This window comes from Micromonospora sp. NPDC049891 (assembly GCF_040660295.1).
Taxonomy (GTDB): domain Bacteria; phylum Actinomycetota; class Actinomycetes; order Mycobacteriales; family Micromonosporaceae; genus Micromonospora.
Map to the genome: position 1 here is coordinate 1 of NZ_JBFAML010000009.1, position 112,592 is coordinate 112,592.

Genomic DNA, 112,592 nt, shown 5'->3' on the forward strand with positions numbered 1-112,592 from the left:
CGTGCCCGGCGCAGGGATCAAGCCTGACCGCCCGGAGCCGGGCACGGCGGGCCACACCCCCAACAGCACCCACAACGAACCCCACGACAGGCCACACCCCCAAGGGAGGGCAACGCCGGACCCCCCGCCCCTTCGGCGACGGCTACGGCGTCCGGGGGAACACGGGATGGCAACGAGGATTTCTCATTTTCACCGGATCGGGTCCCAAGCCCACCTAGTGTTGGGCACACCGGTGCTAGTCACGGAGTTGGCCACCCGAACGACGTCCCACGCAGTCAGCGGACGAAAAGTGAGGGAAGACGCGTATGAAGGCAACAAGAATTCTCATACCGGCGGCAGGCGGCATCGCTCTCGGCGCGCTGTTGCTGCCCGGCACCGCGCTGGCCGACACGACCGTGTCGCCGTCCACCACGCCGGTCGGCGGCACCGTCGTACTGACCGCGACGACCTGCAACCCGAAATCGGGCGACGCGATCTTCCGCGTCACCGGGCCTGACCGCGACCAGAACGTGCGCTCCACCACCGCCGCCGCCGGTGGCGGGTTGAGCGCGGAGCTGTTCACCGCCGGATTCACCCTCGGCACCTACACGGTGGCCGCCACCTGCGGTGACGGTACGCCCGACGGCAGCGCGACCTTCACAGTCACCCCGATCGGGGGTGCCGAGGCCGGGGGCCGTGACGGCGGCGACGGCGCCGGGACGGTGGCCACCGGCGCCACCCTGCTGGCCACCGCGCTCGGCGGTGCCGTCATCCTGGCCCGGCGGCGTCGCCACGCCGTCACCGCCGCGACGCACTGATCCGCGCGGCTCACCCCATCCATCCTGCGGCGGGTGCCCGCACCGTGCTCCACGGTGCGGGCACCCGAGGTGGCACCCGACGCCGCCCCCTCGTTCCGCCCGCGGGCACCGGCGAACGGAGGTTCCCGTGCGGGCGTACCACCTGAGCAGAGTCCTGATCGCGGCGCTCGCGGTGGTCGGCCTCGGGCTGGTCGGCACGGGTCTGACGCGGCTACCGGCACGACCACCGCAACCGGACGGTGCGGCGGCTCCGCACCTGACGGTCCCCGCGCCGAGCCTGCCGCCGCTGCCCCGGGCCGTTCCCGTCGAGGTAAGGATCCCCACCATCGACGTACGCGCACCGCTGGTCGCCGTCGCCGCCGACGGCGCCGGGGCGCTGGAGGTGCCGCCGCTGGACCGTCCGGGCGTGGCGGGCTGGTACCGGCCCGGGGTCAGCCCCGGCGAAACCGGCAACGCGGTGCTGGTGGGGCACGTCGACTCGCCCGCCGGACCGGCCGTCTTCTTCCACCTGGGACAACTGCGTCCCGGCGACACCATCGAGGTCGTCCGGACCGACACCCGGGTGGTGCGCTTCGCGGTGGACGGCGTCGAGGCGTACCCGAAGGACCGCTTCCCCACCGACCTGGTCTACGGACCGGCGGAGACGGCCGGGCTCCGCCTGATCACCTGCGGCGGCCGCTTCGACCGGGACGACGGCGAGTACGTCGACAACGTCATCGTGTTCGCCACCCGGGCATCGTGAACGGGCGTTTGACCGTCGGGGCGCCGGGAAGACCCGTCGTCCACGGCAGATTCGCAAGGAGCGACGATGGCGCAGGCAGGACGGGCCAGGAAGCGGACCGGCGCGGACAAGGGTGGCCCGCCGCCACGGAAGGTGGCGGCGAAGAAGGCGGCCACGGCGACGAAGCGGGCCACCGGGGCCACTGCCGCGAAGACACCCGGGACGAAGCCCATCCCGACGAGTTCCCGCGTCGCCCGTAAGAAGGCCGTCTCCGCCACCGCCACCCCGGCCCGCCGACCCACCGCCAAGGCGACCGCGGCGAAGAAGGCCGCCCCGGTCAAGAAGGCACCCGCGAAGAAGGCGGCGACGGCGACGGCACCGGCGAAGGCCGCCGGCGCGAGGGGTCCGGCCCGGAAGGCGACGAGTACGAAGCGGGCACCGACGAGGAAGACCTCGGCCACCCAGGCCGCTGCCTCCCGGTCCCGTTCCGCCAGCCCGGCACCGGCGAAGCGGGCCACCACGATGGAGTCGTTCGGCAACCGTCGGGGCGCCCGCAGCGGATCCCGCTGACCCGTACGCCGGAAACCGTCGGGCAGCGGCTGGGCGCCACATCCACCGTGAGGTTTCCCGACGGTCTCTGAGCTGATCCGCAATTGCGCCGACGCGTGCCGGCGAGGTCGCCCCGGTGGCCGTGGCCGACGCCGCGACCGGGAGGATGGCCACGTGGCCAAGCGAGACAAACGGACGGCCCGCGCCGCCGAGGTGACCGGTACCTGCCCGTGCGGGCAGGGTCTGCCGTACCCGGACTGCTGCGGGCGGCTGCATCGCGGCGAGGCCGACGCACCCACGGCGGAGGCGCTGATGCGGTCCCGGTACGCGGCCTTCGCCGTGGGCGACCCGGACTACCTGCTGCGCAGCTGGCACTCCCGGACCCGGCCGCCCCGGTTGCAGCTCGATCCCGCCCAGCGTTGGACCCGGTTGGAGGTGCTCGGCACCGACGGCGGTGGTCTCTTCGACAGCACCGGCACCGTGGAGTTCCGCGCCCACTACCGGGAGGGGCGCGAGCCGGGCACGGTGACCGAACGCAGCCGCTTTGTCCGCGAGGACGGCCGATGGGTCTACCTGGACGACGATCCGGGCTGAAGCGGGTCACCCATCGGAGTCGCCCCCCACCTCCGCGCGCGGTCGCCGGTCGGCCGGACCGCCAGCACCGCCGCGATCAACAGGTACGGCAGAGCAGCGACCGCGAACGCCACCGGGTTACCCGCCACCGTGGCGACCAGACCGTACCCGGCGTACACGACGATGATCGTCAGGTCGGTGCCCATGCCGGCGAGCGAGGTGACGGTGGCCCGCCCGGGCCCCGCGATCCGGGCCTGTAGCCGCGCGTCGGCCAGCACCGAGGCCAATTGCAGGCCGCAGAACGCCACCGCCACCAGACCGAAGGCGGCCGGGTGACCCGCCAGCGCGCCCCCGGCCAGGGCCAGCGCCGAGCCGGCCAGTAGGAGCGCGTAGCCACGACTGCCGAACCGCTGGCCGATCGGGGCGAGCAGACCGCCGACGATCTGCCCGACCGTGACGATCAGGAGCAGCAGCGGCACTGTCGTCAGTGCCACTCCGGTGTCGCGGGCAAGCAGCGGCGTGTACTCGTCAAGCGCGCCCCAGACGGCACCGACCGCCGCGACGAGCAGCACCGCCCGGCGCACCGGCCGGTTGCCGCGAGCCTCGGCGACTCCCGCCCGAAGACCCTGCCACCAGCCGAGTTCGTCCCCGTCGGGGTCGGGTGCCGCGCCGGTGTCGACCGACCCACTCGCGACGGTTGGTGCCGCCCTGCCCGCAGGCAGGGTGAGGTCGGCGTCGGGGCGGCGCGCGGCCGAGGAGGTGACGCCGGTCGACCCGGTGTCCGGGCCGGCGGGGCGGCGGTTTTCGGGGAAGCGTACGGCGACGGCCGCGGCGAGCAGGCAGGCCGCGACGCTGGCTGCGCCGACCGCCGGGTAGCCGCCGAATCCGAGCACCGGAGCGGCCAGCACGATCGACCCCAGCACCGCCACGGTGCCGGCGGTGCGCGCCCGACCGATGACGCGGGCGTAGCGGTCGGCGGCACCGAGCCGGTCGAGTTCGTCGAAGACCAGGGCCTCGGTCGCGCCGGAGGCCAGCGCGCCGCCGGCTCCCCAGAGGACGAACCCGGCGGCGAACGCCGGATAGGACGGTGCGAGGGTCCAGAGGGCGAAACCGGCGGCGGTGCAGAGCGGGGCGAGGCAGAGCATTCGCCGCCGGGAGGTCGCGTCCGCCCAGGCGCCGGAGGGCACCTCCAGCGCGATGCTGGCCAGCGACCAGATGACGAACAATGAGGAGATCTGCCCCACCGACAGGCCGGTGTCGGCGAAGAGCAACGCGTACACCGGGTAGAGCAGCACCAGGTCGGTGAGGAACGCGTACGCGTAGAGCGTGCCGGCCAGGCGGCGGGCACGCGGCGAGGTCGGGGTCATCGGGGCCTTTCAGGTGGGACGGGTCACGGACAACCGGTGTCACGGTGTCCGTGGCGGCCCACGGCCTCGGATGACGGATCAATGTCGCCAGGTCATGGCGCTGATGCTATCGCCTCACTCGGCGATCTCGCACGGGTGATCCGGTCCGGCCGACTGCCCGGGCGGAACGGGACCGGCGTCGGCCCCGTTCCGCCAGTTGGTCAGCGCTGCTCGCCGGTCTTCGGCAGCACGATTGTCGAGTCGCTGTCGGCGGAGTCGCGCTGCGCCGGCACCTGCTGCGGGTTCGGGACCACCTGGGTGGTGTCCGGGTCGCTCTCCAGCGACGCCGAGGACTGCGGCCCGGGCTGCGTGGTGGCCGGATCGTGGCGCGGCAGCGGCGTGGTCGCGTCGGGGTCGACGGCGGGTGCGGTGACGACCTGGGTCGCCTCCGGGTCGTCCAGGGCAGACGGACCGGTCGAGGTCGGCGCGGTGACGTCAGCCGATTCGCCGCTGACCGGGCCGGGGGCGGCGGTCGTCGGCGCGTACGTGGACGCGCCGGTGGCCGGCGTGGTGAACGGGTCGGCGGGACGCTCGGCGGTGTCCCGGCGGCTGGCCGAGTAGGCCCGGGCGTGCTCGGCGATGGTCCGCGACTCCTGCTCGGCCCGGGCGAGCCAGGACTCCCAGCGGCTCTGCATCGGACGCACCAGGCCGCCGCCGACGCCGACCACGAGGATGCCGCCGATGGTGGCCAGCACCGCGATCAGCACCGGCGTGGTCACCGCGGTGGCGACACCGATCTGGTTGAGCGCGGCGATGATGCCGAGACCGAGAATGAACGCCGAGGCGACGGTGGCCAGCAACCGGCCGTAGGACAACCCGCCGAGCGCGCCGGAGATGATGTCCTTCACCGCACTGGCGATGGCGGCGGCGACGACCACGATGACGATCGCCACGAAGGCCCGGGGCAGCCAGGCGATGACCCCGCCGATCAGGTCGGAGATCGGGTTCGGCCCCCACACCCCGAAGGCCAGGTAGAGGGTGAGCAGCAGGATCCCGTAGTAGGCGAGCCGGGCGACGATGTCACTGGCGTCGTAGCGGGATCGGGCCAGGGCTCGGCGGATGCCGCCGCGTTCGACCGCACGGTCGAAGCCGACCCGTTCGAGCAGCCGGTTCACGATCTTCAGTGCGGCCTTGGCGATCAGCCAGCCGACAACCAGGATCGCCACGAAGGCGAGCGCCTTGGGCAGGAAGAGAAGTATCGAGCGGAGGGTGTCCCCCACCGCGTCACCGAAGTTGTCTCGCATCGGATGGTCCTCCACAGGGGGGGCGGGTGGTTCGTCCGGCCCGACCTACCCGGCGGCTCAGGAACAGAAACACCGGCGCTGGCGGAGGCACCGTACGCGTTCGGTTCGACGATGCTCGGCTGAACGACATCCGGAAGACCCGTAAGGTGTGGCGAATGGGGTGGGAGGCACTCGCGCAGTGGGGTGAGGACGTCGCTCGCCTCGAGCGGCTCGCTGGCGGGGTCGCCAACGACGTGTGGAGCGTGCGCGTCCGCGGGCAGCTCGCGGTCGGCCGACTTGGCGGCAGGAGCGACGCGGATCTCGCCTGGGAGACGGAGCTGCTCGTCTATCTCGACGGTGCGGGTATGACCGTGCCGGTGCCGATCCCGACTGTGGATGGCCGGCTCTTCGCCGACGGTCTGGTGGTGATGACCTACCTGGAGGGCGGACCGCCCGAGACGCCTGCCGACTGGCGTCGCGTGGCCGGTACGCTCCGCGAGCTGCACCGGTTGACTCAGGGCTGGCCGCAGCGTCCGGGCTGGAAATCGTCGACCGATCTCCTGCACGCCGACACCGGGACGAAGATCGACCTGGGGGCGATGCCGCCGGAGGGCGTTGCCCGGTGCCGGGCGGCGTGGGCGCGACTGTCCGGACGTCAGCCGTGCGTGGTGCACGGCGACCCCAACCCGGGCAACGTCCGGATGACCGCGGATCGGGTCGCACTGATCGACTGGGACGAGGCGCACGTCGACGTGCCCGACCTCGACCTTGCGCTGCCGGACAACGCCGCCGGTCTGGACGACGGTGCGTACGACGTCGCCGCGCAGGCGTCGGCCGCGTGGGAGGCCGCCGTCTGCTGGGACGACGAGTACTCAGTCAAGCGGCTGGCCGAAGTCCGAGCGGTCTGAGCACGCGTTCGAGGAGTGGACCACCGGCGTCGGCTGCGCCCGTCTGCCACCGACAGCACTCCGACCCAGGACGACAGGTCCTGGGTCGGAGTGGTGGAACGGTCGAGCTGGTCGATCAGACGAAGTTCACGTCACTGCACCACATGTACGCCTGGTCGAGGTGCGAAGCCTGCCAGATGACGAAGACGATGTGGCGCCCGGTGTACCCGGAGGTCGAGACGTTGAACGAGATGTTCTGCGCGGGCGCGTACCTGCCGGTCTGGGTGATGAAGTCAAGGTTTCCCCAGCCGAGTTGCTGGGTGGTGGGGTTGAAACCCTGCTTGCTGACGTAGACGCGGAAGTAGTCGGCGCCGTGGCTGGCCTGGTCGTACAGCTGGACGGTGAAGTTGCGGCTCACGTTTGTCGCCCGCCACGCGCCAGGCTGGTTCAGGCTGTTGTTCCGGGACAGGCCGTTGCTGCACAGCTGTCCGTCGGGGGTGCGGGCCTGGAAGTTGCCGCCCAGACCGTCCCGCAACGCGCTCATCCAGTTCCACATGGTGTCGGGGTTGGCCTGGAACGCCTGCCAACACATGGGGTCCTGCTGCTGCATGGCCGGGTTCGTGTGCTGGCTACCCCAGCTCTGCCAGCACTGGTAGGCGCGGGAGGCCGGGTTGATGATGGTGCCGTGGGCCTGGACCGGGCTGCTCCAGGGCAGCACGCCGACCATCATCGCGAGCAGCACGGCAAGCACCCGAAGGGGCTGGCGGACGGCCGACCGGGATCGCCTGCCGGTCTGATCGGGCCTGCGTGAGGGCATGGTGATCCTCCGTATCTTCGGTGGTGTCGGTGTGGGAGCGCTTCCAAGGACAGACAAGCATCGGCGCAGATGAATGTCAACAATGATCTAGGTTGGTATTGGTGTGTGCCGAGTTGGCCGGAGTCGGCGTTAAGGGCAACAATGCGGCATCTACCTGGGACGACGGAGCGTCCGACCACCCGAACTGCGGCCGATCGACGCGCCGGATCGAAACTTTCGGCGGTTGACACCGATGCGGCTCGCGGCCCGGTTCGCCGCGACCGCGCCGCCCGGACCGTCCCGCCCGGGGAGGCGGACGCATCCGCTGCTGCCGGTGTTGCAGGCTGGTGCGGTGGACGACGTGGGGGAACTGCTCGGCCGGGTCTGGCGGACGGACGCGGCCGGCATGCTCGGCGCGCTCAGCCGCCGGCTCGGCGACTTCGACCGGGCCGAGGAGGCCCTGTCGGACGCGCTGACCGAGGCCCTCAAGCGCTGGCCAGACGAGGGTGTGCCGGACAGCCCGACCGGTTGGCTGGTCACCACGGGCTGGCGGAAGGCGCTGGACCGGCTGCGCCGCGAGACCGTCGGCCGCGAGAAGGCGGCGCTGGTGGCCACCGAGCCACCACGGGAACCGGGCGTGGACGACCGGCTGGCCACGGTCTTCGCCTGCTGTCACCCGGCGCTGGCCGAACCGTCCCGGGTCGCGCTCACGCTGTATGCCGCCAGCGGCCTGAGTACGGCCGAGATCGCCGCCGCGTTCCTGGTGCCGCAGCCGACGATGGCGCAGCGGCTGTCCCGGGCAAAGCGGCAGCTGCGCGAACTCGGCATCCGGTTCGAGGTGCCGACGCCCGATGAGTACGCCGACCGACTGCCGGCCGTACTCGCGGTGATCTATCTGGTGTTCAACGAGGGTTACCTGTCCAGCGGCCGGTCGGCCCAGCGGCGTGAGCTGGCGCGGGAGGGAGTCGAGCTGGCAGCTCAGCTCGCCGGGCTGCTGCCCGGCGAGCCGGAGGCCGCCGGGCTGGCCGCGTTGCTGGAGTTGCACCATGCCCGGGCCGCGGCACGGTTCGACTCCTGGGGCCGGATCGTGCTGCTCGACCAGCAGGACCGGCGGCTGTGGGACCGGGCAGCGATCGGACGGGCGGCGCTGCGGTTGCGGGCAGCGGTGCGCCAGGGCCGGCCCGGGCCGTACCAGTTGCAGGCCGGCATCGCCGCGCTGCACGCCCTGGCCGTCTCGTACGAGGCCACCAACTGGGCCGATGTCCGGGCGCTGTACGACCGGCTGCATGCGTTGCACCCGTCGCCGGTGGTGCTGCTGAACCGGGCGGTGGCCACGCGGTACACGGTCGGCGCGTCCGCCGCGCTGGACGAGGTCGACGCGCTCGGGGAACGGCTGGCCGGTTACCACCTGTGGCACGCCGCCCGCGCCGACCTGCTGGTCGCCCTCGACCGGCCGGCGGAGGCGCTGGTGGCGGCGGAGCGGGCGTTGGAACTGGCGACGAACCCGGCCGAACGGGAGCTGATGTCCCGTCGGGTGGGTGAGCTGAGGCGCCGGCGGTGAGACCGGCGCCCCCGCCGCGCCGCTATTCGCGGCTCATCACCGGACGGATCTCCACGGCACTCATTCCCGCACCGAGTGGCCAGGTGGCCGCGATCCGGGTGGCCTCGTCGAGGTCGTCGCACTCCAGGATGACGATTCCGCCGATGACCTCCTTGAGTTCCAGGTACGGCCCGTCGGTGATGACCGGCTGACCGTTCCCGCCGGCGCGTACCGTCTTCGCCGCGGTCCGGTCCTCCAGCTCGGCGCCGCCGTCGGCGATCTTGCCGGTCGGCTGCCACCGCTCGTACCACGCGTAGACCTGCTTCATCAGATCCTGCTCGTCGGCCGGGGACAGAGCGGTCCACTCCCGGTCGTCGCCGAAGATCAGCATCGCGTACCTCATCGTCGCTCCTCGTGGTGGGAAGGGTCGTCGTCCATGTGACGAACGGCGGGCACGCGTCCTCGACACGGTCCGCCGAATATCGCTCCGGAAGCTCCACCGCCGCCGGCCCGGGGCCGTCAGGACGGCAGACCGGTGTCGCCGACTTCCTGGCCGCCCGGGCGGCCGACCTGTCGCTGACCTTTCCGTCAGCACCTGCGCCGGGTGGGCGGCGCCATCGAGGAATAGGTGAACGTCCACCTCTGGCGCCCTGGCCGGCTTGGCAATATCCTCCATCCAACGCATTTGTCGTGGCGCTGGTTTTCACAGGGTCCGCCGGAGGAGCCGCCGTGCACGCCGACCACACCGAACTGGGCCGCCGGACGCTGCTGCGCGCCGGGCTCGGTGCCGCGACGGTCGCCGTCGTCGGGACCGCGCTCGCCCGCCCCGGCACTGCCCGGGCCGACCAGGGCGTCGACCTGGACTGGATCATCGGTTGCGACGGGTGGGGCGCCCGGCCGGCGACGGGCCCGCCGTCGGTCAGCCAGATCCCGACCAACAAGATCATCGTGCACCACATGGCGTTCCCGAACGTCACCGACCACTCCCGTGAGCAGGCGGTACGACTGGCCCGCGACTGCCAGGACCTGCACATCGACGGCAACGGCTGGTCGGACACCGGCCAGCACTTCACCATCAGCCGAGGCGGGTACGTGCTGGAGGGCCGGCGCGGCAGCCTGGAGCGGCTGCGCGTCGGCGACCGGCAGCTGATCGCCGCGCACTGCCCCGGCGAGAACGGCCGGGCCATCGGCATCGAGAACGAGGGAACCTACCTCGACGAGACACCGCCGGGCGCACTGCTGGACTCCCTGGTGCGGCTCTGCGCGACCATCTGCCGGCGGTACGGGCTGCATGCGCACGACATCTTCGGACACTGGGACTTCCGTACCACCCAGTGTCCCGGCGCGGCCTTCTACCGGCAGTTTCCCGGCCTGCGCCGCCGGGTCTTCCGCGCCCTCGGTACCCCCTCCGCCGACGTGCCGGCCCGCCGCTGGCCCGACCTGTGGCGGTTCGTCAGCTCACCCTCGGTTCGGGCGGTGCAGTACCTGCTCGCCCACCACGGCTACCCGGTCGGGGCGACCGGCGTGTTCGACCCGGACACCGTCGCGGCGGTGCAGGACTGGCAGGCCCGCAACGGCCTGCCGGTGGACGTCGACGCCACGTTGACCACACCGACGTGGGAGACCCTCGTCCCCGACCTGGAACCCGGTGCCAGCGGGCTGCCGGTCACCGCCGCGCAGTATCTGCTCGTCTTCAAGGGGTACGCCGACGTGGCACCCAGCGGCGTCCTCGACGACGCCACCCGGCGCGCCGTACGCGACCTACAGCTCCTGCACGGACTTCCCGGCGACGGCAGGATCGCCGCCAGCACCTGGTGCACGATCGTCGGCGGCGTGGTGCGGCAGTCGCTCACCCGCCCCTGAGCTGGGCCGCTGGACGTTTGACCGGGGCCGGTGGCGGAAAGTGTGGCGGGATGAGATGGGCCCGTCACGCCGTCACCGCCCTCGCCGCGCTCGCCGCCCGTGACCTGCTGCAACGCGAGCACGCGCTGAGACGCAACTTCCCGCTGCTGGGTCGCGCCCGCTACCTGCTCGAATCACTCGGGCCGGAGCTGCGGCAGTACATCGTGGCCGGCAACAACGAGGAACGCCCGTTCACCCGCGACCAGCGCCGCTGGGTGTACGCCTCGGCCAAGCGGCAGAACAACTACTTCGGGTTCGGCACCGACAACGACGTCGAATACACGCCGGGATATCCGGTCATCAAGCACCGCACCTTCGGCCGGGCGGTCCCCGCGTCGACGCCGACGATCGGGCACGAGGTGCGGCTGCCCTCGGCGAAGGTGCTCGGGGCGGCCCGGCGCCGCACCCACGCGTTCCGCCCCGAGTCGGTGGTGACCATCTCGGGGATGAGCTTCGGCTCCCTGTCCGGCCCCGCCGTCGAGGCGTTGAACCGTGGCGCGGCGATCGCCGGCTGCCTGCACAACACCGGCGAGGGCGGGCTGTCCCCGTACCACCGCCACGGCGGAGATCTGATCCTGCAACTCGGTACCGCGTACTTCGGCTGCCGCGACGATCGGGGCCGCTTCGACCTGGCCCGACTCAAGGACGTGGTGGCCGGCGCACCGGTGCGCGCGCTGGAGATCAAGCTCAGTCAGGGCGCCAAGCCCAGCCTGGGCGGCCTGCTGCCGGCGGCGAAGGTGTCGGCGGAGATCGCCGCGACCCGGGGCATCCCGGTCGGACAGGACTGCGTCAGCCCCTCGCGGCACGCGGAGTTCTCCGACTGCGACAGCCTGCTCGACTGGGTGGAACTCCTGGCCACCGAGACCGGCCTGCCGGTCGGCATCAAGTCCGCCGTGGGTGACCTCGACTTCTGGACCGAGCTGGCCGACCTGATGCGCGACACCGGCCGGGGCGTCGACTTCGTCACCGTCGACGGCGGCGAGGGCGGCACCGGCGCGGCACCGCTCATCTTCACCGACTCGGTGTCCCTGCCGTTCCAGCAGGGCTTCGCCCGGATCTACCCCATCTTCGCCGAACGTGACCTGCACGAGCAGGTCGTCTTCATCGGCTCCGGCAAGCTCGGTCTGCCCGACAACGCGGTGGTCGCGTTCGCGCTCGGCTGCGACATGGTGGCCGTCGGCCGGGAGGCGATGCTGGCGATCGGTTGCATCCAGGCGCAGAAGTGCCACGCCGACACCTGCCCCACCGGGGTGGCCACCCAGAACGCCTGGCTGACCCGAGGGCTGGACCCGGCGTCGAAGTCGGTCCGGGCGGCGCACTACATCAAGACGCTGCGGCGGGACCTGACGAAGGTCGCCGAGGCGTGCGGGGTGGAGCACCCAGGGCTGATCGACACCGACGCCGTGGAGATTCTCGGCGGGCGGACCAGCGCCACCCCGCTACGCGAGGTGTACGGGTACCAACCTGGCTGGGGCCTACCGTCGCCAGCCGACCGCAAGGCGGTGGTGGAGCTGATGTCCACCGAGGCACCCCAGGGCGGCAGCGCTCCCCCGTCACCGACCGCACAGCGCTGACCGACCGGCAGCGGCCGGGGCGAGACACCGGTCGTCTCGCTGCTCTACTGTGAACGGCGGCTGGTCCCCTGGGCGGCGGTGGAGGATGCGCATGGGTCTGGAGACGGATCAGGACCTGCTCCGCGATCTCGCCTGGCCGATCGTGCACACCTTCTCCCCGGGGGAGGACGAGGAAACGTTCGCGTTGCTCGCCGAGGCGCACTTCGCCGACCCCACCGGGTACACCACCGTGGACCATCGCAGCGGTCCGCTCGCCTTCGGCCTGCCCGAACTGATGGTCCTGCTGACCCCGGTCGCGCTGGCGGCGATGACCGAGGCGGTGCGCTACGTCGTCGGCGTAGGAATACGCCGGGGGCATCGGGTCACCGCCGACGCGCTGCGCCGCCTCTTTCGCGGCAGGCCAGCCGAATCGAAGACCGAACCGCTGGAGCTGGCCCCCCAGGAGTGGACGGAACTCCGCCGGATCGTCGAGCAGGTGGCCCGACGGGGCGGGGTGGAACCCGAGCAGGCGGCGCTCATCGCCGACGCGGTGGTCGGTCGGGGCGTGCTCGGCGGGGACCCACGCTGACCCCCCAGACCGCGTCGCCCCCCGGCCATGACCGTCCGGCCGTACGAGCCCACCCGACCGCGGTCTGGTTCGCTCTGCTGATCGGCGCGATCATCGCCGCCACCCTGTCGATCTTTCTTCTCCTTCCGATGCAACTGCCGGGGCCGGCGGAACGTCTGGAACGGCGGGTCGCGGAGTGTGACGCGGCGTTCGTGGAGGCGGTGGCGCGGTTGGCCGCCGACGGCACCATCGACGACGCCGACCGGGTCGTGGTTCAGGCGGAACTCCGCGCCTGCCTGCGGCCGGCCTTCACCGGTCAGCACCTCTGGGCCGCCGCCGGGTTGAGCGCGCTGACGGTGGTGACGGTGATCGGCTATCTCGCCCATCCGCACTGGCTCACCCGCCGTCGTCGGTTGCGCCGGATCGACCCGAAGGCCGCTCCGGCGCTGGTGGGTGAACTGGACCGGCTCTCCCGAGAGGCCGGTCTGGCCCGAACTCCCCGCTGGTTGCTGGCACCGCGGCGACGCACCGCCGGTGGGCAGGCGTTCGGGCTGCCGCGTCGTCGGTGCGTGCAACTCGACGCCGGTCTGGTGCTGCTGCGGCGCACCGATCCGCCGGCCTTCCGGGCGGTGGTCCGGCACGAGTTGGCGCATCTGCGCAACCGTGACGTGGACCTGACCTATCTGACGGTGGCCGTCTGGTGGGCGTTCCTGGCCGTGGCGGTCCTCCCCCGGCTGGTGCTGGCGCTGTTTCCCGGCCTGGTCGGCCTCCCCAGCGAGCCGCTCGGGCGCACCGCTCTGCGAACGCTCGTCTCACTTCTGGTGATGACGGCGCTGGTGTACGGCGTGCGTAACGTGCTGCTGCGCACCCGGGAGAGGCACGCCGACGCGGTCGCTGCCGCCCACGACCCCCACGACGATGCGCTCGCCCGCGTCCTGGCACGCCTGCCCCCGCCACGACGCTGGTACAGCCGATGGGGCACCCATCCCCTACCGGCGGACCGGCTGCGAACGGTCCGCGACCCCAGAGCGCCGCTGGTGTCCGGGTACGGCGCACTTGCCGCCGCCGGGCTACCGGCCGGCACCCTCACCGCCGACCTGTCGGTGACGGTCGGTCTCCGGCTCGGCCTTGATGAGGTGCTCGGGCTCGGGTTGCTCGGCCTGTTCGTCGGAGCGGGGCTCGGCGCGCTGCTGGCGCTGACGCTCTGGCAGAACGCCGTCGCGCGGGTCGACGAGACACGGCGGGTGCCGCTGTGGTTCGGCGGACCGCTCGTGCTCGCCGCCGCCTTTCTGACGGGCACCCTGCTGTCACTGCATCGGATCAACAGCGGTCTGGCCGGTATCGGTGAGCTCGGCTCGTGGCTCGTCGCCGCGGCCGTACTGGCCGCCGGTGCGGTGCTGCTCGGGGCCTGGATGGACGCCACGGCCCGCGCCGCCGACGCCGGTGACCGGCCGCGCCGGTGGGCGGCGCCGGCCGCGGTGACCGCCACGGCGCTGGTCGCGGGCACCGCGTTTACCGTCTGGCTGCCGCTCGCAGAGATCACCTACGGTTTCGCGCTCAGGCCGGGCATCGGGCCCGCGACCGGTCCCGAGTGGTACGCGACGATAGCCACGATCGTCGGCGGCAAGTTGGGCCCGGCGATCCGAATCGTGTTCCATCCGCTGACCCTGCCGGTGCTGACGCTGCTGTGGCTGGTGCCGGTGCTCGCCGCTCGGCGACGTGCCGATGTGGCGTCACCGCTGCGCCGGGCGGTCCTGGTCGGGCTCTGCACCGGGGCAGTCGCGGCCGGGGCGGCCCCGGCGCTGCACCTGCTGGCCCCGCTGGTGCTACCCGTCGGCGTCCGCAGCACGCCGCCGCCCGGAACCGCCGGGGAGCCTTACGTCACGGTCATCGGCAACAGCGTCATCGCGGTCGGGTCGCTCGCCGTGGCGGTCGCGGTCCTCGTGCCGGCGCTCGGGCGGGGGCCGTTGCGCCCGGCCGGGGCGGTGCTGGCCGCCGTGGTCAGCGGATTGCTCGCGGGCGGCGGGTACTTCCTGCTCGGCGTGCCGGCCTACTGCCTCGCCGATGTGACGGATCCCGGTTGGTGCCTGCCGGTGCCGTCGGCGGCGGAGATCTCCCGGATCACCCACTGGATCGTCGTGCAGGGCGTGCTGGTGGCGGCGATACCGCTGGTGATCGCGGCAACGGCTACAGCGCTGCGGCCGGTCGGGCGGCGGGATGAGGACGCGGGGCCGGCGGACCGGGGCATGCTCGCGACCCGGCGCGGGCAGCGAGCCGCCATCGTGGTTCTCGCCGTCGTGCTTGTGGTGACCGCCTGGCTGACCTGGGAGATGCTACCGCTGGCCGGCGAGTACTGGCGGGTGATCGGCGGCGGGTGACCCCGCGGGCTCCGCCGACCAGGGCGATACCCAGGCACGTCGCGGTGTCGCGGCGAGGACCGGGCGGGACCACCGAGCCTGATACCGGTGCGGGCAGAGCGACCCGCCCGCACCGGCTACTCGTCCGCCGGACCAGGTGTCCCGGTCAGGACGGCATGTGGGCGTCGACCATCACGACCGTACGGGCCGGTGCCGGTGGTCGGCCCGGGTCGTGGCGTCGCACCGGCCCCGGATCCGGTCCGGACCGAACCGGTGACGGCGGCCGCCAGAGCACGTTCATCGCCTGACCGTCCGGCCGGGTCAGACGGTGCCGACTGCGGTAGCCCAGCCGGCGGTAGAGGCGGATGTCGTCGCTGCGGTGCACCTCGGCATAGGTGGGCAGGCCGAGGTTGTCCATGTACCGGTGGCTGCCGGCGAGGACTGCGGCGGCCTGACCGGCCCGGTCGGCGTCCGGTGGCGCGGCGAGGAACGCGAGGTGGTTGTGCGCCTCGACGGGGCGCCGCGCGGCGAGAATGTGATCGACCCGACGGAAGCGCACGGCATGCTCACCGCTGGCGTCGTCGAGTCGCTCGTCGTAGCGAGGTGGCGGTGGGATCGGGCGATAGCGGTGGAACCAGACGGTGGCGGCAGTGCCGTCCCTGAGCAGGAACGCGTCGCCGAACAGCAGGGCATGCTCGGTCCAGATGCGGGCCACGGCGGCGATCACGGCGGGACGCCGCCGCTCGTCGGGCACGAGCCACGCGCCGAGGGAGGTCGGCACGATCGTGGCGGTGAGCAGGTCGACGATCCAGTCGAGGTCGCACCATCGGGCACGGTTGACCGGCAGGGTGACGTGCATGGGTACTCCTGGTGAGGCGTGAAGTCGGAAGGTCTGTGGTTCAGGCCGGCGCCGCGGACATGCGCGGGCGGGCCGGGGACGGTCAGCGGGTACGGCCGCCGTCAGATGTCACGCCGCGCGGCCACGACCGGCCCGGCGGCGCGGGGAATGCCGTGCGCTCCGGTCAGGCCGGTCGGCTGCGCGGGCGTGGCGAGCGGGAGGGCCGGCGTCGGGTACGCGCCAGCCGGGTCACCCGGCCGCTGGCCGGCGGCGGCGACCAGACAGTCGCCGCCGTGTCGGCCGGGCCGCTGGGTGAGATCGGGGCCTGCTCGGCGCCGCTGGTGGCCGGCGCCGGTGACAGGGGCGACTGGCCCGGGGTGCGCTCGGCCTGCCGGTCGCGGTCGGCTGGTCCACCGTCGACGATTCCCTCGGTGGCTCGCTGCTGCCCTGCCGGCGAATGCCCGGACCTGTGGCCTGTCACATGCTCGGCGGAACGGACCAGCGGAGCAGTGCCCGGCCCAAGGTCGATCGGGTCCGGTAGTTCCGGCAGTGCGGGATCTTCGCCCGGTACCGGTGGCGTGGCGGGGTCAGGATCGGGGGTCGGGTCCGTCGGCGTCGGGTCGGGTTGAGGCAGACCGAGGACGGGGTCCAGGACGTCGAGCACCGGTTCCAGCAGGTCGAGGATCGGCGTCAGATCCGGCAGGACGGGGTCCAGATCAGCCACGATGGAGCCGAGCGGCGATGTGGGGCCCAGGAGTTCCTCGAGGAAGACGATGAGCGGGACCGTGAGCGGCCCCGCGGCGGTGATGACGGCGGTCACCTCGTCGCGTACCGCATCGGGAAGCGGCGCGAGCAGCCGCGCCACCGCCTCCGCGGACCTGCCGTCCTGCCTGCCCGGGGCCGGCACCCCGGCCAGCCGGTCGGCTGGCGGTTCCTCATCGACCTGGCCGGGACCACCCCGAGGTGACGCCGGCTCCGACGGAGCCGGGCTCGGCGTGGTCGGGTCGGTCGACAGTGGAGCCCGCCCGGCCGGGGGCGTCGGTTCGGGCGGCGGCGCGGTGTCCTGGGGTGGCCGCCCATCGGCAGGTGGCGTCGGCGGCTCCGCCGGCCCGGCATCGGCGGGGGGTTCGGGATGCTCTCCAGGCAGGGCCTGGTCGGGTGGCGCCGGTGGCCGGGGCGATTCCGGGGGCGCGTCGCCCGTCGGCGGCGCGGGCTCGGGCCGCATCGGGTCACCGTCGGGCGAGGGCGGCCGGGACGGATCGGCCACGGGCGGATCAGCGGTCCGCGGCGGAGGCGGCGGAACGGGATCCGGGGCTGGCGGAGCCGGGGCGAGCACCGGAGTGAGCAGGCCCCGGACGAGGTCGGCGGTGCGGGCGGCCGGTCCGTCCTGAGTGGCGGCTGGCGGCTCCTCGGCGGCACGTGCGGGATCGGTCGAGGCGACGTCGTAGGCGCACCATGCCGCCCCGGCGACCAGGGTCAGGAAACCGAGGCGGAGTACCGCCCGGACGAGGCCACGCCGTCGTCTCGTCACCGGCGCCTCCCGTACCCGACCGCCACCCGCTGCGAACGCACCCTAACTCACCGCGACCGCCTGGTCACCAGGCACCGGGCGTGTCGAATCGGGCGTGTCCCCTACTGGTCCAACCAGTTGACGGGTTGATGTGCGCTGAGCCACACTGCCCGGCATGGCATTCGTCCCCGTGACCCGAGCCTCCGTCGCCGACCTGGTCTTCGGACAGTTGCGCGACGCCATCGTCAGCGGCACCTACCGCACCGACGACACCCTGCCCGGCGAGCGGGAGCTGGCCGCGGCCTTCCAGGTGAACCGGCACGCGGTACGGGAGGCGCTGGGTCGGTTGCAGCAGCTCGGCCTGGTCCGGGTCAGCCAGGGCGGCGCCACCCGGGTGCTGGACTGGCGGGTGCACGCCGGCCTGGACCTCGCGCTGTCACTCGTCCGCTCCGGTGACGTCCTACCGGTCGCCACCCTGGTGCGGGACATGATGGACATGCGGGCCTGCATCGGCGTGGACGCGGCCCGGCTCTGCGCCCGCCGTGCCGACGACGCGGCGCGCCGACGGATCGTGCGCGCGGTCGAGGAGTTCGCCGACCTCGCCCCCGACCTGACCGCGATGGGTGAGGCAAACATCGCCGTGTGGCGGCTCATCCTGGACGGCTGTGGCAACACCGCGTACCTGCTGGCCTTCAACAGCCTGGTGGCCGGTGCCCTGGCGGTGGCCGAGGTGCCGCCACAGCGGCGCGCCACCGAACTGCTCGACGTCACCGGGCACCGCCGGCTGGCCACGGCCATCGCCGACGGTCGGGACGCCGAGGCCGCCGAGCAGGCGCGGTCCCTGCTCACCGCCGCGCTGACCGCCCCGACCAGAAAGGACAGCCGGGCATGATCCCCGCCGTGCTCTACGCCATCCCCGCGTTCCTCCTGCTCATCATCGTCGAGGCGGTGTCCTACCGGTTCGCGCCCGACGACGCCGAGCGCGGCTACGAGGCCCGCGACACCGCCACCAGCCTGACCATGGGCGCCGGCAGTCAGGTCATCGGGGTGCCGTGGAAGCTGCTCACCATCGGTCTGTACGCCGCCGCGTACACCATCTCGCCGTTCAGCCTCTCCCCCGGCGACTGGTGGGTCTGGGTGCTGTTGTTCTTCGCCGACGACTTCGCCTACTACTGGTTCCACCGGGCGCACCACGAGGTCCGGGTCCTCTGGGCGGGCCACGTGGTGCACCACTCCAGCGTGTTCTTCAATTTCTCCACCGCACTGCGGCAGAGCTGGACGCCGATGACCTCACTGCCCTTCTGGCTCGGTCTGGCCCTGCTCGGTATTCCACCGTGGATGATCTTCCTCCAGCAGTCGATCAGTCTGCTCTACCAGTTCTTCCTGCACACCGAGCGGATCAGCGTGCTGCCCCGACCGATCGAGTTGCTGTTCAACACCCCCTCGCACCACCGGGTGCACCACGGCTCGAACGCCGAATACCTGGACCGCAACTACGGCGGCATCCTGATCATCTGGGACCGGCTCTTCGGGACCTTCCAGGCCGAGGGCGATGCGGTCCGGTACGGCCTGACCAGGAACATCGGCACCTACAACCCGCTGCGGGTGGCGACCCACGAGTACGCGGCCATCTGGCGGGATCTGCGCACCGCCAGGTCCTGGCGGGAGCGGCTCGGGTACCTGTTGCGTCGCCCGGGCTGGCAGCCGGCCCGATGAACGCCGCAACCGGCACCGGCCCGAGGAGGCTGCCGGCGCGCGTACGGCTGCGGTGGCCGGACCGGGACGCGACGTTGCTCTGGGCGTTCGCCGTGGTCGCGGCCGTCGAACTGGTCGCCGTCGCCACCGACCTGCGCGCCGTGCAATGGATCGCGAAACCGCTGCTGGCGCCGCTCCTGCTGGCCTGGCTGTGGCGGGTCCGCGCGACGGACGCCCCGATCGCGGTCGGTCTGGTCCTCGCCACCGCCGGGGACGTCGCGTTGCTGGTGCCGTCGGACACCGCGTTCCTGGTCGGGATGGGCTGCTTCCTCGGTACGCAAATCGCGTTCATCACCGCCTTCGTGCGTCACCGCCGGGCCCGACCGGCGGCGGTGATCGGCTATCTGGCGCTGTGGGCGGTGGCCAATGCGATGCTGTGGCCACGGCTGGGCGAGCTGCGGCTACCGGTCCTCGGGTACAGCCTGGCGCTGAGCCTGATGGCGGCGGCCGCCACCGCGGTCGGCCGGCGGGTCGCGCTCGGCGGTGCGCTTTTCCTCTTCTCGGACCTGCTGATCGGTCTCGGCGCGGGCGGTACGCGGATGCCCGGACACGACGTGCTGGTGATGACGACCTACAGCGCCGCGCTGTTCATGATCAGCACCGGTTGGGCGGCGGCGGTGCGGCACCGGCCTCAGTGACCGTGGTAGAGGGCGGCCACCTCGTCGGCGAAGTGGTCCTGCACGGCCTCCCGCTTGATCTTGAGAGTGGGGGTCAGTTCCCCGTCGACCTCGGTGAGATCCCGGTGCAGGATCCGGAAGGTCTTGACCTGCTCGGCCCGGGAGACGCTCCGGTTGGCCCGGTCGATGGCCACCTGGATCTCCGCACGTAGTGTCGGGTCGTCCCGCAACGCCGACACCGCCGCCCCGGAATGCCCGTGCTGCTCCCGCCAGCGCGTCCACGCCTGCGGGTCCACTGTGACAAGTGCGGCGACGTAGGGTCGGCCGTCGGCGACCAGCATCACCTGGCTGACCAGCGGATGCGATCGGATGCGCTCCTCGATCGGCGCGGGCGCGACGTTCTTGCCGGCGGCCGTCACCATGATCTCCTTCGTCCGTCCGGTGATCCGCAGGAAACCGTCGTCGTCGATCGCGCCGAGGTCACCGGTACGCAGCCATCCGTCGTCGGTCAAGGCTTCCCGGGTGGCCTCCGGGTTGTGCCAGTACCCGCCGAAGACCACCTCCCCCCGGGCGTGGACCTCGCCGTCATCGGCGATCCGGATCCGTACCCCCGGCAGTGGCCGGCCGACCGTGCCGATCCGAATCGCCGTCGGCAGGTTCGCGGTCAGCGCCGGAGAGGTCTCGGTCAACCCGTACCCCTCCAGGACGGTGATGCCCGCGCCCCGGAAGAAATGACCCAGCCGCTCCCCCAGCGGCGCGCCGCCCACGATGGCCATCCGGCACCGCCCGCCGAGCGCGGCGCGCAACCGGCGGTACGCGGCGAGGTCGAACACCAGGTGCGCCAGGCGGAGCAGCTTTCCGGGCCCGCGCGGAGTGTCCAGCGCGCGGCTGTACCGCACGGCCGCCCGCTCGGCGAGGCCGAAGAGCCATCCCCGGTGCGCGTCCTCGGCGGTGTGCCGGGCCTGGTCGTGCATCTTCTCGAACATCCGGGGCACGGCCAGGATGAAGGTGGGCCGGAACCGGCGCAGCTGGTCGAGCACCCCGGAGAGGTCGGCGCTGTGCACCATCGTCGCCCGGGTGTGCACCATGCCGACCTGGATCAGCCGGGCGAAGGCGTGCGCCAGCGGCAGGAACAGCACCGTCGACGCACCCGGATGCAGGAGCTGGGGCAGCACCGCCGTGGCGTTGCCGATGTCGGCGGACAGGTTGCGGTGGGCCAGTACGCAGCCCTTGGGTGGCCCGGTGGTGCCGCTGGTGTAGACGATCGTGGCGATGTCGTCGCCGGTCACCGCGGCTCGACGGGCATCCACCTCGGCAGTGTCCACGGTGCGCCCTCTGGCCACCAGCTCGATGAGTTCACCGGCGTCGATGCGCCAGGTCTGCCGCAACTCGGGCAGCTCCGCCTGCAGGCCGGCCACGCTGACCGCGTGGTCGGCGGTCTCCAGTACGCAGCCGACCGCCCCGGAGTCGCCGAGCATCCAGCGGATCTGTTCAGTGCTGGAGGTGTCGTAGATCGGCACGGTCACCGCGCCGATCGACCAGAGGGCGTAGTCGACGAGTGTCCACTCGTACCGGGTGCGGCTGAGCAATCCGACCCGGTCGCCGTGCGCGATGCCGGCGGCGACGAACCCGCGGGCGACCGCCAGCACGTCGTCGCGGAACTGTCGGCAGGTCACCGGCAGGGCGCCGCCTCGACCGGAGCGGCGGACCGGCCACGACCGGGGATCCGGGTCGGGCCTGACGAACTGCACCGCGTCCGGATCCTCGGCCGCGTTGCGCCACACCTGCTCCGCCAGGCTGACGTCATCGCCACTGACGATCGGCTCGACCGCTGTCTCCCGCACGCCCGTCCACCTGCCGTCGCGACACCGCCAACGTTCCTGGCCACCACCCCAGATGGTGACCCACCACCGCACCGCACACCCCAGAAACCCGCAAACCCACCCCCACCCCAACCCCCCGTGCTACCTCCCCCGCCCCCGCCTCGCCGATCGTGCACTTTTGCGGGGACGAAAAGTGCACGATCGACACGCGGGGCGGGGGTGGCGCGAGGCAGGGAAGGAAGGAAGGGTCAGGGGTGGTGGGGTAGGGCGAGGTGGTTGACGGTTTTCGTGATCAGTTCGTCGGTGGACAGGCGCAGGTCGAGGACGAGGCCCTGCTCATCGGGGCACAGCGGCTCCAGCGTGGCGGTCTGCGAGTCGAGCAGGCTCGCCGGCATGTAGTGGCCCGAGCGAAGCGTCAGCCGCTCCCGGATCACCTCGGACGGCCCGGCCAGGTGCACGAAGTCCACAGCCGGCGGGCCCTGCCGCAGCACGTCCCGGTAGGAGCGCCGGAGCGCCGAGCAGGCCAGCACCGTCGACACCCCCTCCCGGTGGCGGGCGGCCATCCAGTCGGCCAGGGAGCGCAGCCACGGCCAGCGGGCCGCGTCGTCCAGGGGTACTCCGGCCCGCATCCGGGCCACGTTGGCCACCGAGTGGAACTCGTCGGCCTCGGCGAAGGTCAGCCCGGTCAGCGCAGCGACCCCCTGCGCCACCGTCGTCTTCCCGGCGCCGGAGACGCCCATCACCACCACGTGCCGGGTCGACCGGTCACCAGTCATGGACGGTGCCGTCCTGAAGCCGGTTGAACGGCAGGTACGCCGGCTGGTACGGGAACCGGGCGGCCGCCGCCTCGTCCAGCTCGACGCCGAGGCCCGGCTGCTCACCCGGGTGCAGGTAGCCGTCGGTGAAGGTGAACGACTGGCGGAACACCTCGTTGGTGAGCGCGCCGTGCCGCATGTACTCCTGGATGCCGAAGTTGTGGATGGCCAGGTCCAGGTGCAGGGCGGCGGCCATGCCGACCGGCGAGATGTCGGTCGGACCGTGGATACCGGACTTGATCTGGTACTGCGCGGCGAAGTCGAGCAGCTTGCGCATCGCGGTGATGCCACCGGTGTGGGTGACCGCCGAGCGCACGTAGTCGATCAGCTGTTCCCGGATCAGGGTCTGGTAGTCCCAGACGGTGTTGAAGACCTCGCCGATCGCCAGCGGCGTGGTGGTGTGCTGCCGGACCAGCCGCAGCGCCTCCTGGTTCTCCGCCGGGGTGCAGTCCTCCAGCCAGAACAGGTCGTACGGTTCGAGGGCCTTGCCCAGCTTCGCGGCCTGGATCGGGGTCATCCGGTGGTGCCCGTCGTGCAGCAGCGGCAGCTCGGGCCCGAACTCGTTGCGGACCGCCTCGAAGACGCCGGGCAGGTGACGCAGGTACGCCCGGGTGTCCCAGTCCTCCTCGGCCGGCAGCGGCGTGCGCTGCGCCGGCTCGTAGTCGTAGCGCTTACCGTCGGCGCTGGGCTGGGTGGCCACGCCGTACACGGCGTTGATGCCGGGCACGGAGGTCTGCACCCGGATCGACCGGAAGCCGAGGTCGAGGTGCGACCGGATGGAGTCGAACAGCTCCGGCAGGTCCCGCCCGGAGGCGTGGCCGTACGCCATGATGCCGGTGCGGGACGCGCCGCCGAGCAGCTGGTAGAGGGGCATCCCCGCGGCCTTGGCCTTGATGTCCCAGAGCGCGACGTCGACCGCCGCGATGGCCGCCATGGTGACCGGTCCGCGCCGCCAGTACGCCGAGCGGTACAGGAACTGCCAGGCGTCCTCGATGCGGTGCGCGTCGCGCCCGAGCAGCAACGGCACCACGTGGTCACGCAGGTACGAGGCGACGGACAGTTCACGTCCGTTGAGCGTACCGTCGCCGAGGCCGGTGATGCCGTCCTCTGTGGTGATCTTCAGGGTGACGAAGTTGCGGTCCGGGCTGGACACGATGACGTCGGCGGCCACGATCTTCACGAGGGGTGCCTTTCTCCTGCGGGAACGTACTCAGCGGAGGGTGGTGCCGGCGGCGCTGCCGGTGATCAGGGTCAACTCGTCGCGGCGGGGCAGTCCCTCCCAGTCGCCGTCGCCGGCGACCGCGAAGGCCCCGAGGGTCACCGCGCGACGGAGCCGGTCGACCAGGTCCAGCCCGTCGAGGTGCCCGGAGAGGTAGCCGGCGGTGAACGCGTCGCCGGCCCCGACGGTGTCCACGGCGGTCACCGGGACCGCCGCGACGTGGGTGACACCGTCGACGGTGTGCGCCCGGGCGCCGTCGGCGCCGAGCTTGACAAGCACCGTCCGCACGCCCCGGCGCAGCAGGCCGGCCACCGCTGTGGGTTCGTCGGCGCTGGCCGACGCGACCAGGTCCAGCTCGTCGGCGGAGGCCACGACGACGGAGGCGTACCCGGCCAGCGGGGTCAGCGTCGCCCGGGCGGTCTCGCGGGACCACAGTCCGGCCCGGTAGTTCACGTCGAGGCAGACTCCGATACCTGCCTCGGCCGCCGTACGCACCGCCCAGGCGGCGGCCTCGCGGGCGCTGTCCGACAGCGCGGGGGTGATCCCGGTCAGGTGCAGCATCCGGGCGCCGGCCGCGAGCGGGGCCCGCAGGTCCTCGACGTCGAGGGCCGCACCGGCCGAACCGGCCCGGTGGTAGCGGACCCGGGACACGTCGGCGGTACGCCGTTCCAGGAACATCAGGCCGGCGGGCCGATCCGCGTCACGGCGTACCGCGGCGACCTCGACCCCCTCGGCGCGGAGCTGGCGCAGCACGAACTCGCCCAGCTCGTCGTCGCTGACCCGACCGACCCAGGCGGCCCGGTGGCCGAGCCGGGCCAGACCGATGGCCACGTTCGACTCCGCGCCGGCCAGGTGCATGGTCAGCGGCCCGCCGTTGGCGAGCGGCCCGGACGAGCGCAGCGACACCAGCGCCTCGCCCACGGTGACCACGTCGACACCGTGGGTCGGGGTGTTCGGGCCGCCCGCGCTCAGGTCGGCGCTGCGCTGCGCCGCCTGCCGCCGCACGGCGTCACCGCTCGGATCCCGGGGAGCGGCCTGCTGTGCGCTCATGACGCCGCCGTGGCGCCGATCGCCGCGAGGTGGGCGCGGGCCCGCTCGCGCAGGGCGGCCAGGTCGCCGCCGGAGGCGGCGTCGCCCACCAGGGGGCCGCCCACGCCGACGGCTATCGCTCCGGCCGCCAGGTAGCCGGGCAGTTCGGCCGGCCCCACCCCGCCGACCGCGATGAACGGGATGTCCGGGAACGGGTCACGCACCGCCCGCAGGTACGCCGGCCCGCCGACCGAGGCCGGGAACAGCTTGACCGCGCTGGCGCCCAGCCGCACCGCCTCGTACGCCTCGGTGGGGGTGAGCGCACCGGCGGCGACCGGCAGGCCTCGGCGGGCCGCCACGCCTATCGACTCGACCACGGCCGGGGTGACCACGAACTGGGCGCCAGCCGCCGCGACGTCGGCCACGTCGGCGCTGGTGAGCACCGTGCCGGCACCGACCAGGCCGCCGGGTGGAGCAGCCGCCCGCAACGCCTCGATGGCCCGCAGCGCGTCGGGCGTGGTCAGCGCCACCTCGATGATCGACACCCCCTCTTCCAGCAGGGCGGTGCCGGCCGCGATGGCGGCGGCGGTGTCGGTGCCGCGGATGATGGCCAGCAGCCGGGTCGCGGCCAGTTCGGCAGTGAGATCCAGGGTCATGGTCACCACTCCGCGTAGGAGCCGTCGGGATGCCGGAAGGTGGGGCTGCGCCAGGCGTGGCCGCGCTTGTCCGCCGCGCGTACCGCCTGCTCGTCGATCTCGATGCCCAACCCCGGCGCGGTGAGGCGCTGCACGTACCCGTCGACGAAGGCCAGCGGCTGCTGGTCGACGCAGTAGTCGAGCACCTCGGCGCCGAGGTTGTAGTGGATGCCGATGCTCTGTTCCTGGATCAGGTAGTTCGGGGTGGCGAAGCCGACCTGGAGGCAGGCGGCCAGCGCGATCGGCCCGAGCGGGCAGTGCGGGGCGAGCTGCACGTCGTAGACCTCCGCCACGGCGGCGATCTTGCGCACCTCGGTGATGCCGCCGGCGTGCGCGAGGTCCGGCTGGGCCACCGCGATGCCGGCCTGGAGCACCGGCAGGAACTCCTGTCGGCTGTAGAGCCGCTCCCCGGTCGAGACCGGGGTGGTGGTGGACCTGACGAACTCGCCGATCAGGTGGGAGTTCTCCGGCACCACCGGCTCCTCCAGGAACATCGGTCGGTACGGCTCCAGCAGCGGCGCGACGCGCCGGGCGTTGGCCAGGGTGAAGCGGCCGTGGAAGTCGACGGCCACGTCCCGGTCGTCGCCGAGCACCTCCCGGGCGGCGGCAACCCGGCGCACCACCGCGTCGAGTTCGGCGACGGAGGCGAGCGGGCTCATCCGGCCGGAGGCGTTCATCTTCACCGCGGTGAGCCCGGCCTCCACCCGGGCGGCGATCTGGTCGCGGACCTCGTCGGGTTCGTCGCCGCCGACCCAGCCGTAGACCCGGATGCGGTCCCGGACGGGTCCGCCGAGCAGTTGGTGCACGGGTGCGCCGTACCGCTTGCCGGCGATGTCCCACAGTGCCTGGTCGAGGCCGGAGACGGCGCTGGCCAGGATCGGTCCGCCCCGGTAGAAGGACGCCTTGGTCAGCACCTGCCAGTGGTCCTCGATCCGCAGCGCGTCCCGGCCGATCAGCAGCTCGCTGAGCTGCTCGACGGCGGTACGTACGGTCTCGGAGCGGCCCTCGCAGGTCGCCTCGCCCCAGCCGACGATCCCGTCGTCGGTCTCCACCCGGACGAAGAGCCAGCGGGGTGCGACGAGGAAGGTCTCGACGCGGGCAACGGTCGTCATGATCGCCTCAGCCCTTCGTCGCACCGGCGGTGAGGCCGGAGACGATGTACTTCTGCACGAACAGCGCGATGACCATGATCGGCAGGGTGACCACTGTGGTGGCCGCCATCAGGCCGCCCCAGTCGATGCTGGCGTAGCCGACGAAGTCGAAGATCGCCACGGGCAGGGTCTTGGTGTCCGCGCCGGAGAGGACCAGGGCGAACATGAAGTTGTTCCAGGAGAAGATGAAGGACAGGATGCCGGCGGTGGCGATGCCCGGTACGGACAGCGGCAGCGTGATCCGGCGGAAGGCGCCGATGTGGGTGAGGCCGTCGACGAGCGCCGCCTCCTCCAACTCCTCCGGCAGTCCGTCGAAGAAGCCCATCATGATGTAGACGATCAGCGGCAGCGAGACGAACATGTGGCTCAGGATCAGCACGCTGAAGCCGCCGACCATGCGCAGGTTCGAGAAGACGTAGTACCAGGGCACCAGCAGCGAGACGCCGGGGATGACCCGGGCCATGAGCACCACGAGCGCCGACTTGCGCATGTTGAACCGGCTCATCGAGTACGCCGCCGGCACGCCCAGCAGCAACGACAGCGTGGTCGCCGCGAAGGCCACCCAGAGGCTGTTCACGATGAACTGCACGTAGTTGGCCTGTTGCAGCACCGTGCCGTAGTTGTCGAGGGTCGGCGTGAAGACGAGCGCCTTGGCGGAGTCGTAGATGTCGACGTTCGTCTTGAACGAGGCGGCGACCATCCAGATCAGCGGTGCCACGAGCGAGAGCACCACGACGACGAGCGCGATGGTGCGGAACACCTTGAACCCGGTGCTTGGCCTCATCGTCCGGCCCCCTTCCGACGTGCGGTGAGCGCCCACATCGAACCGATGATGATCAGGAAGAACAGGATCAGCACCGTCGAGGAGAGGCCGTACTCGTTGTAGTCGAAGCTCAGGCCGTAGGCGTACACGTTCAGCGTCTCCACCTCGTGGAACGAGCCACCGCCCCGGCCCTTTGTCGCGTAGAGGATGTCGAAGGTCTTCAGCGCGTCGATGCCGCGCAGCAGGATCGCCACGATCACGGTGGGCATCAGCAGCGGCAGCGTGACGTGCCGGAAGCGCTGCCAGGCGCTGGCGCCGTCGATCATCGCGGCCTCCTGCGGCTCGTCGGAGAGCGAGGTCAGGCCGGCGAGCAGGATCAGCACGACCATCGGCGTCCACTGCCAGATGTCGATGAAGATCGTGGTGGGCAGCGCGGTGTGCTGTCCGGCGAGCCACGGCTGCGGGCCGATGCCGACCCAGCCCAGCGCCTGGTTGGCCAGGCCGATGTTGGGGTCGAAGATGAGCCGCCACATCATGCCGACCGCGACCGGGGTGGCGACCAGCGGCAGCAGGATGGCGACCCGGACCCACTTCTCGCCGCGGAACGGCCGCCACAGCAGCAGGGCGACCGCCATGCCCAGGACGACCTCGACGAACAACGCGACCCCGGTGAACGCCCCGGTGCGCGCCACCGCGGGCCAGAACCGGTCGGTGTCGGTGAGCACCTCGACGTAGTTGCCGAAGCCGATGAACTCCGACTCGGCGCGGACGGAGCCCGCCGAGTCGGTGAGGCTGAGATAGCCCGTCCAGGCGAGCGGGAAAATGATCAGCGCGGCGACGAAGGCCATGGCCGGTGCCGCGAAGAGCCACTTGCGATGGTCGTTGGCCCAACGCGCCCAGCCGGGCGTGTCGGGCATGACGGAGGCGCCGCGGGGCGCCCTCTCGGGGGCGGTGACTGCTGGCATCGGATCTCCGTGGTGGACAGAGCCGGGCGGGGGTGGCGGGGCGGTCGGCCCCGTCACCCCCGCGCTCGGGCTCAGCGGGCCTCGTCGTCCAGGAACTTCTGGAATCCCTCGTTCGCGGCATCGGCCGCGGCAGCCGCGTCCTTGCCGGTGATCGCGTCGACGATCGGCTGTCCGACGATCTCCCGGGCCTGCGCCACCCGCTCGACGACCGGACGGTCGTGACCCACGCCGTTGGCGAGACTCACGGTGATCGCGTCGGCCATGTCCTTCGGGTAGGTCGCGATGCCTTCCGGGTTCTCCCAGACGGAGGTACGGGCACCCGGCACGCCGGCCTTCTGCTGCTCCAGCGTCTGCTGCTTACCGGCGGCCCACTCGATGAACTTCCAGGCGTTGCTCTGGTTCTCCGAGGCCTCGTTGACGGCCAGACCCCAGGAGGGGATGTTGTACGGCTTCGAACCGGCCGGACCGGCGGGGAACGGCGCGAACCCGACGGTCTCGGAGACCTTCGACTTGGCCGGGTCGGTGGCGTTCTTGTAGAGCGAGTTCGCCTCGGTGTAGAAGGCGGCCTGCCCCTGGGTGAAGATCGCCATCGCCTCCGACCAGCTCATGTCGGTGCTGATGTTGGCCGGGCCGTGCTCGCGCAGCAGCCCACCGTAGTAGGCGTACGCCTGCTTGGCGGCGTCACTGTTGACGGCGGCCTTGCCGGACGCGTCGACGAAGTCGCCACCGAAGCTGTAGAGGAAGCTGGAGAACTGGGTGACGGCGGCGGCCTTGCCAGTCCGCGCCACGAAGCCGGCGACGCCCGGGTTGTCCGCCTCGATCTTGGCCGCCTGGGCCTTCAGCTCGTCGAGCGTCTGCGGCGGCGCGGAGAAGCCGGACTTCTCCAGCAGGTCCTTGCGGTAGTAGAGGACCTGCTGCTCGGTGATGATCGGAATGCCGACCACCTTGTCCTCGTACGTGGTCGCGCCCAACGGCGTCTCCTGGAAGTCGTCCAGGCCGAAGTCGGCGCTCTCCTTGGCCTTGTCGGTCAGGTCGGCGAGGTACTTGTTCTTGGCGAACAGCTGACCTTCCTGCAACGGCCGGTACATCATCACGTCGATGTCGCGGGAGCCCGCGTTGAGCTTGACGTTGTACTGGTCCGAGAGCTGGTCCTCGCCGAGCTGGGTGACCTCGACCTTGAGCCCGGTCGCCTGCTCGAACTCCGGCAGCGCCTGCCGGATGTTCTCGGTCCAGACGTGGTTGACGAGCGTCACCCGCACCGTGTCCGAGGCTCCGCTGTCTTCACCACCGCCGCAGGCGGACAGGGTCACTGCGGCCACCATCGCCAGCGATGTCCCAATTATTGATCGACGTCCCACGTCCGTCTCTCCTTCTGTCCTGGTCGGCGCCTCGGGGGGACGAGCGCGACCTCGGCCTGTTACATCCGCTTAACGTCCGGATGCTAGGCCGAAAAAGCAGACTTAAACAAGTGGTAGACCCAACTGATATGATTCGAGCCGTGGATCTGACCTCCCCGGGGGCCGCGCCCGCCCAGACCGCCCCTGTCGAGGCCGGGCTGCACGGACGCGTCCTCGATCACCTCGGCACCGCCATCTGCGGCGGGGAACTCGCGCCCGGGGCGGTGCTCAACATCGACGACCTGGTCGACCGCTACGCGGTGTCCCGTTCGGTGATCCGCGAGGTGCTGCGGGTGCTCGCGTCGATGGGGTTCATCGAGACCCGGCGGCGGGTCGGCGTCATGATCCGCCCCGCCGACGCCTGGAACGTCTTCGACCCGCAGGTGATCCGTTGGCGGCTCGCCTCGGCCGGGCGCATCGCCCAGCTCCGCTCGATCACCGAGCTACGGACCGCCGTGGAACCGCACGCCGCCTGGCTCGCCGCGCACCGGGTCGACCACGACGAGGCAAGCGAGCTGGTCGGCCTGGCCGCCAAGATGTGGGCGGCAGGGAAGGCCGGCGACGAGGAGCGCTTCCTCAGCCTGGACATCGAGTTCCACCGCCGGGTGCTCCGCGCCTCGGGCAACGAGATGTTCGTCAAGCTCCAGGACCTGGTGGCCGAGGTGCTCACCGGCCGCCACCACTACCACCTCATGCCCCACCACCCGCACGAGCAGGCGCTGCAACTGCACGCCGACGTCGCCCAGTCGATCCAACGCCGCGACGGCGACGGCGCCCGCCAGGCCATGAAACAGATCATGGAGCACGCGTTCGACGAGATGGCCTCGATGTGGGAGCAGGAGCGCACCCCCGAGCCACACCCCGCCTGAGCCCGCCCCACCCTCCCGCACCGTCGTATCCGATCCGGCCCCGCACCACCACGACGTCGTCGATCATGCAGTTGTGGTACCTGACAATCTGTGCATTCTTCCCTTTACCGGTGCCACAACTGCATGATCAGCGAAGGGGTGGCGGGTCCGATTGGGGGCAGGTGTCGTTGTTCAGGCAGCAGCCCGGCCGAGGTCGCCCGGCCCGGCGGCCCGGCCCTGTTCGGCGAGGATCCCGGTGGCCTGGCCGACCTCGATCAGGTATCCGTCCGGATCCCGCAGATAGCAGCGGATCTCCGCAGCGTGGTCCTTCGGTTCGGTCAGGAACTCCCCGCCACGGGCCCGCCACTGCTCATAGACCGCGTGCACGTCGGTCACCCGAATGTTGATCGCGCCGCTGAGCGTGTTCGCGTCCGCCGGGGCCTGGGCTCGTACGGTCGGCTTGTCGTCGGTGGGGCCGCCCTCGTCGTTGAGCACGATGTAGCTGTTGTGCAGGCGCAGGACGGCCGGATTGCGCTCGCGCACCACCGTCGCGCCCAGGACTCCCCGGTAGAACTCCCGGGAGCGGTTGACGTCACGCACGATCAGCAGGTGGGTGAGGACCATGCCACCCTCGGGCTGGAAGTAGTCCGGCGCCTCGTCGGCCATCTCGGCTCCCGTCGTCGAAAGCCGGCGCTTACCCGCTGATCACGCCCGCACACCTGCCCGCTGCCAGGTACTCGATCACGCGTACGAGTCACCGCCCTATCAGGGGTGGATCCCACCCGGCCGCACGGCCTGTTCGAGGTGGCGCAGCACCTCGTGGACGTGCGGGCGGACCTGGGCCCGCAGGGCTTCACTCCAGCGCTCCTGCTCGTAACGGCAGTCCAGGTACAACTGGCGGGCATGGGCCAGGACCGGCCGGTGTTCCGGGGGCAGACGGGCCAGGGCCCAGTCGGCTGCGGCGTCCTTGGTACGGACCTCCCCGGTGGCCACCGTGAACCAGACGCGGGCGAGGGTGAGCAGCACGTTGCGGGTGTCACCGTCGAGGTCGTCCAGCAGTCCCGGTACGCCGGCCAGGCTCGCCCTCACCACATCGGCCCGGGGCACCGGAGCCAGCACCTTCGCCGGAGGCGGTCCGACCAAAGGATGATCGCCGGCACGGGCCGCCGTGGCCAGCAGCGCCAGGTCCGCCATCGTCTCCGGTTGCGGGACCACACCGGACAGGTACGCCTCGCGCCGCCACTCGCCGTACTGGAAGTCCACTGTCGACGGGTAGTGCCACGGCCACACCTCGGCGGCGACGACAGCTGTCAACTCGACCGGACGGGCCTGGTGCACCGGACCAGAGACGGCCAGCAGCCCGTCGAGCAGCAGCCGCCGCTCCCGGTCGGTCAGGCTCCGCGCGACGACGACGAGCACATCGATGTCACTGGCGGGCCGCAGTCCGCCGAGGACGGCCGAGCCGTGCAGGTAGGCGCCGACGAGCCGGTCGCCGAGCACGTCCTTGAGGAGTTCGACGAGCCGCCGGATCTGGTCCATCATCGGCCGAGTCTGTGCCCGGACACAGCGCCGGTGCCACCGTTTTCCGGCCGTGCCACGGGCCGCCGGCTGGTCCTGGCGTTGCGTACGATGCGGCACATGGCGTTGTTGCATCGAGCGGACATCCGTCCCACCAAGCTGGAACTGCTGGCGACCTGGCTGCCGACCCGCGACTGGTACGCGGGCAGCGGCGACGTGACGCGGGTGGCCGCGTACCGGTTCGACGACCCGGCCGGGCAGGTGGGCATTGAGACGCTGCTGGTCCGGGGCGGTGACGGCCCGGTGCACCAGGTGCCGTTGACCTACCGTGGGGCGCCGCTGGACGGTGCCGACGAGTGGCTGGTGGGCAGCACCGAGCACTCGGTGCTGGGCCGCCGCTGGGTCTACGACGCGGTGGGTGACCCGGTGTACGCGGCCGCCCTGGCCGCCGCCATCCTGGCCGGCACCGGGCAGGCCGAGGAGTACTTCGAGGTTGACGGCCGGCGGGAGGTGCGCGCGCCGAGCATGGGCATCACCAGTGACGCTTCCGCCGCCGACCTGCCCACGGTCGGGGCGGTGCGCCGGGTGGTGGACGGCGACCCGACGCTCATCGTCACCGACGCCGTCGAGTTGGGGGTGATCCGCCGCCCCGGGTCCGCCGCCGCCCCGGCCGGCGCCACGTTGACCGGCACCTGGGACGACGTCCGCGCGCCGCTGGCGTACGCCGCGCTGCGCTGAACCACCGCGAACCCGGCGCGTGCCGACCGGCTGCGCATCGACCCGGCGGCCGGCGGGTCAGTCGGCGAAGGCGGAGAGGTCGAAGGAGGCCAGGCGTTGCGGGTCGGCGATCACATCGATCTCGGCGATGCGCCCGTCCCGGACGCTGAACGCCATGACCGACAGCGGTCGACCCGCCGCCATGACGACCACTCCGGCGGTGCCGTTGATCACCGCGTGGCGGGCGAACGGCGAGAACCTGCCGAAGGCCGTGGCCTGGGCGGCCACCGCCCGCGCGCTGGTGATCACGGTGGTGTGCCGGGTACGGGTGGCGCCGCCGTCGGCACGGAGCACCACGTCCGGATGCAGGACGGCGACGAGCCCCTCGATGTCGCCGTCCCGGGCGGCGGCGAGGAACGCGCTGACGACCACGCGCTGCCGGGCGAGGTCGGTGTCGACAGGCGGCGCCTGCCCGCGTACCCGACGACGGGCCCGGCTGGCCAACTGTCGGGTGGTGGCCGGGGACCTGTCGATCATCGGCGCGATCTCGTCGAACGGCACCCCGAACATGTCGTGCAGGACGAACGCGAGGCGTTCGGCGGGGGTCAGCGTGTCGAGCACCACCAGCAGCGCCAGTCCCACCGAATCGGCCAGCACGGCGGCGTGCTCGGGATCGTCGGGGCCGGCGGGTGCGATCACCGGATCGGGTACCCGGACGTCCAGCGGCTCCTCGCGCCGCCGCTGCCGGGTACGCAGGATGTTCAGGCACACTCGGGCGACCACGGTGGTCAGCCAGGCGGCGAGATTGTCCACCTCGTCGGCGTCGGTACGGGACAGCCGTAGCCAGGTTTCCTGCACGGCGTCCTCCGCCTCGCCGAGCGATCCGAGCATCCGGTAGGCCACCGAGTGCAGGTACGGCCGCTGCTGCTCGAACCGTTCGGCCAACCAGGCGGACTCCCCCATGCCGCTCCCCTTCCTGAAGGTTCACCCCCTCGACCCCGGCAGCACCCGGAATGTGACGGGGTGCCAGCGACCGGCGTGACGGGCGACGCCGATCAGGCCAGGATGACGGGGTTGGTCAGGGCTGCCATCTGCCGGTCCGGATGGCGCACCTCGGCCCGGACGAAACCGCCGTCCCGCGCCGCGGTACGCCAGCGGACGGTGCCCGCCCCGTCGGCGGGAAGCCGCTCGCGGAGCACGGTGCCGCGTTCGGTGTGCAGGCTGACGGTGCCGGACGGTACCCCGGACACCCGCACCCGTACCTCGACCGGTTCGCCGGCGGAGTCCAGCCGGGCACCGACGCCGACAGCGCGGTCACCGGTCACGGCGGTGAGTTCCAGGTCGACGGCGGTGGAGCCGGCGATCCAGCTCCGGCCGGCCCGCAGGCCGGCGAGGACCGCGTCGACGCTCAACTCGTCGGCGAAGACCACGGTGTGCGGTGTGCCGAGCTGGCCGGCCAGGTGGGCGTCGCTGTTGCCGACCGCCGGCCACCACCGTCCCTGATGGATGTCGTGGCCGAGGTTACGCCCCCATTCGGCAAGCGCCGCCTCGTTGTCGGCGTTCCAGGGCAGGTCCGAGCGCCACTGTCCGTTCCAGACCTCCACCGCGTCGAAGTACCGGTACGGGTAGGCCAGGGTGCCGGACTCGTACGGCGCGTACGGGTGCGCGGCCACGCAGAGTCCGCCCGGTCCGCGTACCCGGGCCAACTGCCGGTCGATGGCGTCGTCGCGTACGCCGTACCGCCACTCGACCTGGTGTCCGGGGTCGAGGCCGAGGGCGAGCCAGTGCCCGGTGTGGGTGGTGACCTCCTGGCCGAGGATCACCAGCAGGTCGTCACCCGCGTACCGGCTCCAGTCACCGTGCCCGGCCGAGGTGTTGTGCTCGGTGGTGGCGACAAAGTCCAGCCCTACCTCGCGGGCGGCGGCGGCGAGCTGCCCCGCTGTGAGTTCGCCGCCGGTGGAGAGCACCGTGTGCAGGTGGACGTCGCCCCGGTACCAGCCGGGTCCCCGGCCCGCCACCTGCCGGGCCGGGTACTCCACCACGTCGGGACGCCGGAGCCGGTCAGTCACGCGAGGGCCGCATGAGGTGCTCGGCGGTGCCGAACGCGTAGCCCCGGGAGCCGATCAGCTCTGCGTCGTCGCGCTCCCAGGCCAGCTCGTCGATCACCTCGACAACGCCGGCGAGCCCAGCGGTGTGATCGGCCACGATGCCGGCGAGGCTACGACTCTCGACGGTGCCGGACAACGTCACCACGCCGTCCACCACCGCGACCGTCACGGTGTTCGGGTCGATCCACAGGCTGCGCAGGACGTTGTCGACGACGTCGGCGCTGATCTCCGCATCCGGCCGGGTGTGGATCCGCAGCAGATCCCGCCGTGACACGATTCCGATGAGCCGCCGGTCGGTGTCCACGACCGGCATCCGTTTGACCTGTTCGGCCTCCAGCCGTCGAGCCGCCGCGGCGACCGACGCCGTCGGCTCGACCACGACGGCCGGCGCGGTCATCAGGTCGGCGGCGACATTGGCCTGCGCCTTCGCCGCCACCCGCCGAACGCCGATGATCCGACGGTGCCGTTCGTCCCCCGCCGCCTCGATCTTGTGCAACAGGTCGGCCTCGGACACCACGCCGAGGACGTGGCCCTCCGCGTCCACCACGGGTGCCGCGCTCACGCCGCTGCTCACCAGCGCGTCCACCACCTCGCGGTACGAGGTGTCGGGCCGCACCGACATGACGTCGCGGGTCATCACGTCGTCGACAGTCCAGTGCGTCTTCTTCTTCAGGGTGGTCATGATCGCCTCCTCACCCCGCCAGGCTGCCACCATCGCTGGCCAGCCGACAGGGGCGTTGGCCCTGCTTCCGGGTACGTTCTTCCTCTCCTACCCAGGGAGGAGACGGCCACCCACCCAACGGCCGCGGTCGGGACCCGCGGTCGGGCGACGGCCGCCCGTACACCCAGCAGCATCTACAGACATGACTGACAACCTGTCGCGGCGGGCGTACCGGCACCGCCCCCTGATGGTCTTCGTCTCGGCGATGGCGGTGCTCGCCGTCGTCTGCGCGGTCGGCATCGTCGCCGACCAGCGGGTCCTGACCGGCGCGCCGATCTGGCTCAAGCCGTTCAAGTTCTCGGTGTCCTTCGTGCTGTACGGCGGCACCCTGGCCTGGCTGCTCTCCCTGCTGCATCGCCGCAGCCGGATCGCGGAGTGGGCGGTCACCGTCGTGGTCGCCATGGGTGTGGTGGAGATGAGCATCATCGTCGGCCAGGTGCTCCGCGGCACCACCAGCCACTACAACGAGACGACCCCGTTCAACGCCGTGCTGTGGCAGCTGATGGGTGCGGCGATCATGGTGCTCTTCGTCGCGCACGTCGTCATCGGCGTCGCGGTGCTGCGGCAGCCGGTCGCCGGCCGGGCCGGCCGGTACGCGATCGGGCTCGGGCTCGCGCTGGCCGCGCTCGGCATGCTGGTGGCGATACCGATGACGCTGCCGGATCAGGCTCCGGTGATGGAGGGCATCGCCGGGGCGCACAGTGTGGGGGTGCCGGACGGTGGGCCGGGGCTACCGCTCGTCGGCTGGAGCACGACCGGCGGTGACCTGCGGATCGGGCACTTCGTCGGGCTGCACGGGATGCAGGTGCTGCCGATCCTGGCGCTGCTGCTGAGCCGGTTCGCGGGTGGCCGGCTGGACGAGCGTACCCGGGCGCGGCTGCTGCTCGTGGTGGGCGTCGGCTACGGTGCCGCGACCATCCTGCTGACCTGGCAGGCCCTGCGTGGGCAGCCGCTGCTGCGCCCGGACACGCTCACCCTGGCCGCCGTCGCGGGGCTGGCGGTCGTGACCGTCGCCGCTGCCGGCGGTGTGCTGGCAGGACGTCGGGTTCCGACGACCGGAGCCGGACACCTGGCGGCTCCGGGTGATCACCGGTCGGGCACGGGTGCACAGCGAGCGGCGGGCCCGGGGGTGGCGCGGTCAGCGGGACCAGACGGCGACCGGGTCGAGGGTGACTCGCGGGCCGAGGTGACCGCGTGAGCGCCACGTTGTTCACGCTGACCTTCGCGGTGGCGGCACCCTTCTGGGCGCTGATGATCCTGCTGCCGAACTGGACGGTGACCCACCGGATCATCCGGTCACCGCTGATCGTGGCACCGGTCGTGGCGATCTACGCGATCCTGGTGGTCCCGGCGTTCGGGGAGGTCCTGCCGGCGGTGGTCTCCCCCACCCTCGACGGCGTACGGGAGTTGCTGGGCGGTGCCGACGGCGCGGCGGCGGCCTGGGCACACATGATCGCTTTCGACCTGTTCGTCGGCCGGTGGGCGTGGCTCGACAGCCGGGACCGGGCGATCCCGTCACTGGTGATGGCGCCGGTGCTGGTGCTGACGATCCTGCTGGGTCCGCTCGGCCTGGCCGCCTATCTGGGCGTGCGCACCAGATGGGCACGCCCGCCGGCCGCTTCTGGCCTCGACCCGCACCGCCTAGGCTGAGCCCGTGGCCTGGTTGGGACGGCTGTTCGACGCGCGCGACAGCCTTGCGCGGATGGTGCTGCTCGTCCTCTCCGGCCTGGGCTATCTCTTCTTCGGCGCCCCGGTCGCGCCGACGAACACCCAGTTGCTCCTCGCGGTGTTCGCCTTCGCGGTCGGGCTGGCGCTGCACCAGCGGCCACTTGTCAACCTGCTGGGGCAGGCCGCGCTGCTGGCGGTCGCGATCTGGTTGGTCGACGACTTCATGATCAATCAGGTGGGTGCCAGTTGGGCGCTGCTCGAACTGACAATGGCCGCCCGCCGGAGCCGGACCATCTGGCTGGCGGCGGGGCTGTTGGCCATCGTCGACCTGACCGACTCGATCGGCGATCCGCTGCCGCGCCTGCTCTCCGGTGTGTTCGGGCTGCTGCCGGAGGTCGGCGTACCGCTGCTGCTCGGGCTGGTCATCCGCACCACCCGGGAACTCGGACAGCAGTCGCGGCGGCGGGCCGAGGAGGAACAACGGCGGCGTGAGTCGGAGAGCCGCGCCGCACGGGCCGACGAACGTGGCGCCATCGCCCGGGAGCTGCATGACGTGGTCGCGCACCACGTGGCGTCGATGGTGCTGCGGGTCGGGGTGGCCCGGCACGTGCTGACCGACCTGGATCCCCGGGTGGGTGCGGTCTTCGACGACGTGCACGGCACCGGCAGCGCGGCCCTCGCCGACCTGCGCCGGCTGGTCGCGGTGCTGCGCGACCCCGACGGCGTACGCGGCGACGCCGCGCTGACCGCGATCGAACCGTCGGCGCTGCCGGCCGCGCTCGGCGCCGCTGTGGACCGGGCCCGCCAGGCCGGTGTCACAGTGGTCGCCGACATCGACCCGGCGGTCGGCACCCTCGACGCGGTACGCGGCCTGGCGGTGCTGCGGCTCAGCCAGGAGGCGCTGACGAACGTGGCCAAGCACGCCGGTGCCGCCGCTGTGGCACGCCTGTCGGTGAGCGTTGTCGACGGTGCCGTCCACTGGGAGGTGGCCGACGACGGGCGTGGTTGGGTGCCCGCCACGGTGCCGGTCGGCGGCGGCCACGGCATCACCGGCATGCGCGAACGGGTCGAGGTCCTCGGCGGCCAGCTGACCGCCGGACCGACCGGCACGGGGTGGCGGGTGGCCACCGTGCTGCCCGCCGGTAACCAGGTGGCCGGGACAGCCGCCTCGGCACCGTCGGCAGGTGTTCCAGCCACGCCGTCGGCCTTGGACGCACCGGCCGGGGTACCTGATGCCACGCCGCCGACCGGGATGCCTGACGCCGCGCCGTCGACCGGGATGCCTGATGCCACGCCGCTGGCCGGGGTGCCCGATGCCACCGCGCCGACCGGGGTGCCTGACGCCGCGCCGTCGACCGGGGTGGACGAGACCCGCGCCGAACCGCGTGCGACGGAGCGCGCATGATCCGGGTGCTGCTCGTCGACGACCAGCATCTCATCCGGGCCGGCCTGCGCATGCTCTGCGAGGCCCAGCCGGACATCGAGGTCGTCGGCGAGGCCGACAACGGCCGCGACGCGATCACCCTCGCCGCGCGGCTGGTGCCCGACGTCGTGGTGATGGACCTGCGCATGCCGGGCATGGACGGCATCTCCGCGACCAGCCGGATCCTGGCCGACCGTCCCGCCGCCCGCGTCCTGGTGCTCACCACGTTCGGCGATGACGACCATCTCTACCCGGCGTTGACCGCCGGTGCCTGTGGTTTCCTGCTCAAGGACGCACCGCCGACGGATCTGCTGGACGGGGTGCGCCGGGCCGCGACGGGCGACAGTCCGTTCAGCCAGGAGGTGCTGCGCCGGCTGGTGCAGCGCGCCGTGCAGGCCCGCACCGGGACGCCGGCGCCGGTGACCGGGCTGACCACCCGGGAGCAGCAGGTGCTGGACCTGGTCGCCGACGGGCTGTCCAACGGCGAGATCGCCGAGCGGCTGCACATCGGCGTCACCACCGTCAAATCCCACATCACCAGCCTGATGACCAAGACGGGCAGCCCCAACCGGGTACGCCTGGCGCTGTTCGCCCGCGGCCTCTGAACCCCGACCTCTGCACCGCGGCCACCGTCCGCGCTATCCCCCGGCCATCGCGCCGAGGACGATGAACGGCTCCTCGCCGGCGACGACCCGCTCGGGCAGGGGCGTGTCGGGTGGACTGTTGGACAGGTCCTCCTCGCAGGCGTAGAAGCGGACGAAGGCGCGGCGCTTGCCGCTGTGCCGGTCGCGGATGGTGCCGAGCAGCATCGGGTACCGCGCCTCGATGGCGTCGAGCACCAGGCGCTGGGTGGCCGGCCCGGGGCCGGCCACCTCGACACGCACCTCACCGGTCACCCCGGCGAGGGTCTTCAGGTGAGCCGGGAGGACGACCCGGATCACGGCAGCACCTGAACTTCCACGGAGAGCACGGGCGGCAGGTCCCGGACGATCGGCGCCCAGCTGTCGCCGCCGTCGGCGGAGCGGTAGACCTGGCCACCGGTGGTGCCGAAGTAGATGCCGCAGGGGTCGAGCGTGTCGACGGCCATCGCGTCGCGCAGGATGTTCACGTAGCAGTCTGACTGCGGCAGCCCCTCGGTCAGCGGCTCCCACTCGTCGCCGCCGGTGCGGCTGCGGTAGACGCGCAGCTTGCCCTCCGGCGGGTAGTGCTCGGAGTCGCTCTTGATCGGCACCACGTAGATGGTCTCCGGCTCGTGGGCGTGCACCGCGATCGGGAAGCCGAAGTCCGACGGCAGGTTGCCGCTGACCTCACGCCAGTTCGCCCCGGCGTCGTCACTGCGCATGACGTCCCAGTGCTTCTGCATGAACAGGGTGTCGGGCCGCGACGGGTGCTGGGTGATGTGGTGCACGCAGTGGCCGACCTCGGAGTCCTGGTCGGGAATCTCCCCCGACCGCAGCCCCTTGTTGATCGGCAGCCAGCTGGTGCCGCCGTCGTCGCTGCGGAACGCGCCGGCCGCCGAGATGGCGGTGTAGATCCGACCCGGGTGGACCGGGTCCAGGATGATCGTGTGCAGGCAGAGGCCGCCCGCTCCGGGTTGCCAGGACGGCCCGCTCGGGTGGGTGCGCAGGGCGGTCAGCTCCGTCCACTTGCCGCCGCCGTCGTTCGACACGTAGAGCGCCGCGTCCTCCGCGCCCGCGTAGACGGTGTCCGGGTCGTCGCGGGACGGTTCGAGGTGCCAGATGCGCTTGAACTCCCACGGACGCGGCGTTCCGTCGTACCAGAGGTGGTCGCCGACGTCGCCGGCGTAGGCGAAGTCGTTGTCGACAGTGGTCCAGGTGCGGCCGCCGTCGTCCGAGCGCTGGATCAGCTGACCGAACCAGCCGCCGGACTGGGAGGCGTAGAGCCGGTCCGGGTCGGCCGGCGACCCGGTGAGGTGGTACATCTCCCAGCCCCCGAAGTGCGGCCCGTCGACATTCCAGCTGTCGCGTCTGCCGTCGGAGGTCAGGATGAACGCACCCTTGCGCGTCCCCACCAGTACGCGTACACCACTCATCTGCGCGTCCTCTCGTCTTCGTCGGGCCGGCGGGCGGTCTCCGCGTCCGTCCCACCGGGCAGGTATCGGTCCTGGTCGGTCTACTCCCTGGGTACGACGAATTGGCATCAGCGGAACGGACAGCACCGGCCGCCGGTCGGCATTCGCCCGGGTTCTGTCGGATGCCCGTCACACGCGGCCCTGACCCGCATCCGGCCGTGGAGGCCCTTGCACGGTGTAGTGACACCGACCACGATGGGATCATGATCGATGGATTGATCTTGCGGGTGGGGTCGGACGAGCCGGTCAGCGACGAGGAGCTGGCCGAGCAGGCACGCCATCTCAAGGAACACCTGAACCAGCTCTCCGGGGTCGAGGCGAGCGAGCTGACCGCCCAGGCCGCTCCGGGTACCCGGGACACCGCGAGCTACATCTTCGGCGTACTGGCCCTCGCCGTGTTCACCGTGCCGACGGTGAAGCGGGCGGCGGCGGACATCCGGCACCTGGCCGAGGTCATCAAGCGCTATCAGGACCGCAACAAGGGCAAGCGGCTGCGGATGACCCTCCCCGACGGCACCGAGATCGACATCCGGGACGTGTCGGAGAAGACCCTGGCCGAGCTGATCAAGTCGGTGTCGGTGCCCCGGCAGGGTACGGCGGCAGTGCCCGAGAAGGTCGACGGTGACTGACCCGGCGGGTTCATGGTGAAGCGGGCGCTGCTGGTCGGGGTGGGCAGCTACGCCAACGAGGCGCTGCCCACCCTCGACTCCCCCGCCAGCGACCTGAAGGACTGGGCCCGGCTGCTGCGGGATCCGGCGCTCGGGGCCTTCGACGACGTACGCGATCTCCTGGACGCCGACTCGTACCGCCTCCAGCTCGCCCTCTACGACTTCCTGACAAGCGCCGATCCGCACGATTTCCTGCTCGTCTACTACTCCGGCCACGGGCGGCTGCACCACGATCACCGGCTCTATCTCACCGCCACCGACACCGACCCCGAGCGGCTCCCACCGACCTCGGTACCCACCGACGAGTTCCGGCACTGGGTCGACGAGTGCCGAGCCGGCGAACTGGTGCTGATCCTCGACTGCTGCCACGCGGGCGCCTTCGGCGATCTCAAGCAGCGCGGGGACCGCAGTCGCATCGTCGTGGTCTCCGCCGGGGCCACCGAGCTGGCCCACGAGGGTGACGGCCACAAGCAGCACGCGCTGCCGTCGGCGTTCTCCGGTCCGTTCCTGGAAGGGCTGCGCACCGGCGGCGCCGACCGGGACGGCAACGGGATCATCAGCGTGCGGGAGGCGTTCGAGTACGCGGCCGTGCGGATGGTCGACCGGGAGCGCCGACAGACGCCTCAGATGCGTGCCGCCGGCGTCGGGGATCTCATCCTCAGCAACGCGCCGCGCCGGCCCGAGCTGATCCCGGAGGAGCTGCTGGCGCTCACCCGCAGCCGGCTCGCGGCGGCCCGGGTGCTGGCCGTGGACGAGCTGAGCAACTGGGCGTACGGCCACCAGCGCAGCCGGGAACAGCTGGTCGCCGCCTTCGAGACGCTGGAGACCCTGGAACGGGATCCGGCGGAGCGGGTGGCCGAGCGCGCCCGCCAGGCCCTGTCGGGCCGGCTGCGGCTCACCCGGGCCGAGGTCGCCGAGGATCCCGAGCCACCGGAGCCGCCGGGCGAGCCGGGCTGGGCGGCCGGCAGCACCTTCTACGAGGTCAACGTCCGGTTCTTCTACGACTCAGACGGGGACGGCCACGGTGACCTGCGGGGTGTCACCGAGAAGCTGGACTATCTGCGCCGGCTCGGCGTCGACTGCCTGCTGCTCAACCCGATCATGGCGGCCCCGACGCCGGGGGACGATCGGGCGGCCGCCGACTTCGAGGCGATCGACGAGGGGCTCGGCGCGCCGTCGCACCTGTTGGAGCTGCTCAGCCTCGCCCACCGGCAGGGGTTGCGGGTGGTGCTGGACCTGGTCCTCAACCACACGAGCGACACGCACGCGTGGTTCCAGGCCTCCCGCGACGACCCGGCCGGACCGTACGGGGACTTCTACGTCTGGAGTGACAGCGGTGACGACTACGCCGAGGCCGACGACCCGCTCGGCAGTCACGGCGCGGGGTGGACCTACGACAGTCGACGCCGCCAGTACTACTGGCACCGCTACGGCCGAGCAGAGCCGGACCTGAACTACGACGCGCCCGAGGTGCGCGCGGCGATGCGCGACGTGATGGCCTTCTGGCTCCGCCAGGGCGTCGACGGGCTGCGCCTGCTCACCGTCCCGTACCTGTTCGAGCGCAGCGGCACCTCCAGCAAGGGGCTGGACGAGACCCACGGCTACCTACGCGAGCTGCGGTCCTGGTTGGACGCGACGTACCCGGACCGGATCCTGATCGCCTGGAGCGAGGACTGGCCGGAGGGGGCCGGCTCCTACTTCGGCACCGTCGAACACCCCGAGTGCCACCTGGTGATGTACGCCTCGCTGATGCCGAGCCTGCTGCTGGCCATGCGGCGGGAGGCACACCGGCCGGTGTCCCGGGTGCTGGCGCAGATGGGCGAGCAACCGGCCGACCGGCACTGGGCGGTGTTCCTGCGCAACGGTGACGAGATGTCGCTGGGTCTGCTGCACGAGCGGGAACGCGACGACCTGCTGCACGCGTACGCGCCGCTGGCCCGGATGCGGGGTGCGACAGGCATTCGGCGCCGCACGGCGACCCTGCTCAACGACGACCGGGGGCAGCTGGAACTCGCCTTCGCCCTGCTGCTGTCGATGCCCGGCGTGCCGGTGCTGTACTACGGCGACGAGATCGGCATGGGTGAGAACCTGGCGTTGCCGGGCCACCTGGCGTTCAACACGCCGATGCAGTGGGCCCCGGACCGCAACGGTGGCTTCTCGGTGGCGCAGCCGGAGAACCTGCCGGCACCCCCGATCCACGAGTCGATCTACGGCTACATGGCGGTGAACGTGGAGAATCAGCTCCGCTCGCGTTCGTCGCTGCTGCACGTGGTCGAGAAGCTGATCGAGACCCGGCACGCCTGGCCGGCGTTCTCCCGGCCCGGCTGCCGGATCGTCCGCTCCACGAATCCGGCCGTGCTGGCGTTCCTGCGCGGTGAACCCGGCGAGGAGGTGCTCTGCCTGTTCAACTTCTCCCGCTACCCGCAGACCACGACCCTGGCCCTGACCTCGCACGTCGGCCGCCGGCCACGCGAGCTGATGGGCGGTGCCGAGTTCCCGCGCGTACCGGATTCGGGCGAGTACGACCTCGGCGTCGCCGGGCACGGCGTCTTCTGGCTCTCCGTGGCCACGGGCCGCGCGACGGACACCACGGCGGCGGGCGGCAACCCCGCCGAGGGTCATGTCACCGCGACATGACGATGTCTGCGTGACATACCGTTCGAGAAGGTCACTGCCCCGCCAGCGTGGGCGGCGACCGCCCGGGGCTCATCCCGCCGCGGACCGCCGCGCCTCGGCCGGCCAGATGATCGTGGTGGGGATGCCCCGCTCACGGGCCCAGCCGACGGTCCGGTCGGTCGACGCGTCGTGGCAGCCCGGCTCGCCGTCCCAGACCGCCAGCAGCCGCCGCACCCGCAGCAGCAGCTGGCGGTTGGCGGCCACGTAGGCGGCGGTGCCGGAGGTGCGGTGGCCGGTGTGGATCACCTCGGTCGCCCGTGCGAGCAACTCGTCGAAGGCGGCCCGGCGCGCCGGGGCGATCGTGTCCCGGTAGTCGGGGGCCGGCAGGATCACCTCGTACGTGCCACCGCCGTCCAGGACCGCGCGGGCGAAGATCTGGTCGGTGCCGGCCGCCAGGCAGGTGACACCGTGCACCGGCCGGTCGCTGATCCGGCGCAGCTCGACGCCGATGGCCTCGGCGACCAGCCGCTCGGTGGCCGGGGTCAGGTTGATGTGCCCGGTGACCCCGACGCGGACCGGTCCGCGATCAGGCAGCATCGGCCGCTCCCTCCCGCTGCGCGGGTACCGCGGGACTCAACCGGATCAACTCGAACCCGCTGTCGGACAGCACGTCGGGCAAGGCCCGGATCTCCTCCCGGTTCTGTTCCTGCACGGCCGGGGGCAACTCGTCCCACGGCCGCAGCGCGGGATGCCGCCGTCGGACCTCGTCGCGCGGCTCACCGTACGTCCAGCCGTCGGAGCGCCGCTCCCGGCACCACCGTTCGTGTTCGAGCCGGGCCAGTTGTTCCACCCGGTCGTCGATGGCCCGGCCGGCGGCCGAGGCGTCACCGGCACCGCCGTGCCGGGGCGCCACCACGCAGCCCAGGTTCAGCAGTTTGGCGGCGATGTCCTGGACATGGCTGCGGTTGGCGCGGCGCAGCGACTCCGGCAGCCGGGACCAGGGCACCATGGCGGGCGCGTCACCGAGGCGTACCCCGGCCCGCTGCTGGGCGTGCAGGTACCGGACGTGGATCTGCTGGGCGAGCCGTTCGGTGAGGTCCTCGGCGATCAGCCGGGCATCGCAGGCCTGCGTCAGCACCGGGTACAACCGCAGCTTGCCGTGCACCTCGTCGAGCAGGTCGTGGCGGGCGTCGCCGTGGAACGCGGCGGCGAGGGCCGCCTGCCGGTAGACCGGCACGAAGACGATGCTGCGCGCGCCGCGCCACAGCGCGGGGGTGTCCAGGGCGAAGTGCAGGCCGCTGACCTCGTCGGTGGCGCAGATGTAGATCCGGTCGTAGCTGCCGGGGGCGAACTGGTCCAGCCCGATCAGCCCGTCGATGTTCCGGTCGTACCCGGCCAGCCGGCAGACGTCGTTCAGGAACGGGTAGCGGGAACTGGCCAGGGCGAGTTCGGCGCGGGCGTCCGGTGCCACCAGGTCCACCCGCAGCCGACGGTCGGGCCCGCCCTGATCGGCCTGGTGTGCCCGCCAGTGCCGGGCGGTCTCCACCAGCAGGGCCCGACGAAAGCTGCCGTCACCGGCGATGAGGACGGTCGTCGGCCGGTCCGGGGCCGACGGCAGCGGATGGTGCCGGTGCAGCGCCCGGGCCGCGATGTCGTCGACGTGGAAGTAATCCAACCGCAGCCGGCTGGACCCGGCGGCACCGAGCCGCCGGGCCTGCAACGACAGGCACATCTCCGGGTCGTGCACCTGCACGTAGACCCGGGGCGGGTGCCGCCGGTCCTGGATCAGCCGGTTGGCGGTGTTGGCGATCGCGTGGTTGCGGTCGTCGTCGTCGGTGCAGGCGTAGACGGTGTGTGCCCGGGGCAGGCCGGCACCCCGCAACACCTCCTCGTTCGTCGGATCGCCGACCACACCGAGGTAGCGGCGTCGGCGGTACTCCAGGGGACCGAACGGTTCGGAGCGTACGACGACCACCCGGTCGCCGTCGGCGAACAGCCGGTCGGCGAGCATGTGGGCGAACTGCGAGTCGCCACAGACGACGGCGTGGCCACTGGCCCGCCGGGCCCGCCGTCGCCGGATCTCCGCAGCCAGCAGCAGCCGACCGGCCTCGGCCACCGCCAGCAGGGTGAACAGTGGAGCCATGAACCGGGCGACCTGCAACTGCCACGGGTAGGGGCCGGGTTCCTCGAAGAGTTCGGCGCTGAGGAAGAACAGTTGCAGGTCGTAGTAGAGGATGTCGTACCGGTCCGCGATGGCCTCGGGCCGTACCTGGGACAGGCGTTCCAGGCCGACGTAGCCGAGCACCGAGGCGACCAGGCCGATCACCCCGAAGACGACCCGCAGCCACCACGCGGCGGGACGGGCCGCACCGGGGGCCGGCTGGGTCATCGCAGGGCTGCCTCGACCCGCCGATGACCCGGGCTCGGCCCGGGCCGTCGACGACCAGGCCCGCCCCGCCAGCGGATTACGACCATGCGGGCCATGCTATTGGACACAGTCGATCACCAAGGCCCGCGACGTGCCCGTCGGTCGGGCACTTTTCGCAGGTGACGCCGTTTCGTCGGGGTCGGGCTGTCGGGGTTCAGCTGGACATGACCCGGGCGTGCAGGTCGGTGACGACCTTGCGGGCGGACTCGAACGCCCCGGCCTGCCAGGCGATGTAGTGGCTGAGGTGGTCACCGGCGAAGTAGACCCGGCCGTCCGGCTCCAGCAGCCGGCCGTACTGCCCGCTGGTGCGCGACGGCCACGACACCCAGCCGCCCTCGGAGTAGCGGGTGCGGTCCCAGGCCACCGAGAACGAGGTCTCCAGCTCCGTCCGGTACGCCTCGCCGTGGATCTGCACGCCCTGGGCGACGGCGCGGGCCTCCCGCTCGGCGGGCGTCAGCGCCGCGTACGCCTGGGCGTTGGCACCGAAGTTGTAGTAGCCGACCACCACACCCTTCGCCCCGTGGTAGCCGTAGGAGGGGTACCAGATGGTGGCGAGGTCCAGGTTGGTGTTGGTGATGCCGGAGTAGATGTTCTCGTCCTGCTCCCACCACCGTCGCCGGTACTGCAGGCCGATCTTGCCGGTGGCGTTCGGAACCGCGTAGGCCAACGCGTCCCGGACCGGTTGGGTGAGATTGGACGGGATCTTGGCCAGCACCTGCGGTGGGATGGTGCAGACGCAGAAGTCGGCGGTGGCGGTACGCGTCCGACCACCCGGCCCGTCGTAGACCACTGTGACACCGGAGCCGGTGTTGGAGATGGACCGCACCTGCGCGCCGTAGGTGACGAGGCGGCGACCCACCGCCGCTTCGAGGGCGTACGCGATGCGGTCCATCCCACCGACCGGCTGGAACATCAGCATCGCCTGGTCGTAGCCGAACTCGAAGGAGATGTAGCGGCCGACGCCGCTGGCCAGGACGTCCGTCAGTGGGTACGGGGTGAGTTTGGGGGTGCCCGCCTCGAAGCCGGCGCCCGGCTCCACCAGGTAGCCGCGTCGGTTGGTGCCCGCGTACCGCCAGCTGGCCGCCGGGTCGTCGGCCACCCGGCCGCCGATCGCGCCGAAACCGCGCAGGAACTCCAGCAGCCGTTCCTTGTCCTCACCGGTCAGGTAGGTGTCGAGGGCACCCTGGTCGGTGGCCTTGGCGAGCAGTTCGGAAACATACCCGTAGACGTCCGCCTTGGCCTCGCGGTGCCGGATCGGGCGGCCGGAGAGCGCCCCGGCGTTCTCGTTGACGTAGTAGGCGTCGGCGTTCTGGTTGCCGAAGATCTCGATCGGCACGCCGAGTTCCCGGCAGTAGTCGAGGGTCACCATGTGCTGGGCGATGCGGGCCGGGCCGGCGTTGAGGTACTGACCGTCGGCGAAGCGGGCCCGCTGGGTGCGTCCGTCCAGGTCGGTCTCGGTGGTGCCGCCCCGCACCGTCCAGTTGCGCCCGCCGGGCCGGTCACGTGCCTCCAGCAGCCGCACCCGGTAGCCCGCCTTGCCCAGCTCGTACGCGGTGGCCAGGCCGGCGATGCCGGCCCCGAGCACAAGTACGGACTTCGCCGACCGGCCGGTGAGCGTGAAGTCGGACCGGGTGGGCGCCTGGAACGGTGGTGCCGCCTGCGCGGCGGGCGCCAGGCCGAGGGCGCCCATCGTCCCGTAGAGCACGCCCGCGCCGCCGGACACCCCGACGGCCTGGAGGAACTGTCGCCGTGTCGTCGGTATCGTCACCGCCACCTCCCGCACAAGATCGATGTCCGACGATCTCAACGGAGGGTTTCACCGACGCATCCCTCTTGTTACGCGTCGATCACCGGCCCGGTGCGGCCGGTGATCGACGCGAGCCGTCGGAGACCGTCAGCGGTAGCCGGCGGCGACGATGTTGGCGTGCACGGCGTTCTCGGTGGCGTCGGAGGGATAGCCGGCGACCATGGCGCCCTCGTAGAAGGTGCCGGCGCTGAGGTTGGCTCCGCCGTCGGGTTTGCAGCAGTCCCCACCGCTGCCGAGGACGATCGCGCCCTGCTTCTTCATCGGGCTGTAACCGGGCGGCAGGGGTCCCTCGTAGAGCGTGTAGAGGCTGCCGGACTGGGCGTTGCTGCCCTTGATGGCGAAGCGGGTGGTGCCGTTGTTCTTCAGGGTGGCGGTGACGAACTTGTGCGGGAAGGAGCGCTGGTTCGGGTTCCAGGACTGGCTGCCGCCGGGGAACAGGCCCCACTCCAGGTCCGCCTGCACCCACGGGCCGGTTCCGGAGCAGCCGCCGAACCAGCACTGGGTGCTGAAGTTGATCGCGTCCATCGCGCCGGCCGCGTCGGCCTTGCGGGTCGTCTCGCTGTTGCCGTAGTCGAAGCAGCAGCCGTTGTTGACGTGGGTGCCACTTGTCACCATGTACATGCCCTCGGGTGCGCTGCCGGTCGGCACGCCGGTCAGGTGGCCGTCGCGCCAGTAGCTGTTGCCCGGGTTGATGTACAGCGAGTACGCCTTGCCACCCCCGACGGTCAGCGACTCGGTGGTGGCGATCGCCGGCCGGCTCTGCGGCGAGCCGGGGACGACCGTGGAGCCCTGGTACCACAGGTCGTTGCCCCGGCCGGACTGGTCGTAGATCACGGTGATCACGCACTGGGTGCCGGCGCAGAACGAGTCCTGCGTGGCCGCGTTGGCGGTGCCGCCGGTGGTCAACAGGCCGATGTCCCGGGTCGTGTTGTCCGACGAGCGTCGCACCTGGTAGAGGTTGCCCCGGTACGCGGCGTACAGCGCCCGGGTCGTGCTGTGGGCCGCCACGCACGCCGTACCGCCGGCCGCGTAGATGTCACAGGGCAGCGAGCCGGCCGGCGGGGTGGGCGGCGGGCTCGTCGGCGGGGGTGCCGGCGAGGTCCACTGCTGGTTGGCACCACCGTGGCAGGACCAGAGGATGATCTTCGTGCCGTTGCCGGCGCCGGCGTTGTTGGCGTCCAGGCAGAGCCCGGACTGCACGCCGGTGATGGTGCCGTTGGCGTTGACGTTCCACTGCTGGTTGGTGCCGCCGTGGCAGTCCCAGATGATCACCTGGGTGCCGTTGCTGGTGCCGGCGCCGTTGGCGTCCAGGCACTTGGTGCCGTACACCTGGAGTTGCCTTCCGGCGGTGTAGGTCCAGGTCTGGTGGTTGGCGCCGGTGCAGTCCCACAGCTGGGTCTGGATGCCGTTCGTGGTGCTCGCGTTCGGTACCTCCAGGCATCGTCCCGACGCCACGCCGGTGATCACGGCGCGCTGACCCGGGACGATGGCCTCGGCGGTCACCGCGCCCGGCGCGGCGACCGCGACCTGGACCTGCGGGGCGAGGAAGGCCCCGCCCACCAGGATGAGAGCTGACGCGCCGATGGCCGCCAGCCGTCGGGGACGAGGACGGCGACCTCTCGAAACGATCATGATGGTTCCTCCGGAGGTGGTGGTGGAGGGCTGGTGCGACTTCCGGAAGCATAGAGGAACTTAAACATAATTTGTATGACGTCCGACGATCCTCGTGAGACTCACGTAGCCCCGGCCGCCGGCGCGCTCTACTGCGGCAACGGGTGGATCGGGGTGATGGCGGGGATGAAGGCGATCACGTCGAAGCTGCCGACGAGTGAGGGCAGTTCGTAGTAGTGGTCCTCGTCGTGGTCGGCCTGGTAGAGACCCGAGATCAGCCGGGTCCGCCACGGCTGGTCGAGCCGGTCCGCGAGGTCTGCGGGGGCGGCGGAGCGCAGCTCGATGATCCGTTCACCGGAGCCGTGCAGCAGCACCGCCTCCAGTGACGACGGGACGGGGCGCGGGATGTCCGTCGCGGGGATCCGGCCGTGGCCGAAGGTGAGGTGGACGGCCGCGTAGCCCTCCCCCAGGGCCGCCCTGAGGTGTGCGCCCATCATCGTGTCGCCGTGCGCCGCGACGTGGGCGCTGCCCTCCCAGAACACGACCCGGTCGCCGGTACCCCGCTGATGGTCGAGGATCCGTTCGGCCGCCGCACGCTCCTCCGCTGCCGCGTCGTATCCGGCGCCGAGGGCGTGCGCGTGGAAGTCGACGATGCCCTCGATCAGCCGCAGTGCCTCGTCGCGCCCCGGACCGTCGTCAACCTGGGCGGCCAGGTCGCGGGCGGTGCGGGCGAGTTCGACGAAGGGCACGCCCGGGTGGGCGCCGCGCAGGCGTTGCACGTGCTCACCGTTGTCGTGGGCGGTACGGATGACGTCGAAGATCTCGCCGACCCGCGCTGCGGTCGCCGGTTCCGACGGGGCGAGCAGCGCCACGACCCGGTCGTAGTCGGTCGGCAGCGTGTGGCGCCCGTTGACGGCGATCACGCGTACCCGATCGTCGGGGTGACGCTCGTTGTGCCGGCGCAGCCGGACCAGCGCGTCGCGCATCTCGGTCGTACGCCACGGACCCCACGCCTGGCTGAGCGCCGCGTCCAGGTCGACGTCCTCGCCCCGGACGTACCTGTCGTATAGGTCGCCGACCCGCTGGTTGTCCAGCAGCGCGACGACCCGGAAGCCGCGCCGGATCAGCGCGTACGTGGTCTCCTCGACCAGGCGGAAGGTCTCGGTGGCCTCACGGGTGCTGGTGCCGAGGCCGACGATGGTGGCCGTCTCGACGAGGGCGGCAAGCGTCTGGGCGGAGGACGGGGTCGGGGTTCGGAGATCTCTCATGCCCCCGACGATCGGGGTTCAACATATGTTGAAGTCAAGTCCGCGGAGGCGTCACCGTGCCGGATCGTCCCGCCCGATCTCGCACAACCGGCCGCCCGACTCCATCGCGGCGAGCTGCGCCTTGAGGTTGCGTACCCGCTCCTCTACCTCGGTCACCAGCCGACGGGCGACATCCGCCCACTCGTCGGGCGTCGGATCGGCCGACAGGTCGGCGAAGAGGGCGGCGATCTCGCGGACACTCAGACCGGCCCGCTGGGCGAGTTTGGCGACCTGGATCCGGCACGCGGCGGATTCGTCGAAGCGACGTTGGTTGCCGGCAGTGCGTACCGCGTTGATCACCCCGTGGGTCTCGTAGAACCGCACGGCGGACGGAGCGACGCCGCTGTCGACGGCGACCTCACCGACGCTGAACGTCCGAGGGGAACCCGCAAGCAGTGTCATGGCGGCAGGATAGGCACGCGGGCGACTTGACTTCAACATATGTTGAACCTGCACGGTCTCGGACATGAGTATTTCGACCGACCAGCACAGCAGCTTGTCCCCCGCCGCCGGCCTACGGGTAGCCGTGATCTCGGGCAGCGTCCGCAAGGACCGGATGGGGCCGTCGATCGCCCGCTGGGTCGCCGCCGCCCTGGACCCCGCTGCCACAGCTCCCGCCCTGGACCCCGCGCCCGCCCTGGACCCCGCTCCGGTCGACCTGATCGACGTGGCCCAGGTGGAGCTGCCCGACGACAGCCTCCTCTATCCCGGCGGCGGGCCGAAGAGCGAGGTCGCCGACCGGATAGCCGCAGCCGACGCGTTCGTGTTCGTCACGCCGGAGTACAACCACAGCTACCCCGCCTCGCTGAAACGCCTGATCGACTGGCACTACGGCGAGTGGCGTCTCAAGCCGGCGACAATCGTGGCCTACGGCGTCCACGGTGGGTACGCGGCGATCGAACATCTGCGCGGCGTACTGGCCGAGCTCAGCGTGGTGACGACCCGCCGGGTGCTGGGTCTGCGGGTGCCGTGGACCGCCCTGGACGACCAGGGCCGCTACACACCGGAGGCGGAGCTGTCCCGTGGCCTGACCGCGAGCCTGGCCGAGCTGCGCTGGTGGGCGGAGGTGCTGGCCGACGCACGTCGGGACCGCCCCCTCACGACCTGAATGTCGAGTCGGCACCCGGTCACGGCGACGCGAGCCGACTTAGCTGTCACCACCACTCCCGCCGTCGTCGACTGAGACGTCCAGCTCGGTGAGGAACGCCGTCGCCGCCGGGGTCAGCGTGGTCCGGTTCCAGATGAGGTGCTCGATCCGGGCCGGGGCGTCCCGCACGGGAATGGTGACCACACCCGGCAGGTGGGGTGCGTAGTTCGACGGCAGCAGGGCGATGCCGAGCTGCCGGCGGACGAGCCGGGTCATCATGGCGTCGACGGTGCTCACCTCGAAGGCGACCTCGCGGTGCACTCCGGCGGCGGCGAACGCCTGGTCCGACTGGGCCCGCCCCGCCGTACCCGCCGGCAGGTCCACGAACGCCTCGGTGGCCAGTCGGGCCAGGTCGACCTCGGTCTGGCCGGCGAGCGGATGTTCCGGCGCGACCACGGCCACCAACCGGTCGTACGCCAACCGCCTGGCGGTGACCCCTTCGGGCCGGGCGGTCACCGGAAGCCCGAGAAAGCCGATGTCGACAGCGCCCTCCTTGACCTGGTCGATGAGCTGTTCGCTGCCGGCGACACGCAACCGGATGCGGACGTGCGGATACCGCTGGTGGAAGGCGTCGAGCGCGGCCGGGATGTCGACAGCCGCGACGGTCGGGATCATGCCGACGGTGAGTCGTCCCCGGATCTCGCCGACCGCCGAGGCGACCTCGGCGGCGGCCCGCTCGGCCGCGTCCAGGCACTGACGGGCCGCCGGGAGGAACGCCTCACCCGCCGGGGTCATCCGCACCCGGCGGCTCGTCCGGTCGAAGAGGCGGGCGCCCAGCTCCCGTTCCAGGCGGGCGATCTGATGGCTGAGCGCGGACTGGACGACCAGACAGCGCTCGGCGGCACGGGTGAAGTTCCGCGTCTCGGCGACGGCCACGACGTACCGCAGCTGTTGAAGCTCCATCCATCAATCGTGAATCACGATGGATGGGCTGACAAGGATGTGTTGGACTCATGAATGCGGAGCGCCGATCCTGAATCGCGTGACGAACCTGGTGCCACCTCCGACCGCCGGTCGCCTCGCCGCCACCGCCACCACCGCCTTCGCGCCTGCCGTGTGGGGCACGACGTACGTGGTCACCACCGAGCTGCTGCCGGCCGGCCATCCGCTCTTCGCGGGGCTGATCCGGGCACTGCCGGCGGGCCTGGCCGCACTGGCGATCGGCCGGACGCTGCCGCGCGGCACGTGGTGGCTCAAGGCGGCGGTGCTCGGCGTACTCAACATCGGTGTGTTCCTGCCACTGCTGTTCGTCGCCGCCGAGCGGCTTCCCGGAGGGGTGGCCGCCACGCTCGGCGCGGTGCAACCACTGGCCGTGGCGATCCTGGCCGTCACCCTGCTGCACCAGCGCCCGTCGGCCTGGAGCTTCGCCTGGGGAATCGTCGGCGTCGCCGGGGTCGGGCTGCTGGTCATCGGCCCCGACGCGGCCTTCGACGCGGTCGGGCTGCTGGCCGGATTCGGCGGCGCCGGTGCCATGGCAGTCGGGATTACCCTCACGAAACGCTGGGGACGCCCCGAGGGCGTGGGACCCACGGCGTTCGCCGGCTGGCAACTCGCGGCCGGCGGTCTGTTCCTGCTGCCGGTGACGTTGCTGTTCGAGGGGACGCCGCCCACCGTCGACGCCAGCGCCGCGCTCGGCTACCTCTGGCTCGGCCTGCCCGGCGGCCTGCTCGCCTACATCCTGTGGTTCCGCGGCATCGCCACGCTCCCCGTCACCTCCGTCGCGGTGCTCACCCTGCTCTCGCCGATGGTGGCGGCCCTGCTGGGTGCGGTGCTGCTCGACGAGTTGCTCACCCCGATCCAGGTGGCCGGCTTCGCGCTCTCCCTCGCCGCGATCGTCGCCGGCCAGGTCAGCCCCACGCGGGCCAGAACCACAAGCAAACTCACCAAGGAAAGGATCAACCGATGAGGATCACCGTGGTCGGAGCCACCGGTATGGTCGGCTCGCGCGTCGTCCGCGAAGCCCTCGATCGAGGACACGACGTCACAGCCATCTTCCGAAGCCGACGACCGGCCGCCCTACCGCCCGAGGTGATCGCCGCCAGAGGCGACGCCGCGGATGCCGACCTGATGAAGAGCCTGTTCACCGACGCCGACACGGTCGTGGGCGCCACCCGCCCCGCGCCGGGCGCGGAGAGCACCGTCACCGCGACCACCCTCGCCCTGCTCGACGCCGCCGCCGCAACCGGGATCCGCATCCTGCTGGTCGGCGGTTCCGCACCGCTGCGGAGTCCGTCCGGTGGGCTGGTGCTCGACGATCCCCGGTACGTGCCTTCAGCGGTACGCGACATCGCCGCCGCGAGCGCCGCTCAACTTGACGTCTGCCGGACCCATCCCGCCGACTGGGTCTATCTCAGCCCACCCGCTCTCCTCGAACCCGGGGTGCGTACCGGCGGATACCGACGCGGCGGGGCCACCCTCGTGGTGGCCCCGGACGGCTCGTCCCGGATCTCGGCGGAGGACCTCGCCGTCGCCGTCGTCGACGAGGTGGAGCGGCCCGGCGGGGGCCGCCACTTCACCGTGGGTTACTGAGCAGGTCAGCCGGTGACCAGCGGGTCGTGGACCCGGCCGAGGAACAGCGGTACGCCGGTGACCCGGTCGTGGATGACGTACAGGAACGGCCGGTTCACGAAGAACTGCGGTCCCTGCGGGATCGACGGTGGCCGGATGATGACCGCCGACGCGGCTGCCGCCTCGACACCCTTCTCGTCCACCCCGATGAACGTCTCGTGCACCACGTCGTCGATGCACAGCGCCGGATCGGTGGTGCTCATGCCGGTGAAGTCGGCGTACTGCGTGAAGGCCGTGGGCATGCCGAGGTCACTCAGCGCGGTGCCCAGCTGGGCCGGCAGGCGGAACGTCCACCGGGGCATCCGCAGTTCAATGTCGGTGAACTGGAATCCGCTGAACAACGCGCTCAACCACGCCGCATCGAGGTTCGCCTCGACCGCGGCGAGGTTGTCCCGGGTCGGCATGACGATGGCCATGGCCAGCCCGTCGCCGGCGAGCGGCACGTCGACCGCCCGCCAACCGTCGCCCAGCAGATGCCCCATCCGGTCGAACGGGCCGCGCATCATCGGCACCTGGACGACGGTGCCGTCGTCCCGGGTGAACGATTCGTCCACGGTGGCCGACGCCCGGAAGGGGTAGTACCAGGCCGCCTTGAGGTAGGCCGTGTTGGTGAGCATCAAACTGGTGTCGGGGCGCACCGCGTCCGGGACCAACAGCTCCGGAATCTTCGCGTTGGTCCGATCGGACACCCAGGCGTTGATCTCCTGGCGGGCCGCTTCCGGCGCGCCACGGAAGTCCACCGGATGCGGGACGGCACCGTAATAGCCGGCCAGAGTGTCCTGGAACCCGGACCGCAGGCCCAGATCGAGGCGGGTCCACACGGCGTTGGCCGTGGTCACCCGGGGCTGCCGCACCCCGTCGCCATCCTGAAACCGCGCGGCAAGTGACTGGTCGACGGTGTTCAGACCGCTGTCGAGGGTGCCGGGTCGCGGATGCGGGGCGTGCAGCACGGCATCCATCTCGTCCGCGGTGGTCGAGCCGGCGCCCGCCCGGGCCATCGCCAGCGCCACTTGGACCGAGTACGGCGCACACACCACGTTGCCGCCCGCGTGGCTCGACGCGATCGTCCGATAGAGGTCGGCGGTGAAGCCGCGTACCGCCGACGCGGCGGCCTGCATCGTCGCCGGGTCGGGAGGTACGCGTCCCGGGACGGTCGAGGTGGACGACCCGTTGAGCCGGGCGTGACCAGGGGCGGCGGTGAGGGCGACGGCGGCGAGCGGTACCGCCCCCAGCAGAGATCGACGTGAGACCATGTCTCGACGGTAGGGCAGCTCCACGCGGACACGCCAGGCAAAGATGCGATTAAATCGAGCTGTGCCAATATTCTACGCGCCGTTTGTCCACCGCACTGATCCCGACGAGCGGCGGCTTGCACAGCCCTTAGGCTCGACGCTGTGACGACAACGAATATCCCGGGCTCGAAGTCCATCACCGCCCGCGCGCTGTTCCTCGCCGCCGCAGCGCACGGCACCTCGGTGCTGCGCCGGCCCCTGGTCTCTGACGACACGGCCGGATTTGCCGAAGGACTCGCTGCCCTCGGCTACGCGCTGAAGCGCGAGCCGGACAGATGGACGATCGAGGGTCGCGCGCACGGACCCGCCGTCGCAGAGGCCTCGGTCTTCTGCCGCGACGGCGCCACGACGGCGCGGTTCCTGCCGGTGCTGGCCGCCGCTGGCCACGGCGTCTACCACTTCGACGCGTCCGCCCAGATGCGCCGCCGCCCGCTCGGCCCGCTCACCGGGGCGCTGAGCGATCTCGGAGTCACAGTCGTTCATCAGGAGCGGGAGGGCCACCACCCGCTCACCATCCACGCCAACGGGATCAAGGGCGGGCACTTCACCCTGGACGCCGGACTGTCCTCCCAGTTCCTCACCGCTCTGCTACTTCTCGGTCCGCTCACCGCCAACGGACTCACCATCACCGTGACCGATCTCGTCTCCGCGCCGTACGTAGACATCACGGTGGCGATGATGGAACGTTTCGGAGTACGCGTGCACCGCGACGGCGACACCTTCACGGTGCCCGCGCACTCCTACACGGCCGCCGACTACGGGATCGAGCCAGACGCCTCCACGGCAAGCTACTTCCTTGCGGCGGCCGCGCTTACCGGGCGCAGCGTCACCGTCCCCGGGCTGGGCACAGGCAGCCTTCAGGGCGATCTGCGCTTCGTGCATGTGCTCGAGCGGATGGGCGCAAACGTCCTGCTGACCGAGGACCGCGTGACCGTGACCGGCGTCGCTGGTGGGCGGCTGGCCGGCGTCACGGTGAACATGCGCGACATCTCCGACACCGTTCCCACGCTCGCCGCCATCGCGCCGTTCGCCGACGGACCGGTCCGCATCGAGGACGTGTACAACATCCGGATCAAGGAATGCGACCGCCTCGAAGCCTGCGCCGAGAACCTGCGCGCGCTAGGGGTTCCCGTCGAGGTCGGGCGGGACTGGATCGAGATCCAACCGTCCCAGCCTCGCCCGACACGAATCGCGTGCCACGGCGATCACCGTATCGCCATGGCGTTCAGCATCACCGGCCTGCGCACCCCCGGCATCACCCTGGATGATCCCGGATGCGTCAAGAAGACCTTCCCGGGGTTCCACCAGGCACTGGCTGGCCTGCGTACCGCCTGGCAGCAGGACCGTTGACGCGGCCTTGGCCAGCACCGGGCGGGAAACGGCGCCGGGCCCTGGTCGACGCGGGAATCCCGGTCGGACGGCGGATCTGGTGGTTGATTTGGCCAGCGCGGGCGGAGCCTATCGACTCACCAGGTACGCCACCACGACCGCGGCGACCAACGCCACAATGGACAGCACCGCTAGCGTGATCTTGGCGGCGCTGTAGGGACGCTCGCCGATGACCTCGCCGGTGCGGGCGTTGACCAGGACCTGGTAGGACCTGCCCGCGTGCAGGTACGCGGCGATCCACACCGGCAGCAGCAACAGTTTGTAGGTCACCTCCGAGTAGCTGGTGTCCACGGAGGAGACCCGCTGCTCATCGCCGCCGATGTCGCGGCGGCAGTCCCGCTCGATGACCGACGACATCCGGTCCTTCGCTGTGGCCAGCCCCGCCTCGGGCTCGGTGTCGTAGCGCAGCGCGTGATACCCGGCCAGGAAGTCCCCGTGGTAGGCGACCGCTTCGGCCAGCGGCCACGGGGTCAGCCGGTCCAGTTGCACTGCCGGCAGGAACGTCGTGGCGGGCACCAGCACGTCGTCGAAGTCGCGGCGGACGGTACCGGCGGCCGAACGCCACCGGGTACGCCGCACCTGCCGGGTACGCGTCTCCTGCTGACCGTTCACCGTCTCCGTGTACGTCTCGGTGACGTAGTAGTGGTCACCGCGCTGGCCCCGGTAGTTCGACACGGTCCGCGCGTCGAACGTCCAGTGCGGCAGGTAGGTGCCCTGGAGCGTCTCCGTCTCGCTGACCTTCTTCAGGCTGTTCGGCGCGAACCAGCGGCTGCGGCACCAGCCGCCCAGCGCCGTGCGTACGCCCGCCCGGTCCACCGCGAACGGCAGCACCGCCTCCGGTGCGATCAGCTCGCCCGCCGCGTGTTCCGCCACCAGCGGGGTGGCACAGAACTGGCAGCGCTTCGCCAGGGCGTCACTGTCGGTCCGGGCGCCGCAGCCCGGACAGACGAAGGTGTACGCGCCGACGTTGGCCGCCGGCTTGCGTGGCAGCCGGGCCAGCTCGGCGTACGCGTGCTCGCGCACCTGGCGGCCGGCGCCGGCGATCTCCTGCCGGTGCCCGCAGTACGGGCAGTGCAGCGCCGCCGTGCCCGGCGCGTGCTCCACCCGGGCGCCGCAACCCCCGCACTGGTAGGACGACGGAGAGACAGCCGTCTCGCTCACTTGGTGCCGCTCCTGATCTCGCGGGTTGCCGGTCACTGCGGTGGCAGCGGCGGCGGGACGCTGGCCAGCACCGACGCCAGCTCCGGCAGTTGCCCGGCCGGCTGCCACTGCGCCAGGCCCGCCCGCCAGACCAACGTGTCCGGGCCGAGGGTGCCCGCACCCACCTGCTCGGCCAGCCCACCGAGGTCGAACGGGCCCTGCCGCTGCCCGGCGACGCCGATGAACCACTGCGTCTGGTTCGGCAGCGGCGGCGGCTCGGCGCCGCCCGGCTGCTGCGGCGGCGTCCCCGCCTCGCCCGACATGGCCCTGGCCATCTGCTGGCCCATGGCCATGCCCATGCCCAGCCCGACGCCGGCGCCCGCCTCACCACCCGGGTTCTTCGCCGCCTCCTCCAACGCGGTGGCCGCCTGGTAGCGGGTGAACCGGTCGAGGTCGCCTACGGCGCCCATGCCGGTCCGCTTGTCCAGCGCCCGCTCCACCTCGGGCGGCACGGAGATGTTCTCGATGACGAACGTCGGGATCGCGATGCCGAGTTCGGCCAGCTCCTCGGTCAGCGCGGCGGCCAGCCGCCGGCCGATCGCGTCCTGGTGCGCCGCCAGGTCCAGCAGTGGCACCCCCGCCGCGGCCAACGCGCCGCCGAGCCGCCCCACGATGACCTGACGCAGGTATTCCTGTACCTCCTCGGTGCGGAACTGCGGATCCGTGCCGACCAGCTCCCGCAGCAGCTTCTGCGCGTCCACCACCCGCGCCGCGTACGCGCCGAACGCCCGGAGCCGGACCACGCCGAACTCGGCGTCCCGCAGGATCACCGGGTTCTGGGTGCCCCACTTCATCTCGGTGAACTGGCGGGTGTTGACGAAGTACACCTCGGCCTTGAACGGCGAGTTGAAGCCGTACTTCCAGCCCTTGAGGGTGGACAGGACGGGCAGGTTGCGGGTCTCCAGCGGGTACGTGCCGGGCGGGAAGGCGTCGGCGATCTGCCCCTCGTTGACGAACACCGCCGTCTGAGATTCGCGGACGACCAATTTGGCGCCCATCTTGATCTCGTTCTGGTGTCGGGGAAAGCGCCAGACGATCGTGTCCCGGCTGTCGTCCAGCCATTCCACGATGTCGACCAGTTCGCCCCGGAGCTTGTCGAACAGGCTCACCGCCGTCCCTCCCCCTCGCTGCCGAGATCATCGGTGTGGCGGCGACCATAGCAACCACGCGCCACCCGGGCTCTAGATCGAGATGCTTCCGCCCGCAGGTGCGGTGATCGAATCGGCCCACGCACCCAGGGCATCCGACCGATCGGGCGCTACGGCTGGGTCCCTACCTGGCGCCTGCGCGCAGGCAGGGACCCTTCTCGACGCGCTCAGCCGTCGGCGCTGAACCGGGTGCGTCGGCGGCGGGCGACCAGCAGCAGCGCCGCGCCGGCGCCGACGACCAGCGCACCCGTTGCGCCCAGCACTGCAACCGAGGCGCCGGTGACCGGCAGCCCGCCGCCACCGCCTCCGCCTCCGGGACCACCGTCGCCAGGATCGCCGGTGGCGCCGTCAGTGGAGGTCGCGGACGGCGACGGCGACGGCGACGGGCAGAGTTCCTCGGCGAGGGTGTGCCGGACCAGTTCGAGGCCGAGATCGGGATTCCGCACCATCACCAGCGCGCCAGGCTCGGCCGGCACCGTGAAGACGTCCCGGTCGCTGGCCCGGATCACCCGGTCCATGACCGCCACCCCGTCGACCGTGACCTGTACCCGGACGGCACCCTCGGCCCGGCTGGTCACCTCGATCCGCGCCCCGTCGCAGGAGTCCGTCACGTTCACCGTCACCGCATCCGGGCCGCAGCCTGCCGGCGCGCGGTAGGTTCCGGCGAACCAGGTCACCATGTCGGCACCGGTCCCGCCGCTGGCCAGCAGATAGTTGTCGCCGTCGGTGAGCCGTAGCACCACGGTGATCGCGCCGGGTGCCACCGGGGCCAGTTCCCCGGGGGTGGGACTGACCGGTGAGAGCACCCGCAGCCCGGTAACCGGTTCGCTGCCGGCGTTGGCCAGCCGGAGTTCGACGCCGTAGCACTCGGTCTGGGCGGTCACGGTCAACTGAGCGGCACCGGTGCAGTCCTCCGGTGCACGGAACACCAGATCCTGGTCGGGCAGCCCGTCCCGACGTACCACGAAGACGTCCCCGTCGACCGCGCCGTACCGGCGGCCGCCGCGATCCCTCATCTCGAACCGGTCGATGACCACGTCGTTGCGACGGATGGTGGTCTGCCAGCTCTCGGTGCCCCCGATGGTGCCGGTGTCCCAGGAGAGCGCGGCCACACCGCAGGAGGCAGCCAGGATGACCCGGGGCGGGTCGGCCTGGGCCGGCGCCGGGGCGCCGAGGACGAGGACACCGGCTGCGAGGACACCTGCGACGGGCAGGGCGAGCAGTCGGCGGAGAAGCACGGAATCGCGCATCGACGGGGCAACCTTCTGGACGGAGAACCGGATCGGCTCCGCAGCCGGCTGGGCAGGTGGGCCCGGGGCAAGCGGAGTCGGCCGACGCAGCCAGGCCGGGACCACCGGACCGGCCGGCTGGACCCGACCGGGGTACGCCGGACCAGGGACCCGGTAACTCCAGCACGGCGCGGGCCGGACGGCTTGAGTACCGGAGTACTCAGATCCGGCCGACCGGGTGCTCAGCCGGTCCACCCGAGCCTGCTGGCCCACTCGGCTCACGCAAGCTCGCCGGCTGACGAGGCTCGCCGGCGGGCCGGGGTGCGACCCGGTCATCGCCGGGGGCCAGGTCCAGCGCCCGGCGCAACTCGGCCCGGCCGGTCACGCCGAGTTTCCCGTACGCCCGGTGCAGATGGTTCTCGACCGTCCGCTCCGCCAGGTGCAGCCGGCTGGCGATCAGCCGGGTCGGCTCGCCCCGGGCGGCGGCCAGCGTCACCTCCCGCTCCCGCTCGGTCAGCCCGCTCAGCGGGCCGGCCATCCGCAATGCGGGGGTGGCCGCAGCTTCGGTCCGGCCGAGTTGGACCTCGACGAACAACTGTGCCCGGGCCGCCGGTCGGGGCTCACGTGCCATCCGCCAGGTCCCGGCCGCCCGGCTCGCCGCCTCGGCGGCGTGCAGCGGCAGGCCGTACCCGGCGAACTCCTGGGCGACGGTGAACAGCGCGGGCGCGTCGGTCGCCGCGGCGTACCGGACCACGAGCTGACCCAGAACCCAGTTTGACGGGGGCGGAAACCGGTCGAGCAGCCGGACGGCGAGGTCCGACTCTCCGAGTCGGACCAGGTCGAGAGCACCGAGGACCGCTGATCCGACGGCACCCCGCTCGCCGTGCCGGGCGATCTCCTCGCCGAGCACGGCACGGACACCGGCCTGGTCGGACCGGACGGCGGCGTGCCAGGCCAGTCCTCGGGCGACCTCCATCTCGAACAGTCGATTCCGGTCCGGGCCACCCCGGTGCCGGTCCAGGTCGGCGGCGGCCGCGGCGACCTCGGCCGCGGCGCCGTGCTGGGCCGCTGCCTGCAACCGCAGCGCCGCCGCCCACCGGCACACCGGCAGCGCCCGCTGTAGACGATCGGCGACGACGTACGCCTCGGTGGCCCAACGCAGCGCGGTCGCCGGCCGTCCCAGCAGCAACGCGATCAGGCCGAGCGTGAACGCGCCGAGCGCCTGTGCGGCTCGGTCCGGCGGATGCAGGCTCGCCTGGTACGTCTGCTCGGCCTGCGCCAACGCGCCGAGCGGGTCGAGCAGGTTGCACCGGGTCCAGGCGCCGGCCGGACGCATGCTGTCTCCATGCACCCGGCTGGGTCCGGTGTGCCGGGCCGCCAGCGGCACGACCTGGGCGACCAGGTCCGCGGTCTCGGCGTACCGGCCGGCCAGCATCAGTGCTGCCGCGGCGGCGCTGCCGGCGGCGAGCCGGACCTCCACCGTGTCCGCCGCCCGGTACGCGGCCAGCGCGGGCTCCATTGTGGAGCAGTCGAGTCCGTACGAGCGCAGGTAGTAGCGGGAGACCGTGAGTGCCTCCTGCCACCGGGGGTCGGTCACCGGCGCCGCGTCCAGCACCTGCCGGGCGGCCCGCAGATCATCGGCCTGATGGGCCAGCGCGGCGGCGTGCTGGATGGCGACCTCCGCCCGCTCGGCGTCGTCGATGGACTGCGTGGCCAGGTCGGCGCAGCGGGTCAGCGCCTCGTCGACCCGTCCGAGCGCGAGCATCGCCCGCACCTCGACCAGCCCGGCGGGTACCCCGGCACCGTTGTCGTAGGCGTGCCGGGCCAGCCGCTGCACGAGGGCGTACTCCCGGATCATCGCCGCCTGGTCCGCCGCGGCAAGCATCCGCTCCGGGTGCACCGTCCCGCCGCCGTCGAGACGCCACAGCGCGACCCGCATGACATCCTCGTCTCGGCGGATGTCGACCGCGTCGAGGGCGTCGGCGAGCCGCCGGCTGTACCGCAGCCGAGCGAGTTCCGGCAGATCGGCGCGGAGTAGTTCGCCGTAGAGCGGATGGCTCAGCCGTACGTTCCGGCGCTGCCCGGAGGCATCAACGGTGAGCAGCCCGCGTCGCTCCAGCGCCTCCAGGCTGGCCGCACCGACCAGGTCCACGGCGGCGGCCAGCGGAACGGGCTCGCCGAGGGCCAGCAGTTCGAGGTCGTCCTGCTCGACCCGCTCGGAAACGGCGAGCCGGTCCCGGAGCAGCTCGACGAGCCGGGGTGGCGGACGCAACGGGCCGGTCAACCGCCACACCCCGCCGGTCCGGTCCAGGACGCCGGCTTCCCGGGCGGAGATCAGCAGTTCTCGGAGGAACAGCGGGTTTCCGCCGGTCGCCTGCCGCAGCCGGCGCAGCGTGCGGCCCTCGACCGGGCCACGCAGCGCCAGGTTGACCAGGGCATCCGTGTCGGTGTCGGACAGCGGGGCAAGGTCGATACGGAGCACGTCGCGGTCTTTCCACAGCGCGGTCACCGACCCGGCCGCCGCGCTGCCCGGCCCGGTGGAGAAGGCCGTGCCGAGTTCCTCGACGCGGAGCGTAGCCAGCAGGCTGATGCTTCGTTCGACGACCAGTTGGTGTACGACGGTGGCGGAAACCTCGTCGAGCAGGTGCGCGTCGTCGACCAGCAGCACGGTAGGGGCGCCTTCGACCAGCCGTCGCAGCCCACGCAGTCCGCGCTCGACCAGTCCCACGGCCGGTGGCATCGGATCCTGTCCGGTACCGGACGGTGCAGCGGGATCCCGGGCGGCGTCGGGCAGCAGGCCAAGGAGCGCGGCGAGCGGGAGTCGGCGACCTCCCACGGTGGGCCGAACGGTCAGTACCCGCCGCCCGGCCGCCCGGGCATCGGCCGCCGCTTCCTGTGCCAGTCGGGTCTTGCCGACCCCGGCGGCACCGGCGAGCAGCACCCCGGCGACACGGCCGGACCGCACGGCCGCCGTGAGGGCCGCCAACTCGCGCTCTCGGCCGGTCAGCGGCATCGCCTCCAGGCCCGGCAGCATGCGGGCAGGGTATCGGGCGGCGCAACACCGGCACGGGGATGCTGGCCCGGTCAGCGCGGCGACCCTGGCCAGCACTCCCGCCGACAGCGGCGACAACGGCGGCGACTGCATCGAGGTCGCCGACAACCTCCCCACCTCGTCGCCGTCCGCGATTCCAAAGACCCCGCCGGGCCTGCTCTGGTCTCTACCCCTGCCGCTTGGACCGCCTTCGTCCACACTGCTCGGTCGGCGAACCCGACCGGCTGACGGAACACACAGCCGACTCCACGATCATCTTGTTGCGGCAGTTCAGCCGTTCTGCCCGATCGGCTGTTCACAAGCCTGCTACCCGGCATCCGAATCGTTACCGCTGGGTTCAAAGCAGATTTCCACTTCGCGGTCGGGCCTCACCAGACCAGCCAGGAAGTCACGGGTCTCGGGGTCGACGGAGTGGATTATCGACCCGCGCATGCCGCGGGTCAGCAGGACCTTGTAGGTGTTGCGAATCAGCCGGTCCGCTTCGTCGTCGCTGACCGCCTTACGGCTACGCAGTGCCGGGTCCTTCGACTCGCTCCACCGGGTCACCAGTCGGCCGTCGCGCGCCACCAGGTCGGGCCCGATGATGACACCAGACCAGTCGTACTCGAATCCCTGCGCGGTGTAGACGCAGCCCACCTGGTCGAAGCCGTTCGGGTCGGTGGCCCAGAAGGCGCTGCCGGGAGCGTCGCCCACACTGCGGTCGCTCTTGACGTTCCATGGTCGTGCCCAGCCGCAGACCACCACGTCCGGCACCAGGGTGCCGTCGGGCCGAGGGTCGCTCCACGGCCAGCAGTAGCCAGCCGACATCCGGGCCGTCTGGCCCGGCTCGCCGGCCGTGCCCGTCGGCGTCTGGCGGACACGCAGGAACGCCTCCAGTTGCGTCGGGGACTCCGCGAGCCGCAGATCGAACCGTCCGTCGCCGGCCCACACGGTCGGCCCATCGCCGTCGAGGCCGAGCAGGGTGAGCACCCACTCCTCGTACGCCGCGCTGCCGCCGCACCGGAACTGGTCGTGCAGTGAGACGACCTCGACCTCCAGGCCCAGCTTCTCGGCGTACGCCGAGATGACCTCGACGTTTCCCAGCTCCCCCGGTTTGACCACCTGGTGCTCGTCGAGCAGGAAGACCGGCACGCGGGCGGTCGAGATCAGCTCATCCAACTGCGGCCTGGCCCGATCCCGTCGGGCCTTGGGCGTGTAGCGGTTGACCGAGGTCTCCCGAATCCGATGCGCCTCGTCGCAGAGCAGTACCTCGATGTCGTTGGTCTCGGCGTCCATGAAGCTGTTGAAGTACTTGAACATGCCCTGCAGCCGGGTCGAACCACGTCCGGCGTAACGACGCAGGGTCTGGGTGAACGCCCGGGAGCCGGTGGCATGCAGCACCGTTCGGCCCTGACGGGCCAACTCGCCCATCACCGACAGCGCGATGACGCTCTTGCCGCTGCCCGGCCCGCCGGCCACCACCACTGCCCGTTTCCGGGTCGCGGTCCGCGCCCGCTCCACCGCGTGCAGCACCAACTCGTACGCGACGTGCTGCTCGTCGAGCAGGGTGAACTGTGACCGATCCTTGAGCTCCTGCGCGGCGTACCGCAGCAGATGCCGGCTGGGCCGGACGGTGCTGGTGAGGAACCGGTCGGCGGCGGCCGCGCCGGACTTCGGCGCGAACCGCGACTGGAGATACGTGAGCCATTGGCCGCGGCGCTGTTTGGTGAAGAGCCGGCTCTGCTCGGTGGCTGGCCGGTCGAGCAGGTCCGCGATGTCCCGGTCGACAGCGTTGTGCAGGTACGCGGCACCGTGCAGCGGATACCGCTCGCGGCCCAGGACGCCGAGAAAATCGGTGAGGTACTGACAGTAGTCGGCGACCTGCACGCCGGGGTGCAGGTCGCGGTCCACGTGCGTGCTCGACAGCGACCAGGGTGTCGGATTCCTCGTACGCCGTCGCGTAGGACCACTGTTTCAGCTCGACGACCAGATAGGAGTCGTTCCCGCTGCCCGGGTCGACGCCGGCGAGCACTGCGTCGATGCGTCGACTGGTCAGGGGCAGTTGGTACTCGACCAGGACCTCCACTTGGCCGAGACCCGCGTCGGCGAGGTCCTGGGCCAACACCGTCAAACTGCTCTTCCACGACCGCCGCTCTGCCGGACTCACGCCGCGACGCATCGACCACAGGTGCTCGCCGACCCGGTCGGCGAGGGTACCGTCGGTGGCCAGACGCAGCAGATTGGCGGCGGACGAACGGAACGCCGACATTGGCACATGCCCCCAGGCAGCACGATGTGATCGTGCGGATGGGGGGCATATCCGTGCACCGGAAGCCCGTCGGACCGCTTGACTCTGTGCACATTACCGAGTCGGACAAGTGGCCGCGGTTAGCCGGGGCTGTCGGTCGACCGCGCCTTGGCGGCTGAGCCGTGCGACCGCTCGACCGGGTAACGGCGGGCGGCCTCGGTCAGCTTGTCGGTGGCGGCGGTCACCGGGTCGATGCCCAGGATGTCGCACAGGCGAGCGAGGTAGATCATGACGTCGCCGATCTCGGCACGCACCCTGGCGCCATGCTCGGGATCGGCCATCACCTGCGCGGACTCCTCCGGGGTGAGCCACTGCAACTCAGCCAGCAACTCCCCCACCTCCCCGGCGAGGGCCATCGCCAGGTTCTTAGGGGTGTGGAACCGCTGCCAGTCCCGCTCGTCGGCGAACCGGCGCAGCCGGTGCACGAGATCGGCCAGCCCGGGGTCGTTCGGTTCGTGTTCCACGAGGCCGAACCCTACCGCCGCCAGCTAACCGATGGCGGTGAGTGCGGACCGTGCCCTGCCCGGACCGGCCTCCAGCGCTTCTCAGTTGTGTCAGACCCTTGTCGTAGCTTGGGCCGATGACCGACATGGTGGCGATCGTCCGGCGGGCCTGCCTGCGTCTGCCCGAGGTCAGCGAGCGGCAGAGTCACGGCACGCCGACCTGGTTCGTCCGGGGCAAGAGGTCGTTCGCCACCGTCTGGCCCGACGGCCATCACCAGGACGACTTTCCGCATCTGTGGTGCGCCGCTCCGGCAGGCGCCGCCGCCGAACTGATCGCGGAGAACCCGCACACCTACTTCCGCCCGCCCTACGTGGGGCATCGCGGCTGGGTGGGCGTACGCCTCGACACCGGCATCGACGAGGCCGAGCTGGGCGAGATCATCGAAGACGGATACCGGGCGGTGGCACCGCCGACCCTGCTCGCCCGCCTCGACGCGCCCTGACGGGCGTGCGGGCGCGACCTGCGGCGGTGAGCCGTGGCAGCAGGCTGCGGAGAGGTAGCGTCCGCACCAGGAAGAAGATCGCTATCACCTGGGAGGCGAGATGCCGGGTCGGTTCGTGTACTGGATGAACGTGTCGGTCGATCTGCGGATCGAGCGTGACCCGGGTGAGCAGGGCGGCGGCGACTGGATGCGTATCGGGGAGTCGTTGCACCGGGAGTTCAACGCGCGGGCTCGGGCGATGTCGCTGATGGTGGAGGGTCGCACGATCTACGAGACGATGGAGGCGTTCTGGCCGGCCGCCCGCGACGACGAGTCTCTGCCGGGCTTCCTGCGTGAGTACGGTGAGATCTGGACCTCGATGCCCAAGGTGCTTGTCTCCAGCACCCGCACCCACGCCGGGCACAACACGCGGGTCATCGGTGGCGACGACGCGGTCGAGCAACTCGCGCGGCTGCGGGAGCAGACCGCCGGCGACATCGGGGTCGGCGGCGCCACCCTGGCCACCAGCCTGCTGCGGGCGGGGCTGCTCGACGAACTACTGCTCTTCACCCACCCCGTCGTGCTCGGCACCGGTCGGCCGCTGTTCGACGCGCATGACGAACCGGTCCAGCTCGACCTGATCGAGCAGGCGTCGTTTGATCAGGGCGTGACGATGCACCGGTACGCGGTCCAGGACCGCCGGGTCGTCTGACGGGCCGCGCTGAGCCGTCCATCCGACAGGCACCGCCCTCAGCCACTGAGGGCGGTTTTTCCTGCGTGGACATTGCTTTCGCTGCCTGTACCGAAAGTTCACCTTAATTCGGCAGAAGCCATAGACACATCGACATCGCTTTTGTTAACTTCACCCCGGATGTTACGTCGAGGTGAACCACCGCAGGGGCCAGCGCCTCGCCCGTGACCTCCGACGGCCCCTCGGACACCTACCCCAGCTCCCAGTTTCCGCGCCCGCGCCGCCTACCGGCGGTCCACCGGGCCGTTCGGTGCTGCCCGACACCCGGAGGAGAAGCCCAACCAGTACGTCCCGACCTGCCCGACCCGTCCTCACACCAAGGAGAGGCAGTTGAAGAGACGACTCGCGCTCGCCGTGGCCGGCCTGACGACCATCGCACTCGTCGCCCCGCCCGCAAGCTCGATGGCCGCGCCGACCACCCCCACGGCCGCGCCCGGCACCACAAGTCCCCCACCAGACTCGGCCTTCCAGAAGGTCACCCTCAACGACCGGCCCGGCGAGCCGATGGACCTCGCCGTGCTGCCCGACGGCCGAGTGCTGCACGTGACCCGCGCCGGCGTGGTGTGGCTGCACAACCCCGACACCGGCCGCAACACCATCGCCGCCACCCTCGACGTCTACCAGCACGACGAGGAGGGCCTCCAGAACGTCGCGATCGACCCGAACTTCGGCCGGGGCGGCAACAACTGGGTCTACCTGTACTACTCGCCACCGATGAACACCCCTGTCGACGACCCGTCCACCCCGGACGTCAACGAGGGTGACGCGCCGGCCTGGGGCACCGAGGAGGAGCTCGCGCCGTTCCAGGGTGTCATCCGGCTGTCCCGGTTCCGCCTGGTCAAGGACACCCTGGACCTGCGCAGCGAGCAGCAGATCCTCGACGTGCCGGTGGATCGGGGCATCTGCTGCCACGTCGGCGGGGACATCGTCTTCGACGCCAAGGGCAACCTGTACCTGTCCACCGGGGACGACACGAACCCGTTCGAGTCCGGCGGTTACGCCCCGATCGACGAGCGGCCCGGTCGCAACCCCGCGTACGACGCGCAGCGCACCTCGGCCAACACCAACGACCTGCGCGGCAAGATCCTGCGGATCAAGGTCGGCGCCAACGGCAGGTACACCATCCCCAAGGGCAACCTGTTCAAGCCCGGCACGCGCGGCACTCGGCCGGAGATCTACCTGATGGGGCTGCGTAACCCGTTCCGGATCGAACTGGACCGCAAGACCGACGACCTGTACGTCGCCGACTACTCACCGGACGCCGGCCAGCCCGATCCGCTGCGCGGTCCGGCGGGACACGGCAAGTGGTTCGTGGCGCGCAAGGCCGGCAACCACGGTTGGCCCTACTGCATCACCCCGCAGCTGCCGTACCGGGACTACGACTTCGCCACCGAGGAGTCGGGTGCGGAGTTCGACTGCTCGGCGCCGGTGAACGAGTCGCCGAACAACACCGGGCTACGCAAGCTGCCCGCGACGCAGCAGCCGGACGTGTGGTACGGCTACAACCTCTCCCCCGAGTTCCCGGAGCTGGGCACCGGCGGCATCGGCCCGATGGCCGGTCCCGCGTACCGCTTCGATCGCGCCACCACCCGGGGCCGCAACCCGGTGGCGTGGCCGGCGTACTACGACGGCAAGCCGCTGTTCTACGAGTGGACCCGCGACTACGTCAAGGCGTTCCAGCTGGACCGGCGCGGCAAGCTCAGCGGGATCGAGCCGGTGCTGCCTTCGGTGGTCTTCGACAACCCGATGGACCTGGAGTTCGGCCGCGACGGCGCGCTCTACGTCCTCGAGTACGGCGACGGGTTCTTCAGTGAGAACCCGGAGGCACAGCTGGCCCGGATCGACCACATCGGCTGGGACGGCAACCGCAGTCCGGTCCCGGCGGTCTCGGCCAGCCAGACCGCCGGTCTGGCCCCGTTGACCGTGGAGTTCTCCAGCGAGGGCACCACCGATCCGGACGGCGACCGGCTGCGGTACGAGTGGTACCTGGACGACGACGACCGGGTCGATTCGCGGTCGGCGAACCCGACGTTCACCTACCGCGAGAACGGCAGCTACGAGGCGACGCTGAAGGTGACCGACCAGAAGGGGCGTTCGGCGTCGGCGTCGGTACGCGTGGTGGTCGGTAACGCCGAGCCGGTGGTCGAGCTGGTCGCGCCGGTCGAGGGTCAACCCTTCGCCTTCGGCGACACCGTCCGGTACGAGGTGCAGGTCACCGACGATCAGCCGGTCGACTGTGCCCGGGTCAGCGTCACGTACATCCTCGGCCACGACGACCACGGCCACCCGCAGACCACCGCCAACGGCTGCACCGGCTCGATCCTGACCACCGTTCCCTCCGGCCACGACCCGGAGACCGACAACCTGTCCGCCGTGTTCGTCGCCTCCTACACCGATCCCGGTGACGACGGCCTGCCGCCGCTGACCGGGACCGACCAGGTCGTGCTGGTTCCGGGCGTGTAGACCCACGAGAGGAGTCATCATGTGTTACGGCTACGACGGGATGGCCGCGCTGCGGCGTTCCGTCCTCGATAGACGGGGCCTGCTGCGCGGCTCGGTGGCCGCGATGGCCGGTGTCGGCCTCGCCACGGCGGGGGTCGGCGCGACAGCCGCCGCCGCCAAGCCCGGCCACGGTCCCGGACACGGGCACGGTCCCGGGCATGCCGGCCGACGGCGGGTGCCGCCGGGGCTGATCAGCATCCAGTTGTGGACGGTCCGCGACGCGTTGAACGGCGAGCCGGGGTACGACGCCACGCTGCGGCACCTCGCCCGGATCGGCTACCCGAAGGTGGAGCTGGCGCTCGGCTACTTCGGCCGCAACGCCGCCCAGCTCCGTCGCTTCCTGGACAGCATCTGCGTCAAGGCGACGTCCAGCCACGACGGGATCAGCGAGACCCCCGCCGCGCTGCGGGAGAAGATCAGCAACGCGGTCACCCTGGGTCAGAAGTTCATGGTGGTGCCCTACCTCTACTCGGAGAACGCCGACGACTGGAAGCGGTGGGCGGAGCAGATGAACGTCGAGGCCGCCGCGGCGGCCCGAGCGGGTCTGCGGTACGGCTACCACAACCACGCCCACGAGTTCACCATCGACCTCGGCGGCGGTCGTACCCCGTGGAACATCCTGACCGAGGAGCTGGATCCCCGGCTCGTCCACCTGGAGATCGACATCTACTGGGCGGTCACCGGCGGCATCGAGTCCGGTGACGGCGTGACGGACCCTGAGGGCTTCACCCTGGACGTCATCCGCTCCGCCCCGCAGCGGGTGCTCCAGTACCACGTCAAGGACCGGCACGCCGCCGACGGCGACATGGCCGACCTGGGCACCGGGATGATCGATTTCGCGCGAATCTTCCGGAAGCACTCGGTGCTGGAGTACATCGTGGAGAACGACACTCCCGACGTGACACCTCAGCGCACCGCCGAGATCGGCTACCGCTACCTGCGCAACCTGCGGTACTGAGGATCGCGGCGAAGGCGTCCGGGACGGGGGCGTCAGGGCCGGCCACGGTCGGCCCTGACGCCTGCGGGCGGTGGCGCAGCCGAGCTGCCGCCGGCGGAGCCGATGCTAAGGTCAGGCGGTGCGGAATGTTGACTTCTACGCACTGTCGGCGCAGGTGCTGCCCGCCCTCGCGATCGCGCTGGTGCTTCAGCGTTGGTCCACGTTCGTCGGATACGGCATGAGTCGGCTGTCGACGGGACGGCAGAGCCTGGTCTTCCGGTCGGCGCCGCTCGCTGTGCTGCTCGCCGTGTTCGCGCTGGGTGAGACCGCCTCGATGCTTGTCGTTTTCCTCGGCACCACGGGGACCCTGCCCCTTGTTGCCGGTCCGGTGGTCTGGATCAGCCTGGTGATCCTCCTGGTCGCCATGTTCATCTCGGCCTTCACCAGGGTCAGGCTGCACGAGTCGCAGTAGGACGCCGCCACGTCAGGCGAGCGCGGCGTACGGGTGCCCGTCGTCGGTCTTGCCGACCGTGATCCGCTGATCCACCATGGCCACGGCAGTGACCAGTTCGAGCAGCGAGGCAAAACCCAGCGCCCGGTAGTTGAATCCGGGAGACCGGGCCAGGAGCCTGTTCCCGAGCTGCGACAGCAGCATCGTCGACGCCCCTTCGAACAGCCCGTCCTGAATCACCGTGACGACGAAGTCGCAGATCTTCCGGTCCGGTGCCTTGGCCACCTGACGGGCCGGCTTCGCCGCCCCCGACTGTCCTGTCCTACTGGCGGGCAATTCCACCTCGAGCACGATCGGACAGTACTGCGACCATTCCAGGAACCGCTCGCGATGGTGGTCGTCGGTGTCCCGCAGGTGAGTTCCGAGTGACTTGGCGATTCCCGCCCGCAAGGCGGGTGTCAACCGCCCGGTGCTCTCGATCACGGACGCGCAGGAGAGGATCTGATATGGGAGGAGAACCGGAAGAGTCGAGGTCGGGCCCTCGGAGGCGTAGGCGTAGAGGAAGCCCTCCACATGCCGCACGCTCGAGTGCCACAGGTTCCCGGCCCAGATTCGCTCCCGCAACTGTTGCACGTCGGCCGCGACGTCGCCGATGCCACGTTCCCAGGAGCTTCGGCCGATCGCCATCACGCGGGAGGCCGCGAGCAGCGGCCACATCGACCGTAGGGCCGATGCCGGTGACGTCGGTGACGTGACCGCCATCAAGCTACGGTGCCAGAACTCCGCCTCCTTCTCGGCAACCTGGCTGACCATCATCACCACGGCGATCGAGACCTCCTGCGCATATCTCTTGCTGGCGGCTTTGAGCAGGGAGGTGATCAGAGCATGGTCGTCCGTGTCGATGGCAAGCACCAGCAGCCGTGCGCGAGCTGGCCAGGACCGCTGCCGGTCCCCGGTCTGGAGCATTTCCTTTGCCAAATCGATGATTGTCGGATCGGCCGACAGGTAGGCGAGATCCGCCGCTACGCAGGCGGCGCCGTCGTAGGACGTGCGGTGGGGGTACAGCAGGTGGAAACCCTCCGCCGGATCCCCCTGCTCGCCCAGGTCCCGAGCGTGCCGAGCGGCCCAGGCGCCCGCGCTCGGCCCACCCAGGGGTACCCGCTGGACGCGTGGTGCGGGGATCGGCACCTCGCCGGCCTCGGTCGACATCGACTCCGTCGAGGAGCGTGCTACGAGGTCCCCGCCCAGGGCGTTTTCCAACTCCTCCGCGAAGTCCTGCTGGTCGCTGATCTCCGACGGCGTACCGGTGGGGACGAGTTCGTCACGGCCCGTGGCGCCCCGCTTCGTCCGCCCCCGCTTACCCCGCCGCCGCGGGGTCGGCACGAGCGGCGACTGCGACGGATCGTGGTCCGGGCCGGTATCGTCCCCGGTCGGATCCGAACCCGCCGGGTCGCGCTCGTCGGCTTCCACGAAACCGTCGATCTCGCTGGCCTCCGCCGCCCCGAGCCGGAGTTCGGCGCCGTGGATCGAGGGGTAGAACGCCGGGCGGTAGAGGGGTGGCACCAGGTAATGTTCGCCGTCGTTGCGGAGGAAACCGACGTACCGCAGGACGGTGAGGACCTCCTCCAACTCCTCTCCGTCGACACCCAGTCGCTCCGAGATCTTCTGGCGGGTGAAGCGGACCGTCTTGCCGCGCAGCTTCTCGATGTACGTCCGGGCGATCGTGCTCTCGGCGTACAACGTGTCCTGTAGTCGAGCGACGGAGAGCTGCTTGTAGCCGACGTTCAGCGCGCGCGGGGACAGGAACAGATCCGCCCCCATCGCCGCACCGGGCGGGCGGTCCCGCATGATGATCTGGATCTGCGCGATCTGAGCGCTGCGCAGCAGCGTCAACACGTTGCGCGGGTTGAACTCCCGGGTGGCGTCCACCGTGACCAGCAGCAGCCAGACCAGCGGGTCCTGGTTCTCGACCCGCTCGGGCAAAATGCTGCGACAGAGCTTACGGCGGCCAGCCCTGGTGCCGAGCATGTTCCTCACCGCGGGGTCCACCACCTCGTCGCTGCCGGCGGTGATCCGGAGGGCGACAAGGTGCAGGATCGAGTCCGAGTCCCAGTGGATCCGGGTGGTGCGCAGGTGGGTGGCGTTGACGAACCCGTCGGTCTGGGTGATCCGGTCAAAGATGTCGATGCGCAGGAAGAGCTTGGGCCGCATCCGCGTCCCGTAGCTGCACACGTCGAGATGCGCTCTCAACAGGCCACGAAGTGCCGAGACCTCGATGTCCCGACGGTCGGGAAAGGCCTCGTCCAGCCGATCGAAAAGAATCCATAGGCGGAGGTTGAGCTGCTCCAATGCCTCGTAGATGAGATCCAGCAACCCTTCAAGGATCTCGAGGGTGACCGGCTCCGCCGTTCCCGCTGAGGTACCGGACTCATCCACCGGCCAGGCCACCCGGCCACGGTCGGCTTTCGCGTCCGAGACGGTGATGGTCGTCTCCAGTTTGGGGCGTACCCGCGCCAGTACCCGCCGCCACACGGCGTGCGGGTTCGGTTCCTCCACCAACAGCCCGCAGCTGCGCATCCCGTTGTGCAGCGAGCTGACGTTGACCGCCTCGGCAAAGGTCCGGAGTATGTAATTGCCGGCCAAGCCGACCATGTACGCCAGAAACAGCTCCCGGTAGACCGCCTCGTCGTCGGCGTCGATCCGGTTGGTGAGCCGCTTGAACAGAATCGAGCCGCGGATGTTGAAGGCGGGCATGATGATGACATCTGACAGCTCGTCGATGTCGGCGTCCGGGCGGCTCAGAAACCGCGCGATAGCGCTCTTTCCGGTCCCCTTCGCGCCGATGACCAGGTCGGTCTCGTCGTGCACGAGCGCCCAGTAGGTGCCGGTGCGAATAAAGTACGAGTCGAGGCGTTCGTCATGCTCGGCGACGTCCTGGCCGAACCTCAGTTTGCCGACCGTACCGATTTGGAGACTGCGCTGTTCAGACATCCGCGCTCCGTTCGCCGGGCTTCGCGCGAGATCATACTATGGCTGGTAACAGTGTCCCGGCCGTCCGAATCGCACGGTCGCAGGTGAATGTCCTTCGTTCTGGCCGGTTCTAACGCAGGCGGCGCGCGGGAAAGCGCGGCGGCGGGTCAGCGATGGCATCCTGGGCGGTGACCAGTTGGAGTTCGCGGGTGCCGGCGGCCAGGGTGGCCTCCAGCACCGCGAAGATCGAGGCGGTGGTGCGTTCCAGCGCGGTGGCCGGCGAACCCGTCGTGGACAGGTGCGCCAGGTACAGGGCGGCGGTGACGTCGCCGCCGCCGTTGGGGGTGATCGGCAGCAGCGGGGTGGTCACCGCCCAGGCGCCGGCGTCCGAGACCGCCACCACCTCCAGGGTGTCCGCCGGCAGGTCGCCGTGCAGCACGCTTGTCACCAGGACGTGGCGGGGCCCGGTGGCGCGTACCGCGTCGACGGCGGTCAGCAGGTCGTCGACCGTGTTCGTCGAGCGGCCGGCGAGGAACTCCAGCTCGAACTGGTTGGGGGTGACGATGTCCGCGCGGGGCACCACGACGTCGCGTAGGTACTCCGGGATGCCGGGCCGGACGAACATGCCCCGGCCGACGTCGCCCATCACCGGGTCGCAGCAGTAGAGGGCGTCCGGGTTGGCGGTCTTCACCAGGGTCACCGCGTCGAGGATCACCGCGCCCATCGCCGGATCCCCCTGGTAGCCGGAGAGCACCGCGTCGGCGTCGCCGAGCACGCCACGGTCGGCGATGCCGGCGATCACCTCGGCGACGTCGGCGGGGGCGAGCAGCGGGCCGCGCCATGCGCCGTAGCCGGTGTGGTTGGAGAAGTGCACGGTCAGCACCGGCCAGACCTCGTGGCCGAGCCGCTGCAACGGGAACACCGCCGCCGAGTTGCCGACGTGGCCGTAGGCGACCGAGGACTGGATGGACAGGATCTTCACCGTCTCATCATGGCGGTCGGCGGTCCTCGATGGGGCCGGGGTCCCGCTACCCGGCCGAGGCGGCCGCCGGCCGACCAGGCGGTAGTGAGCCGACCGGGCTGGTGGCGGCTCAGCGTCTCGGCATGGTCAGCACGATCCGGCTGGATGCCCGACCGTCGGCCTGCCGGGTCCACGCGTCGGCGACGTCGGCCAGTGGCACGGTCTCGTGGGCCGCGGCGAGTCGGCCGGCGGCGACGTGATCGGCGATCTCCCGGATCGCCCGCGCCCGCTGGACCGGGTCCAGTTCGTTGTTCGTGTACCCGAGGATGCGCAGTGAGCGGCTGCGCAGCGTCGCGGAGTCGAACGGCGCCTGTTCGCCGGCCGAGCTGCCGAGGTTGACCAGCCGGCCGTGCGGGGCGAGGGTGCGCAGCGCCGCGGCGGCCGGTACCCCGAACAGGGGGTCGAGCACGAGGTCGCCCGGCCCGTCGCAGGCGTCGACCAGCCGGCCGGCGAGGGTGTCCACGTCGTCGCTGTCGGCGAGGGTCACCACGGCGTCGGCCCCCAGCAGCCGGGCCCGGTCCCGGGCGGCGGCCGACCGGGCGGCCGCGACGACCCGCCGGGCACCGTGCAGCCGGGCCAGTTGCACGGCGGCCTGACCGACGACGCCGCCAGCGCCGAGGATCACCACCTGCTCCCCCGGGCGCAGCTCACCACGCCAGGTAAGCGCCATCAGGGCGGCCACCGCGGAGAGTCCGAGGGCCGCCAGGATGGTGTCGACGCCGTCGGGCAGGGCGACCACGTCGGCGTACGGCACGACGCAGTGTTCGGCCATGCTCCCGTCCCCGGGACGCATCCCGGCCGTCGTGGCGAACCACACGGCGGTGCCGTCGTCGAGGTGGCCGACACCCTGAACGCCTGGCACGTACGGGGTTGCCGGTGTGCCGAAGTACGAGGTGCCGGTGGCGCAGAGGACATCCAGCGGGGTGATCGGGGCGGCGGCCACTCGGACCCGCACCTGCCCGTCGCCGGGTCGTGGTGGTTCGCGACGTTCGACGGCGGGCGGGCGGCCGCAGGCGGTGATGACGGCGGCGTCCATCAGGTGGCGATGTCCGGGTACGGCAGCGAGAAGTGCGCCAGCCGGCGGGCGTACTCCTTCTGGAACCCCAGCGGTTCGGGGTGGTCGCGTTCGAACATGGCGATGAACAGGGTGAGGGTCAGGAACGGGTGGGCACCCAGCTCGAACAGCTTGACGTAGTCGTGGGTGGCCAGCGCCTCCCGCTCGATCTCGTCGAACCGCAGCCAGGTGCTCGCCTCGGGGACGTGACAGTTGAGGATCTGGTTGGCGCGTTCGGCCTCCCACCAGGTGACCGTGCCGCGCGGGTCGTCCCGGTAGCGCTCGACCAGGTCGGGGTCGCGGTCGACGGTGTAGAGGAACTTGTTCAGCAGGTACCTGCTCATGCCGCCGCCCTCCCCTGCTGGGCGCCGGCCTGCTCGGCCTCGGTCGGTGCGCCGCCCGGGTACCAGGTGAAGTACGCCTCCATGGTGTGGAACAGGTCGAGTGTGTCGACGTAGTCGGCCTTCGCGCCCTCCCCGGCGACGCCCATCATCAGCATGAAGTCCATGAAACCGTGGGTGGCGTTGCCGGGGGCGTGCAGGCTGTCCAGGGTCACCTCGGACAGGCAGCCCTCCAGGTCGCCGCTGGCGATCCACTCCACCGCCCGGCGGTCGAACTCCGGGTCGGGGCCGTGCGCGCCGAACTGCCGTGGCCCGCCCAGTTCCAGCGACAGGTGTCCGGTGCCGACGACGGCGACCCGCTGGTCGCCGGGCCAGGACTCGACAAGCTCGCGGATGGTCCGGCCCAGCTGCACGAAACGTTTCGGCTGCGGCAGCGGTGGGGCGAAGATGTTCGTGTAGACCGGCACGATCGGCAGGTCGGCCTCGGGCCGCAGGGTGATGATCGGGCAGGTGATGCTGTGGTCGATGCGCAGCTCGTTGCTGTACGCCAGGTCGAAGCCGGCGTCGAGGCCCTCACGCAGCAGGTACGCCGACAGGTCCTCCTGGCCGCGCAGCACCATCCGGGGCAGGCCGAACTCGCGTTCCTCGTTGTACCAGTTGGCGTCGTAGAACGGCGCCTTGCCGACGAGGAACTGCGGCATGTTGTCCAGCCACAGCTGGTGGAAGTGGTCGGAGCCGACCATCACCAGCACGTCCGGTCGGGCCCGGGTGAGCGTCTCCCGGAATGCGGTGATCTTGCGTACCCATTCGTCGGCGAAGGGTGGCCGGTCCTCACCCTGGGCGGTGCTGGCCCGGTAGTAGAAGGGGTGGTGGGTCGAGGCGATGACCGCGGCCAGTGTGGCCATGGACGGCTCCTCTCAGGACGGGTCGGGCGTGGTGTAGGTGGCGTTGCGGTCGACGGTCAGGTAGACGTCCATGCCGATCGGGGTGCGGCGTTCCTCGGCGAGGTGCCCGAGCAGGCCGGCGGCGCGGGCCAGCAGCGCGAAGCCGCGCAGCAGGTCGACCGGCAGGCCCAGGTCGGCCAGGGCCGCCCCACAGACCCCGGCACCGTTGAGCGGCAGGGTCCGGCCCAGCACCTGCGGGTGGACCCGACCGATCGCCTCGAACAGCCGCAGGTGCGGCCCGCGCAGCTTCTCCTCCTCGGCGATGCGGATCAGCACCGGCGTACGCGGATCCTCGGTCTTGTGCACGGGGTGACCCAGTCCCGGGACCAGCCGCCGGGCGGACCGGGCGGCGGTGACTGCGTCGCGGGCCACGTCGTCGAAGCCGGCGTCGTCGACGGGCAGGGGGCCGTCGACGGCGGCGAGCGTGTCGGCGAGGAACCGGCCGCAGTCCTCGGTGACGCCGAGGAAGCGGGAGCCGCCGCCGAGCAGTCCGGCGGCGAGGGCTCCCTGAAGTGACTCGGGGGCGCTGAGGTAGGTCAGTCGGGCGGCGATGGCCGTCGGCGTGAACCCGTGGTCGGCGAGCGCGACGAGCACCGCCTCGAAGACGCGCACCTCGGACGGGGTGGGGCGACGCTGCGCGACGAGCCAGAAGGCGAGTTCACCGAAGCCGACGTGGCCCATCAGGTCGGCGGCGAGATCCTGGCCGAGCAGCCGGATGCTGCTGGCGTCGGAGGTGCCGATGGACGTCGGGAAGCTGGTCACTGTGGGTCCTGCCTCTCGATGAGCCACCTACGGATCTCGGTGCCGTGCTCGTCGAGACCGGGCGGTGGCAGGTCGTAGCGGGCCGGGGTGGCGGAGAAGGTGATCGGGTGCCGGACGCTTGGCACCGCCCGGTCGCCCGCGCCGACCTCGACGACGGGGTCGAGGTCGAGTTCGTCGGCGAGTGCCACCCCGCCGTCGATGGTGTTGATCGGCGCGCACGGCACACCTGCGGCGATCAGGTCGCGGAACCACTCGTCCTTGCCCCGGGTACGCAGCCGCTCCAGCAGCAGTGGCCGCAGCTCCTCGCGGTTGGCGGTGCGGTCCTGGTTACGCCCGAAGCGCGGGTCGGCCACCAGCTCCGGTACGCCGAGCACCTCGCAGAGCTTGGCGAACTGACCGTCGTTGCCGGCGATGACGACGAGGTCACCGTCGGCGGTGGGCAGCGGCTCGTACGGGAACAGGCTCGGGTGGGCGTTGCCCATCCGGTAGGGCACGGTGTCCCCGGCGACGTAGGCGCTGGAGTGGTTGACCAGGCCGGACAGCGCCGACGAGAGCAGGTTGACCTCGACGTGCTGGCCGGGCCCGTCCACGCCCCGGTGGTGCAGGGCGGCGAGGATGCCGATGGTGGCGTGCATGCCGGTCATCACGTCGAACACGGAGATGCCGGCCCGGTACGGCGAGCCGTCCGGGTCGCCGGTGAGGCTCATCAGGCCGGAGATCGCCTGCACCATCAGGTCGTAGCCGGGCAGGGCGGCACCGGGGCCGGTGCCGAAGCCGCTGATCGAGGCGTAGACGACCCGGGGGTTGGCGGCGGCCACCGTGTCGTAGTCGAGCCCGAAGCGGCGCAGCCCGCCCGGCTTGAAGTTCTCGATCAGCACGTCGGCCCGGCCGGCGAGGGCACGGGCCACCGCCAGGTCGTCGGGGTCGCGCAGGTCCAAGGCGATGGAGCGCTTGTTGCGGTTGATCCCGAGGTAGTAGGTGGAGACGCCGTCGCGGACCGGCGGCATCCAGGTGCGGGTGTCGTCGCCGCCGGGGCTTTCCACCTTGACCACCTCGGCGCCCATGTCGGCGAGCAGCATGGTGGCGTAGGGCCCGGCCAGGATCCGGGAGAAATCGGCGACCAGCAGGCCCCGCAGCGGACCACCGCCCGCCGTCGGTTCCGGTTCGTGGCCGTGCTCGGTTGCCATCGTCATCCCACTCCCGACCGCTAGGCGGACATCTGTCCGTGACTGCCGAGTATTCGAGCGGATGCGCGCCATGTCAACCGTTGACACCTGCCGGAACCGACGCTCACACTTGCGCCCATCGCAGGTCCGCCCGCAGTACGGACAGGTGTCCGCGAGATCGGCCGGACCGACCACCGCTGGGAGTTGACCGCCATGAGCGCACCCGTATCAGGCCCGAGTCCCGACCGTCCCCTGCTGTTCCGCAATGGCCTTGTCCTGACCATGGACGACACGCATCGCATCCTGCCCGGCACCGACGTCCTGGTCGTCGGCGAACGGATCGCCGACATCGGCGTCGGGCTGGCCGCCCCCGACGGCGCCATCGAGATCGACGCGTCCGGTGGCATCCTCATGCCCGGAATGATCGACACCCACCGGCACATGTGGCAGACCGCGATGCGCGGCTACGGTGCCGACTGGACACTGACCCAGTACTTCGTCTGGTACTACCTGGAGTCCGGCAAGCTGTTCCGCCCCGAGGACATCTACGCCGGCAACCTGCTCGCCGCCATCGAGGCCATCGACGCCGGTGTCACCACCACCGTCGACTGGTCGCACGGCCTGCAGAGCACCGACCATGCCGACGCCGCCGTCGACGCCCTGCGGGAGGTGCCCGGCCGATTCGTCCTCGCGTACGGCAACATCCAGCAGGGACCGTGGGAATGGTCGACAAGCCCGCAGTTCCGCGACTTCGTCGAGCGTCGCTTCCACAGCCGCGACGACATGCTCGGCCTGCAACTGGCCTTCGACGTCACAGGCGACCCGGCCTTCCCCGAGCGGGCCGCGTTCGAGGTGGCCCGGGAACTGGACCTGCCGGTCACCACGCACGCCGGGGTGTGGGGCGCGACAAACGACGACGGCATCCGGCTGATGCACGAGAACGGCTTCATGACCCCGTCCACGGTGTACGTACACGCCGCCACGCTCACCAACGACTCGTACCACCGCATCGCCGCGACCGGCGGCTCGGTGTCGGTGTCGACGGAGAGCGAGCAGAGCGCGGGCCAGGGCTACCCGCCCACCTGGGCGCTGTGCCACCACGACATCCCGGTGTCGTTGTCGATGGACACCAGCGTCTGGTGGAGCGGTGACCTGTTCTCCGCGATGCGGACCACGCTCGGCGCCGACCGCTCGCGCGAGCACCTGGAGGCCCATGCCCGAGCCGACACGGTCACCCACTGCCGGCTGCGCGCCGAGCAGGTGGTCGACTGGGCCACCCGGGGCGGTAGCCGCGCCCTCGGCCTGGACGACTCGGTGGGCAGCGTGGCGACGGGCAGGAAGGCCGACCTCGTACTGATCAAGAACGACAGCTCGCCGGTGATGTTCCCGATCCTCAACCCGTACGGCCACGTCGCGTTCCAGGCCCAGCGCGGCGACGTGCACACGGTCGTGGTCAACGGCCGGTTGGTCAAGCAGGACCACCAGCTGCTCGGGGTGGACCTGGCCAAGGCCCGCCGGCACGTCGAGCAGACCATCGACCACCTGGTCGGCGAGATGGGTGCCGAGGCGTGGGCCAAGGGCATGAACCCCGACATCCCGGAGACGAAGATCCAGGAGAACCCGTACACCTACACCGAGTGGGACGCCGGCTCGGCGCAGTGGAAGCATTGACCGGCACGTGACCCTCGGAAGGCAGGCAGTGATGGCACGCGACGCCCGACCCGACTTCATCGAAGCCCTTGCTCGTGGCCTCGACGTCCTGCGCTGCTTCCAGCCCGGTCGACAGGTGATGACGCTCAGCGAGATCGCCGGTTCGACCGGGCTGGCCCGGCCGACCGTCCGCCGGATCCTGCTCACCCTGGAGGACCTCGGTTACGTACGCTCCGCCGAACGCGGCTTCGCCCTCACCCCTCGGGTGCTCGAACTCGGCATGACGTACATCAACGCGCTTGGCGTGTGGGAGGTCGCCCGCCCACACATGCAACGCCTCGTCGCCCAGACCAACGAGTCGACGTCGATGGCGCAGCTCGACGGGAGCGACATCGTCTACGTGACAAGGGTCGCCGTGCCGAAGATCATCACGTTGGCGGTGACCATCGGCACCCGCTTCCCCGCCCCCGCCACCTCGATGGGCAAGGTGCTGCTCGCCGCCCTGACCGACGAGGAACTCGACCGGGTGCTCAGCATGCCCGGCCGGTCCGGCATCATCTCACGCTGGCAGCCCGACCGGGCCGCTCTCGACGCGTCGCTGCGCGAGGTGCGGGCCCGGGGCTGGGCCCTCGCGGACGAGGATCTCGCGCCGGGCATCCGGTCGGTCGCCACCGGCGTCCGCGACGGTCAGGGTCGGGTGGTGGCCGCCATCAACGTCACAGTGCACGCGGCCGAGACGTCGGTACGCACCCTCACCGAGGAGCACCTGCCGCGCCTGCTCTGCACCGCCGCCGACATCAGCCGGGACTGGGCACTGCTCGACGCCGTACCCAACGCGCTCCAGGACGCGACACTCCAGACGCGCTGATGCTCCGCCAGCCGGTCGACAGGTGAGTGGTGGCGGCGCTGTCGAGCTGACTGCACAGACGGATCGGGCCGGCTCCGCTATCGCCCGTCGCGCAGCGTGCGGATGTAGGTCGCGGTGAGCGCGACCGCGCGGTCCTCGTCCTGGGACAGCTCGGCGAGCGCGGCCGCGGCCGTACGCCCCGGGATCTCCGCTAGTGCCTGCGTCAGCCGGCGGCGTTCAGGCGGCCCGACGCTGCCGTCGGTGAGCCGCTCGACGAGCCGGGCGGCGATCTGATCCGCCACCGCGGGCTCACCAGCCAGCAGGGCCAGGACATCGGCCGCATCGGCCTCGTTCGTCTCCACGACGACCATCTCGATGAGCGTCGGAATCGCCTCGGCCACGCCACGCGCCCCGAGCGCGAGCGCCGCGTACCTGCGGACGACGAAGTCGGGGTGGGCGAGAGCATCGCGCAACAGCGCGGTCGCGTCGCCGTTCGGGATCTCGGCGATGGCCTGGACGGCGCGTTTGCGTACCTCGGCCACGGGCGAGTCGAGGCCCGCCGCCAGCAGCGCCGGCGCGCCGTCGGCCGCTTGCGCCAGCGCCCAGCGAAGCGCGCCGGCGACATTCGGATCCGACTCGCTCAACGCCGCCTCGACAAGTGCTTCCACCGGCACCGGAACCTCTCCGGTCGAGGAGAGGGCGGCGCGCTGGCGCCGCCCGGCGTGCTCCGATCCGAGGGCCTGGAGCAGGGCCACGATCTGGAGGACGTCCGTCCAGTCGGCGGGCTGCGCGGCACCGATCCGACGCAGCCGGGTGAGCAGTTCGGTCTCCGCCGCGATCCGCTCCCGGGTCTGGCGAACCAGGTCAGCCACGAGCTGTGCGGGGGTGAAGCCGGGATCGTCGAGCGCCCGGCGGACCTCCCGCAGCGACAACCCCAACGACCGCAGGCTCTCGATGTGGAAGATCCGCCGGATGTCGTCGCTGGAGTACTCCCGGTAGCCGGCGCCGGTACGCTGCGTCGGCTCCACCAGGCCGAGCGACTCGTAGTGCCTGAGCATCCGGGCACTGACCCCCGACTGCCGTGCCACGTCACCGATCAACACGGCCGCTCACCGCTTTCGCTCCGTCTCGCCGAGCGCCACCACGCGCTTCGCCTCCTCGATCGCGAACTCGAATCCGGTGTCCGGATCACGCAGCAGACGTTGCGTCGCGATCGCGTGCTGACGCACGCCAGGGTCGGGATCCCGTACCGCGGCCCGCAGGATCGGCGTGCTCACCTCGCCGAGCGCGACGAACGCCCGACTGAGGCTCAACTGCGTCTCCCGCCCACCGCGCCCGAGCTGGCTCGCGAGCACGTCGGCCAGCGCCGGCTCGTCACCGGCGGGCACGAGTACCACCGCCGCCCGCCAGGCGCTGCGGGCCACCTCGTCGTCGGCGTCGGTCAGCAGCGCCCGGGTGATCGCCGGCCACGCCCGCCGATCCCCGAACTTGGACAGCGTGTGCAGCGCCTGGCTTCGTGCCTGGGCGCGCCCGGAGCGCAGCTGGTCGACGAGTCCGGGGACCGTCAGTGCGGCCGGATGACGGGTGAGTGCCCAGGTGAGCATCTCGCGCACGGAGAACTCGGGCTCGACGGCGCACCGTTCGATGAGCTTGTCGACGAACCGGGGGTCCGGAGTCGTACCGACGGCCAGCGCCGCCCGCAGCCGCACCGACGGGTTGCCGCTCTCCAGCCCACGCAGAATCCGCACCGCGTCCGTGGCCTCCTGTGGCGTGTTCATCCGGACCACCTCCCTCGGCACAGTGAAGACCTTGTCACTCTGTCAAGGTCAAGCCTTCCGCGCCGCCAACACAGGGAGAAGGTGGCGGCCGGGCCGAGAGGCGGCCGGCTGACGGCATCGACGGTTCAGCTCGACAGCGTCCGAGCAGGTCTGCCGAGGGCCGGGCCCGGAGGCCGGCACCCGTACGCGAGCGGAGGGGCCGCAACCGCTCGACGGCGGTCGCGGCCCCCGGACCCGGTCAGCGTTTCGGCGCCTTGACCTTCTGCTTGTTGTGGTTGTTGCCCCGGCCGTCGGGCTTGTAGTTCTTCTCCACGTTGCCGGCCGCGTCCACCGAGAACCAGTGCACTGTCGTACCGACGGGAATGGTGAGCGTCTCGCCGCCCTCCCGGATGCCGGCCGAGCCGTAGAGCGTGGAGTCGTAGGTGGGTCGGCTCCGGTCGAGGGTGTAGAACACCGCCGCCGGTTCGCTCGTGGAGAAGGTCACGTCCACCATGCCCGGGGTGGCGCTGGCCCGCACCGACAGCGAACTTGTCGGCCTCTTCTTGTCCGTGTCGAAGTCCCGGGCGACCCGCAGCATCTCCACCAGGCCGTTGGAGAACTCCATCGTCTCCGCGTGCGCCTCGGCCCAGGCCGGCTGGAACGAGGACCCGACCTCGAAGTTCCAGGCGTAGATGCCGTACTTGTACCAGAGCATGTCACCGGAGTTGCCGGCCGCCGAGTACAGCACGTCGGCGATCGGTCCGGTCCGGGCCGGGGTGACAGCCAGGTTGCGGTGCCGCTTGATGGCGGTCAGGATCCGCGACGACGCGCCCCAGAACAGCGACTCCTCGGCCAGCGTCGGTCGTGGTGCGGAGATCCGGCCGGGGGTGGCGTACGCGCCGGGCGACCACATGAAGTAGTTGCCGGACGAGTGCAGGTTCATCGAGAAGGTGATGTTCGGCCGGGCGGCCAGCCAGTCGACGTTGCGGTTCTCCGGCTCGGACAGCTCGCTCGGGCCGGCGTACGTGCCGCTGGTGCAGCTTGTCGACGCGCCCGCGTAGCCGTCGAACAGGCTGTACTCGGTGTAGTTGCGGTTGTTGTCCACGCCCCACGAGTTGCGGCCGAGGAAGTCCGCCGACCCGTCCTGCGGGCAGTGGTTTGTCATGTTCTTGCGCTGCGAGTTGAAGTCGTAGAACGAGTAGTGCCCGCCGTCCGGGTTGATCGACGGAGCGATCCAGATGTCGAGGTTGTCGACAAGTTCACGGGTCCTGCGGTCGTGCGCGTAGTTGCGCAGCAGCCGCTCGGCGGTCTCGATCGTGACGAGCGGCGGCACCCACTCCCGGGCGTGTTCCTGCGCGTACGCGAGCACCCCGAGCTTGGAGCCGTCGCGGTGCTTGCCGATGCGGATGGCGTACACCGGGTGCGGGTCGCGGGAGACCGACGCCGGCGCCGCCAGGCCGTCGGAGAGCGCGGTCCGCGCGGCCGGCGCGACCACCCCGGTGCCCGGGCTGCCCCGATAGGTGTACGCGGTGAGCAGCGTCCCCGCGTGCGTGTTGAGCGCGGCGACGACCTGCTCGGCGGTGCTGGTGACGGTGCCGCTGCCGTCGGTGGCGAGGTCGACGCGGACGTGGGTGCCGGTGACGGTCACCGCGAGGGAGGCGTCGGCGACGCCCGGATCGGCGAGTTCGACGGAGATGTCGTTGCCGCCCTGGTGACCCCAGGCCAACGAGTCGACAGCGACCCGGTTGGCGTCGACGGTGCCGAGGACGGCCTGCGCCTTGCGCCGGTAGCCGTTGGTCCGGTACGGCAGCTCCACGATCTCCGAGATCTTCGGGTACTGGGCGGCCAGCGCCTTGATCCGGTCGTACAACTCGGTCGGGGTCAGGTAGCTCGCCACAAAGTCCTTCATGTAGCCCGGCCCTTCGGGGCTCTGGTCCGGGATGGGCAGCCACTCGTTGACCTTGGCCACCGCCACGTCACCGCTCGGACTGGTGATCCGCACGTACGCCGGACGGCTGGTCACCTGCGCCGCGCCCCGGTGGTAGAGGTAGACGCCGGCGTCCACGAAACGGGAGATCGTCTGGCTGCCGCCGGAGCCGATCTCGGTGCCCGGCCCGCTGTCCCGCTCGACGGTCAACGGGCTGCTGTCGGTCTGGCCCGACGCCCACTTGGCCTCCACCGACAGCACCTGCGTGTCTCCGGAGGTGTAGTAGTCCGCCCGGATGATTGTGACGTCGGAGACGGTGGAGCGGGCCGAGAAGTCGGCTGCGGCGGCGTACTCCCGGTTCTCGGCCAGGTGGGCGGCGATGGTGGCCTCCCGCTCGGCCACCCGCTGCGCCGCGTCCTCCGCCGTGTGCAGGACCTTGCCGAAGGTGAAACCGGCCCGGGTCAGCGTGGCGACCTCGTTGCCGGTCACCACCGCGTGCACGACGATGCCGTCGTCGGTGTGGGTGACGTGGTGGTCGAGGTCGACGCCGGTGGCGACCAGGGCGTCCAGTTCGGTGCTGTCGGCGAGGATCACCTCGACCACGCTGGCCTGCTCGTCGGCGAGCCGGCCGAGGTCGGCGGGCGCGGCGGTCGGCGCGGCGGCCTGCGGCACGATCGCCGCAGCCGGATTGACCAGCAGCAACACGGCCGCGAAGGCGGCCAGGACGGTGGCGGCGGGCAGCTGGGGTCGCCAGCGGAAACCCGTACGGACCTTGGACATGAGGCGGTCGCCCCTCTTCTCGGCGCGCGGCGCGGATGCAGCGGGTTCAGCGCGGGTTCGCCGGGCTGCCCGGCCTCCGGGACAGCCACGGCGACGCGCTCGGCGGTCGACGCTGCCCGCATCGCCGATTACGCAGCGTCGCGCATCCGGGTGGTTGGAGTGATCGAGATGCCGACATCCTTCGCCCGCAGATAGGGATCTGTCAATCGCCGGCGGCCCCGCACCCGGTGACCGCGCCCACCTCGCCCGACCGTCCCCGATCTCGTGTTTGACCTGCGTGCAGACTGGAGATCAAGAGCCTGAGGCTCGACTACGAGGGGGATCACGCATGTCTGAGAACGCCATCGATCGGCACAGCCATACCGCCGACCGTCCCGCTGAGGTCACCGACCCGCTACTGTGGCGGCTCGCCCTGGACGTCGCCGACGCGCACGCACCGGGCGAGGACGGTGGCTGCACCCACCTGCTCTGCTCCGGCCAGGGCTGGCCCTGCGAGCCGTGGCAGCAGGCCCAGCGGGCACTGAACCTCGCCCAGGGTGGCGCGGCCGACCGGGCGTCCGCCCCCACCGCCCAGCAGGAAGGCACCTGGGCTGCCCCGACGGCCCGGCCGACCTGGTCGACGGACCGCTCCCGTCACGAGTCCGCCGCCGCCTGAGTGAGCGGCCAGGTGGGCTGACCAACGGATCAGCGCTGTCAATGTAGCGTTGACAGGTGCTCGAACCGCTCGATCGACTCGCCGACATCCCGGCCGCCCGGGACCGGCTTGACGACACCGAACTCGATCTCATCGACCGGGCCCGGCAGGCCGGTGCGACCTGGAACCAGGTCGCCGAAGCCCTCGGGCTGGGCAGTCGGCAGGCCGCCGAACAGCGCCGCCAGCGGCTGGCCGTCGCGCGTGCGGCTCGCCGGTCCGACTCCGACAGACGCTGGCCAGCCGAGGTCGGGGCGCTGCGTGCCCAGCTCACCGAGCTGCGCCGTTGGACCGACGCCGACCGCCGCTGGGACGCTCGCTTCCCCCGGGCCGCGCTGACCCGCCGTACCATCGCCCTCGCCCTGGAGGCCGAGCCGGGCGCGCTGTTCGACCTGGCCGCGCGGATCCGCGCCGACCTACCGGTCGCCGATCCCGGCCTGCCGGTCCCGGTACGCGACGTCGCCCGTAACCTCGCGATCGCGCTGTCAACCAGGCGTTGACAACGGCGTACGCATATTGCCTCGATGCGACTCAACGCCGGAGGCTGTGAACCACCTTGACTGCTCAACACCCGGGGTGGCTCGTGCGGCGAAACGCGATCCTGTTCGTGGCGGTGTCCCTGTTGTCCGGTCTCGGCGGCAGCGCCATGGCCCTGGTCGCCGGGATCTGGATTCTCGACCTCACCGGTTCCCCCGGTCTGGCCGCGCTCGCCGGCCTCTGCGGATACGCCCCCACCCTCGCCGGCCCGTGGCTCGGCGCCATCGTCGACAGGTTGCCCCGCCGCCCGCTGGTCATCGCGGCCAACCTGACCGTCGCCGCGGTCCTGCCCAGTCTGCTGGCGGTCCGTGGCCCCGGCCAGGTGTGGCTGCTGTTCTGCGTGGCCACGGTCTACGGCATCGCGTACGTCCTGGTCGACGCGGGCGAGAGCGCGCTGCTGCCGGCCGCCCTGTCGGGTGTCCACCTCGGACAGGTGAACGGGTGGCGCTCCAGCGCCCAGGAAGGCGTCAAGCTGGTCGCCCCGCTGGCCGGCGCCGGCCTGTACACCTGGCAGGGTGGCCAGCTGGTCGCCCTGCTCGCCGCCGTCCTACCGGCCCTCGCCGCAGCCGGCTACGCGGCGCTGCGCCTGACCCGTACGCCGCAGCCGGTCGCGCCCCCTGACCGGGGAGTCCGGGTCGGGCTGACCGTCCTGTTCGGCGCGGTGTCGATTCGGCGGCCGGTGATGCTCGCCGCGGTCGCCATCGGCATGTCCGGTTTCACCACCGCCGCCGGCTACGCCGTCGTCACCGACACGCTCGCCCTACCGGCGACGTTCCTGGGTGTACTACTCAGCGCCCAGGGTGCCGGCTCGGTCGCCGGTGGACTGGTGGTCGGCCGGATGATCGCCCGGTTCGGCCCGACGGCGGTGGCCGTGGCCGGTGCCGGACTCTTCGCCATCAGCTGCCTGGGCAGATGCCTGCCCTGGTGGCCAGCGGTCGTCGCCGCGTCGGTGGTGACCGGTCTGGGGTTGCCGTGGGCGCTCGTCGCGGCCGTCACCGCCGTCCAGACCCACAGCCCCGACGCGCTGCTCGGCCGGATCGCCGCCACCGCCAACACGGTCATGTTCGGGCCGATCGCGGCGACGACTCCGCTCGGCTCCGCCGCCGTACAGCTCGGCGCCCGGCCACCGCTCGTTCTCGCCGCCGCCGTCTGCCTCACCGCCTGCGCGCTGACCTGGCGACGTCGGCGCGACCGGACGCCGTCGCACCCCTCCCCCGTGTCAGCCGGTCGTCCCAGGCTCACACCCTGAGCCGGGACGCCGGACGGAGTCAGTGCGAGAAGGGCTCCAGGCACCCGAATTCGGCAGCCGAGCCGGTGACCTCGACCATGACTCGGTCGGGCCGTACGTCCCCGATCACACAGCCCACGTCCGCGAAGCGCACCGCGTACACGGCACCCGGTGGGGGTGTGTCCTGGTGGATCGGCGTTCGCATGGCGGTGACCTCGACCGCCTCTGCCGTGATGCCCAGGTCGAGCAGCACTCGCTGGGTGGACGCCGGCGCGAAGTCCCCGGCCGCACGTAGTGCCTCAAGCTTGGGCCGGATCCGCGCGGCGAGCTTCTGCCCGGTGCGCTGGTCCGCGGCGGAGAGTTCGTGCCGTCGCTTCCAGCCGTTGTTGTCGGCGTGGTTGGGGGGTGCGTCCGCCTGCGGGGCGGCCGGCTCCGCCACTGCGCTGGGCGACGCCGACGTGCTGGTAGGTGCCGCCTGCACGTCGTCGCCCCCGGTGCCCGGGGCCGCGCAGCCGAGCAACAGCGCGGCGAGCGCGGCAGCAGCCACCGACCATCTGGTCTTCCCTACCCGCATCATCGACCCCCGTCGTTTCGAATCCGAGGATCGGATTGTATGAGGCCCGGCCACCGATCTCCCGGTCGCGCCGCACCGGATGCCCGCAGATGGCCGATGACAGTGCTTCGTGACTTACCGTGCCGTCGCCTTCCGGAGTTCGCTCAGCCACTGGATGCCGAGCCGGTGGCCGTCGGGGAACTGGTCGTCGCGATCCCAGCGCCACGTGGTGATCATCGCCAGCACGAGGGTCCGGCAATCTCGGAGCAGGTGGTGATCGACGTCCGGGTAAAGGTCTCCCACCTCGTCGGGTGCGTGGGCCAGGTCGAACTCGATCGGCCCCCGACAGCACGTCTCGAAATCGATGAAGAGCAGGCCGACCGGGGTCGACAGGAGGTTGCCCGGGTGAGGTTCGCCGTGCAGGAGCTGTTCGGGCCGGCCGCTGTCGCCTACCGCTCGGCGCAGGCGGTCCAACGTGCCGGCGAGAAGGATCCGGTCCGCGTCGGCCAGCTTCGGCGTCCGGTCATGATCGGCCACGAGCGCCTGAGCATCGGAAACCCGGTCCGTGAAGTGCGGGGTGGGCAGGTCGACCCGGCGCATTCCCGCGTGCAGACGTTCAAGCGCACTGGCGTACTCCTCGGGTGGGATCGCCTGAGTGGTCACCGGTTCGTAGTAGGTCCACAGGGTGACCACGTAGTCGTCCCGGACGAGGACCTCGGGGGCTTCCAGCGCGGCCACCGGGCTCCCGACCTCTGACAGTCGCTTGGCGATATCCACTTCCAGCTGGGCGCACTGGTGCGCCACCGGTGTCACCTGGGCCAGCACATTGCAAGGCTGCAGACGCAGCGTGAGCTTGTTCGAGTTGTGCAGGACGATGGCGTCGTCGGCGGTCAGACCGAGCGACAGAGCGCTGGACATGGCTGCCCGTGTTGCCCGTTGGGCCGCGTACGCCTGCATCGGAGCACCGTAGCTCGGCGTTCCCGGTGCAGCAGCCGCATTTCGGTCTCCCCGGGGTCCGCGGGCCATGTCGTGCGGGGCGCTTCAGTTTGGCGCTGATCGAGTCGTCCGCGCTGCTCGGTGGGGGTGAGTGCGAGGGCCGATGTGCGCCGCCGTCAGCCGTAGTACTGCACCAGGCAGAACTCGTGGTCCTCCGGGTCGGTCATGACGACGACCACACCTTCCTCGTAGTCGTGCCGCTCACCGGTGGACCGGCCGCCGAGATTGACGACCGCCGTCATGGCCTCGTCGATGTCGTCAACGGAGACGTCAAGGTGAATGCGTACCTTGCCTGTCTGACGCTCGGACACTGGCTGAAACACCAGCCGTGGCTGCGGTTCACCCCGCTCGCCCAGGTAGACCCAGCCCTCCGGCGACGAGCCGGGCGCGCGGCCGAGCAGGGCGCTCCAGAATCGGGCCACCCGCTCGGGGTCCAGGCAGTCGATCGTCACACCGGACCAGGCGTTCGGCGAAGCGGCCCGGGTGGGCGGTACCGGAGACGGATCCCGGCGGTTGCCGGTGGTCCTGGCCGCTTGTTGGTGGGCTCGGTTGAGGATCGCCTCGGCCTCCCGTCGGGCGGCGGTCACAATCGCCTCGCTCTCGCGCCGCGCCTCGGCGCGGTGGTCGTTCGCCTGTTCCTCGGCGAGTTTGAGGATCTGTTCCACCCTGGTGCCCAGGCCGCCGAGACCTGGCCGCGGCCGGTTCCGCCGTCGTGGGGCAGCGGCAGTTGTATCTGTACTCGTCGCGTCGTCTGCCACCCCGGCGTCCTCGTCGCGGTCCGCCGGGCCGTCCCCGACGAGATCGGGTGTCCTCCTGCCAACCAGGAGAAGCGCGACACCGAGCACGGCGATCGCGACGCCGGACCAGAGCGCGGCCGCACCGAGGGACGGACCGATTGCCACGCCGATGCCGAGCCCGACAAGGACGGCGGCAGTCGTGACCGGCTTGCGCATCGGTTCTCCTCTGGATGGTCCGTCGGCATACGGCTTCAGCATGACCAGCACGTCAACCCGGCTCGTCCCCGCTCCTGCCGCGGGGCCGATTGTCGATCGGGGTGACGGTCGCCCGGCGCGGTCCGTGGATGATGGACGTGTGAAGCCCGCGGTCGTCCTCCTGCACAGCCTGTTGCTGGGGCCCCTGACCTGGGCTCCGGTGGCGGCCAGGCTGAGGGCACTGGGCACGGCCACGGTGGTGCCGTCGTTGATCCAGGTGGCCGACGCCGACGACCCGCCGTTCTGGCCCAGGATCTGCACCACCGTCAGAGACAGCGTCTCCCACCTGCCGCAGGACCAGCCGATCGTGCTGGTTGCCCACAGCAACGCTGGCCTTCTGGTGCCAACTGTCGTACGGGCGGCCGGCCGTCCGGTCGCGGGATGCTTGTTCGTCGATGCCAGCCTGCCCTCGCGTTGCGGGGCGACGCCTGCCGCGTCACCCGAGCGGCTGGCCCACCTGCGGTCGATCGCAGCGGAGGGTCGGTTGCCGCAATGGACGACGTGGTGGGAAGAAGACATCGTCGCGCCGCTGTTTCCCGATTCCGGGACCAGAGCACTTGTCTCGGCCGAGCAGCCCCGGCTTCCGGTGAGCTACTACGAGCAGCAACTCCCGGTGCCTCCGGGCTGGGACCACCGGCCCTGCGCGTACCTGCTGTTCGGACCGCCGTACGACCGTGAGGCGCAGGAGTCACGGACCCGGGGCTGGAGCGTCGCGGAGGTTCCCGGCGGACACCTCCACCAACTCGTCGACCCTGACGCGGTGACCGCTCACCTCGGCACCATCACCGCAGGTTGGCAGTCACCAGCCGGATAAGCCGGGCGTGAGCGGATATCCGATCATGGCAGGGACGCGGGCCTGGCCAGGCGGTCGGCGAGGTGCGCACGCAGGGGGCTTGCCCACGGTCAGCGCTGCACAGGTGCCCACCACACCAGATTCGCGGCGACCTGGGCGACCGGCTCGATGATCTCCCACCCCTCGGCGATCAGCCCATCGTCGATCCGCCAGATGTCGACTACCGCAATCTCCGGCCCGGTGTCCGGAAGCCAGCGCCGTGAGTGCACCACGACGTGATCGCCCTCGGCCAGCACCTGATCTATCTCGACCTGCATGCCGGCGAGCGGCACCAGCGCGGCGCGGACGGCGGCGATCCATTCCCCTTTGGTCGATGTGATGGAACCCGGCCGGTGGTGGACGAAGTCGTCACTCAGCGACCGGGCGAGCGCGTCAACGTCACCTGTCTCGATCAGCCCCGCCAGCGCCCGTTGGACGATGTTCTTGTTCTCCGTGGTCATGGACGCAGTGTTTCCGCGTCCGCGTCGCTTGTCGATGACATCGGATTTCATGGCGTCCGGCTCCACGATGGGTACGCTTCATGATCGTGCACACGGTCGGGGAACTTCTGCGGCAGTGGCGACACCGCCGGGGACTCAGCCAGTTGGATCTTGCTATTGCCGCGGACGTCTCGGCCCGTCACGTCAGCCTGGTCGAGACGGGTCGATCCAAGCCGAGCGCTGACATGATCCTCCGGCTCGCCGCCCCGCTCCACGTGCCGCTACGTGATCGCAACCGGCTCCTGCTCGCCGGCGGCTTCGCACCCCGGTACACCGAGCGTCCCCTCGACGACGATGCGCTGTCGGCCGTCCAGGACGCGATCCGCAGGGTGCTTCGCGCGCACGAGCCGTACCCGGCTGTGGTCTTCGACCGCCGGTGGAACATCGTGATGACGAATCGCGCTGTCGACCCGTTCTTCGCACAGGTGGCTCCCGACCTGCTGCGGCCACCGGTCAACCTGGTGCGGCTGGGACTGGACCCGCGCGGGCTCGCTCGCCTGGTCGTCAACCTGGCCGACGTACGCGCGGTGTTCCGCACGCGGATCTCACGCCAGCTCGCCACGGCCCCCGACCCCGAACTCACCGCACTCTACGAGGAACTCCTGGCACCCGAGCCCGCCGACGCGTCGGGCCAACGGGTCGACACCGACGTCGTGATCCCGATGATCCTCAGCGTCGGCGGACAAGAGCTGCGGCTGTTCTCCACAATCACCACATTCGGTACCCCGATGGACATCACAATCGACGAGGTCGCGATCGAGTCCTACTATCCGGCAGACGCGGAGAGCGCCGCCTACTTCACGAAGTAGCCGAGACGGGTCCGGGCCCACGCCAGAATGCGTTCGGTCACCCAGTCGTCCATCGGCCTGCTGACCTGCCCTCGGTACCGCCACAGTCCCGGCGGTCCGTGGTCGCGGCGTAGCAGGTGGGTGAGGTCGGTCGGCACTTCACCGTCGAACGGCCCGGTCACGAGGCGGCCGATGCGCGCGACGTCGGAGGGGTCGACCTGGACGTCCTTGCCGCCGGTGATCGCCAGCACCGGTCTGTCGATGGCGGCCAGGTCCGGGCCCGGGTCGTGGGCCAGGTATTCACGTAGCCATTGATCGGTGAGGCGCGAGCGGGGCATGCGGTCGTGCCGGTCGGCGGTGGACCGGCGGATCCGGTCGCGCTCGCGGGCCTGACGGCGCACCAGTACCGGGCCCAACGGCCGCAGTGGCCGTGGCAGCGTGGCCGCGATCCGGGCGCTCTGCCAGGCCATCACCTTGTCGCCGGGCTGTGCGGCACCTGCGAGCAGCACATATCCGGCGGGCGGTGGAACGGTCCGTACGAGGGTGGCCGCCACCACCGCGCCGGTCGAGTGCCCGACGACGAAGACCCGCTCCGGGTCAACCGCGGGGTGGGCGCGCAGCGCGGCGAGGGCGGCAGCGGCGTCGCGGCACTCGTCGTGGAAGCCGGTGCTCAGGTAGTCACCCTGCGAGGCACCCACGCCCCGCTTGTCGTAGCGCAGAACGGCGCAGCCGTCGTGGGTCAGGGCCACCGCGAGTGCCCGGCCCAGCCCCAACGCCATCCCGGGCATGGCGGAGTCGCGGTCGAGCGGCCCGGATCCGTTGATGAGCAGCGCGCAGGGGCGCCGGCCGTCCACGTTGGGCCGGGTGAGCGTGCCGGCCAGCAGCGCTCCCGCAGCCCTGATCTCGACAGTGTGCTCCCGCAACGACCCACCCTTTATTCTCAATGTTGAGAAGCATTGATGCTGAAGCTAACATTCTTACTTGTGAGAATCAATGCCGAGCCGGCTGGAGCCAGCGCCGGAATCGTGGAGACCGTGCTGCATCCGGGCCGGTTGCGCATCGTGCACGCACTGATGGATCGCGAGCTGACCGCACGCCAGCTCAGCGCCGAACTCAGCGATATCCCTCAGGCGTCGCTCTACCGACACGTCGGACGCCTGGTCGACGCGGGAGTGCTCCGGGTGGCCCGCGAGGAGCGGGTGCGTGGCGGCACGCAGCGCACGTACACGGTGGTGGAGTCCGCGGTCACCCTCGGCCCCCGCGACTTCGACGCCGCCACTCCCGGCGACCACCAGCGCTACTTCGCCGCGTTCGTGGGCGCGCTGGTCGCCGGGTTCGAGCAGTACCTGCGGACCACCGGCGCCGCCCCCACCCGCGACGGCGTGGTGTACCAGCAGGTTCCGGTCTGGATCACTCCTGCCGAGTCGCGCCAGCTCGCCGCCGCGATCACCGATCTCGTACGACCCCTGCGGACGCGGACGGCGGGTCGGCGACGGCGCCGGACGACGTTCGCGATGGTCCTGCACCCCGACCCGACGACGTAGCGGGCACCCGCTGATGTCGCACGCCGGGCCTGCCCGTGGTCGGGATGCCCGGGGACGACGCGCGCGGAAGGCGTGACGCCCAGGAACTGGTTTCCCGGGGGCGCCGTGAGCGCGTGCCGGTAGACGGTCGCTACCCGACCGTTGCGGTCAAGCCCTCGCCGCCGCGGCCGTCCGCGATGAGCGCTTCGACTCGTGCCGCCACCTCCGCCAATCCGCCATCGCCGAGACGTCGGTCGGCCCGCAGCGCGATGAGATGACGGACGACTGTCAGATGTTCAGTGAGGTCTGCGGGGCCTGGCGGGTAGGTGGCCCGCTGCATCTCCGAGACGGTGGCGGGAACCGCCGCAACGACGTGGCCGAGTTGAGTACTCGCCGTGCGGGAGAACTCCACCACGTCGACACCAGCCGCCCGGGCCGTTTCCAGGGCTCGTAGCAGGCCGAGTTGGGCGTCGTACCAGACGCCGAACAGGGCGAGATCCCACACCGCAGCAGCTTCCGGCGCTTCACCGACAAAGCGTGGCGTGCTCAGCAGATCGAGGGTCCTGCGGTGCTGCTCGAAGGCGTACGGAGATCCGCTGTACAGGATGGTCGCGGTATCGGTGCCGATCATCTCGGGCGAGGCCTGGATCCCCGCGTCGAGGTAATGCGCGCCTCCGCTGGTTACCCGCCGGGCCGCTACCCGCGCCTCACTGGCGGTCCCCGTGTACATCCCGACAACCGTACGCCCGGACAGGTCCATGTCGATCTGGGCAAGGCACTGCTCGACCGCTGCGAAGTCCTTGAGGGTCAGGAAGACGAGGGAGCTTGCTGACACAGCCTCCCGAACGGACCGAGTGGGTAGCGCCCCGGCCGCCACCAGGTCGGTTGCCCGACCTTCGGTGCGGTTCCACACCGTGACATCGTGCCCGCCTCCCAGTAGCCGATGTGTCACCGCGCTACCGATGGCTCCGGTGCCGATGACCGCGACTGCCGATTTCTCGATTCCAACCATGGCACGATCATCAGACCTCAACCTCGCTTGAGGTCAACCGGACGACATCGCCGGGGGCCGCCTCCCGGCGATGCACATGGACCGTGGAACGTGGATAGGGTGAGGCGTGACGACAATCCTGGTGCCCTACCACCAAGATGAGCGACTGCTGGACGATGAGATCCCGGTGTCGGCGGACATCACCGTTCGGTCGCAGGTGCTCGACGGTGATGCCTGGCGGCGCGTGGCGGGGGTGTGTGCCGCTACCGCGAGGGCGGTGTCGCCGGTGGTGGCGGCCGGCGGCGTACCGGTGGTGCTCTCCGGCGACTGTCTGGTTGCCGGCGGCACCGTCGCCGGGGTGCAGGGAGCGGGAGTGGACCCGGCGGTTGTCTGGTTCGACGCCCATGGTGACGTGCACACCTTGCAGACGAGCACGTCGGGCTATCTGGGAGGTCTTTCGCTGCGCCTGCTGAACGGCGCGCATCCCGACAGGTACGCCGACGTGATCGGGTTGCGGCCGGTGCCGGCGGAGCGCACGGTGCTGGTCGACGCCCGGGACCTGGATCCGGCCGAGGTCGAGTATCTGGCCGTCAGCCCGACCCGCCGGATCCCGGTCTCCGAGGTTGCCGCGGACACCGTGCCGGCCGGGCCGCTCGTCCTGCACATCGACGTGGACGTCATCGACTCGGGCGAGGTGCCCGGTCTCCGTTACCCGGTGCCGAACGGACCGCCGGCGGACGCTGTTCTGGCCGCCTGCGCGCGACTGTTCGCGACTGACCGCGTGGTGGCGTTCGACGTGGCATGCCCGTGGTTGCGGACCGATGACGAGGGCCAGCGGGACATCCGTACCCGGCTGTTGTCCCGGCTGACGGCTCTCGCCACCCGCTGAGCCGTAACACAGCCACTGTGGACACGACGGCGGTGAGCCGGGGTTCAGATGGTGAAGCCGCCGTCGACGTTGATCGTCGCCCCGGTGATGTAGCGCCCGTCCGGGCTGGCGAGGAATGCCACCGTGGCAGCCACGTCGGCGGGGTCCGCGTAGTGGCCGAGGGCGGTGAACCCGTTTATCGTCTCGGCGTTGGGGCCGTCGGCCGGGTTCAGTTCGGTGTCCGTGGCCCCTGGGTTCACCAGATTGACGGTGATCGCCCGGCCGCCGAGTTCGCGTCCGAGTGCCTTGGTCAGTCCGATCAGGGCGGTCTTGCTCATCGCGTACAGCGAGAAGCCCGGAAAGACTGCTCGCTCGGCCGTGTTGCTACCGATGTTGATGATCCGCCCACCGGCCGACATGTGGCGCACCGCAGCCTGGGAGGCGACGAACGGCGCCCGTACGTTGACCGCGACGGTCTGTTCGAACTCGTCCAGGCTCAGGTGCTCCAGCGGGCCGAGCAGGAACGCGCCGGCGTTGTTGACCAGGATGTCCAACCGACCCCATTCGTCGGCGACCCGGTCGACCGCGCCGACCACGGCCGCCGCGTCGGCGCTGTCCGCCCGCACGGCGACAGCCCGCCGTCCCGCGGTCTTGATCTGATCCACCATGTCGTCGGCGCGTCGCTGATTCCGCTGAAACGTCAGCGCCACATCGGCGCCCTCCTCGGCCAGACGCAGCGCCACCGCCGCGCCAATCCCACGACTACCGCCGGTGACCAGAGCCACCTTGCCGTCAAGTGCGTTGTTCATGACGCAAGCCTGGTCGACCGAGGGTCAACTGTCCGGCGGTGATCGGACGCCGCGTTCGCGGCGGACCGGTGCTCCGGCCGCGTCACCCCTTCACCGCGATGCGGACGCTTCCTCGGCGTCAGGTTCGGGGCAGCAGACGGTCAGGGCGGCGGGCACGGCCCGTACCTTCAGCTTCCGTGCTGTGCTGCGGGCGCCGCCGTCCAGCTCGTAGGTCTTCGGCTCGGCGAAGCGGACCTTGACCTTGCGGCCGCGGGTGATCCGCACGAACTTCGAATCGTCGGAACGGCCGGTGGCCATCTTGCCGAGGGTGCGGGCCCAGTCGACGGCCCCGCTGGCGGTGGAGACGCCGATCTCCAGCGCGCCGCTGTCGGGGCGGGCGTCGTCGAAGGCGGGGATCCCGCCGGTGATGGTGCCGACGTTGCCGAACAGCACGCAACTGGCCGCACCGTCGAACCAGGTGGCACCGTCGACGGTGATCCGGGTCCGGGTCAGCTCGCCACGCACGTGGCGCAGCCCGGTCCACACGTAGGCGAGCCGGCCGAGGCGGCCCTTCATCTCCCGGTCCGCCTCGCGGATGAGGTCACCGTCGAAGCCGGCACCGGCCATCACCGCGAAGTGCTCACCGTTGAGCTTGCCCAGGTCGAGACGGCGACGCCGGCCGTGCAGACCGATCCGCACCGCCTCCCGCAGGTCCTCGGGAATGCCCAGGTTGGTGGCGAACAGGTTGGCGGTGCCGGCCGGCAGGATCGCCATCGGGATCCGGGTGCCCGCCAGGGTGTCGGCGCAGCGTTGGACCATGCCGTCGCCGCCCCAGACGAAGACCAGCTCGGCACCCTTGTCGAGCGCCTTGCGGACCTTCTTCGGCGCCTTGCGGCTCTTGGGCACCTCGTACCAGAGCAGGTGCTCGACGCCCGCGCCGACCAGGACCGCCCGCAGTTCGTCCAGGCCACCACCGAGGTTCTTCTTCCGGTGGGCCACCACCGCGACGGTGCCCACCGTCACGGCCGGGGCCTGCGGGCTGTCCGGGTCCACCACCACACTCGTGCTCATGACTGCGGTGTTACCCAGCCACCGCGCGCTTGACGCGCGGTGCACGACGGCTGCTCTCGGTGGGCACCTGATGATCGACAAAGCATCGCGACGGCGTTGCCAGGACAGGCATGATCGACCAGGATCCGACAGACCGGTCGCCCGCGCTGCACCTGTCCCCGGACGTTCGCGGGCAGCCCCTCAGCCGACATCGAACGGAGCCCGAACACGTGGGAATCTTCGGCCGGAAACGCAAGCCGCCTCCCGCACCATTTCCAGGACCTCCACCACCACCCACCGTGGCACCGGGAGACCTGGAGACCGCGCGCGGGGTGGTCCGGACCTTCCTCTCGGCTCTGGGTGACGACGAGCTCATGCAGCAGGCCGCGCAGGCGGTGGTTCATGCCGGCGGCGGCGTCCCCGACCTGGAGACGCTTATGCGCAACGCCCGTCTGGTCCACCAGACCGGGGATCTCGGGATCGATCGGCCGTGGCACTGGCTGACAGTCGTCGCCACCGAGGCACAGCGACTGGAAGACCGGCAGCTGGTCGCCGAAATCGCGTACTTCGTCTTCGTCTGGGATGTCCGACTCCGCGGCCGGATCAGCTCGGGCGAGCTGGGCTCGATGCTTCAGCCTCCACCGCACGACGCCGTCCGGGACGTCTACTCGACGGCGCTGGCCGCCCTCGCCGAGGTCGATCCCGAACAGCTCGTCACTGACCGGACCGGCGCTGTCACGGTCACCTCGCTGCGGACCGCCCTCGCCAACATCGTCCTCGATGCGGATCCGCCGTATCCCGGCGAGGTCTCGACGCAGGCACGCCGCCTCCTCGACGGCTGAGCCGGCGCCGACCGCCACGACGCGGCTCGCCCCGGCCGGTGCGACGAGCGGGCCGGGGCGGACGACGCGGCGGTACGGCTACAGGGTGCGGGCGAGGCGGTCGGCGAGGATCCGGGCGAACCGCGACGGGTCGGCCAGGTCACCGCCCTCGGCGAGCAGCGCGGTGCCGTAGAGCAGCTCGGCGGTCTCCGCCAGGGAGTCGCCGGTGCCGCCCTGTTCGTGTGCCTTGCGCAGGCCGGTGACGAGCGGGTGGGTCGGGTTGAGCTCCAGGATCCGCTTGACCTTCGGCACCTCCTGACCCATCGCGCGGTACATCTTCTCCAGCGTCGGGGTGAGGTCGTGCGCGTCGCCCACCACGCAGGCCGGCGAGGTGGTCAGGCGGGACGACAGCCGGACCTCCTTGACGCTGTCGGCCAGCACCTCGCCCATCCAGCCGAGCAGGTCGGCGTACTCGGTGCGCTGCCGCTCACGTTCCGCCTCGGCCTCGGTACGCTCCTGCTCGGTGTCCAGGTCGACCTGCCCCTTGGCGACCGAGCGCAGCGCCTTGCCGGCGTAGCTGCCCACCCGCTCGACCCAGACCTCGTCGACCGGGTCGGTGAGCAGCAGCACCTCGTAGCCCTTGGCGCGGAACGCCTCCATGTGCGGGGAGTTCTCGATGGTGGCCCGGTTCTCGCCGGTGGCGTAGTAGATGTCGTTCTGGCCCTCGTGCATGCGGGCGACGTAGCCGGCCAGGTCGGTCTGGTCGGCCGGGTCGTGGGTGGAGGCCACCGACAGGATCTCCAGCAGGGTGTCCTGGTTGTCGGGGTCCTCGATCAGCCCCTCCTTCACCACCGGCCCGAACTCGGTCCAGAAGGTGCGGTACCGCTCCGGCTGGTCGGTCTTGAGGTCCTTCACCGTGGCGAGGACCTTCTTGACCAGGCGGCGGCGTACGGCACGGATCTGCCGGTCCTGCTGGAGGATCTCCCGGGAGATGTTCAGCGACAGGTCGTGTGCGTCCACCACGCCCTTGACGAAGCGCAGGTAGTTGGGCATCAGCGCGTCGCAGTCGTCCATGATGAACACACGCTTGACGTAGAGCTGCACGCCCCGGCGCCCCTGTGGGGAGAACAGGTCCAGCGGTGCGTGGGTGGGGATGAACAGCAGTGCCTCGTACTCGAAGGTCCCCTCCCCCCGCATGTGGATGGTTTCGAGCGGATCCGCCCAGTCGTGGCTGACGTGCTTGTAGAACTCGTGATACTCGGCCGGCTCGACCTCGCCGCGCGGCCGGGCCCACAGCGCCTTCATCGAGTTGAGCGTGACCGTCTCGGTGGTGGCGGGGGCGTCGTCCGAGCCGGGCCGCTCGACGGTCATCCGGATCGGGTGGGCGATGAAGTCGGAGTAGCGCTTGACGATCTCCCGGATCGTCCACTCGGCGGTGTAGTCGTGCAGGTTGTCCTCGGCGTCGGCGGGCTTGAGATGCAGGGTCACCGCCGTGCCGTGGGGGGCGTCGTCGAGTTCGGTGATGGTGTACGTGCCCTCGCCGGTGGACTCCCAGCGCGTACCGCCGGTCTCGCCGGCCCGCCGGGTGACCAGCTCGACCCGCTCGGCGACCATGAACGCGGCGTAGAAACCGACGCCGAACTGGCCGATCAGCTCCTGCGAGGCACCCGCGTCCTTGGCCTCACGCAACTGTCGCAGCAGCTCCGCGGTGCCCGACTTGGCGATCGTGCCGATGACGGAGACCACCTCGTCGCGGCTCATGCCGATGCCGTTGTCCCGCACGGTGAGGGTACGGGCGTCCCGGTCGACCTCGATGACGATGTGCAGGTCGCCGGTGTCGACGGCGAGATCCTTGTCGACCATCGACGCCAGGCGCAGCTTGTCCAGCGCGTCCGAGGCGTTCGAGATCAACTCACGGAGGAAGACGTCCTTGTTCGAGTAGATCGAGTGCACCATCAGCCGGAGCAGCTGACGCGCCTCGGCCTGGAACTCCAACGTCTCGGCCCGGTCGTTCACACCAAGTCCCTTTCCGGTCGTCGCCACGACGGTTCGCGGAAAGGATACGAGTCGTCGCGCTGCGCGTGTGTCGGGTGGTCCGGTCGACCGGCTCCGGCACCGGGTGGTGCCGTGCCCGGCACCGGCAACATCGGTGCCGGCACGACGGCGGCCCGCCCCGATGTGGGACGGGCCGGCGTCGGGCGGTGGTCAGCGTCGACGGCCGTAGGTGCCGGCGACCAGCGAGACGCCGACGGCGGCGAAGGCGATCTGAATGAACAGCTCGATCCAGTCGATGCCGGCGGTTTCGTCGACGCCGAGCACTCCGGCGAGCAGCGTGCCGAGGATCGCGGCGACGATACCGATCAGGATGGTCAGCAGGATCGGGATGCGCTGGCGACCCGGTACGACGAGCCGACCGAGGGCGCCGATGACCAGACCGATGATGATGGCGGTGAAGAAGCCACTGATTTCCACGAGAGCCGTCCCTCCGACGTCAAACTTGAGCGTCAGTCAGGTGCCCGACCAGGCGGGGTGGTCAAACGCCGCAGTGGGGCGCTGCCGGCTTTGTCACGCAACCGTCGCGAAACCGCAGGACTCCCGTCATCCGGGTGCTCAGCGAGGATTGATCAACACGGCGTAGTCGGCCGCGATGAGCGGCCCCGAGGACAGCGAGCCGTCCGCCCGTGGGACGCTCAGCGGCGCGCCGCCCTCCAGGAACAGCACCGCGTTGACGTCGGTGCGGGCGCTGAGCGTGCAGACGATCTGGCCGTACGCCAGTCGTCCGTCGCTGCGGCCGGTGTCCACGGCGGTCAGCACGACGGTGACCCGGGCCACCCCGTCGACGAGTTCGACCACCGCGCTGGTGAAGGCCCCCGGCAGGGCGCTTGTCAACCCGTCGTCGCGCTCGGCGGGGGTGGGCCCGGCCAGCAGGCCGCGCAGCTGCGCGTCGACCGCGGGCACCTGGTCGACCCGGCGGATCACCGGCACCAGGCGGTCGTCGCTGGCGAAGTAGAGCATCTCGGTCACCGCGCCGGTCTCGGCCGCCGTCGGTGCCGCCGTGGCCGTGGACGGGAAGGGGACGGGTGGCGGGGTGACCGCACGGGGTCGGTCCTCGGCGGGTACCCCGCAGGCCCCCAGCAGCACGAGCGCGGCGGCGACCACGATCATCGCGGCCTGCCGCGCGGCCCGGACGGTGTGCCCGGCTGGGACAGCCCGCGCGGTACCCGGGGTCCGGACGGTGGCGGACCGGATCATGAGACGCTCCCGGGCAGTGTGACGCGGAACCGCGCGCCGCCCTCGGGGCGGTCGCTGACCGAGGCGTCGCCGCCGTGCGCGGCGGCGTGCTGGGCCACCAGGGCCAGGCCCAGGCCGGTGCCGTCGCCGCCGCCCCGGTAGTTGGCCGCCCGGCCCCGGACGAACCGGTCGAAGATCACCTCGCGGTCCTCCATCGGCACTCCCGGGCCCTCGTCGTCGACCTCGATCACACCCGTGTCAGCGGTGTGGGACAGCCGCACCGCGACCGGCCCAGCGCCGTACCGCTCGGCGTTGTCGAGCAGGTTGGTCAACACCTGGGTGACCCGGCGGCGGTCCACCCGCCAGCTGGTTGGCGTCCCCGCCGCCAGCTGCACCATCGACTCCGGCAGGTCCCGGTCCTGGCACGCCTGCCGGGCCAGCTCGGGCAGGTCGACCGGTTCCCGGTGCACCGGCTGATCGCCACGGGCCAGGTCCAGCAGGTCGTTGACAAGTTGCTGGAAACGGTCGATCTCGTCGGCGACCAGCCGGGCCGCGGTGGCGGTCCGCTCGTCCTGATTCTCCCGACGGCGGGACAGCACGCTCGCCGCCGCGGCGAGCGTCTGCAACGGTGAGCGCAGCTCATGGCTGACGTCGGCGGCGAAGCGCCGGTCCCGGTCGATCCGCCCGGCCAGCTCGTCGACCATCCGGTTGAAGGAGGTGGAGAGGCGGGTCAGGTCGGGGTCGGTGTCCGGGGCGAGCCGGGTGGTGAAGTCGCCGGCCGCGATCCGCTCGGCGGCGTCGGCGACGGCGGTCAACGGGCGCAGTCCGTGTCGGGTGGCGTACCAGCCGAGCGCCGCCCCCGATCCGGCCACCATGATCGCCACCGCGGTGAGCGCCAGCGCCAGGATCTGGAAGGTCTGCTCCAGTTCCCGCAGTGAGGCGATCTCGTAGAACGCGGTCGACTCGGACAGTGGCACGCCGACGAGCATCACCGGATGGTCGTTGACCCGGACCCGCTGCACCGCCGGCTCCCCCGCGGAGACCAGCTCCTGGAGGCGGGCCGGGACGATTGTGGTGAGCCCGTTGTCGGCGCTGCGGGCGTACCACTCGCCGTTGAGCAGCACCAGGGGTCGCCGCCCGGTGCCGGTGTCCAACGCCCGCAGCGCCTCCGCGACGTCCGGGTTCTCGGTGTTCAGCCCGGCGCGGACGACCGCCGCGTCGTAGTACGCCGCCCGCAGCACGGTGCGCTCCCGCTCGTCGAGCAGGGTGCGGCGGGTCAGCTCGTACGACACCAGGGCCATCGAGGCGGACAGCAGCAACGCACCGATCGCGAACGCGGCGGTGACCCGGGCACGCAGTCCGAGGCGTCTCATCGTTGCAGCTTGTAGCCCAGGCCGCGCAACGTCACCAGATGCCGGGGGTTGGCCGGATCCGCCTCGATCTTCTGGCGCAGCCGCCCGACGTGCACGTCGACAAGCCGTTCGTCGCCGCTGTCGTACCCCCAGACACGGCTCAGCAGCTGTTGGCGGGAGAGCACCCGGCCGGCGTGCTCGGCCAGCTCGCACAGCAGCCGGAACTCCGTCCGGGTGACCGCGACCGGCTCGCCGGACCGGCGCACCTCCCCCGCCTCGGGGCTGACCTCCAGCTCACCGAAGGCGAGCACCGGCACCGGCTCCGGGCCGTCCGGGGTGGTCACCGTGCGGCCCCGCCGGCGCAGTGCGCGCAGCCGGGCGGTCAGTTCCTTGATCGCCACCGGCTTGACCACGTAGTCGTCGGCACCGGCCTCCAGGGCGGCGACGATGTCGTGGGTGTCGTCGCGGGCGCTGACCACGACGATCGGCACGTCGTCGTCACGGCGCAGCTGGCGGATGCCCTCGAAACCGTCGATGCCGGGCAGCATCAGGTCGACCAGGACGTAGTCGGCGGGATCGCGGCGCTGCGTCCGCAGCCCCTCCTCGGCGGTGGCCGCTCCCCGGGCCTCGTAGCCCTCGTCCTCCAGAGCGAGCAGCAACGCCAACCGGATCCGGTCGTCGTCCTCGATCACCAGTACCGCTGTCATACCGGAATCATCCCCAAGGCCGCACCACCGGGCCAACCGCGACCGGCATCAGGGGGTTTTGTCACGCAACTGTCATCCGTCCGCGCGGTGCCCGCCAACCCCGCTGGGCAGGGTGAGAGCCACTCGGAGACAGCAGGAGAGGGGGCCTTCGACGTGACCGCACCACGACGCCCCGAGTGCTCGGTGCCGCTGGTGGAGGTGTCCATCACCGAGTTCGATCTGGCCTGCCTGCCGGAGACCGGCGCGGTCCTCGACCAGCTGCTGGCCCTGCACCCCCAGCAGGTCGTGATCGACCTGGCCGGCTGCCGGCACATCGACGCCGCCGCGATCGGCCTGCTGCTCGACGTGCACCGCCGGATGATCCGCGCCGGCGGCGTGCTGGCGGTACGCAACCCGAACCCGCGCATCACCCGCATCCTGCAGACCGCCCGGCTGGACCAGATCCTGCCGGTGCACACCGACGCCGGACCCGCTCCAGCCTCGATCACCGAGGCGGAAGCCACCCCGGCGGCCCCCGCCGCACCGCCTGGCGGGGCACCGTCGCCGGGCGCGGCGCCGCGCGCTGCCGCGTACGGCCGTGCCGCGGTCACCGCGCGCACCTGACCCACCGCAGCCGACGCATCAGACCGCGAGCACGAGGAGCAGCATGACCAGCGCCGGGATCGTCACGGCCCTCGCCATCGGCCTTGCCGTCGGTGCGCTCGGCCGACTGGTCCTGCCCGGCCGCCCGGGCGTGCCGCTGTGGCTCACCATGACCATCGGCGCCGTCGCCGCACTGCTCGGTGCCATCACCGCCTGGCTCGCCGGCGTGCGGGGGTTCAGCCTGCTGGGTCTGGTCGTGCAGGCCGGGCTCGCCGCGGTGGCGGTGGTGATCGCGGTGGCCACCACCGGCAAGGAACGCTCCGGCTCCCGCTGAGGAGTCCGCACGGCGACGGCGCCCTCCGCCGGCCGCCCCGAGTCCCGTACCCCGGCCAACCGGCCGCGGCACCGGAGAGGAAGCAGGATGACCGTCGTACCGGACGACAACCTGATGACCCTGATCTGCGACGTCTGTGGTGAGACCACCACCGGCACCGCCTGTGTGCTGCCCGACGCCGAGGTCGTCTGGACGCTGGTCTCCGACCACGGGTGGAGCGGTTCGCCGTTCGCCACCGGTCCGCACCGCTGCCCCCGGTGCAGTTCGCTGCCGCCGGGCGCCCCGCCGCACGGCGACGACCGCGACAGCGGTGGGACGCGTGGCGTCGTCGAGATGGCGGCGGTACCCGCCGACAGCGATCTCGACCCGGACACCGGCGACGCGTTGCGGGCCGCGCTGCGCGGTGCGTTCGACGTGAGCGGGACGGTGGTGGTCGACCTGACCCGCGTGCAGGTCATCGACTCGGTCGGGCTGGGCATGCTCGTGCGGGCCCACCGGGACGTACGCGAGCGGGGTGGCCGGCTCTGCCTCGCCGCCCCGTCGAGGTTCATCCGCACGGTGCTGCACACGATGAAGCTCGACGGGGTCTTCCCGATCTTCGACAGCCTCGACGCAGCCCTTGATCAGCTGCGGGCGGCGGCACTTCAGGACGCCGCCTCCGCCGGCATCCACCCGGTCGACGTGACGCCGGCCGACGTCCCGCGTTCCGCCGCCGAGGTGCGCCCGACGCCCAGCGCCCGCCGCCGTCGCCCGGCCAGCCGCGTCACCGTCTGAACCTGAGCGCCCGGGCAGGTTCCCGGCGTCCCGATTGAACCGATCCGCCACCTCCTCCGTACCTCTGGGCGAAGGGAGTGGCCCATGAAGCGCCTGACCCCGTTGCTCACCCTCCTGTCGGGGGCGGTGACGGCTGCCGTGCTGTTCACAATGAGTGCACAGGCATCCCCGCCGGGCACCCAACCCGCGGCCGGCGGAGCTCCACCGGCTGCCGCACCGGCCCCGCCCGCCGACGCGGAGGCCGACGCCGACGCCGAGGTGGACCCGGACGCGGCGCCGCCCGGGGAGGAACCGAGCGACATCGACGCCGACGCCCGGCGACCAGCCGGCACGTCGCCGCCGACGGATCCCGACGCCTCGTCGGCCGGTACCGAGGTGACATCTGTCGAACAGAACTGGATAGGTGAACTCGAGAACGGCGCCACGATCGCCATCACCGTGAAGGACGGCAAGGCCGAGGCGTACGTCTGTGACGGCCGGAGCATGGAGCTGTGGCTGTCCGGCACGGTGCGGGACGGCAAGATCGAGCTGACCGGCAAGGACGCCAAGCTGACGGGTGTCATCCGCGGCGACAGCGCCAGCGGTGAGATGATCGTCGGCGTACGGCGGTGGAAGTTCACCGCCCGACCCGACGACACGTCGACCGACGAGGCGGTGGTGAAGTCCGGTTCCGGTACCGCTCCGGCGATCTACCGGGTGACCGACGAGACCCGCAAGGCCGGCTTCGACGGCGGCTGGATCATGCTGCCCGACGGCACCCAGATCGGCATCGTCACCTGGAACGGCCAACCCATTCCCGCACCGCCGTTGGACCCCGCCTTCAACAGCACTGTGGTCAACGGAGTGACCCTCGTCGCCGAGCCGGTCGTCCCCGGAGCGCGGTGATGTCCCAGCACCGGCAGGGCGGGGCACGCACCGTGCCCCGCCGGGCGCCCGAGCCCATGGTCGAGGTGATGCGCGACTTCGGCGGCCCGCCGCCGAGCGCCCCGAGGCGGCGACCCTCGCTGCTGGTGCCGCTGGTCGTCGGGGCCGGGGTGGCGGTGGCGCTCGGTGTCTACGGGCGCACCCACACCCCGACCGGCATCGCGGTCAACGTGGCCGGCTTCTCCTCGCCGCTGACGGTGAAGGTGTGGCTCGGCACCGGGGCGGCGTTCTTCGCCGTCGTCCAGTTGCTGTCCGCACTGGCCATGTGGGGGCGGCTCGGCGGTTTCTCCCCGTCCTGGGCCGGCGCGGCGCACCGCTGGTCCGGGCGGATCGCGTTCCTGCTCACCGTGCCGGTCGCGGTGCACTGCCTCTACGCGCTCGGTTTCGCCGACTACGACACCCGTACGCTGCTGCACTCCCTGCTGGGCTGCTTCTTCTTCGGTGCGTTCGCCACCAAGATGCTGACCCTGCCCAAGCGGGGCCTCGCCGGTTGGGTGCTCCCCACGGTCGGCGGGGTCGTGTTCGTCGCCCTGATCGGTGTCTTCCTGACCTCGTCGGTCTGGTACTTCACCACGTTCGGCATCCAGTTCTGATCCCCGGAAAGGCAAGGCACCTCAGATGAACCACGAGCAGGCTGGCTGCTGCCGGTCGCGACGAGCCCTGCTGGCCGGTACCGGCGCGGTGGGCGTGGCCGCGCTCACCGGCTGTGCGACGTACGGTCAGCCGACGGCGGCACCCGCGCCGCCGGCCGCGCCACCCGCGGGCACCTCAAGTGCCGATCCGTCCGGCACCGCCACCCCGGGTGACGACGGCGCGGACCCGGGTACGCCGGCACTGGCCACGCTTGCCGACATCCCGGTCGGCGGCGGCGCGATCTTCGCTGATGCCGGCGTGGTGGTCACCCAGCCGACCGACGGGGTCATCAAGGCGTACTCGGCAACCTGCACCCACCAGGGCTGCACGGTCACCTCGGTCTCCGACGGCACGATCGTCTGCGCCTGCCACAACAGTGTGTTCGACATCGCCGACGGCTCGGTACGCAGTGGCCCGGCGGGGGCTCCGCTGCCCGCCGCGAACGTCACAGTCGACGGTGACGCCATCCGGTTGGCCTGACCAGGCTTTCGGCGATGCGAACGCGGTGACGCGGCCCACCCAGGCCCGGGCCGCGCGGGGCCGTCCGAGGTGGCGTCGCGCCCCCGGGCGGCCCCTGCCCCACCCGCGATCGGGGTGGGGCAGGGACACTTCGGCGTCAGGACGCGGCGCAGGTCAGCCCGGACGGCGTACCCGTTCCGCTGCCGGTCAGCCCGAAGGTGGTGCTGGTGCCGGCGGCGAGCTGCCCGTTGTACGGCTCGTTGCGTACCGTCACAGTGGTTCCGGAGGTGGTGAGCCGGCCGTTCCACAGCGACGCGACAGTGGTGCCGGCGGGGGCGTTCCAGGTCACCGTCCAGCCGGTGATGGCCGCCGTGCCGGTGTTGCGCACGGTCACCTCCGCCTGGTAGCCGCCCTGCCAGGAACTGACCACCCGGTACGTCGCGGAGCAGCCGGCGTCGCCGTTGCCGTTGTCGTTGCCGGCCGGCGTGGTGACGGTGAGCGGCGGCGACGCCGCCGAGACGTTGCCGGCCGCGTCGCGGGCCCGCACGGTGAAGGTGTAGCTGGTCGAGGCGCTCAGACCGGTCGCCCGGTAGGTGGTTCCGGAGACCGTGCCGACCACCGTGGCGGCTGCGGACCCGGTGGCCCGCAGCACCTCGTACGAGGTGACGCCCACGTTGTCCGTGGCGGCCGCCCAGTTCAGCGTGGCGGCGGTGGCGGTCACCTCGGTGGCGGTCGGTCGACCGGGCGCGGTCGGTGCGGTGGTGTCACCGGGGCCGGGACCACCGGCGTACCGCTCGGCGAGGCTCATGCCGGTGGTGGAGCCGGTGCCGCCGAGGCGCACCTCGTGGTCGAGGCCGACGAACTTGCCGTTGTGCTGCCACAGGGCGGGCTTGAGCATCTGGTTGTACTTCGTCTCGTCCCAGCTGGCCCAGTCGTCGAGCAGCAGCCCTCCGGTGTCACCGGAGTTGGGGTTGAGGCACCAGAAGGTGTGGTGGATGCCGTTCTCGATCATCAGATCGCGCAGTGCGGTCATCCAGCGGTCCTGCCGGGCGTCCTGCCCCAGCCGGCCACCCCACTCCCCGACCAGCAGCGGCGCGATGTTCTGCTCGTGGATGTAGAACCAGTTCGGCCGCCACACGTCGTTCGTCAGCGAGTCCTTGTCGAAGTCGCCGGCGAACCACGGCTGCTCGTACACCAGCGGCCCGTAGTCGTGCGGTGAGTAGACGAGCTGGTCCTGCTGGGCGCCGAGGTTGACCGGGTGTTCGGCCACGCCGCGCAGGTTTCCGCCCCACCAGTTGTAGTGGTAGTTGGGGCTGCGGTCGGGGTTGGTGTTCGGCGAGTTCCAGGTGGCACCGGCGCGCGGGTAGATCTCGATGCCCTCGCAGAGGATCAGCAGGTTCGGGTTGATCGCCAGGATCCGCCGGCCCGCCGTCTCGCACGCGTACTTGAAGTTGTCCTGGTCGGTGCTGGAGTCCCACTTGGCCCGTTGGGGATCGTTGGGGGTCCCGTGCGGCTCGTTCTTGATGTCCATCGCGACGATGGTGTCGTTCGTCCGGTAGCGGGTGGTGATCCATTCCCAGCCCTGGAAGAACAGTTCCGGGGTGATGCTGCCCTTCCACCACACCGGATAGACGTGGCCGGAGTTGTCCGCCTCGGCGCTGTGCACGTCGAGCATGACCTTCAGACCGTACTTCTCGCACAACGCGAGCCAGTGGTCGAAGACCTGGAGGTTGTTCAGACCCTCCAGCTCCGGGTTGACGTACGTGTTGACGTTCGGCCGGATCGTCTGCCCGGCCTTCCACTCGAGCAGCAGTTGCGTGGAGATGGGTACCCGGACGATGTTGATGCCGCGTTGGGCCATCTGGCGGGTGATCGATTCGAGGTTGCCCGACCACAGGCCGTGGAAGACCCGCTCGCTGGCGTTGAAGCCGAACCAGTTGACCCCGGTGAGCCAGACCTCGTTGCCGGCCTCGTCGACGATCCGGTTGCCGTCGGTGTGCAGCCAGTCGGCGGTGGCCGCGGCGGCGGCCGGTGCCGCAGCCGTCGGGGCCGCTGTCGCGGCGGGTGCGACGGTGGTCAGGCCGAGCAGAGCCACGGCCGCTGTCGCGACGGCCTGGAGTTTTCTACGTGCAGACATGCGACTTCCTCTGGTGGTGGGTGAGGGAGCGAGCACGTCGAGAAACAGTCCTTGCCCAGGGACCGTGGGAGCGCTTCCACGCCCACCCTAGGCGGTCAACCCCCACAGCGGAAGGCCCACCCCGCAACCTCCGCGATCTTGCACTTTCGGTCGCCGCAAAGGCGGTCAAGATGTGCATGTCGACGACCGAAACTGCAAGATCGACGGGGTGGGGGTGGGGTTAGACCGCGAGGGCCTCTCGGACCGTGTGTTCGGCGGTGGCGCCGCCGTTGCCGGAGGAGGTGACGCGGCCGGACTCCAGGACGTGGTAGTGGTCGGCCACCCGCAGCGCGAACCCGAGGTGCTGTTCGACCAGAAGCACGCTGAACCCGGTCTGGGCGATAAGCGCCACGATCCGGTCCTGGATCTCGGTCACCACCGACGGCTGGATGCCCTCGGTCGGTTCGTCGAGCATCAGCAGCCGGGGCCGGGTGATCAGCGCCCGGGCGATGGCCAGTTGTTGACGCTGACCGCCGGAGAGCAGCCCGGCCCGCCGCCGCAGCAACTGACGCAGCGCCGGGAAGAGGTCCAACACCTCCGCGGTGGCCGCCGTCCCGTCGCGACGACCATCGGCGACCAGGCGCAGGTTCTCCGCCGCGGTCAGGTGCGGAAAGCACTGCTGCCCCTGCGGCACGTACGCGATGCCCCGGGCGACCCGCTCGTGCGGGGCCAGCCGGGTGATGTCCTCGCCGTCCAGTTCGACCCGTCCGGCGGTGGGGCGGAGCAGGCCGGCGGCCACCCGCAGCAGAGTGGACTTGCCGGCGCCGTTGTGGCCGAGCACCGTGGCGACTCCGTCGGCGGGTACCGCCACGTCGACGCCGTGCAGCACCCGACTGCGCCCGTAACCGGCGTGCACGCCACGTATCGCGAGCATCATGCCTCCGTGTGCGTCGGGGCCGACCCGGCGTCGACCGGGTGACCGAGGTAGACCTCCTGCACGCGCGGATCGGCCTGCACCTGGGCGACGGTGCCCTCGCTGAGCACCCGACCGGCGTGCAGCACGGTGACGGTACGGGCGAAGCGGCGCAGGAAGTCCATGTCGTGCTCGATCACCACCACCGTGCGGTGCTGGCTCACCTTCTCCAGCAGCTGCCCGGTGGCGTCGCGTTCCTCGTGACTCATGCCGGCGACCGGCTCGTCGAGCAGCAGCAACCGGGTGTCCTGCACCAGCAGCATGCCAATCT

At 71.2% G+C, this 112,592-nt stretch carries 106 protein-coding genes and 4 pseudogenes (1 of these 110 running past the window's edge); 47 read left to right on the top strand and 63 right to left on the bottom strand.

What is annotated here, in order from left to right; all coding sequences use genetic code 11:
* The first annotated feature begins 305 nt into the window (after window positions 1-305).
* From AB0I71_RS13735 to AB0I71_RS13750, 4 genes are all read left to right on the top strand, one after another.
* A complete protein-coding gene (locus tag AB0I71_RS13735; protein WP_357584299.1) occupies window positions 306-797 on the top strand; it encodes a hypothetical protein in 492 nt (163 codons plus the stop codon).
* Window positions 798-924: 127 nt separating this feature from the next.
* Window positions 925-1,539: a class F sortase gene (locus AB0I71_RS13740; protein ID WP_357584301.1), complete on the top strand. Its 615-nt coding sequence runs from the start codon at window positions 925-927 to the stop codon at window positions 1,537-1,539.
* A gap of 66 nt (window positions 1,540-1,605) precedes the next feature.
* Window positions 1,606-2,088, top strand: a complete 483-nt coding sequence (locus tag AB0I71_RS13745) for a hypothetical protein (RefSeq protein WP_357584303.1) — start codon at window positions 1,606-1,608, stop codon at window positions 2,086-2,088.
* Window positions 2,089-2,241: 153 nt separating this feature from the next.
* Window positions 2,242-2,661: a YchJ family protein gene (locus tag AB0I71_RS13750; RefSeq protein WP_357584305.1), complete on the top strand. Its 420-nt coding sequence runs from the start codon at window positions 2,242-2,244 to the stop codon at window positions 2,659-2,661.
* Here AB0I71_RS13750 and AB0I71_RS13755 read toward each other — a convergent pair.
* Together AB0I71_RS13755 and AB0I71_RS13760 are read right to left on the bottom strand one after the other, a co-directional pair.
* Window positions 2,637-4,007 (bottom strand): MFS transporter, encoded by a 1,371-nt coding sequence (locus tag AB0I71_RS13755; RefSeq protein WP_357584307.1) that lies wholly within the window; start codon window positions 4,005-4,007, stop codon window positions 2,637-2,639. The two genes, AB0I71_RS13750 and AB0I71_RS13755, sit on opposite strands and share 25 nt — an antisense overlap.
* Before the next feature lie 599 nt (window positions 4,008-4,606).
* Window positions 4,607-5,290: pseudogene (locus AB0I71_RS13760) on the bottom strand (hypothetical protein); the annotation flags it as partial.
* A 155-nt stretch (window positions 5,291-5,445) separates the two neighbouring features.
* Here AB0I71_RS13760 and AB0I71_RS13765 point away from each other — a divergent pair.
* Entirely contained in the window at window positions 5,446-6,177 is a 732-nt protein-coding gene (locus tag AB0I71_RS13765; protein WP_357584309.1) for a phosphotransferase, read from the top strand.
* A 115-nt stretch (window positions 6,178-6,292) separates the two neighbouring features.
* On the opposite strand, the gene AB0I71_RS13770 is transcribed toward AB0I71_RS13765, so the two are convergent.
* The gene (locus tag AB0I71_RS13770; protein ID WP_357584311.1) at window positions 6,293-6,898 is read right to left on the bottom strand and encodes a lytic polysaccharide monooxygenase; all 606 of its coding nucleotides are present in this window, start codon (window positions 6,896-6,898) and stop codon (window positions 6,293-6,295) included.
* 307 nt (window positions 6,899-7,205) lie between these two features.
* On the opposite strand from AB0I71_RS13770, the gene AB0I71_RS13775 reads away from it, so the two are divergent.
* Window positions 7,206-8,513, top strand: a complete 1,308-nt coding sequence (locus tag AB0I71_RS13775) for a DUF6596 domain-containing protein (protein WP_357584313.1) — start codon at window positions 7,206-7,208, stop codon at window positions 8,511-8,513.
* Between the two features lie 22 nt (window positions 8,514-8,535).
* On the opposite strand, the gene AB0I71_RS13780 is transcribed toward AB0I71_RS13775, so the two are convergent.
* Window positions 8,536-8,895, bottom strand: a complete 360-nt coding sequence (locus AB0I71_RS13780; protein WP_357584315.1) for a YciI family protein — start codon at window positions 8,893-8,895, stop codon at window positions 8,536-8,538.
* A 326-nt stretch (window positions 8,896-9,221) separates the two neighbouring features.
* On the opposite strand from AB0I71_RS13780, the gene AB0I71_RS13785 reads away from it, so the two are divergent.
* From AB0I71_RS13785 to AB0I71_RS13800, 4 genes are all read left to right on the top strand, one after another.
* Window positions 9,222-10,355, top strand: coding sequence for an N-acetylmuramoyl-L-alanine amidase (locus AB0I71_RS13785; protein ID WP_357584317.1), 1,134 nt, complete (start codon window positions 9,222-9,224; stop codon window positions 10,353-10,355).
* A 50-nt stretch (window positions 10,356-10,405) separates the two neighbouring features.
* Window positions 10,406-11,968 (top strand): FMN-binding glutamate synthase family protein, encoded by a 1,563-nt coding sequence (locus AB0I71_RS13790; RefSeq protein ID WP_357584319.1) that lies wholly within the window; start codon window positions 10,406-10,408, stop codon window positions 11,966-11,968.
* 91 nt (window positions 11,969-12,059) lie between these two features.
* Window positions 12,060-12,536 (top strand): hypothetical protein, encoded by a 477-nt coding sequence (locus AB0I71_RS13795; protein ID WP_357584321.1) that lies wholly within the window; start codon window positions 12,060-12,062, stop codon window positions 12,534-12,536.
* A gap of 128 nt (window positions 12,537-12,664) precedes the next feature.
* Complete coding sequence (locus tag AB0I71_RS13800; protein WP_357584323.1) at window positions 12,665-14,893, top strand: M48 family metalloprotease; 2,229 nt, start codon at window positions 12,665-12,667, stop codon at window positions 14,891-14,893.
* 145 nt (window positions 14,894-15,038) lie between these two features.
* Here the strand turns inward: AB0I71_RS13800 and AB0I71_RS13805 are convergent, their stop codons facing one another.
* A complete protein-coding gene (locus AB0I71_RS13805) occupies window positions 15,039-15,731 on the bottom strand; it encodes a hypothetical protein (protein WP_357584325.1) in 693 nt (230 codons plus the stop codon).
* A 163-nt stretch (window positions 15,732-15,894) separates the two neighbouring features.
* Entirely contained in the window at window positions 15,895-17,241 is a 1,347-nt protein-coding gene (locus AB0I71_RS13810; protein ID WP_357584327.1) for a hypothetical protein, read from the bottom strand.
* A 154-nt stretch (window positions 17,242-17,395) separates the two neighbouring features.
* Here AB0I71_RS13810 and AB0I71_RS13815 point away from each other — a divergent pair, with 154 nt between their 5' ends.
* The 3 genes from AB0I71_RS13815 to AB0I71_RS13825 are packed head-to-tail and all read left to right on the top strand — an operon-like array spanning window position 17,396 to window position 19,613.
* Entirely contained in the window at window positions 17,396-18,112 is a 717-nt protein-coding gene (locus AB0I71_RS13815) for a GntR family transcriptional regulator (protein ID WP_357584329.1), read from the top strand.
* Window positions 18,109-18,936: a sterol desaturase family protein gene (locus AB0I71_RS13820; protein WP_357584331.1), complete on the top strand. Its 828-nt coding sequence runs from the start codon at window positions 18,109-18,111 to the stop codon at window positions 18,934-18,936. The genes AB0I71_RS13815 and AB0I71_RS13820 overlap by 4 nt, the downstream gene beginning before the upstream one ends.
* Window positions 18,933-19,613, top strand: a complete 681-nt coding sequence (locus tag AB0I71_RS13825) for a lysoplasmalogenase (protein WP_357584332.1) — start codon at window positions 18,933-18,935, stop codon at window positions 19,611-19,613. The genes AB0I71_RS13820 and AB0I71_RS13825 overlap by 4 nt, the downstream gene beginning before the upstream one ends.
* Here AB0I71_RS13825 and AB0I71_RS13830 read toward each other — a convergent pair.
* The 9 genes from AB0I71_RS13830 to AB0I71_RS13870 form a co-directional block, all read right to left on the bottom strand.
* The gene (locus AB0I71_RS13830) at window positions 19,607-21,436 is read right to left on the bottom strand and encodes an AMP-binding protein (protein WP_357584334.1); all 1,830 of its coding nucleotides are present in this window, start codon (window positions 21,434-21,436) and stop codon (window positions 19,607-19,609) included. The genes AB0I71_RS13825 and AB0I71_RS13830 overlap by 7 nt on opposite strands.
* 227 nt (window positions 21,437-21,663) lie before the next feature.
* Window positions 21,664-22,191, bottom strand: coding sequence for a gluconokinase (locus AB0I71_RS13835; protein WP_357584336.1), 528 nt, complete (start codon window positions 22,189-22,191; stop codon window positions 21,664-21,666).
* Window positions 22,181-23,410: a D-mannonate dehydratase ManD gene (gene manD / locus AB0I71_RS13840; protein WP_357584338.1), complete on the bottom strand. Its 1,230-nt coding sequence runs from the start codon at window positions 23,408-23,410 to the stop codon at window positions 22,181-22,183. Before manD ends, AB0I71_RS13835 begins: the two co-directional genes overlap by 11 nt.
* 30 nt (window positions 23,411-23,440) lie before the next feature.
* Complete coding sequence (locus AB0I71_RS13845; protein ID WP_357584340.1) at window positions 23,441-24,499, bottom strand: sugar kinase; 1,059 nt, start codon at window positions 24,497-24,499, stop codon at window positions 23,441-23,443.
* Window positions 24,496-25,134 carry a bifunctional 4-hydroxy-2-oxoglutarate aldolase/2-dehydro-3-deoxy-phosphogluconate aldolase gene (locus tag AB0I71_RS13850; protein ID WP_357584342.1) on the bottom strand — a complete coding sequence of 213 codons (639 nt, stop codon included), beginning with the start codon at window positions 25,132-25,134 and terminating at the stop codon, window positions 24,496-24,498. The genes AB0I71_RS13845 and AB0I71_RS13850 overlap by 4 nt, the downstream gene beginning before the upstream one ends.
* A gap of 2 nt (window positions 25,135-25,136) precedes the next feature.
* A complete protein-coding gene (dgoD, locus tag AB0I71_RS13855; protein ID WP_357584344.1) occupies window positions 25,137-26,285 on the bottom strand; it encodes a galactonate dehydratase in 1,149 nt (382 codons plus the stop codon).
* Between the two features lie 7 nt (window positions 26,286-26,292).
* Entirely contained in the window at window positions 26,293-27,108 is an 816-nt protein-coding gene (locus AB0I71_RS13860) for a carbohydrate ABC transporter permease (RefSeq protein ID WP_357584346.1), read from the bottom strand.
* The gene (locus tag AB0I71_RS13865; RefSeq protein WP_357584348.1) at window positions 27,105-28,052 is read right to left on the bottom strand and encodes a sugar ABC transporter permease; all 948 of its coding nucleotides are present in this window, start codon (window positions 28,050-28,052) and stop codon (window positions 27,105-27,107) included. Before AB0I71_RS13865 ends, AB0I71_RS13860 begins: the two co-directional genes overlap by 4 nt.
* Window positions 28,053-28,123: 71 nt before the next feature.
* Complete coding sequence (locus AB0I71_RS13870) at window positions 28,124-29,362, bottom strand: sugar ABC transporter substrate-binding protein (protein ID WP_357584350.1); 1,239 nt, start codon at window positions 29,360-29,362, stop codon at window positions 28,124-28,126.
* Window positions 29,363-29,550: 188 nt separating this feature from the next.
* Here AB0I71_RS13870 and AB0I71_RS13875 point away from each other — a divergent pair, with 188 nt between their 5' ends.
* Window positions 29,551-30,318: a FadR/GntR family transcriptional regulator gene (locus AB0I71_RS13875; protein ID WP_357584352.1), complete on the top strand. Its 768-nt coding sequence runs from the start codon at window positions 29,551-29,553 to the stop codon at window positions 30,316-30,318.
* A 171-nt stretch (window positions 30,319-30,489) separates the two neighbouring features.
* Here AB0I71_RS13875 and AB0I71_RS13880 read toward each other — a convergent pair whose 3' ends face one another.
* Window positions 30,490-30,963, bottom strand: coding sequence for a VOC family protein (locus AB0I71_RS13880; RefSeq protein ID WP_357584354.1), 474 nt, complete (start codon window positions 30,961-30,963; stop codon window positions 30,490-30,492).
* Between the two features lie 99 nt (window positions 30,964-31,062).
* Window positions 31,063-31,839 carry an aminoglycoside adenylyltransferase family protein gene (locus AB0I71_RS13885; protein WP_357584356.1) on the bottom strand — a complete coding sequence of 259 codons (777 nt, stop codon included), beginning with the start codon at window positions 31,837-31,839 and terminating at the stop codon, window positions 31,063-31,065.
* A 96-nt stretch (window positions 31,840-31,935) separates the two neighbouring features.
* Between AB0I71_RS13885 and AB0I71_RS13890 the strand changes: the two genes are divergently transcribed.
* Entirely contained in the window at window positions 31,936-32,553 is a 618-nt protein-coding gene (locus AB0I71_RS13890; RefSeq protein ID WP_357584358.1) for a hypothetical protein, read from the top strand.
* A 57-nt stretch (window positions 32,554-32,610) separates the two neighbouring features.
* Here the strand turns inward: AB0I71_RS13890 and sigJ are convergent, their stop codons facing one another.
* The 3 genes from sigJ to AB0I71_RS13905 form a co-directional block, all read right to left on the bottom strand.
* Entirely contained in the window at window positions 32,611-33,495 is an 885-nt protein-coding gene (gene sigJ, locus AB0I71_RS13895) for an RNA polymerase sigma factor SigJ (RefSeq protein WP_357584360.1), read from the bottom strand.
* Between the two features lie 92 nt (window positions 33,496-33,587).
* Window positions 33,588-34,601, bottom strand: a complete 1,014-nt coding sequence (locus AB0I71_RS13900; RefSeq protein ID WP_357584362.1) for a CehA/McbA family metallohydrolase — start codon at window positions 34,599-34,601, stop codon at window positions 33,588-33,590.
* Entirely contained in the window at window positions 34,594-35,322 is a 729-nt protein-coding gene (locus AB0I71_RS13905; RefSeq protein WP_357584364.1) for a CBS domain-containing protein, read from the bottom strand. The genes AB0I71_RS13900 and AB0I71_RS13905 overlap by 8 nt, the downstream gene beginning before the upstream one ends.
* Before the next feature lie 181 nt (window positions 35,323-35,503).
* On the opposite strand from AB0I71_RS13905, the gene AB0I71_RS13910 reads away from it, so the two are divergent.
* The 4 genes and pseudogenes from AB0I71_RS13910 (at window position 35,504) to AB0I71_RS13925 (ending at window position 39,057) form a co-directional block, all read left to right on the top strand.
* Window positions 35,504-36,559 (top strand): hypothetical protein, encoded by a 1,056-nt coding sequence (locus tag AB0I71_RS13910; protein ID WP_357584366.1) that lies wholly within the window; start codon window positions 35,504-35,506, stop codon window positions 36,557-36,559.
* A complete protein-coding gene (locus AB0I71_RS13915; protein WP_357584368.1) occupies window positions 36,556-37,011 on the top strand; it encodes an ABA4-like family protein in 456 nt (151 codons plus the stop codon). Before AB0I71_RS13910 ends, AB0I71_RS13915 begins: the two co-directional genes overlap by 4 nt.
* 4 nt (window positions 37,012-37,015) lie before the next feature.
* Window positions 37,016-38,167 (top strand): annotated as a pseudogene (locus AB0I71_RS13920) (histidine kinase); the annotation flags it as partial.
* Window positions 38,168-38,430: 263 nt separating this feature from the next.
* The gene (locus AB0I71_RS13925) at window positions 38,431-39,057 is read left to right on the top strand and encodes a response regulator transcription factor (RefSeq protein WP_357584370.1); all 627 of its coding nucleotides are present in this window, start codon (window positions 38,431-38,433) and stop codon (window positions 39,055-39,057) included.
* Window positions 39,058-39,090: 33 nt separating this feature from the next.
* Here the strand turns inward: AB0I71_RS13925 and AB0I71_RS13930 are convergent, their stop codons facing one another.
* Window positions 39,091-39,393: a MoaD/ThiS family protein gene (locus tag AB0I71_RS13930; RefSeq protein ID WP_357584372.1), complete on the bottom strand. Its 303-nt coding sequence runs from the start codon at window positions 39,391-39,393 to the stop codon at window positions 39,091-39,093.
* A complete protein-coding gene (locus tag AB0I71_RS13935; protein WP_357584374.1) occupies window positions 39,390-40,505 on the bottom strand; it encodes an exo-alpha-sialidase in 1,116 nt (371 codons plus the stop codon). Before AB0I71_RS13935 ends, AB0I71_RS13930 begins: the two co-directional genes overlap by 4 nt.
* A 242-nt stretch (window positions 40,506-40,747) precedes the next feature.
* Between AB0I71_RS13935 and AB0I71_RS13940 the strand changes: the two genes are divergently transcribed.
* Window positions 40,748-41,173 (top strand): hypothetical protein, encoded by a 426-nt coding sequence (locus AB0I71_RS13940; RefSeq protein WP_357584376.1) that lies wholly within the window; start codon window positions 40,748-40,750, stop codon window positions 41,171-41,173.
* A gap of 12 nt (window positions 41,174-41,185) precedes the next feature.
* Entirely contained in the window at window positions 41,186-43,849 is a 2,664-nt protein-coding gene (locus tag AB0I71_RS13945; RefSeq protein ID WP_357584378.1) for an alpha-amylase family glycosyl hydrolase, read from the top strand.
* A gap of 69 nt (window positions 43,850-43,918) precedes the next feature.
* On the opposite strand, the gene AB0I71_RS13950 is transcribed toward AB0I71_RS13945, so the two are convergent.
* The 6 genes from AB0I71_RS13950 to AB0I71_RS13975 all read right to left on the bottom strand — a co-directional run bounded on the left by AB0I71_RS13950 (window position 43,919) and on the right by AB0I71_RS13975 (window position 51,383).
* Window positions 43,919-44,425, bottom strand: coding sequence for a hypothetical protein (locus AB0I71_RS13950; protein ID WP_357584380.1), 507 nt, complete (start codon window positions 44,423-44,425; stop codon window positions 43,919-43,921).
* A complete protein-coding gene (locus AB0I71_RS13955) occupies window positions 44,415-46,217 on the bottom strand; it encodes a RyR domain-containing protein (RefSeq protein WP_357584382.1) in 1,803 nt (600 codons plus the stop codon). Before AB0I71_RS13955 ends, AB0I71_RS13950 begins: the two co-directional genes overlap by 11 nt.
* Before the next feature lie 193 nt (window positions 46,218-46,410).
* On the bottom strand, window positions 46,411-48,024 hold the full coding sequence (locus tag AB0I71_RS13960) for a flavin monoamine oxidase family protein (RefSeq protein ID WP_357584384.1): 1,614 nt from the start codon (window positions 48,022-48,024) through the stop codon (window positions 46,411-46,413).
* A gap of 126 nt (window positions 48,025-48,150) precedes the next feature.
* Complete coding sequence (locus tag AB0I71_RS13965; protein WP_357584386.1) at window positions 48,151-49,695, bottom strand: arabinofuranosidase catalytic domain-containing protein; 1,545 nt, start codon at window positions 49,693-49,695, stop codon at window positions 48,151-48,153.
* A 128-nt stretch (window positions 49,696-49,823) separates the two neighbouring features.
* Window positions 49,824-50,942: an erythromycin esterase family protein gene (locus tag AB0I71_RS13970; protein ID WP_357584388.1), complete on the bottom strand. Its 1,119-nt coding sequence runs from the start codon at window positions 50,940-50,942 to the stop codon at window positions 49,824-49,826.
* A 51-nt stretch (window positions 50,943-50,993) separates the two neighbouring features.
* Window positions 50,994-51,383: a MerR family transcriptional regulator gene (locus AB0I71_RS13975; RefSeq protein WP_357584390.1), complete on the bottom strand. Its 390-nt coding sequence runs from the start codon at window positions 51,381-51,383 to the stop codon at window positions 50,994-50,996.
* 64 nt (window positions 51,384-51,447) lie between these two features.
* On the opposite strand from AB0I71_RS13975, the gene AB0I71_RS13980 reads away from it, so the two are divergent.
* Window positions 51,448-52,089, top strand: coding sequence for an NAD(P)H-dependent oxidoreductase (locus tag AB0I71_RS13980; RefSeq protein ID WP_357584392.1), 642 nt, complete (start codon window positions 51,448-51,450; stop codon window positions 52,087-52,089).
* A 39-nt stretch (window positions 52,090-52,128) separates the two neighbouring features.
* Here AB0I71_RS13980 and AB0I71_RS13985 read toward each other — a convergent pair whose 3' ends face one another.
* Window positions 52,129-53,031 carry a LysR family transcriptional regulator gene (locus AB0I71_RS13985; RefSeq protein WP_357584394.1) on the bottom strand — a complete coding sequence of 301 codons (903 nt, stop codon included), beginning with the start codon at window positions 53,029-53,031 and terminating at the stop codon, window positions 52,129-52,131.
* Between the two features lie 79 nt (window positions 53,032-53,110).
* Between AB0I71_RS13985 and AB0I71_RS13990 the strand changes: the two genes are divergently transcribed.
* Window positions 53,111-54,034: an EamA family transporter gene (locus AB0I71_RS13990; RefSeq protein WP_357584396.1), complete on the top strand. Its 924-nt coding sequence runs from the start codon at window positions 53,111-53,113 to the stop codon at window positions 54,032-54,034.
* Complete coding sequence (locus AB0I71_RS13995; RefSeq protein ID WP_357584398.1) at window positions 54,031-54,657, top strand: NAD(P)H-binding protein; 627 nt, start codon at window positions 54,031-54,033, stop codon at window positions 54,655-54,657. Before AB0I71_RS13990 ends, AB0I71_RS13995 begins: the two co-directional genes overlap by 4 nt.
* Before the next feature lie 5 nt (window positions 54,658-54,662).
* Here the strand turns inward: AB0I71_RS13995 and AB0I71_RS14000 are convergent, their stop codons facing one another.
* Complete coding sequence (locus AB0I71_RS14000) at window positions 54,663-55,949, bottom strand: serpin family protein (RefSeq protein WP_357584400.1); 1,287 nt, start codon at window positions 55,947-55,949, stop codon at window positions 54,663-54,665.
* Between the two features lie 141 nt (window positions 55,950-56,090).
* On the opposite strand from AB0I71_RS14000, the gene aroA reads away from it, so the two are divergent.
* Complete coding sequence (gene aroA, locus AB0I71_RS14005) at window positions 56,091-57,338, top strand: 3-phosphoshikimate 1-carboxyvinyltransferase (RefSeq protein WP_357584402.1); 1,248 nt, start codon at window positions 56,091-56,093, stop codon at window positions 57,336-57,338.
* A gap of 108 nt (window positions 57,339-57,446) precedes the next feature.
* Here aroA and AB0I71_RS14010 read toward each other — a convergent pair whose 3' ends face one another.
* The 4 genes from AB0I71_RS14010 to AB0I71_RS14025 all read right to left on the bottom strand — a co-directional run bounded on the left by AB0I71_RS14010 (window position 57,447) and on the right by AB0I71_RS14025 (window position 63,988).
* Window positions 57,447-58,538 (bottom strand): hypothetical protein, encoded by a 1,092-nt coding sequence (locus AB0I71_RS14010; RefSeq protein WP_357584404.1) that lies wholly within the window; start codon window positions 58,536-58,538, stop codon window positions 57,447-57,449.
* A gap of 32 nt (window positions 58,539-58,570) precedes the next feature.
* Window positions 58,571-59,686, bottom strand: a complete 1,116-nt coding sequence (locus AB0I71_RS14015) for an SPFH domain-containing protein (protein ID WP_357584406.1) — start codon at window positions 59,684-59,686, stop codon at window positions 58,571-58,573.
* A 206-nt stretch (window positions 59,687-59,892) separates the two neighbouring features.
* Window positions 59,893-60,975 carry a hypothetical protein gene (locus AB0I71_RS14020; RefSeq protein ID WP_357584408.1) on the bottom strand — a complete coding sequence of 361 codons (1,083 nt, stop codon included), beginning with the start codon at window positions 60,973-60,975 and terminating at the stop codon, window positions 59,893-59,895.
* A 199-nt stretch (window positions 60,976-61,174) separates the two neighbouring features.
* Complete coding sequence (locus AB0I71_RS14025; RefSeq protein WP_357584410.1) at window positions 61,175-63,988, bottom strand: AAA family ATPase; 2,814 nt, start codon at window positions 63,986-63,988, stop codon at window positions 61,175-61,177.
* A 64-nt stretch (window positions 63,989-64,052) separates the two neighbouring features.
* Between AB0I71_RS14025 and AB0I71_RS14030 the strand changes: the two are divergent.
* Window positions 64,053-64,234, top strand: a pseudogene (locus tag AB0I71_RS14030) (DUF397 domain-containing protein).
* A gap of 78 nt (window positions 64,235-64,312) precedes the next feature.
* Here AB0I71_RS14030 and AB0I71_RS14035 read toward each other — a convergent pair.
* Window positions 64,313-65,896, bottom strand: a complete 1,584-nt coding sequence (locus tag AB0I71_RS14035; protein WP_357584412.1) for a DUF2075 domain-containing protein — start codon at window positions 65,894-65,896, stop codon at window positions 64,313-64,315.
* A gap of 477 nt (window positions 65,897-66,373) precedes the next feature.
* On the bottom strand, window positions 66,374-66,730 hold the full coding sequence (locus AB0I71_RS14040; RefSeq protein ID WP_357584708.1) for a nucleotide pyrophosphohydrolase: 357 nt from the start codon (window positions 66,728-66,730) through the stop codon (window positions 66,374-66,376).
* Between the two features lie 143 nt (window positions 66,731-66,873).
* Between AB0I71_RS14040 and AB0I71_RS14045 the strand changes: the two genes are divergently transcribed.
* The 5 genes from AB0I71_RS14045 to AB0I71_RS14065 all read left to right on the top strand — a co-directional run bounded on the left by AB0I71_RS14045 (window position 66,874) and on the right by AB0I71_RS14065 (window position 71,880).
* Entirely contained in the window at window positions 66,874-67,239 is a 366-nt protein-coding gene (locus AB0I71_RS14045; protein ID WP_357584414.1) for an MmcQ/YjbR family DNA-binding protein, read from the top strand.
* Window positions 67,240-67,339: 100 nt separating this feature from the next.
* Entirely contained in the window at window positions 67,340-67,930 is a 591-nt protein-coding gene (locus AB0I71_RS14050) for a dihydrofolate reductase family protein (protein ID WP_357584416.1), read from the top strand.
* A 369-nt stretch (window positions 67,931-68,299) separates the two neighbouring features.
* Window positions 68,300-70,432, top strand: a complete 2,133-nt coding sequence (locus AB0I71_RS14055) for a PQQ-dependent sugar dehydrogenase (protein WP_357584418.1) — start codon at window positions 68,300-68,302, stop codon at window positions 70,430-70,432.
* 19 nt (window positions 70,433-70,451) lie between these two features.
* Window positions 70,452-71,429, top strand: a complete 978-nt coding sequence (locus AB0I71_RS14060; protein WP_357584420.1) for a sugar phosphate isomerase/epimerase — start codon at window positions 70,452-70,454, stop codon at window positions 71,427-71,429.
* A gap of 118 nt (window positions 71,430-71,547) precedes the next feature.
* Window positions 71,548-71,880, top strand: coding sequence for a hypothetical protein (locus AB0I71_RS14065; protein WP_357584422.1), 333 nt, complete (start codon window positions 71,548-71,550; stop codon window positions 71,878-71,880).
* A 12-nt stretch (window positions 71,881-71,892) separates the two neighbouring features.
* On the opposite strand, the gene AB0I71_RS14070 is transcribed toward AB0I71_RS14065, so the two are convergent.
* The 7 genes from AB0I71_RS14070 to AB0I71_RS14100 form a co-directional block, all read right to left on the bottom strand.
* Entirely contained in the window at window positions 71,893-74,850 is a 2,958-nt protein-coding gene (locus AB0I71_RS14070; RefSeq protein ID WP_357584424.1) for a hypothetical protein, read from the bottom strand.
* A gap of 109 nt (window positions 74,851-74,959) precedes the next feature.
* The gene (gene pdxY, locus AB0I71_RS14075; protein WP_357584426.1) at window positions 74,960-75,811 is read right to left on the bottom strand and encodes a pyridoxal kinase PdxY; all 852 of its coding nucleotides are present in this window, start codon (window positions 75,809-75,811) and stop codon (window positions 74,960-74,962) included.
* A gap of 109 nt (window positions 75,812-75,920) precedes the next feature.
* Window positions 75,921-76,886, bottom strand: coding sequence for a zinc-binding dehydrogenase (locus AB0I71_RS14080; RefSeq protein WP_357584428.1), 966 nt, complete (start codon window positions 76,884-76,886; stop codon window positions 75,921-75,923).
* Complete coding sequence (locus tag AB0I71_RS14085) at window positions 76,886-77,248, bottom strand: hypothetical protein (RefSeq protein ID WP_357584430.1); 363 nt, start codon at window positions 77,246-77,248, stop codon at window positions 76,886-76,888. Before AB0I71_RS14085 ends, AB0I71_RS14080 begins: the two co-directional genes overlap by 1 nt.
* Entirely contained in the window at window positions 77,245-78,150 is a 906-nt protein-coding gene (locus AB0I71_RS14090) for an extradiol ring-cleavage dioxygenase (protein ID WP_357584432.1), read from the bottom strand. Before AB0I71_RS14090 ends, AB0I71_RS14085 begins: the two co-directional genes overlap by 4 nt.
* A gap of 12 nt (window positions 78,151-78,162) precedes the next feature.
* On the bottom strand, window positions 78,163-78,951 hold the full coding sequence (locus tag AB0I71_RS14095; protein ID WP_357584434.1) for a citryl-CoA lyase: 789 nt from the start codon (window positions 78,949-78,951) through the stop codon (window positions 78,163-78,165).
* Window positions 78,948-80,144, bottom strand: coding sequence for a CoA transferase (locus AB0I71_RS14100; protein ID WP_357584436.1), 1,197 nt, complete (start codon window positions 80,142-80,144; stop codon window positions 78,948-78,950). Before AB0I71_RS14100 ends, AB0I71_RS14095 begins: the two co-directional genes overlap by 4 nt.
* A gap of 186 nt (window positions 80,145-80,330) precedes the next feature.
* On the opposite strand from AB0I71_RS14100, the gene AB0I71_RS14105 reads away from it, so the two are divergent.
* On the top strand, window positions 80,331-81,788 hold the full coding sequence (locus AB0I71_RS14105) for an amidohydrolase family protein (protein ID WP_357584438.1): 1,458 nt from the start codon (window positions 80,331-80,333) through the stop codon (window positions 81,786-81,788).
* 31 nt (window positions 81,789-81,819) lie between these two features.
* Window positions 81,820-82,635 (top strand): IclR family transcriptional regulator C-terminal domain-containing protein, encoded by an 816-nt coding sequence (locus tag AB0I71_RS14110; protein ID WP_357584441.1) that lies wholly within the window; start codon window positions 81,820-81,822, stop codon window positions 82,633-82,635.
* Window positions 82,636-82,712: 77 nt separating this feature from the next.
* On the opposite strand, the gene AB0I71_RS14115 is transcribed toward AB0I71_RS14110, so the two are convergent.
* The 3 genes from AB0I71_RS14115 to AB0I71_RS14125 all read right to left on the bottom strand — a co-directional run bounded on the left by AB0I71_RS14115 (window position 82,713) and on the right by AB0I71_RS14125 (window position 87,078).
* The gene (locus AB0I71_RS14115; RefSeq protein WP_357584443.1) at window positions 82,713-83,717 is read right to left on the bottom strand and encodes a MerR family transcriptional regulator; all 1,005 of its coding nucleotides are present in this window, start codon (window positions 83,715-83,717) and stop codon (window positions 82,713-82,715) included.
* Between the two features lie 6 nt (window positions 83,718-83,723).
* The gene (locus tag AB0I71_RS14120) at window positions 83,724-84,392 is read right to left on the bottom strand and encodes a HEAT repeat domain-containing protein (RefSeq protein ID WP_357584445.1); all 669 of its coding nucleotides are present in this window, start codon (window positions 84,390-84,392) and stop codon (window positions 83,724-83,726) included.
* A 238-nt stretch (window positions 84,393-84,630) separates the two neighbouring features.
* Window positions 84,631-87,078, bottom strand: a complete 2,448-nt coding sequence (locus tag AB0I71_RS14125) for a M14 family metallopeptidase (RefSeq protein ID WP_357584447.1) — start codon at window positions 87,076-87,078, stop codon at window positions 84,631-84,633.
* A 328-nt stretch (window positions 87,079-87,406) separates the two neighbouring features.
* Here AB0I71_RS14125 and AB0I71_RS14130 point away from each other — a divergent pair, with 328 nt between their 5' ends.
* The 3 genes from AB0I71_RS14130 (at window position 87,407) to AB0I71_RS14140 (ending at window position 89,555) form a co-directional block, all read left to right on the top strand.
* Entirely contained in the window at window positions 87,407-87,733 is a 327-nt protein-coding gene (locus tag AB0I71_RS14130) for a hypothetical protein (RefSeq protein ID WP_357584449.1), read from the top strand.
* A gap of 56 nt (window positions 87,734-87,789) precedes the next feature.
* A complete protein-coding gene (locus tag AB0I71_RS14135; protein ID WP_357584451.1) occupies window positions 87,790-88,269 on the top strand; it encodes a hypothetical protein in 480 nt (159 codons plus the stop codon).
* Between the two features lie 83 nt (window positions 88,270-88,352).
* Window positions 88,353-89,555 (top strand): MFS transporter, encoded by a 1,203-nt coding sequence (locus AB0I71_RS14140; protein WP_357584453.1) that lies wholly within the window; start codon window positions 88,353-88,355, stop codon window positions 89,553-89,555.
* A 19-nt stretch (window positions 89,556-89,574) separates the two neighbouring features.
* On the opposite strand, the gene AB0I71_RS14145 is transcribed toward AB0I71_RS14140, so the two are convergent.
* The 4 genes and pseudogenes from AB0I71_RS14145 to AB0I71_RS14160 all read right to left on the bottom strand — a co-directional run.
* On the bottom strand, window positions 89,575-90,111 hold the full coding sequence (locus tag AB0I71_RS14145) for a hypothetical protein (RefSeq protein ID WP_357584455.1): 537 nt from the start codon (window positions 90,109-90,111) through the stop codon (window positions 89,575-89,577).
* A gap of 111 nt (window positions 90,112-90,222) precedes the next feature.
* Window positions 90,223-91,044, bottom strand: a complete 822-nt coding sequence (locus tag AB0I71_RS14150; RefSeq protein ID WP_357584457.1) for an aminoglycoside phosphotransferase family protein — start codon at window positions 91,042-91,044, stop codon at window positions 90,223-90,225.
* Window positions 91,045-91,199: 155 nt separating this feature from the next.
* The gene (locus AB0I71_RS14155) at window positions 91,200-91,535 is read right to left on the bottom strand and encodes a VOC family protein (protein ID WP_357584710.1); all 336 of its coding nucleotides are present in this window, start codon (window positions 91,533-91,535) and stop codon (window positions 91,200-91,202) included.
* A gap of 75 nt (window positions 91,536-91,610) precedes the next feature.
* Window positions 91,611-91,778: pseudogene (locus tag AB0I71_RS14160) on the bottom strand (cell division protein DivIVA); the annotation flags it as partial.
* Between the two features lie 397 nt (window positions 91,779-92,175).
* On the opposite strand from AB0I71_RS14160, the gene AB0I71_RS14165 reads away from it, so the two are divergent.
* Window positions 92,176-92,889 (top strand): alpha/beta hydrolase, encoded by a 714-nt coding sequence (locus tag AB0I71_RS14165; protein ID WP_357584459.1) that lies wholly within the window; start codon window positions 92,176-92,178, stop codon window positions 92,887-92,889.
* 89 nt (window positions 92,890-92,978) lie between these two features.
* On the opposite strand, the gene AB0I71_RS14170 is transcribed toward AB0I71_RS14165, so the two are convergent.
* Complete coding sequence (locus tag AB0I71_RS14170) at window positions 92,979-93,434, bottom strand: nuclear transport factor 2 family protein (RefSeq protein WP_357584461.1); 456 nt, start codon at window positions 93,432-93,434, stop codon at window positions 92,979-92,981.
* Between the two features lie 14 nt (window positions 93,435-93,448).
* On the opposite strand from AB0I71_RS14170, the gene AB0I71_RS14175 reads away from it, so the two are divergent.
* A complete protein-coding gene (locus AB0I71_RS14175) occupies window positions 93,449-94,216 on the top strand; it encodes a helix-turn-helix transcriptional regulator (protein WP_357584463.1) in 768 nt (255 codons plus the stop codon).
* On the opposite strand, the gene AB0I71_RS14180 is transcribed toward AB0I71_RS14175, so the two are convergent.
* Window positions 94,201-95,118 (bottom strand): alpha/beta fold hydrolase, encoded by a 918-nt coding sequence (locus AB0I71_RS14180; protein WP_357584464.1) that lies wholly within the window; start codon window positions 95,116-95,118, stop codon window positions 94,201-94,203. The genes AB0I71_RS14175 and AB0I71_RS14180 overlap by 16 nt on opposite strands.
* Window positions 95,119-95,178: 60 nt before the next feature.
* On the opposite strand from AB0I71_RS14180, the gene AB0I71_RS14185 reads away from it, so the two are divergent.
* Window positions 95,179-95,739, top strand: coding sequence for a helix-turn-helix domain-containing protein (locus tag AB0I71_RS14185; RefSeq protein ID WP_357584466.1), 561 nt, complete (start codon window positions 95,179-95,181; stop codon window positions 95,737-95,739).
* A 130-nt stretch (window positions 95,740-95,869) separates the two neighbouring features.
* On the opposite strand, the gene AB0I71_RS14190 is transcribed toward AB0I71_RS14185, so the two are convergent.
* A complete protein-coding gene (locus AB0I71_RS14190) occupies window positions 95,870-96,730 on the bottom strand; it encodes an NAD(P)-binding domain-containing protein (protein WP_357584468.1) in 861 nt (286 codons plus the stop codon).
* A gap of 106 nt (window positions 96,731-96,836) precedes the next feature.
* On the opposite strand from AB0I71_RS14190, the gene AB0I71_RS14195 reads away from it, so the two are divergent.
* Window positions 96,837-97,598 (top strand): arginase family protein, encoded by a 762-nt coding sequence (locus tag AB0I71_RS14195; RefSeq protein WP_357584470.1) that lies wholly within the window; start codon window positions 96,837-96,839, stop codon window positions 97,596-97,598.
* Between the two features lie 44 nt (window positions 97,599-97,642).
* On the opposite strand, the gene AB0I71_RS14200 is transcribed toward AB0I71_RS14195, so the two are convergent.
* Both AB0I71_RS14200 and AB0I71_RS14205 read right to left on the bottom strand, forming a co-directional pair.
* On the bottom strand, window positions 97,643-98,386 hold the full coding sequence (locus AB0I71_RS14200; RefSeq protein ID WP_357584472.1) for an SDR family oxidoreductase: 744 nt from the start codon (window positions 98,384-98,386) through the stop codon (window positions 97,643-97,645).
* A gap of 90 nt (window positions 98,387-98,476) precedes the next feature.
* Window positions 98,477-99,436, bottom strand: coding sequence for a diacylglycerol kinase family protein (locus AB0I71_RS14205; RefSeq protein ID WP_357584474.1), 960 nt, complete (start codon window positions 99,434-99,436; stop codon window positions 98,477-98,479).
* Window positions 99,437-99,714: 278 nt separating this feature from the next.
* Here AB0I71_RS14205 and AB0I71_RS14210 point away from each other — a divergent pair, with 278 nt between their 5' ends.
* A complete protein-coding gene (locus AB0I71_RS14210) occupies window positions 99,715-100,257 on the top strand; it encodes a hypothetical protein (protein WP_357584476.1) in 543 nt (180 codons plus the stop codon).
* 78 nt (window positions 100,258-100,335) lie between these two features.
* Here the strand turns inward: AB0I71_RS14210 and htpG are convergent, their stop codons facing one another.
* The 5 genes from htpG to AB0I71_RS14235 form a co-directional block, all read right to left on the bottom strand.
* Window positions 100,336-102,252 carry a molecular chaperone HtpG gene (htpG, locus tag AB0I71_RS14215; RefSeq protein WP_357584478.1) on the bottom strand — a complete coding sequence of 639 codons (1,917 nt, stop codon included), beginning with the start codon at window positions 102,250-102,252 and terminating at the stop codon, window positions 100,336-100,338.
* A 189-nt stretch (window positions 102,253-102,441) separates the two neighbouring features.
* Entirely contained in the window at window positions 102,442-102,708 is a 267-nt protein-coding gene (locus AB0I71_RS14220; protein WP_357584480.1) for a GlsB/YeaQ/YmgE family stress response membrane protein, read from the bottom strand.
* 138 nt (window positions 102,709-102,846) lie between these two features.
* Window positions 102,847-103,401 (bottom strand): GerMN domain-containing protein, encoded by a 555-nt coding sequence (locus AB0I71_RS14225; RefSeq protein ID WP_357584712.1) that lies wholly within the window; start codon window positions 103,399-103,401, stop codon window positions 102,847-102,849.
* Window positions 103,402-103,484: 83 nt separating this feature from the next.
* On the bottom strand, window positions 103,485-104,840 hold the full coding sequence (locus AB0I71_RS14230) for a HAMP domain-containing sensor histidine kinase (RefSeq protein WP_357584482.1): 1,356 nt from the start codon (window positions 104,838-104,840) through the stop codon (window positions 103,485-103,487).
* Window positions 104,837-105,526, bottom strand: a complete 690-nt coding sequence (locus tag AB0I71_RS14235) for a response regulator transcription factor (RefSeq protein ID WP_357584484.1) — start codon at window positions 105,524-105,526, stop codon at window positions 104,837-104,839. The genes AB0I71_RS14230 and AB0I71_RS14235 overlap by 4 nt, the downstream gene beginning before the upstream one ends.
* 153 nt (window positions 105,527-105,679) lie before the next feature.
* Here AB0I71_RS14235 and AB0I71_RS14240 point away from each other — a divergent pair, with 153 nt between their 5' ends.
* From AB0I71_RS14240 to AB0I71_RS14265, 6 genes are all read left to right on the top strand, one after another.
* The gene (locus tag AB0I71_RS14240) at window positions 105,680-106,129 is read left to right on the top strand and encodes an STAS domain-containing protein (RefSeq protein ID WP_357584486.1); all 450 of its coding nucleotides are present in this window, start codon (window positions 105,680-105,682) and stop codon (window positions 106,127-106,129) included.
* A 43-nt stretch (window positions 106,130-106,172) separates the two neighbouring features.
* Window positions 106,173-106,442 carry a GlsB/YeaQ/YmgE family stress response membrane protein gene (locus AB0I71_RS14245; protein WP_357584488.1) on the top strand — a complete coding sequence of 90 codons (270 nt, stop codon included), beginning with the start codon at window positions 106,173-106,175 and terminating at the stop codon, window positions 106,440-106,442.
* A gap of 87 nt (window positions 106,443-106,529) precedes the next feature.
* Window positions 106,530-107,216: an STAS domain-containing protein gene (locus AB0I71_RS14250; protein WP_357584491.1), complete on the top strand. Its 687-nt coding sequence runs from the start codon at window positions 106,530-106,532 to the stop codon at window positions 107,214-107,216.
* Window positions 107,217-107,300: 84 nt separating this feature from the next.
* A complete protein-coding gene (locus AB0I71_RS14255; RefSeq protein WP_357584493.1) occupies window positions 107,301-108,101 on the top strand; it encodes a hypothetical protein in 801 nt (266 codons plus the stop codon).
* 68 nt (window positions 108,102-108,169) lie between these two features.
* A complete protein-coding gene (locus tag AB0I71_RS14260; protein WP_357584714.1) occupies window positions 108,170-108,733 on the top strand; it encodes a DUF6529 family protein in 564 nt (187 codons plus the stop codon).
* Window positions 108,734-108,758: 25 nt separating this feature from the next.
* Window positions 108,759-109,253 (top strand): Rieske (2Fe-2S) protein, encoded by a 495-nt coding sequence (locus tag AB0I71_RS14265; RefSeq protein WP_357584495.1) that lies wholly within the window; start codon window positions 108,759-108,761, stop codon window positions 109,251-109,253.
* Window positions 109,254-109,389: 136 nt separating this feature from the next.
* Here AB0I71_RS14265 and AB0I71_RS14270 read toward each other — a convergent pair whose 3' ends face one another.
* The 3 genes from AB0I71_RS14270 to urtD form a co-directional block, all read right to left on the bottom strand.
* Entirely contained in the window at window positions 109,390-111,369 is a 1,980-nt protein-coding gene (locus AB0I71_RS14270; RefSeq protein WP_357584497.1) for a cellulase family glycosylhydrolase, read from the bottom strand.
* Window positions 111,370-111,589: 220 nt separating this feature from the next.
* Window positions 111,590-112,282 carry an urea ABC transporter ATP-binding subunit UrtE gene (urtE, locus tag AB0I71_RS14275; RefSeq protein ID WP_357584499.1) on the bottom strand — a complete coding sequence of 231 codons (693 nt, stop codon included), beginning with the start codon at window positions 112,280-112,282 and terminating at the stop codon, window positions 111,590-111,592.
* Window positions 112,282-112,592, bottom strand: the final stretch of a protein-coding gene (gene urtD / locus AB0I71_RS14280) for an urea ABC transporter ATP-binding protein UrtD (RefSeq protein ID WP_357584501.1). It continues 463 nt past the right edge of the window; only the last 311 of its 774 coding nucleotides appear in the window; the start codon falls outside the window, past its right edge; it ends in the stop codon at window positions 112,282-112,284. Before urtD ends, urtE begins: the two co-directional genes overlap by 1 nt.

What these genes read in the sequence shown, in the direction of transcription:
- AB0I71_RS13835 (WP_357584336.1), bottom strand. Translation starts at nt 22,191, where the DNA reads ATGACTGGTGACCGGTCGACCCGGCACGTGGTGGTGATGGGCGTCTCC.
- AB0I71_RS13940 (WP_357584376.1), top strand. Translation starts at nt 40,748, where the DNA reads ATGATCGATGGATTGATCTTGCGGGTGGGGTCGGACGAGCCGGTCAGC.
- AB0I71_RS14020 (WP_357584408.1), bottom strand. Translation starts at nt 60,975, where the DNA reads ATGCGCGATTCCGTGCTTCTCCGCCGACTGCTCGCCCTGCCCGTCGCA.
- AB0I71_RS13745 (WP_357584303.1), top strand. Translation starts at nt 1,606, where the DNA reads ATGGCGCAGGCAGGACGGGCCAGGAAGCGGACCGGCGCGGACAAGGGT.
- AB0I71_RS13925 (WP_357584370.1), top strand. Translation starts at nt 38,431, where the DNA reads ATGATCCGGGTGCTGCTCGTCGACGACCAGCATCTCATCCGGGCCGGC.
- AB0I71_RS13885 (WP_357584356.1), bottom strand. Translation starts at nt 31,839, where the DNA reads ATGATGGACCAGATCCGGCGGCTCGTCGAACTCCTCAAGGACGTGCTC.
- AB0I71_RS13955 (WP_357584382.1), bottom strand. Translation starts at nt 46,217, where the DNA reads ATGACCCAGCCGGCCCCCGGTGCGGCCCGTCCCGCCGCGTGGTGGCTG.
- AB0I71_RS14100 (WP_357584436.1), bottom strand. Translation starts at nt 80,144, where the DNA reads ATGACGATGGCAACCGAGCACGGCCACGAACCGGAACCGACGGCGGGC.
- AB0I71_RS14205 (WP_357584474.1), bottom strand. Translation starts at nt 99,436, where the DNA reads ATGAGCACGAGTGTGGTGGTGGACCCGGACAGCCCGCAGGCCCCGGCC.
- AB0I71_RS14080 (WP_357584428.1), bottom strand. Translation starts at nt 76,886, where the DNA reads ATGGACGCCGCCGTCATCACCGCCTGCGGCCGCCCGCCCGCCGTCGAA.
- AB0I71_RS13950 (WP_357584380.1), bottom strand. Translation starts at nt 44,425, where the DNA reads ATGCTGCCTGATCGCGGACCGGTCCGCGTCGGGGTCACCGGGCACATC.
- AB0I71_RS14235 (WP_357584484.1), bottom strand. Translation starts at nt 105,526, where the DNA reads ATGACAGCGGTACTGGTGATCGAGGACGACGACCGGATCCGGTTGGCG.
- AB0I71_RS13795 (WP_357584321.1), top strand. Translation starts at nt 12,060, where the DNA reads ATGGGTCTGGAGACGGATCAGGACCTGCTCCGCGATCTCGCCTGGCCG.
- AB0I71_RS13975 (WP_357584390.1), bottom strand. Translation starts at nt 51,383, where the DNA reads ATGACACTGCTTGCGGGTTCCCCTCGGACGTTCAGCGTCGGTGAGGTC.
- AB0I71_RS14070 (WP_357584424.1), bottom strand. Translation starts at nt 74,850, where the DNA reads ATGTCTGAACAGCGCAGTCTCCAAATCGGTACGGTCGGCAAACTGAGG.
- AB0I71_RS13865 (WP_357584348.1), bottom strand. Translation starts at nt 28,052, where the DNA reads ATGCCAGCAGTCACCGCCCCCGAGAGGGCGCCCCGCGGCGCCTCCGTC.
- AB0I71_RS13805 (WP_357584325.1), bottom strand. Translation starts at nt 15,731, where the DNA reads ATGCACGTCACCCTGCCGGTCAACCGTGCCCGATGGTGCGACCTCGAC.
- AB0I71_RS14105 (WP_357584438.1), top strand. Translation starts at nt 80,331, where the DNA reads ATGAGCGCACCCGTATCAGGCCCGAGTCCCGACCGTCCCCTGCTGTTC.
- AB0I71_RS14090 (WP_357584432.1), bottom strand. Translation starts at nt 78,150, where the DNA reads ATGGCCACACTGGCCGCGGTCATCGCCTCGACCCACCACCCCTTCTAC.
- AB0I71_RS13815 (WP_357584329.1), top strand. Translation starts at nt 17,396, where the DNA reads ATGGCATTCGTCCCCGTGACCCGAGCCTCCGTCGCCGACCTGGTCTTC.
- AB0I71_RS14110 (WP_357584441.1), top strand. Translation starts at nt 81,820, where the DNA reads ATGGCACGCGACGCCCGACCCGACTTCATCGAAGCCCTTGCTCGTGGC.
- AB0I71_RS13800 (WP_357584323.1), top strand. Translation starts at nt 12,665, where the DNA reads ATGCAACTGCCGGGGCCGGCGGAACGTCTGGAACGGCGGGTCGCGGAG.
- AB0I71_RS14225 (WP_357584712.1), bottom strand. Translation starts at nt 103,401, where the DNA reads ATGATCGTGGTCGCCGCCGCGCTCGTGCTGCTGGGGGCCTGCGGGGTA.
- AB0I71_RS13860 (WP_357584346.1), bottom strand. Translation starts at nt 27,108, where the DNA reads ATGAGGCCAAGCACCGGGTTCAAGGTGTTCCGCACCATCGCGCTCGTC.
- AB0I71_RS13825 (WP_357584332.1), top strand. Translation starts at nt 18,933, where the DNA reads ATGAACGCCGCAACCGGCACCGGCCCGAGGAGGCTGCCGGCGCGCGTA.
- AB0I71_RS14260 (WP_357584714.1), top strand. Translation starts at nt 108,170, where the DNA reads ATGCGCGACTTCGGCGGCCCGCCGCCGAGCGCCCCGAGGCGGCGACCC.
- urtE (WP_357584499.1), bottom strand. Translation starts at nt 112,282, where the DNA reads ATGCTCGCGATACGTGGCGTGCACGCCGGTTACGGGCGCAGTCGGGTG.
- AB0I71_RS13980 (WP_357584392.1), top strand. Translation starts at nt 51,448, where the DNA reads ATGAGTATTTCGACCGACCAGCACAGCAGCTTGTCCCCCGCCGCCGGC.
- AB0I71_RS13945 (WP_357584378.1), top strand. Translation starts at nt 41,186, where the DNA reads ATGGTGAAGCGGGCGCTGCTGGTCGGGGTGGGCAGCTACGCCAACGAG.
- AB0I71_RS13850 (WP_357584342.1), bottom strand. Translation starts at nt 25,134, where the DNA reads ATGACCCTGGATCTCACTGCCGAACTGGCCGCGACCCGGCTGCTGGCC.
- AB0I71_RS13775 (WP_357584313.1), top strand. Translation starts at nt 7,206, where the DNA reads ATGCGGCTCGCGGCCCGGTTCGCCGCGACCGCGCCGCCCGGACCGTCC.
- AB0I71_RS13755 (WP_357584307.1), bottom strand. Translation starts at nt 4,007, where the DNA reads ATGACCCCGACCTCGCCGCGTGCCCGCCGCCTGGCCGGCACGCTCTAC.
- AB0I71_RS14120 (WP_357584445.1), bottom strand. Translation starts at nt 84,392, where the DNA reads ATGAACACGCCACAGGAGGCCACGGACGCGGTGCGGATTCTGCGTGGG.
- dgoD (WP_357584344.1), bottom strand. Translation starts at nt 26,285, where the DNA reads ATGACGACCGTTGCCCGCGTCGAGACCTTCCTCGTCGCACCCCGCTGG.
- AB0I71_RS14190 (WP_357584468.1), bottom strand. Translation starts at nt 96,730, where the DNA reads ATGGTTGGAATCGAGAAATCGGCAGTCGCGGTCATCGGCACCGGAGCC.
- AB0I71_RS13935 (WP_357584374.1), bottom strand. Translation starts at nt 40,505, where the DNA reads ATGAGTGGTGTACGCGTACTGGTGGGGACGCGCAAGGGTGCGTTCATC.
- AB0I71_RS14050 (WP_357584416.1), top strand. Translation starts at nt 67,340, where the DNA reads ATGCCGGGTCGGTTCGTGTACTGGATGAACGTGTCGGTCGATCTGCGG.
- AB0I71_RS13890 (WP_357584358.1), top strand. Translation starts at nt 31,936, where the DNA reads ATGGCGTTGTTGCATCGAGCGGACATCCGTCCCACCAAGCTGGAACTG.
- AB0I71_RS13905 (WP_357584364.1), bottom strand. Translation starts at nt 35,322, where the DNA reads ATGACCACCCTGAAGAAGAAGACGCACTGGACTGTCGACGACGTGATG.
- AB0I71_RS14255 (WP_357584493.1), top strand. Translation starts at nt 107,301, where the DNA reads ATGAAGCGCCTGACCCCGTTGCTCACCCTCCTGTCGGGGGCGGTGACG.
- AB0I71_RS13995 (WP_357584398.1), top strand. Translation starts at nt 54,031, where the DNA reads ATGAGGATCACCGTGGTCGGAGCCACCGGTATGGTCGGCTCGCGCGTC.
- sigJ (WP_357584360.1), bottom strand. Translation starts at nt 33,495, where the DNA reads ATGGGGGAGTCCGCCTGGTTGGCCGAACGGTTCGAGCAGCAGCGGCCG.
- AB0I71_RS14125 (WP_357584447.1), bottom strand. Translation starts at nt 87,078, where the DNA reads ATGTCCAAGGTCCGTACGGGTTTCCGCTGGCGACCCCAGCTGCCCGCC.
- AB0I71_RS14060 (WP_357584420.1), top strand. Translation starts at nt 70,452, where the DNA reads ATGTGTTACGGCTACGACGGGATGGCCGCGCTGCGGCGTTCCGTCCTC.
- AB0I71_RS13965 (WP_357584386.1), bottom strand. Translation starts at nt 49,695, where the DNA reads ATGATCGTTTCGAGAGGTCGCCGTCCTCGTCCCCGACGGCTGGCGGCC.
- AB0I71_RS14230 (WP_357584482.1), bottom strand. Translation starts at nt 104,840, where the DNA reads ATGAGACGCCTCGGACTGCGTGCCCGGGTCACCGCCGCGTTCGCGATC.
- AB0I71_RS14200 (WP_357584472.1), bottom strand. Translation starts at nt 98,386, where the DNA reads ATGAACAACGCACTTGACGGCAAGGTGGCTCTGGTCACCGGCGGTAGT.
- AB0I71_RS14270 (WP_357584497.1), bottom strand. Translation starts at nt 111,369, where the DNA reads ATGTCTGCACGTAGAAAACTCCAGGCCGTCGCGACAGCGGCCGTGGCT.
- AB0I71_RS13735 (WP_357584299.1), top strand. Translation starts at nt 306, where the DNA reads ATGAAGGCAACAAGAATTCTCATACCGGCGGCAGGCGGCATCGCTCTC.
- AB0I71_RS14025 (WP_357584410.1), bottom strand. Translation starts at nt 63,988, where the DNA reads ATGCTGCCGGGCCTGGAGGCGATGCCGCTGACCGGCCGAGAGCGCGAG.
- AB0I71_RS14175 (WP_357584463.1), top strand. Translation starts at nt 93,449, where the DNA reads ATGATCGTGCACACGGTCGGGGAACTTCTGCGGCAGTGGCGACACCGC.
- AB0I71_RS14145 (WP_357584455.1), bottom strand. Translation starts at nt 90,111, where the DNA reads ATGATGCGGGTAGGGAAGACCAGATGGTCGGTGGCTGCTGCCGCGCTC.
- AB0I71_RS14000 (WP_357584400.1), bottom strand. Translation starts at nt 55,949, where the DNA reads ATGGTCTCACGTCGATCTCTGCTGGGGGCGGTACCGCTCGCCGCCGTC.
- AB0I71_RS14250 (WP_357584491.1), top strand. Translation starts at nt 106,530, where the DNA reads ATGACCGTCGTACCGGACGACAACCTGATGACCCTGATCTGCGACGTC.
- AB0I71_RS13845 (WP_357584340.1), bottom strand. Translation starts at nt 24,499, where the DNA reads ATGAGCGCACAGCAGGCCGCTCCCCGGGATCCGAGCGGTGACGCCGTG.
- AB0I71_RS14245 (WP_357584488.1), top strand. Translation starts at nt 106,173, where the DNA reads ATGACCAGCGCCGGGATCGTCACGGCCCTCGCCATCGGCCTTGCCGTC.
- AB0I71_RS14045 (WP_357584414.1), top strand. Translation starts at nt 66,874, where the DNA reads ATGACCGACATGGTGGCGATCGTCCGGCGGGCCTGCCTGCGTCTGCCC.
- AB0I71_RS13985 (WP_357584394.1), bottom strand. Translation starts at nt 53,031, where the DNA reads ATGGAGCTTCAACAGCTGCGGTACGTCGTGGCCGTCGCCGAGACGCGG.
- AB0I71_RS13820 (WP_357584331.1), top strand. Translation starts at nt 18,109, where the DNA reads ATGATCCCCGCCGTGCTCTACGCCATCCCCGCGTTCCTCCTGCTCATC.
- AB0I71_RS14085 (WP_357584430.1), bottom strand. Translation starts at nt 77,248, where the DNA reads ATGAGCAGGTACCTGCTGAACAAGTTCCTCTACACCGTCGACCGCGAC.
- AB0I71_RS13765 (WP_357584309.1), top strand. Translation starts at nt 5,446, where the DNA reads ATGGGGTGGGAGGCACTCGCGCAGTGGGGTGAGGACGTCGCTCGCCTC.
- AB0I71_RS14130 (WP_357584449.1), top strand. Translation starts at nt 87,407, where the DNA reads ATGTCTGAGAACGCCATCGATCGGCACAGCCATACCGCCGACCGTCCC.
- AB0I71_RS13880 (WP_357584354.1), bottom strand. Translation starts at nt 30,963, where the DNA reads ATGGCCGACGAGGCGCCGGACTACTTCCAGCCCGAGGGTGGCATGGTC.
- AB0I71_RS13910 (WP_357584366.1), top strand. Translation starts at nt 35,504, where the DNA reads ATGACTGACAACCTGTCGCGGCGGGCGTACCGGCACCGCCCCCTGATG.
- AB0I71_RS13780 (WP_357584315.1), bottom strand. Translation starts at nt 8,895, where the DNA reads ATGAGGTACGCGATGCTGATCTTCGGCGACGACCGGGAGTGGACCGCT.
- AB0I71_RS13790 (WP_357584319.1), top strand. Translation starts at nt 10,406, where the DNA reads ATGAGATGGGCCCGTCACGCCGTCACCGCCCTCGCCGCGCTCGCCGCC.
- AB0I71_RS13970 (WP_357584388.1), bottom strand. Translation starts at nt 50,942, where the DNA reads ATGAGAGATCTCCGAACCCCGACCCCGTCCTCCGCCCAGACGCTTGCC.
- AB0I71_RS14150 (WP_357584457.1), bottom strand. Translation starts at nt 91,044, where the DNA reads ATGCAGGCGTACGCGGCCCAACGGGCAACACGGGCAGCCATGTCCAGC.
- AB0I71_RS14265 (WP_357584495.1), top strand. Translation starts at nt 108,759, where the DNA reads ATGAACCACGAGCAGGCTGGCTGCTGCCGGTCGCGACGAGCCCTGCTG.